This window comes from Streptococcus huangxiaojuni (assembly GCF_040930515.1).
Classification (GTDB): Bacteria; Bacillota; Bacilli; order Lactobacillales; family Streptococcaceae; genus Streptococcus; species Streptococcus huangxiaojuni.
The window spans coordinates 1-115,343 of sequence record NZ_JBFQEG010000001.1; the positions used below are offsets into that span (position 1 = coordinate 1).

The 115,343-nt window shown below is 42.8% G+C and carries 109 protein-coding genes and 4 pseudogenes (1 of these 113 running past the window's edge); 95 read left to right on the top strand and 18 right to left on the bottom strand.

What is annotated here, in order from left to right:
- Positions 1–410 precede the first annotated feature (410 nt).
- The 30 genes and pseudogenes from AB3329_RS00005 (at position 411) to greA (ending at position 33,534) form a co-directional block, all read left to right on the top strand.
- Positions 411–689: a type II toxin-antitoxin system YafQ family toxin gene (locus tag AB3329_RS00005; protein ID WP_368393691.1), complete on the top strand. Its 279-nt coding sequence runs from the start codon at positions 411–413 to the stop codon at positions 687–689.
- A gap of 375 nt (positions 690–1,064) precedes the next feature.
- The gene (pbp2a, locus tag AB3329_RS00010; RefSeq protein ID WP_368393692.1) at positions 1,065–3,431 is read left to right on the top strand and encodes a penicillin-binding protein PBP2A; all 2,367 of its coding nucleotides are present in this window, start codon (positions 1,065–1,067) and stop codon (positions 3,429–3,431) included.
- A gap of 49 nt (positions 3,432–3,480) precedes the next feature.
- A complete protein-coding gene (rpmG, locus tag AB3329_RS00015; RefSeq protein ID WP_368393693.1) occupies positions 3,481–3,633 on the top strand; it encodes a 50S ribosomal protein L33 in 153 nt (50 codons plus the stop codon).
- A gap of 54 nt (positions 3,634–3,687) precedes the next feature.
- Complete coding sequence (gene secE, locus AB3329_RS00020) at positions 3,688–3,864, top strand: preprotein translocase subunit SecE (RefSeq protein WP_067059813.1); 177 nt, start codon at positions 3,688–3,690, stop codon at positions 3,862–3,864.
- Between the two features lie 815 nt (positions 3,865–4,679).
- The gene (locus tag AB3329_RS00025) at positions 4,680–4,970 is read left to right on the top strand and encodes a WXG100 family type VII secretion target (RefSeq protein ID WP_116878179.1); all 291 of its coding nucleotides are present in this window, start codon (positions 4,680–4,682) and stop codon (positions 4,968–4,970) included.
- A gap of 72 nt (positions 4,971–5,042) precedes the next feature.
- The gene (gene esaA, locus AB3329_RS00030) at positions 5,043–8,318 is read left to right on the top strand and encodes a type VII secretion protein EsaA (RefSeq protein WP_368393694.1); all 3,276 of its coding nucleotides are present in this window, start codon (positions 5,043–5,045) and stop codon (positions 8,316–8,318) included.
- Positions 8,315–8,788 carry a type VII secretion protein EssA gene (gene essA, locus AB3329_RS00035; RefSeq protein WP_368393695.1) on the top strand — a complete coding sequence of 158 codons (474 nt, stop codon included), beginning with the start codon at positions 8,315–8,317 and terminating at the stop codon, positions 8,786–8,788. Before esaA ends, essA begins: the two co-directional genes overlap by 4 nt.
- A 2-nt stretch (positions 8,789–8,790) precedes the next feature.
- A complete protein-coding gene (locus tag AB3329_RS00040) occupies positions 8,791–9,042 on the top strand; it encodes an EsaB/YukD family protein (RefSeq protein WP_368393696.1) in 252 nt (83 codons plus the stop codon).
- Positions 9,035–10,246, top strand: coding sequence for a type VII secretion protein EssB (gene essB / locus AB3329_RS00045; protein WP_368393697.1), 1,212 nt, complete (start codon positions 9,035–9,037; stop codon positions 10,244–10,246). The genes AB3329_RS00040 and essB overlap by 8 nt, the downstream gene beginning before the upstream one ends.
- Positions 10,247–10,264: 18 nt before the next feature.
- On the top strand, positions 10,265–14,674 hold the full coding sequence (gene essC, locus AB3329_RS00050) for a type VII secretion protein EssC (protein WP_368393698.1): 4,410 nt from the start codon (positions 10,265–10,267) through the stop codon (positions 14,672–14,674).
- A 3-nt stretch (positions 14,675–14,677) separates the two neighbouring features.
- Entirely contained in the window at positions 14,678–15,073 is a 396-nt protein-coding gene (locus tag AB3329_RS00055; protein WP_368393699.1) for a TIGR04197 family type VII secretion effector, read from the top strand.
- Between the two features lie 294 nt (positions 15,074–15,367).
- Positions 15,368–16,981 (top strand): T7SS effector LXG polymorphic toxin, encoded by a 1,614-nt coding sequence (locus AB3329_RS00060; protein WP_368393700.1) that lies wholly within the window; start codon positions 15,368–15,370, stop codon positions 16,979–16,981.
- Positions 16,981–17,676: a hypothetical protein gene (locus AB3329_RS00065; protein WP_368393701.1), complete on the top strand. Its 696-nt coding sequence runs from the start codon at positions 16,981–16,983 to the stop codon at positions 17,674–17,676. Before AB3329_RS00060 ends, AB3329_RS00065 begins: the two co-directional genes overlap by 1 nt.
- A gap of 48 nt (positions 17,677–17,724) precedes the next feature.
- Complete coding sequence (locus AB3329_RS00070; protein ID WP_368393702.1) at positions 17,725–17,880, top strand: hypothetical protein; 156 nt, start codon at positions 17,725–17,727, stop codon at positions 17,878–17,880.
- Between the two features lie 451 nt (positions 17,881–18,331).
- Positions 18,332–18,790, top strand: coding sequence for a hypothetical protein (locus AB3329_RS00075; RefSeq protein ID WP_368393703.1), 459 nt, complete (start codon positions 18,332–18,334; stop codon positions 18,788–18,790).
- Positions 18,790–19,245: a DUF5085 family protein gene (locus AB3329_RS00080; protein ID WP_368393704.1), complete on the top strand. Its 456-nt coding sequence runs from the start codon at positions 18,790–18,792 to the stop codon at positions 19,243–19,245. The genes AB3329_RS00075 and AB3329_RS00080 overlap by 1 nt, the downstream gene beginning before the upstream one ends.
- 126 nt (positions 19,246–19,371) lie before the next feature.
- The gene (locus AB3329_RS00085; RefSeq protein ID WP_368393705.1) at positions 19,372–19,755 is read left to right on the top strand and encodes a hypothetical protein; all 384 of its coding nucleotides are present in this window, start codon (positions 19,372–19,374) and stop codon (positions 19,753–19,755) included.
- A gap of 218 nt (positions 19,756–19,973) precedes the next feature.
- Positions 19,974–21,599, top strand: coding sequence for a T7SS effector LXG polymorphic toxin (locus tag AB3329_RS00090; RefSeq protein WP_368393706.1), 1,626 nt, complete (start codon positions 19,974–19,976; stop codon positions 21,597–21,599).
- A gap of 570 nt (positions 21,600–22,169) precedes the next feature.
- Positions 22,170–22,499 carry an Imm59 family immunity protein gene (locus AB3329_RS00095; protein ID WP_368393707.1) on the top strand — a complete coding sequence of 110 codons (330 nt, stop codon included), beginning with the start codon at positions 22,170–22,172 and terminating at the stop codon, positions 22,497–22,499.
- A gap of 228 nt (positions 22,500–22,727) precedes the next feature.
- Complete coding sequence (locus AB3329_RS00100; protein ID WP_368393708.1) at positions 22,728–24,617, top strand: hypothetical protein; 1,890 nt, start codon at positions 22,728–22,730, stop codon at positions 24,615–24,617.
- Between the two features lie 15 nt (positions 24,618–24,632).
- Positions 24,633–25,115 carry an Imm6 family immunity protein gene (locus AB3329_RS00105; protein WP_368393709.1) on the top strand — a complete coding sequence of 161 codons (483 nt, stop codon included), beginning with the start codon at positions 24,633–24,635 and terminating at the stop codon, positions 25,113–25,115.
- A 220-nt stretch (positions 25,116–25,335) separates the two neighbouring features.
- Entirely contained in the window at positions 25,336–25,929 is a 594-nt protein-coding gene (locus tag AB3329_RS00110; protein WP_368393710.1) for a hypothetical protein, read from the top strand.
- Between the two features lie 66 nt (positions 25,930–25,995).
- The gene (locus AB3329_RS00115) at positions 25,996–26,352 is read left to right on the top strand and encodes a hypothetical protein (RefSeq protein ID WP_368393711.1); all 357 of its coding nucleotides are present in this window, start codon (positions 25,996–25,998) and stop codon (positions 26,350–26,352) included.
- 226 nt (positions 26,353–26,578) lie between these two features.
- Entirely contained in the window at positions 26,579–27,274 is a 696-nt protein-coding gene (locus AB3329_RS00120) for a hypothetical protein (RefSeq protein ID WP_368393712.1), read from the top strand.
- Positions 27,275–27,572: 298 nt separating this feature from the next.
- The gene (locus tag AB3329_RS00125) at positions 27,573–28,256 is read left to right on the top strand and encodes a DUF443 family protein (protein WP_368393713.1); all 684 of its coding nucleotides are present in this window, start codon (positions 27,573–27,575) and stop codon (positions 28,254–28,256) included.
- Positions 28,257–28,607: 351 nt separating this feature from the next.
- Positions 28,608–29,319: pseudogene (locus AB3329_RS00130) on the top strand (hypothetical protein).
- A gap of 154 nt (positions 29,320–29,473) precedes the next feature.
- Positions 29,474–30,175, top strand: coding sequence for a hypothetical protein (locus tag AB3329_RS00135; RefSeq protein WP_368393714.1), 702 nt, complete (start codon positions 29,474–29,476; stop codon positions 30,173–30,175).
- A gap of 605 nt (positions 30,176–30,780) precedes the next feature.
- Positions 30,781–31,275 carry a GNAT family N-acetyltransferase gene (locus tag AB3329_RS00140; protein WP_368393715.1) on the top strand — a complete coding sequence of 165 codons (495 nt, stop codon included), beginning with the start codon at positions 30,781–30,783 and terminating at the stop codon, positions 31,273–31,275.
- 101 nt (positions 31,276–31,376) lie between these two features.
- Positions 31,377–32,984: an endolytic transglycosylase MltG gene (mltG, locus tag AB3329_RS00145; RefSeq protein ID WP_368393716.1), complete on the top strand. Its 1,608-nt coding sequence runs from the start codon at positions 31,377–31,379 to the stop codon at positions 32,982–32,984.
- A 67-nt stretch (positions 32,985–33,051) separates the two neighbouring features.
- Positions 33,052–33,534 (top strand): transcription elongation factor GreA, encoded by a 483-nt coding sequence (gene greA, locus AB3329_RS00150; RefSeq protein ID WP_067059875.1) that lies wholly within the window; start codon positions 33,052–33,054, stop codon positions 33,532–33,534.
- A 795-nt stretch (positions 33,535–34,329) separates the two neighbouring features.
- On the opposite strand, the gene yidC is transcribed toward greA, so the two are convergent.
- Both yidC and AB3329_RS00160 read right to left on the bottom strand, forming a co-directional pair.
- Entirely contained in the window at positions 34,330–35,247 is a 918-nt protein-coding gene (gene yidC, locus AB3329_RS00155; RefSeq protein ID WP_368393717.1) for a membrane protein insertase YidC, read from the bottom strand.
- Between the two features lie 82 nt (positions 35,248–35,329).
- On the bottom strand, positions 35,330–35,608 hold the full coding sequence (locus tag AB3329_RS00160) for an acylphosphatase (RefSeq protein WP_368393718.1): 279 nt from the start codon (positions 35,606–35,608) through the stop codon (positions 35,330–35,332).
- A 374-nt stretch (positions 35,609–35,982) separates the two neighbouring features.
- Between AB3329_RS00160 and AB3329_RS00165 the strand changes: the two genes are divergently transcribed.
- From AB3329_RS00165 to yidD, 16 genes are all read left to right on the top strand, one after another.
- Positions 35,983–36,726, top strand: coding sequence for a TrmH family RNA methyltransferase (locus AB3329_RS00165; protein WP_368393719.1), 744 nt, complete (start codon positions 35,983–35,985; stop codon positions 36,724–36,726).
- Positions 36,727–36,762: 36 nt separating this feature from the next.
- The gene (locus AB3329_RS00170; RefSeq protein ID WP_368393720.1) at positions 36,763–37,266 is read left to right on the top strand and encodes an HD domain-containing protein; all 504 of its coding nucleotides are present in this window, start codon (positions 36,763–36,765) and stop codon (positions 37,264–37,266) included.
- Between the two features lie 16 nt (positions 37,267–37,282).
- Positions 37,283–37,972, top strand: coding sequence for a Bax inhibitor-1/YccA family protein (locus AB3329_RS00175; RefSeq protein WP_368393721.1), 690 nt, complete (start codon positions 37,283–37,285; stop codon positions 37,970–37,972).
- Positions 37,973–38,230: 258 nt separating this feature from the next.
- Positions 38,231–39,085 carry a DUF6574 domain-containing protein gene (locus tag AB3329_RS00180; RefSeq protein ID WP_368393722.1) on the top strand — a complete coding sequence of 285 codons (855 nt, stop codon included), beginning with the start codon at positions 38,231–38,233 and terminating at the stop codon, positions 39,083–39,085.
- Positions 39,086–39,097: 12 nt separating this feature from the next.
- A complete protein-coding gene (locus AB3329_RS00185; protein ID WP_368393723.1) occupies positions 39,098–40,765 on the top strand; it encodes a zinc ribbon domain-containing protein in 1,668 nt (555 codons plus the stop codon).
- 453 nt (positions 40,766–41,218) lie between these two features.
- Entirely contained in the window at positions 41,219–42,463 is a 1,245-nt protein-coding gene (locus AB3329_RS00190; RefSeq protein ID WP_368393724.1) for a diaminopimelate decarboxylase, read from the top strand.
- A gap of 178 nt (positions 42,464–42,641) precedes the next feature.
- Entirely contained in the window at positions 42,642–42,884 is a 243-nt protein-coding gene (locus AB3329_RS00195) for a YneF family protein (protein WP_067059892.1), read from the top strand.
- Positions 42,885–43,487: 603 nt separating this feature from the next.
- Positions 43,488–44,288, top strand: a complete 801-nt coding sequence (gene racE, locus AB3329_RS00200; RefSeq protein WP_368393725.1) for a glutamate racemase — start codon at positions 43,488–43,490, stop codon at positions 44,286–44,288.
- On the top strand, positions 44,285–45,280 hold the full coding sequence (locus AB3329_RS00205; protein WP_368393726.1) for a nucleoside-triphosphate diphosphatase: 996 nt from the start codon (positions 44,285–44,287) through the stop codon (positions 45,278–45,280). The genes racE and AB3329_RS00205 overlap by 4 nt, the downstream gene beginning before the upstream one ends.
- Positions 45,256–45,777 carry a metallophosphoesterase gene (locus AB3329_RS00210; protein WP_368393727.1) on the top strand — a complete coding sequence of 174 codons (522 nt, stop codon included), beginning with the start codon at positions 45,256–45,258 and terminating at the stop codon, positions 45,775–45,777. Before AB3329_RS00205 ends, AB3329_RS00210 begins: the two co-directional genes overlap by 25 nt.
- Entirely contained in the window at positions 45,774–46,238 is a 465-nt protein-coding gene (cbpB, locus tag AB3329_RS00215) for a cyclic-di-AMP-binding protein CbpB (protein ID WP_368393728.1), read from the top strand. The genes AB3329_RS00210 and cbpB overlap by 4 nt, the downstream gene beginning before the upstream one ends.
- Positions 46,231–46,974 carry a site-specific tyrosine recombinase XerD gene (xerD, locus tag AB3329_RS00220; protein WP_368393729.1) on the top strand — a complete coding sequence of 248 codons (744 nt, stop codon included), beginning with the start codon at positions 46,231–46,233 and terminating at the stop codon, positions 46,972–46,974. The genes cbpB and xerD overlap by 8 nt, the downstream gene beginning before the upstream one ends.
- Positions 46,974–47,678, top strand: coding sequence for a segregation/condensation protein A (locus tag AB3329_RS00225; RefSeq protein ID WP_368393730.1), 705 nt, complete (start codon positions 46,974–46,976; stop codon positions 47,676–47,678). Before xerD ends, AB3329_RS00225 begins: the two co-directional genes overlap by 1 nt.
- Before the next feature lie 5 nt (positions 47,679–47,683).
- A complete protein-coding gene (scpB, locus tag AB3329_RS00230) occupies positions 47,684–48,274 on the top strand; it encodes an SMC-Scp complex subunit ScpB (protein ID WP_368393731.1) in 591 nt (196 codons plus the stop codon).
- Positions 48,261–48,983: a pseudouridine synthase gene (locus AB3329_RS00235; RefSeq protein ID WP_368393732.1), complete on the top strand. Its 723-nt coding sequence runs from the start codon at positions 48,261–48,263 to the stop codon at positions 48,981–48,983. Before scpB ends, AB3329_RS00235 begins: the two co-directional genes overlap by 14 nt.
- Positions 48,983–49,237 carry a membrane protein insertion efficiency factor YidD gene (gene yidD / locus AB3329_RS00240; RefSeq protein WP_368393944.1) on the top strand — a complete coding sequence of 85 codons (255 nt, stop codon included), beginning with the start codon at positions 48,983–48,985 and terminating at the stop codon, positions 49,235–49,237. Before AB3329_RS00235 ends, yidD begins: the two co-directional genes overlap by 1 nt.
- A 51-nt stretch (positions 49,238–49,288) precedes the next feature.
- On the opposite strand, the gene AB3329_RS00245 is transcribed toward yidD, so the two are convergent.
- Entirely contained in the window at positions 49,289–50,728 is a 1,440-nt protein-coding gene (locus AB3329_RS00245; RefSeq protein ID WP_368393733.1) for a TrkH family potassium uptake protein, read from the bottom strand.
- Between the two features lie 4 nt (positions 50,729–50,732).
- Positions 50,733–52,082 carry a Trk system potassium transporter TrkA gene (gene trkA / locus AB3329_RS00250; RefSeq protein ID WP_368393734.1) on the bottom strand — a complete coding sequence of 450 codons (1,350 nt, stop codon included), beginning with the start codon at positions 52,080–52,082 and terminating at the stop codon, positions 50,733–50,735.
- Between the two features lie 344 nt (positions 52,083–52,426).
- Between trkA and AB3329_RS00255 the strand changes: the two genes are divergently transcribed.
- The 10 genes from AB3329_RS00255 to AB3329_RS00300 all read left to right on the top strand — a co-directional run bounded on the left by AB3329_RS00255 (position 52,427) and on the right by AB3329_RS00300 (position 60,768).
- Complete coding sequence (locus tag AB3329_RS00255; RefSeq protein WP_368393735.1) at positions 52,427–52,975, top strand: tRNA (cytidine(34)-2'-O)-methyltransferase; 549 nt, start codon at positions 52,427–52,429, stop codon at positions 52,973–52,975.
- Between the two features lie 224 nt (positions 52,976–53,199).
- Positions 53,200–54,615: a spherulation-specific family 4 protein gene (locus AB3329_RS00260; RefSeq protein WP_368393736.1), complete on the top strand. Its 1,416-nt coding sequence runs from the start codon at positions 53,200–53,202 to the stop codon at positions 54,613–54,615.
- A gap of 201 nt (positions 54,616–54,816) precedes the next feature.
- Positions 54,817–55,284, top strand: a complete 468-nt coding sequence (locus AB3329_RS00265) for a LytTR family DNA-binding domain-containing protein (protein WP_368393737.1) — start codon at positions 54,817–54,819, stop codon at positions 55,282–55,284.
- Positions 55,256–55,702, top strand: a complete 447-nt coding sequence (locus tag AB3329_RS00270; protein WP_368393738.1) for a DUF3021 family protein — start codon at positions 55,256–55,258, stop codon at positions 55,700–55,702. The genes AB3329_RS00265 and AB3329_RS00270 overlap by 29 nt, the downstream gene beginning before the upstream one ends.
- Entirely contained in the window at positions 55,702–56,550 is an 849-nt protein-coding gene (locus AB3329_RS00275; RefSeq protein WP_368393945.1) for an ABC transporter ATP-binding protein, read from the top strand. The genes AB3329_RS00270 and AB3329_RS00275 overlap by 1 nt, the downstream gene beginning before the upstream one ends.
- A complete protein-coding gene (locus tag AB3329_RS00280; RefSeq protein ID WP_368393739.1) occupies positions 56,531–57,319 on the top strand; it encodes an ABC transporter permease subunit in 789 nt (262 codons plus the stop codon). The genes AB3329_RS00275 and AB3329_RS00280 overlap by 20 nt, the downstream gene beginning before the upstream one ends.
- 379 nt (positions 57,320–57,698) lie before the next feature.
- Positions 57,699–57,971, top strand: a complete 273-nt coding sequence (locus AB3329_RS00285; RefSeq protein WP_368393740.1) for a TIGR04197 family type VII secretion effector — start codon at positions 57,699–57,701, stop codon at positions 57,969–57,971.
- 14 nt (positions 57,972–57,985) lie between these two features.
- Entirely contained in the window at positions 57,986–58,555 is a 570-nt protein-coding gene (locus AB3329_RS00290; RefSeq protein ID WP_368393741.1) for a hypothetical protein, read from the top strand.
- Entirely contained in the window at positions 58,556–60,304 is a 1,749-nt protein-coding gene (locus AB3329_RS00295; protein WP_368393742.1) for a DUF3114 domain-containing protein, read from the top strand.
- 59 nt (positions 60,305–60,363) lie between these two features.
- The gene (locus AB3329_RS00300; protein ID WP_368393743.1) at positions 60,364–60,768 is read left to right on the top strand and encodes a hypothetical protein; all 405 of its coding nucleotides are present in this window, start codon (positions 60,364–60,366) and stop codon (positions 60,766–60,768) included.
- Positions 60,769–61,054: 286 nt separating this feature from the next.
- Here the strand turns inward: AB3329_RS00300 and AB3329_RS00305 are convergent, their stop codons facing one another.
- The 3 genes from AB3329_RS00305 to AB3329_RS00315 form a co-directional block, all read right to left on the bottom strand.
- Positions 61,055–61,849: a formate/nitrite transporter family protein gene (locus AB3329_RS00305; RefSeq protein ID WP_368393744.1), complete on the bottom strand. Its 795-nt coding sequence runs from the start codon at positions 61,847–61,849 to the stop codon at positions 61,055–61,057.
- 280 nt (positions 61,850–62,129) lie between these two features.
- Positions 62,130–63,362: an NAD(P)H-dependent oxidoreductase gene (locus AB3329_RS00310; RefSeq protein WP_368393745.1), complete on the bottom strand. Its 1,233-nt coding sequence runs from the start codon at positions 63,360–63,362 to the stop codon at positions 62,130–62,132.
- A 15-nt stretch (positions 63,363–63,377) separates the two neighbouring features.
- On the bottom strand, positions 63,378–63,983 hold the full coding sequence (locus tag AB3329_RS00315) for an NADPH-dependent FMN reductase (RefSeq protein ID WP_368393746.1): 606 nt from the start codon (positions 63,981–63,983) through the stop codon (positions 63,378–63,380).
- Positions 63,984–64,087: 104 nt separating this feature from the next.
- On the opposite strand from AB3329_RS00315, the gene AB3329_RS00320 reads away from it, so the two are divergent.
- The 5 genes from AB3329_RS00320 (at position 64,088) to AB3329_RS00340 (ending at position 67,977) form a co-directional block, all read left to right on the top strand.
- On the top strand, positions 64,088–64,447 hold the full coding sequence (locus tag AB3329_RS00320) for a YbaN family protein (protein WP_368393747.1): 360 nt from the start codon (positions 64,088–64,090) through the stop codon (positions 64,445–64,447).
- 43 nt (positions 64,448–64,490) lie between these two features.
- A complete protein-coding gene (locus AB3329_RS00325) occupies positions 64,491–64,937 on the top strand; it encodes a dUTP diphosphatase (RefSeq protein WP_368393748.1) in 447 nt (148 codons plus the stop codon).
- A 123-nt stretch (positions 64,938–65,060) separates the two neighbouring features.
- Positions 65,061–66,422 (top strand): DNA repair protein RadA, encoded by a 1,362-nt coding sequence (gene radA / locus AB3329_RS00330; RefSeq protein WP_368393946.1) that lies wholly within the window; start codon positions 65,061–65,063, stop codon positions 66,420–66,422.
- A gap of 189 nt (positions 66,423–66,611) precedes the next feature.
- A complete protein-coding gene (locus AB3329_RS00335; protein WP_368393749.1) occupies positions 66,612–67,109 on the top strand; it encodes a beta-class carbonic anhydrase in 498 nt (165 codons plus the stop codon).
- 115 nt (positions 67,110–67,224) lie between these two features.
- Entirely contained in the window at positions 67,225–67,977 is a 753-nt protein-coding gene (locus AB3329_RS00340) for a TIGR00266 family protein (protein WP_368393750.1), read from the top strand.
- 301 nt (positions 67,978–68,278) lie between these two features.
- Here the strand turns inward: AB3329_RS00340 and AB3329_RS00345 are convergent, their stop codons facing one another.
- The gene (locus tag AB3329_RS00345; RefSeq protein ID WP_368393751.1) at positions 68,279–68,671 is read right to left on the bottom strand and encodes an Lrp/AsnC family transcriptional regulator; all 393 of its coding nucleotides are present in this window, start codon (positions 68,669–68,671) and stop codon (positions 68,279–68,281) included.
- A 153-nt stretch (positions 68,672–68,824) separates the two neighbouring features.
- On the opposite strand from AB3329_RS00345, the gene AB3329_RS00350 reads away from it, so the two are divergent.
- Both AB3329_RS00350 and gltX read left to right on the top strand, forming a co-directional pair.
- Complete coding sequence (locus AB3329_RS00350; protein WP_368393752.1) at positions 68,825–69,397, top strand: cysteine hydrolase family protein; 573 nt, start codon at positions 68,825–68,827, stop codon at positions 69,395–69,397.
- Positions 69,398–69,489: 92 nt separating this feature from the next.
- A complete protein-coding gene (gltX, locus tag AB3329_RS00355; RefSeq protein ID WP_368393753.1) occupies positions 69,490–70,956 on the top strand; it encodes a glutamate--tRNA ligase in 1,467 nt (488 codons plus the stop codon).
- A 41-nt stretch (positions 70,957–70,997) separates the two neighbouring features.
- Here the strand turns inward: gltX and AB3329_RS00360 are convergent.
- Positions 70,998–71,147 (bottom strand): annotated as a pseudogene (locus tag AB3329_RS00360) (ISL3 family transposase); the annotation flags it as partial.
- A gap of 470 nt (positions 71,148–71,617) precedes the next feature.
- Here AB3329_RS00360 and AB3329_RS00370 point away from each other — a divergent pair.
- From AB3329_RS00370 to rsmA, 17 genes are all read left to right on the top strand, one after another.
- Positions 71,618–72,676, top strand: coding sequence for a bifunctional transcriptional activator/DNA repair enzyme AdaA (locus tag AB3329_RS00370; protein WP_368393754.1), 1,059 nt, complete (start codon positions 71,618–71,620; stop codon positions 72,674–72,676).
- A 381-nt stretch (positions 72,677–73,057) separates the two neighbouring features.
- On the top strand, positions 73,058–74,275 hold the full coding sequence (locus AB3329_RS00375) for an argininosuccinate synthase (RefSeq protein ID WP_368393755.1): 1,218 nt from the start codon (positions 73,058–73,060) through the stop codon (positions 74,273–74,275).
- Between the two features lie 512 nt (positions 74,276–74,787).
- Positions 74,788–76,173 carry an argininosuccinate lyase gene (gene argH, locus AB3329_RS00380; protein ID WP_438272885.1) on the top strand — a complete coding sequence of 462 codons (1,386 nt, stop codon included), beginning with the start codon at positions 74,788–74,790 and terminating at the stop codon, positions 76,171–76,173.
- Positions 76,174–76,258: 85 nt separating this feature from the next.
- On the top strand, positions 76,259–76,618 hold the full coding sequence (gene rnpA, locus AB3329_RS00385; RefSeq protein WP_368393756.1) for a ribonuclease P protein component: 360 nt from the start codon (positions 76,259–76,261) through the stop codon (positions 76,616–76,618).
- Complete coding sequence (locus tag AB3329_RS00390; RefSeq protein ID WP_368393757.1) at positions 76,602–77,417, top strand: YidC/Oxa1 family membrane protein insertase; 816 nt, start codon at positions 76,602–76,604, stop codon at positions 77,415–77,417. The genes rnpA and AB3329_RS00390 overlap by 17 nt, the downstream gene beginning before the upstream one ends.
- Before the next feature lie 469 nt (positions 77,418–77,886).
- Positions 77,887–78,870, top strand: coding sequence for an RNA-binding cell elongation regulator Jag/EloR (gene jag / locus AB3329_RS00395; RefSeq protein ID WP_368393758.1), 984 nt, complete (start codon positions 77,887–77,889; stop codon positions 78,868–78,870).
- Positions 78,871–79,102: 232 nt separating this feature from the next.
- The gene (gene rpmH / locus AB3329_RS00400; protein ID WP_003102296.1) at positions 79,103–79,237 is read left to right on the top strand and encodes a 50S ribosomal protein L34; all 135 of its coding nucleotides are present in this window, start codon (positions 79,103–79,105) and stop codon (positions 79,235–79,237) included.
- A gap of 1,051 nt (positions 79,238–80,288) precedes the next feature.
- A complete protein-coding gene (locus AB3329_RS00405; protein ID WP_368393759.1) occupies positions 80,289–81,113 on the top strand; it encodes a ZIP family metal transporter in 825 nt (274 codons plus the stop codon).
- Between the two features lie 783 nt (positions 81,114–81,896).
- Positions 81,897–82,877 (top strand): Gfo/Idh/MocA family protein, encoded by a 981-nt coding sequence (locus AB3329_RS00410; protein WP_368393760.1) that lies wholly within the window; start codon positions 81,897–81,899, stop codon positions 82,875–82,877.
- 484 nt (positions 82,878–83,361) lie between these two features.
- Positions 83,362–84,144 (top strand): TatD family hydrolase, encoded by a 783-nt coding sequence (locus tag AB3329_RS00415; protein WP_368393761.1) that lies wholly within the window; start codon positions 83,362–83,364, stop codon positions 84,142–84,144.
- Entirely contained in the window at positions 84,134–84,703 is a 570-nt protein-coding gene (rnmV, locus tag AB3329_RS00420) for a ribonuclease M5 (RefSeq protein WP_368393762.1), read from the top strand. Before AB3329_RS00415 ends, rnmV begins: the two co-directional genes overlap by 11 nt.
- A 2-nt stretch (positions 84,704–84,705) precedes the next feature.
- Positions 84,706–85,152, top strand: coding sequence for an HIT family protein (locus AB3329_RS00425; RefSeq protein ID WP_368393763.1), 447 nt, complete (start codon positions 84,706–84,708; stop codon positions 85,150–85,152).
- Between the two features lie 142 nt (positions 85,153–85,294).
- Positions 85,295–86,236, top strand: a complete 942-nt coding sequence (locus tag AB3329_RS00430) for a ketopantoate reductase family protein (RefSeq protein WP_368393764.1) — start codon at positions 85,295–85,297, stop codon at positions 86,234–86,236.
- Positions 86,237–86,767 (top strand): DUF1697 domain-containing protein, encoded by a 531-nt coding sequence (locus AB3329_RS00435; RefSeq protein ID WP_368393765.1) that lies wholly within the window; start codon positions 86,237–86,239, stop codon positions 86,765–86,767.
- A gap of 31 nt (positions 86,768–86,798) precedes the next feature.
- Positions 86,799–87,320 carry a methyltransferase family protein gene (locus tag AB3329_RS00440; RefSeq protein WP_368393766.1) on the top strand — a complete coding sequence of 174 codons (522 nt, stop codon included), beginning with the start codon at positions 86,799–86,801 and terminating at the stop codon, positions 87,318–87,320.
- 60 nt (positions 87,321–87,380) lie between these two features.
- Positions 87,381–88,223, top strand: coding sequence for an SDR family NAD(P)-dependent oxidoreductase (locus AB3329_RS00445; protein WP_368393767.1), 843 nt, complete (start codon positions 87,381–87,383; stop codon positions 88,221–88,223).
- 18 nt (positions 88,224–88,241) lie between these two features.
- Positions 88,242–89,114, top strand: a complete 873-nt coding sequence (rsmA, locus tag AB3329_RS00450) for a 16S rRNA (adenine(1518)-N(6)/adenine(1519)-N(6))-dimethyltransferase RsmA (protein ID WP_368393768.1) — start codon at positions 88,242–88,244, stop codon at positions 89,112–89,114.
- A gap of 312 nt (positions 89,115–89,426) precedes the next feature.
- Here rsmA and AB3329_RS00455 read toward each other — a convergent pair whose 3' ends face one another.
- The gene (locus tag AB3329_RS00455) at positions 89,427–90,065 is read right to left on the bottom strand and encodes a GntR family transcriptional regulator (RefSeq protein WP_368393769.1); all 639 of its coding nucleotides are present in this window, start codon (positions 90,063–90,065) and stop codon (positions 89,427–89,429) included.
- Between the two features lie 577 nt (positions 90,066–90,642).
- Here AB3329_RS00455 and AB3329_RS00460 point away from each other — a divergent pair.
- The 7 genes from AB3329_RS00460 to AB3329_RS00490 all read left to right on the top strand — a co-directional run bounded on the left by AB3329_RS00460 (position 90,643) and on the right by AB3329_RS00490 (position 93,522).
- Positions 90,643–90,888, top strand: coding sequence for a GlsB/YeaQ/YmgE family stress response membrane protein (locus AB3329_RS00460; protein ID WP_368393770.1), 246 nt, complete (start codon positions 90,643–90,645; stop codon positions 90,886–90,888).
- A gap of 11 nt (positions 90,889–90,899) precedes the next feature.
- The gene (gene amaP / locus AB3329_RS00465; RefSeq protein WP_368393771.1) at positions 90,900–91,475 is read left to right on the top strand and encodes an alkaline shock response membrane anchor protein AmaP; all 576 of its coding nucleotides are present in this window, start codon (positions 90,900–90,902) and stop codon (positions 91,473–91,475) included.
- 8 nt (positions 91,476–91,483) lie between these two features.
- On the top strand, positions 91,484–91,672 hold the full coding sequence (locus tag AB3329_RS00470; RefSeq protein ID WP_438272853.1) for a DUF2273 domain-containing protein: 189 nt from the start codon (positions 91,484–91,486) through the stop codon (positions 91,670–91,672).
- 9 nt (positions 91,673–91,681) lie between these two features.
- Positions 91,682–92,191 (top strand): Asp23/Gls24 family envelope stress response protein, encoded by a 510-nt coding sequence (locus AB3329_RS00475; RefSeq protein WP_438272886.1) that lies wholly within the window; start codon positions 91,682–91,684, stop codon positions 92,189–92,191.
- Positions 92,192–92,210: 19 nt separating this feature from the next.
- Positions 92,211–92,426 (top strand): CsbD family protein, encoded by a 216-nt coding sequence (locus tag AB3329_RS00480; RefSeq protein WP_368393772.1) that lies wholly within the window; start codon positions 92,211–92,213, stop codon positions 92,424–92,426.
- Positions 92,426–92,962: an Asp23/Gls24 family envelope stress response protein gene (locus tag AB3329_RS00485; RefSeq protein ID WP_368393773.1), complete on the top strand. Its 537-nt coding sequence runs from the start codon at positions 92,426–92,428 to the stop codon at positions 92,960–92,962. The genes AB3329_RS00480 and AB3329_RS00485 overlap by 1 nt, the downstream gene beginning before the upstream one ends.
- Before the next feature lie 197 nt (positions 92,963–93,159).
- Complete coding sequence (locus AB3329_RS00490; protein WP_368393774.1) at positions 93,160–93,522, top strand: hypothetical protein; 363 nt, start codon at positions 93,160–93,162, stop codon at positions 93,520–93,522.
- A gap of 313 nt (positions 93,523–93,835) precedes the next feature.
- Here the strand turns inward: AB3329_RS00490 and AB3329_RS00495 are convergent, their stop codons facing one another.
- On the bottom strand, positions 93,836–94,612 hold the full coding sequence (locus AB3329_RS00495) for a MurR/RpiR family transcriptional regulator (RefSeq protein ID WP_368393775.1): 777 nt from the start codon (positions 94,610–94,612) through the stop codon (positions 93,836–93,838).
- An 842-nt stretch (positions 94,613–95,454) separates the two neighbouring features.
- Between AB3329_RS00495 and pfkB the strand changes: the two genes are divergently transcribed.
- The 4 genes from pfkB to AB3329_RS00515 all read left to right on the top strand — a co-directional run bounded on the left by pfkB (position 95,455) and on the right by AB3329_RS00515 (position 99,570).
- The gene (gene pfkB / locus AB3329_RS00500) at positions 95,455–96,387 is read left to right on the top strand and encodes a 1-phosphofructokinase (RefSeq protein WP_368393776.1); all 933 of its coding nucleotides are present in this window, start codon (positions 95,455–95,457) and stop codon (positions 96,385–96,387) included.
- A 2-nt stretch (positions 96,388–96,389) separates the two neighbouring features.
- Positions 96,390–97,799, top strand: coding sequence for a PTS fructose transporter subunit IIC (locus AB3329_RS00505; protein ID WP_368393777.1), 1,410 nt, complete (start codon positions 96,390–96,392; stop codon positions 97,797–97,799).
- A 78-nt stretch (positions 97,800–97,877) separates the two neighbouring features.
- On the top strand, positions 97,878–98,858 hold the full coding sequence (gene lacD / locus AB3329_RS00510) for a tagatose-bisphosphate aldolase (protein ID WP_368393778.1): 981 nt from the start codon (positions 97,878–97,880) through the stop codon (positions 98,856–98,858).
- 247 nt (positions 98,859–99,105) lie between these two features.
- A complete protein-coding gene (locus AB3329_RS00515) occupies positions 99,106–99,570 on the top strand; it encodes a hypothetical protein (RefSeq protein ID WP_368393779.1) in 465 nt (154 codons plus the stop codon).
- Positions 99,571–99,726: 156 nt separating this feature from the next.
- Here the strand turns inward: AB3329_RS00515 and dinB are convergent, their stop codons facing one another.
- Complete coding sequence (gene dinB / locus AB3329_RS00520; RefSeq protein ID WP_368393780.1) at positions 99,727–100,821, bottom strand: DNA polymerase IV; 1,095 nt, start codon at positions 100,819–100,821, stop codon at positions 99,727–99,729.
- A gap of 484 nt (positions 100,822–101,305) precedes the next feature.
- On the opposite strand from dinB, the gene pflB reads away from it, so the two are divergent.
- Positions 101,306–103,633: a formate C-acetyltransferase gene (pflB, locus tag AB3329_RS00525; RefSeq protein ID WP_067060011.1), complete on the top strand. Its 2,328-nt coding sequence runs from the start codon at positions 101,306–101,308 to the stop codon at positions 103,631–103,633.
- A gap of 154 nt (positions 103,634–103,787) precedes the next feature.
- On the opposite strand, the pseudogene AB3329_RS00530 reads toward pflB, so the two are convergent.
- Positions 103,788–104,361 (bottom strand): annotated as a pseudogene (locus AB3329_RS00530) (nucleotidyltransferase family protein).
- 674 nt (positions 104,362–105,035) lie between these two features.
- Between AB3329_RS00530 and AB3329_RS00535 the strand changes: the two are divergent.
- Together AB3329_RS00535 and AB3329_RS00540 are read left to right on the top strand one after the other, a co-directional pair.
- Complete coding sequence (locus AB3329_RS00535; RefSeq protein ID WP_368393781.1) at positions 105,036–105,473, top strand: GNAT family N-acetyltransferase; 438 nt, start codon at positions 105,036–105,038, stop codon at positions 105,471–105,473.
- Positions 105,474–105,664: 191 nt separating this feature from the next.
- Positions 105,665–106,357, top strand: a complete 693-nt coding sequence (locus AB3329_RS00540; RefSeq protein WP_368393782.1) for a DUF975 family protein — start codon at positions 105,665–105,667, stop codon at positions 106,355–106,357.
- Positions 106,358–106,932: 575 nt separating this feature from the next.
- On the opposite strand, the gene AB3329_RS00545 is transcribed toward AB3329_RS00540, so the two are convergent.
- From AB3329_RS00545 to gla, 4 genes are all read right to left on the bottom strand, one after another.
- Positions 106,933–107,547: a DUF1269 domain-containing protein gene (locus AB3329_RS00545; protein WP_368393783.1), complete on the bottom strand. Its 615-nt coding sequence runs from the start codon at positions 107,545–107,547 to the stop codon at positions 106,933–106,935.
- A gap of 114 nt (positions 107,548–107,661) precedes the next feature.
- Positions 107,662–108,591: a serine hydrolase domain-containing protein gene (locus AB3329_RS00550; protein ID WP_368393784.1), complete on the bottom strand. Its 930-nt coding sequence runs from the start codon at positions 108,589–108,591 to the stop codon at positions 107,662–107,664.
- Positions 108,588–109,340, bottom strand: a complete 753-nt coding sequence (locus AB3329_RS00555; protein WP_368393785.1) for a CppA family protein — start codon at positions 109,338–109,340, stop codon at positions 108,588–108,590. The genes AB3329_RS00550 and AB3329_RS00555 overlap by 4 nt, the downstream gene beginning before the upstream one ends.
- 353 nt (positions 109,341–109,693) lie before the next feature.
- The gene (gene gla, locus AB3329_RS00560) at positions 109,694–110,539 is read right to left on the bottom strand and encodes an aquaglyceroporin Gla (RefSeq protein ID WP_368393786.1); all 846 of its coding nucleotides are present in this window, start codon (positions 110,537–110,539) and stop codon (positions 109,694–109,696) included.
- 117 nt (positions 110,540–110,656) lie between these two features.
- On the opposite strand from gla, the gene AB3329_RS00565 reads away from it, so the two are divergent.
- Positions 110,657–112,939, top strand: a complete 2,283-nt coding sequence (locus AB3329_RS00565; protein WP_368393787.1) for a Xaa-Pro dipeptidyl-peptidase — start codon at positions 110,657–110,659, stop codon at positions 112,937–112,939.
- Positions 112,940–113,274: 335 nt separating this feature from the next.
- On the opposite strand, the pseudogene recD2 reads toward AB3329_RS00565, so the two are convergent.
- Positions 113,275–115,343 (bottom strand): annotated as a pseudogene (gene recD2 / locus AB3329_RS00570) (SF1B family DNA helicase RecD2) (its annotated part continues 131 nt past the right edge of the window); the annotation flags it as partial.

Sequence of the window (115,343 nt, forward strand, 5' to 3'; positions counted from 1 at the left end):
CATTTCATTTGGAAGGTCTCCTTTCAATTGGATTTGGAAGTTTTCTTGACTACTGTAAGGTTCCCCAGAAACACCTTGTACCAACAGCCTCGCATAAGAGAATTCTAGTCACTGGCTCAGCTGCCGCATGTACCCTACTAGGTACAGAAGTGAGTGTCGTGGAAACAGCTAGTGTGTTGGAAGTAGGGACAAGGCTTGGGTAACAGACTTTAAAATGAAGTCTAAGCAACAAGGAGAGAAAGAAACAACCATGAGTCCATTCCATGACTCTATTGTTCTGGAAAACCTTGCAATAGTCAAGCTATAAAATTGTTAACACTTGGGATTGAAAATCCCCATAAACTTATTTTACGAGGGAGTTAATATGAGTGAAGAGTTTACTGATGTTAAAAGTTTGCTGGAGAGTTTAGATGCTTAAAATCAAATATCATAATCAGTTTAAAAAAGATTATAAATTAGCTTTGAGACGTGGGTTTAAGGCTTCTAAGCTAGAAGAAGTTTTAGAGATTTTAGTAGAGGGAAATGGTTTACCAGAAAAATATAGAGATCATCGGTTGACTGTTAGCAAACATTATAAGGGTGTCAGAGAATGTCATATTCAGCCTGATTGGCTTTTGATTTATCGGATTGATGATGATAAGTTGATTTTAAATTTATTGAGAACTGGTAGTTATTCTGATTTATTTTAATTTTAGAAGAGGTGTTTTATGAAGAAGAAATTATGATAATGAGACGATTTCTTTTGATGGAAAGACATATGTTGAAGAAGGTTCTGATAAGTATAAATCTTTGATAAAAAATGCATCTGAAGTTAATGGAAATTAAAGAAAGGCGGCTAGAGAAATCTAGTCGCTTTTTTCGATGCAGCAAAATAGTTTTAAAAAACTAAGTGAAGTAGAGTTAGATTCCCAGGAATGAAGTAACCAAAAAATGTAGAAAGAAGTAAAAATATATAGTAAATGGTTGTTTTTTGAAGAAGAATTATTTTTGGGATAATGCTTTGTTATAATAGTATATTACAGGTAGTGTTAGATAATTTTTTGGGGTGGTGATATAATAGAGCTATGACGATTATTGAATTACTGAAAAAAAAGTTTTTCCCAAAACGATCAGACCAAAATCCTGTTGAGGGAAGGTCTCAGTTCGATGATGGAACAGCAGCGCCTTCTGATCAGGATAATCTGGATGAAACCAAGATTTTCCAAGATGACAGTTTAAAAGAGGACCCTGCCGCCAGTGAAAGAGAAGAAGCTGCGGGGACCAGAGAGAGTGCCTATCAGCGCAGCCGCGGCTACCGTGAAAAGGAGAGAGAGCGTCCGGCCTGGCTGCAGACCCTGAGCCGTTTTGTGCCATCCCCTAAAAGTCCTATTCGTCGTTTCTGGCGACGCTACCGCATTGGCAAGATTCTGCTGATTATAGGAGCTGTTTTTGTCTTAGTGATAGGCTCCTACCTCTTTTATTTGGCAAAGACGGCTAAAGTTTCTGATTTGCAGGAAGCGCTGAAAGCTACGACTGTTATTTATGACCGCAATGAAGAGTACGCTGGCAGTCTGTCCGGACAAAAAGGAAGTTATGTGGAGTTGGACGCTATCTCTGATGATTTGGAAAATGCGGTTATTGCGACCGAAGACAGGAGCTTTTACAGCAATAACGGAATCAATATTCCGCGCTTCCTTTTGGCCGTTGTGACCTTTGGAAAATTCGGCGGGGGGTCAACCATTACTCAGCAGCTGGCTAAAAATGCCTACCTGACTCAGGACCAGACTATCAAGCGTAAGGCTCGGGAATTTTTCTTGGCTTTGGAGCTGACTAAAAAATACAGCAAGGATGAAATCCTTACCATGTACCTGAATAATGCTTATTTTGGCAATGGAGTCTGGGGTGTTGAAGATGCCAGTCAGAAATATTTTGGGACCAGTGCAGCCAATCTCAGTTTGGATGAAGCGGCTACTCTGGCCGGCATGCTGAAAGGACCTGAGGTTTATAATCCTTATTATTCTGTTGAAAATGCTACTAACCGCCGAGATACAGTTTTAGCTAATATGGTGGCCGCCGAAAAGATTACGCAGGAAGCTGCGGACCAAGCCGCGGCTGTAGGTCTCGGCAATCAGCTGGCTGACACCTATGTCGGCAAATCTGATGATTACCAGTATCCCTCATATTTTGATGCAGTAGTCAATGAAGCTATAGAGGTTTACGGCCTGTCAGAAGAGGATGTTGTTAATAACGGCTACAAGATTTATACGGAGTTAGATCAGAATTATCAGTCCGGTATGCAGATCACCTTTGATGATGACAGTCTGTTTCCTGTTTCGGCTTATGATGGAACCAGTGCTCAGGCGGCCAGTGTGGCTCTTGATCCAGCTACCGGCGGTGTCCGAGGCTTGATAGGCCGGGTCAACAGTACTGAGGATGTTTCTTTCAGAAGTTTTAACTATGCTACCCAGTCCTCAAGAAGCCCGGGGTCAACGATTAAACCGCTGGTTGTTTATGCACCGGCGATTGCAGCCGGCTGGAGTGTTGACAGAGAACTGCCTAATTCGGTGATTGACTATGATGGTTATGCGCCGACTAATTACGGCGGTTATGAATCGGAAAATATACCTATGTATCAGGCCCTAGCCAATTCTTACAACATTCCTGCTGTTTATACTCTGGATAAGCTGGGAATCAGCAAGGCCTTCTCTTACGGTGAAAAGTTTGGGCTCAATATGGACACTGCCAGCAAGGAGCTGGGTGTTGCGCTGGGTGGCAGTATGACGACCAATCCGCTGGAGATGGCTCAGGCCTATGCAGCCTTTGCTAATGGAGGGGTTATGCATACTGCCCACCTCATTACCCGTATTGAAACGGCCAGCGGCGATGTGATTAAAGAGCATAAAGATAAGTCCAAACGCGTGCTCAGTCAGTCGGTAACCAACAAAATGACCAGCATGATGCTGGGGACTTTTTCCAACGGTTCAGCAGTCAATGCTAATGTTTACGGCTACACTCTTGCCGGTAAAACAGGTACCACAGAAACAGATTTCAACCCAGATTTAAGTGGAGACCAGTGGGTAATCGGCTATACACCCGATGTGGTTATCAGCCAGTGGTTGGGCTTTAATGAGACAGACGAAAACCATTATCTCAGCGATGCTAGCTCCGGGACGGCCTCTTATATTTTCAGCACTCAGGTCTCCTACATTCTGCCTTATACGGACGGAACGGATTTTAAGGTTGAGAATGCTTATCTGCAAAACGGTGAAAGTCTGGTTTATGATGCAGACGACAGCAATGACACCACAGCCAATGATTCGCAGAGCATTATTGACAGTATCAAAGAGTCGGCTGATAAAGCCAGTCAAAGTATCAAAGATGCTGTAGAGGAATACGGCATTAAAGAGAAGGCCAAGGAGCTGTGGGATAATATCATCGATTATTTCAGATAGCTTGCGTGAAATGCTGAATCGTGTTAGAATAAAGACCGACGGAGGCATTATGGCACAGAAAAAAGCAAGTCTGGCCTGCACGGTCTGCGGTAGCCGCAACTATACCATAAAAATCAGCAGCACGCCCAGACCCGTACGGTTAGAAGTTAAGAAGTTTTGCAAATACTGTAAAAAATACACGCTGCATAAAGAGACCCGCTAGTCGATTATATCAGAGGAAAGAGCGAATGCTGTTTCCCAATGGAAGGAGAAACCCGTGGCATTTATTAAAGGTGTTTTCACGATTTTAAAAGAAACAACCTGGCCTGGCCGCAAACAGCGCTGGAAGGACTTTCTGTCAGTTATGGAGTATACGGTCTTTTTCACGATTGTTATCTTCATCTTTGACCAGCTGCTGGGCCTAGGTCTGTTGGAACTGCTCAATCATTTTTAAAAACAGAGGCTAAGTATGAGCGAGAACAAATTTTGTTCTCGCCTTTTTATTTATAAGATACAAAGCCCGTTAAAAACGCAAAAGGAAAATAGGGGACTGACTGACGAATCGCCAGATTCTAAGTCAGGCCATCTTTTTCCCGCAGCGTTTAGGGCGTGTTCAATTCCATAAGATACAAAGCCCGTTAAAAACGCAAAAGGAAAATAGGCGGTAAGCCAGAAATCTGTGATTTCGTCTGCGCACCCCTGCCAGAACGGCTAGAAGGGTGCGGCAGGCTGCAAAGACTGCAAAGCCTTCAGTCGTTTACGGCTGCCTAACTGTGAAATCAGTTCTATATTTGACCATGCTTTTTTCCCGCAGCGTTTAGGGTGTGTTCAATTCACAAGATACAAAGCTCGTTAAAAAATCCGTATGAAAATAGGGGATGGCAAGTGATGTCTTGCATCATGCTGGCAGCCATCTTTTTCACTAGGATTTTAGGGTGTGTTCAGTTCCACAAGCTTTGAGAATGATTCAGTTTATGATTACTGAAAAACGTCTTCGGTTTTATCTTATTCCCTAAGATAACATTCATCAAATTGCCATAGAAAAAGTTTGTAAATTAGCGTATGTTGGGATTTATTATTTTTTTGTTTTAATCTAATTATTTTAAATACATTTTTTCAAATGATATTTTGATTACAAAAAAGAAACTTTTTCGCTTTTTTTACGACAATGTTGTGTTTAAGTTAACTTTAAGAAAAGTGCCTTGTTTTTTGATTTGAGTAAGTTATAATGAGAATGTATTTTTTATAAAGAAAAGGAGATTTTACTTTATGGCTACAATTAAACTGACTCCTGAAGAACTGCGTACTTCTTCACAAAAGTATGGAACAGGTGCTACCGACATCGACCAAATTTTGACAACTTTGACAAATGAACAGGCTGTTATCAGTGAAAACTGGTCAGGTTCAGCATTTGACAGCTTTGAAGTACAATTCAATGAACTATCGCCTAAAATCAAGCAATTCTCGCAATTGTTAGAAGATATTCAAACACAACTGAATTCAGTTGCTGATACTATTGAACAAACAGACCAAGACATTGCTTCAAAAATCGGTCAATAGTTTCTGACTATAACATAAGAGGGGGAAGGCGGAAACTTCTTCCTCTTTTCTTATTTATCAGGGAATAAAAAAATGAGAATCACTAAATTTTTACAATACGGAAAGTACCTTTTATTTATAACTTTAATGCTGGGTGCTGTCCTCCTTTTAAATAGGGCTGTGCAGCAAAATAACAGTTCTCAGGGAAATCAAGGGCAGGACAAGCTCAATGTTGCTCTGGTTAACGAGGATCAGTCAGTTGCCGGCCAAGCCGGAGAGCGTTATCAGCTGGGGGCCAGCTATGTTAAGAGTTTGGAAAAGGACGATTCGAATAACTGGACAGTGACCAGCCGCGGAGCGGCAGAAAATGGTCTGGCAGCCAGTAAATATCAGCTGATGGTCATCATTCCCAGTAATTTTTCTTCCAAAGTTTTAGATATAGACAGTCTGACGGCTAACCAAGCCTTGGTGACCTATAAGGTGAATGCTAATGGCAACCGGCAGGTTGAAACAAAAGCCAGTGAACTGGGAGCTGATATTGTTGATGATTTGAACAGCCAGCTGGTAAATATGTACATGGCTAGTATTTTGGGGAATCTTTATACGGCTCAGCAAAATGTTCTGGCTCTCTCAGAATTACAATCGGCCAATATTGGCAGCTACACTAACGGGCTTTACCAGCCGGTGCTTAGTTTTCCGGATGCCTTTTCGCCATTAGTCAGTTTAGCTGATGCTTCATTCTCGGCCAATACAAGCCTGTTGGAATCGCTTAATGCTTCTTATAATAATAGTATTAGCAGCAGTTCATCTGAAACTGCTGATAGGCCAGTGAGCCGGCAAACAGAAAACAGCAGTTCTGATACGACATCTCCTGAACCTGACAGCTCACTTCCCGGCAATGTAGCAAATACTGGGATTGGCATGAGCAATGATGAGTTGAGAACCGAACTGCAAAAGTTAGCTGATCTTGTTCAGGCTAATCAGAGACTTCTTGGTGAGAAGGAACAGACAGAAAACGGTATTGTCGGGCCGACAGAAACGGATGAGGAGACAGATTCGTCATATAATCTTCTTATTGAAGATTTGCAAAAGCAAATTGCTTCTTTAGAGGACGAATTAAACACCATCGAATCCGAGATAAACGATGAGACAAAAGCTGCCAGAGACCGTATTGTCGAAAAACTGGCTGCTTATTACGATAAAAAAGCTGATGAACCTATCACGCTCAGAGATTTTCTGGCGAAACAAAAAGACGGTGATGGTCAGGACTATATTGACGATATAGAAACGCAGGAAGAGGCAGTTCAAGCCGTTATCAATACTCTGCCGACCTTGGATACAGACAGTCTTGAAACAGATTTGAGCGGCCTAAAGAGCACTAAAATTTCTTTTAAAAATGCTGATTATGCCAAAGAGCGCTACAGTAACAGCGAAATGAACACTGATCTCAGAAACAGGTTAACAGAGGCTAAGAAAGATCTGGATCAAGCTGCGGAAAATTCTGTAGACGGTAAAAGCGGTCAAGCCACTTATGTTTATAATAATCCTGCTTCAGACAGCGATGCAGCAGATGAAAATCAAGCAGAAAACGGTAACGGCAATGCTGCAGATAATGAAAATACGGAACCTGATGCAAACAGTCCTCAAAATCCTGACCGGGAAGGGAGCGATCCTATTAACAGTCCGGCAGCCTATAAGAAGCAAACCTATAGGATTATTCAAACGGATAATGCCGGAAATGCCGGTAACGCAGCTGTAAGTGTTGATTTCCCCAGCGATCTGATTGCTGTTACGTCTATTACGATTAATGGTCAAACGGTTGGAGAAGGTTCGAGTGCAGCGCTGACGGCTGGTAACAATAACATTTCAATAGCCTATACTTATAAGAGCAGACCGGCTGATCTTGATACGGTGCAAAATATCGTTATCACTGTAACTCCAGATAAGGGATCTGAAATTAAACAAACGATTCCGGTTGACCTCAGCCCTTATATCAATGATGATTATGTCAAAGCTGTTGAAACCTACAGTGCTCTTGTTCAAGAAGTTAAGGATGCTTACGGCACTGCCGATACTATTATTGAGACTGTTGCACCGACTAAAGATGGGAAAGAGCAGCCGCTTAGTGAAATCCTTGATATGAATATCAGTACCTATCTGCAGGAAGCCGTGATTAACAGTTTAACAGTTGCTTACGGAGGCGGTACTGATGGAACTTCTCTGCCGGAAATTGAAAAGACAAAAAAGAATTTGCAAGAGAATTTGGAAGCACTGACAGATAATCAGACCAATCTCTCAACTCAAATCACTGACCTGCTTGCAAAAACGGAAAATCTTCAAAATGATTTGAATACGGGTCAGTCCGCAGACGGTTCTTCTGGAGCGGGCGGCAGCAGCCAATCTGCAGGCAACTCCTCATCGTCTAGCTCCAGTTTGGACAGTGACAGGGCTGAGCAGCTGAGAAGACTGCAGGCAGATTCTGCTTCGATGCGAGCGGAATCTGCTCAGCGAGTCAGCAGCGCACAAGGGGTCAACAGCAGTTTTCAGACTTTCAAAAATGAAGTGGATGCTGCTCAGGCCAACAGCCAGGCTCTTTCTCGAACAGCTGATGATTTGATGAAAGAATTTAATGATGAACTAGAGCTTAACGGCGATTTTGTCGATGCTTTCTCCAAAGTCTTCAATAATGCCTATAATAATGGGGTTGCTAATGAAACCTTGCTCAATTTCCTATCCAATCCTGTGAAAAAATCAGCTCAGTCCGCTCAGGCTACAGCTGACGTTTTCCGTCCATTTACTTGGATTCTGCTGATTGAAATTATCACTTTGTTTACGGCCTATGTTTTTGGCACACAAACTGTTTTCCAACGGATAAAAGATAGATATAAGCTCAGCTCTCTCAACCAGTCTGATTTAGTCAGTGTTGGTTTGCTTATTGGAGTGTCTCTGCTTATGGGAATTGTTTTAGGCGCTGTTTCTGCTCAGCAGCTCTCTGTTGACCGTTCGGCTTTACCTGCCTGGATTTTTCTAACCATCCTTTTAAGTTTGATTTTAATTCTGGGACAGTATCTGCTAATCAACTATCTCCGTGTTCTCGGTATGGGCTTGGCACTCTTTATGTTATTGAGTTATATTTATATGACAGGTGCTATTGGGACGACTGTTGCTGTCAGAGGTGGCTTGTCTCTTGTGAAGCGTCTGAATATACTGGCTTACAGTGAAAATCTGTTTGCCAACCTGTCTGCGGGTAATATGGTCAGCGCAGGAAGTATCTTTATTCTGCTCCTGCTGGTGGTGCTTGTCCTTGCCTTGAATATGTCTCTGCCAAGTTTAAAAGATAAGCTGAGCCGGGAGGAATTGAAATCATGAAAATAGCGAAATGGCTGCTGTTTATCGGATTGTTGTTCAATTTAGGAGCTGGGCAGGCCAGTGCTGCCGAAAAAATAAAAGATAATAACCTAGTCTTTGATGATGAGCGTTTGGAACGCGAAGAAACAGACAGTTTGGGCAGTCTTTCCGATTTGACTGCCCAGCTTTTCAAAAAGGACAGCAAAGAGCAGTTTAAACAGTATAAAGATAGTAAAGCAAAGAATGACCAAGCTGTTCTCAATAGTTTATTTAGCGGTCAGGAAGTCAAAAAACCGGCTCTGGACACAGCAGCTATTTTTTTGGAGGCTGAAATCAGCCCCAATTATGCTAGGCACCAAACGCAGGATACAGACTCACAGGTCGGGCTGTCTGTAGACAGTTTTACCCTGCTGGCTGTCTACACCGGCCTGCTTATTCTTGTTTTAGCTGCAGCCGGTATTGGCAGTTACCGCATCAGCAAAGGGGACTGAAGATGGATTCGCATATTAATATCACCATACTAAACAAAGGGAAAAGAGCCGATATACGCCTCCCTGAAAATATGGAAGTCAGCCATTTGATTAAGGAACTGGATACGATTTTTAACCAGACACAGGTTCGAAAAAAGTATCAGATTCGTGTTGTCAATAAGGGGCTGATTCTGGATGAAGGGAAGGTCCTTAAAGATTATCCTGTCACAACAGGGGATCTCTTAGAAATTATGGAGGATGGCGCACTTGACTAAGGAAGAAATCAAATTTGACCAGCAGACTTTTTCTTTTGACAAGGCAGATAGTCAGTGGGTTTTGACCCTCAAGCGGTCTGATGTTGCTACGCAGGCAGTTGAGCAGGTTCGTCTGCTTGAGATTGAGCACCCGCTCCTGCTGCCTCAGACCAGTACTTGGGATAAAGAAACAGTGACCTTCACTTACACTGTTGAGCAAAACGGAATAAGCTACGCTGCTTTAAAAGAGAGGCGCTTGTCTGAAAAGATACGGGCTGCGCTTAATATAACGGATTTGGCTGATTGCCTGACACTGCCGATTACCTTTTTTATCGATCCGGCCAATCTCTTTTTTACAAAAAATGGCATTGCCAAGATCGCTTATCGGGCTTTGCCGGAGATTATGAAACCTGACAGTCTTTCTGAACAGGATTTTTTGCGGCAGGTCAAATGTGCTATTTTGACACTTTTTACAGACCATCATTTTGAGGATTTGTACCAAGGTGCTTTGGAGGTCATCAAGGACATTCCGCCTTTTCTGGAGGAAGCAGTGGCAAGCGGTTCACTTGCTCAGCTCAGAACTGATTTGACAAAAAGCTTTGAAGAAGTACTGGCTGATGAGAATGCTACTCTTAGCTTAGTGCCCCGCCGTCAGTACAAACGGTTTAAATATTTGACTGTCTGGTTTTCTGCTCTGTCCTTTCTATTAATGATTCCGCTGGTTTATGTCATTTTCCTGCAGATGCCCTTTCAGCAAAAAATGCTGGATGCCGATCAGCAATTTCTAAAAGTAGACTATTCTGGTGTTGTCTCAACCCTAAAATCGGTTGAGCTGAATCGCATGCCCTTCACGCAGAAGTATGAGCTGGCTTATTCTTATATTCAGAATTTGAACTTTTCTGATGAACAGCGCTCTGCTGTCTTAAACAACATTTCCCTTAAATCTGATGAATTGCTTTTGGATTACTGGATTGAAATCGGGCGGGCCAACAACGACGAGGCTATGGATATTTCCATACGTTTGGAGGATTATGATTTAATCATCTACGCCATCGCTCAAAAAATCGAAGAGGTCAAAAACGACAGTTCTCTATCAGGGAGTGAACGTGAAGAGCAACTGGAGTCGCTCCAATCTGATTATGAGACCTATAATGAGGAACGTCAGGCAGCGATTAACGGCGGCGATGATGAATCGGATGCTTCAAGCAGCAGTTCCGGCAAATAGGAGGAAAGGACGTTCGCAATGAAAGGTTATTTACCGATTTATATCGGAGATTTGCGCTATGAACTGACTATAGATGGTGATGGAGAGCATTTTGTCTTAGGCAACGATGCCAATGCCTCAGTTTATCTGGCGGAGCTCTCCCATCCCCTAGTGATTGCCTGTCAAAAGGGATCATTGTTTTATCAGTTTGCTGATGACCAGCCTCAGCCTTTGGAGCTGCCCGCTGATTTAACAGACCGTATTCGGATTGAAAAACTACAGGATCAACCATCTACAGTGGTTGATGTGTTAGATAAGCAGCGCATTTCTGTTAATCCAGATGATCTGCTTTTTGACAATGAAGATGTTCAGCTGCTGTTCTTCAAAAAGACTTCTAGCTGGGAGTTATCTGTTTTTGCAGGGACTGTTTATATCAATAATCAAAAGCTGAGACAAGATAAGATTGATTTGGCTTTTGGCGATGAGGTCACTTTTGGCAGTAAAAAAATAAAATTATTAAATGATGAACTGCATCTTTGGGGAGAAAGCGGGATATCAGGTCAGCTGATTAAACGGACTGAGTCCCGCTATCATTTTTATCCAGGCTATCCGGATTACCATCGTTCTCCGCGTTTGATTTACCGCGGTTCAGAGGAAAAGTTGGAAGTCAAGGCGCCGCCTCAGGAGCCCAGAAAACCAACCGATCAGCTTCTTAAACTGATTATTCCGCCGCTGATGATGATTGGGATTACCATTTTGATTACCTTGATTCAGCCGCGGGGGATCTATATCCTGATGACGATTTCCATGTCGGCAGTGACACTGGTTTTCTCCATTTCCAACTATATCAGAAATCGTAAGCAGTATAAAATTGATTTAGCAGATCGGATTGAGAGCTATCAAGCTTATTTGTCAGATAAATCGATAGAACTACGGAAAAAAGCAGAAGAATACCGCAAGGGCCGTCTTTATCACTATCCGGATTTACCTGCTATAGATAGCCTTCTTAAAGAATACCATCACCGCATCTATGAAAAAACACCGCTTCATTTTGACTTTCTCTATTACCGTTTAGGTCTGGGGAGGATTAAACCTTCTTATAAACTGGCTTATTCGGAAAAAGAACGCAATAAAAAGACAGATGATTTGGAAAAAGAAGGGTTTGCGCTTTATGAACGCAACCGCAAGGTTTCAGATGTCCCTGTTATAGCCAATCTGGTTAATGGGCCTGTCGGCTACATTGGCGAGCGCGCTTTAGTGATTGAGCAGCTTCAGCTCATGCTGACTCAGCTGGCTTTCTTTCACAGCTATCATGATGTCCAGTTTATTCCTATTTTTCCTGAAGAAGAAAAGGCTGAATGGGACTGGCTGCGCTGGCTGCCTCACGCTAGGCTCCAAGAGCTTAATGTCCGCGGCTTTGTCTATAATCAAAGGACCCGCGATCAAGTTTTAAACAGTCTCAACCAGATTTTAAAAGACCGTCAGACTCAGAAAAGGACCCAAAAAAACGGCCAGGAAAATATTCTTTTTTCCCCGCACTATGTTGTCCTGATCACAGATGAAAAGCTGACCCTTGATCATGGGATTATGGAATTCTTTAATGAAGACCCGACAGAGTTGGGCTGCAGTGTTATTTTTGTCCAAGACGTGCTCAGCTCGCTATCTGAAAATGTTAAAACCATTATCGACATCAAAGACGTTAACTATGCTGAGCTGGTGATTGAAGAAGGGGAGCTGAAGAATTTAGATATTGCTCTGGATCATTTCCCTGAAAATTTTGATAAAGAAAGTATCTCGCGTCGCCTAGCGCCGCTCAACCATCTGCAGAACCTGAAATCTTCCATCCCTGAATCGGTCACCTTTTTGGAGCTTTATCAGACCGAAGATTTTCAAGGACTGAGGGTGCCTGAGCGCTGGGAACAGAACAACCCTTATAAGAGTCTGGCTGTTCCCTTAGGCTTAAGAGGGCAGGATGATATTGTTTACCTTAACCTTCACGAAAAAGCTCACGGCCCTCATGGTCTTATCGCAGGGACGACAGGTTCAGGGAAGTCAGAACTCATTCAGTCCTATATTCTGAGTTTGGCGGTCAATTTTCACCCGCACGATGTCGCCTTCCTTTTAATCGACTATAAAGGCGGGGGCATGGCCAATCTCTTTAAAGACCTTCCACATCTGCTTGGCACCATCACTAACCTAGATGGCAACCAGTCCATGCGCGCCTTAGCTTCCATAAAAGCCGAGCTCAGACGCCGGCAGAATCTCTTTGCCCAAGCGGAAGTCAATCACATTAATCAATATCAGAAAAAATATCAGCTAGGAGAGGTTGATGAACCTCTGCCCCATCTCTTTTTGATATCCGATGAGTTCGCCGAACTGAAGGCCGACCAGCCGGACTTTATGACAGAGCTGGTCTCGACCGCCCGGATCGGTCGGTCTATCGGGATTCACTTGATTCTGGCCACGCAAAAACCGTCCGGTGTTGTCAATGACCAGATCTGGTCCAACTCCCGCTTTAAAATCGCTTTGAAAGTAGCGGAACGAGCCGATTCACAGGAAATGCTGAAAACATCTGATGCAGCTAATATTACCCAAGCTGGCCGGGCCTATCTGCAGGTTGGCAATAACGAAATCTATGAACTCTTCCAGTCAGCCTGGTCCGGCGCGGATTATGAACCGGATAAGACTGACCAAGGGATTGAAGACAATACCATATATGCTATCAATAATCTGGGACAGTATGAAGTTCTCAATGACGATCTTTCAGGCTTGGAAGAAGTCGATGATATTCGAGAAGTTCCAACGGAGCTGGGCGTAGTGGTCAATCGTATTCAAACTCTAACTAAAGAGTTAGGGATTAAGCAACTGGCTCAGCCTTGGCTGCCGCCACTAGAAGAGAGAGTGTATTTGGAGGAACTGTACAAAGAGGGATATACTGCCTATGATGCTTGTCTGGGGCTTGTAGATATTCCAAATGAACAAGCACAACGAGTAGCGATTTACAATCCTGTATTACAGGGGAATCTTTTGTTGTTATCTCAGCCAGGCATGGGGAAATCTACCTTCTTACAGACTTTAATCATGTCTCTAGCGACCCGCCATACGCCTGAGGAAATTCATTTTTACCTGCTGGATTTTGGAACTAATGGTCTTCTACCGCTTAGAGATTTACCGCATGTGGCAGATCTTATTACTGCCGATGATGAGGAAAAAATATCTAAATTTATGCGCCGCATGAATACAGTTATGACTGACCGTAAAGATTTCTTGAAAGCACAGGGCGTGGCTAATAGTGCAATGTATCGTGAGCAAGGACATGTTTATCCGCAGATTATCATCATTCTAGATAATTTTGAAGGCTTGAAGGATAATCCGCAATATGATGCTATGGAAGCCTTAATCCAGCTGTTAGCTCGAGATGGTAACGCTCTAGGTATTACGGTCGTTATCACAGCTGGCCGACTGTCGGCTCTTAAAGGAGCGCTACAGGCTAATATGCGAGAGCGGATAATTTTGAAAATAACCGAGGAAAGTGATTCCAAAAGTATTATTGGCCGGCATAATTACACAATGGAAGATATCCCAGGACGCGGTTTGATACGCTATGATAATCCAGAAATATTTCAAACAGCCCTGCCAGCTTATGGGAAGACAGGGCAAGATGTCTTAATGGCTCTGCAAGAAAAAATTGAGCAGATGGATCGCGATTGGACTGGACAGCGACCAGAGCCGATCGCCTTAGTTCCAGAGTTATTAACATTACAAGATTTCCGATTACGATCCAGTGTTCAATTTGACATTAGCAATGGTGCCTTGCCTATCGGACTCAATACGGAAACCGTGGAAAACGTCACCATCCCTCTAACGCGTCTGAAACACGTCGCCATGATTTCTGACACAGATGAACACCTTGTCAATATAACTAGACATCTAATTGATGTATTAAGCTTGTTAGAGAATAAATCAATTATGCTGTTTGATACTGAGAAATTTTATGAAGATTTAGCTGATAAGGTTAAAACTTACGTTACAGAACCAAAAGAAGTAACTTCTCGCTTAAACCAGTTAATTTTAGAATTAGAAAGACGTGAAACAACGGATGAAGCCTATAAAGAATGGTTTGGGATTATTCCTGATTTTCAGAGCTTTGTCTCTCAGACCAATTTAGATTTGGATATGCTTCAAACGATATTTGAACATGGTCCTAAGGTTCAGATGCATCTATTTGCAGGCAGTCCATTGTCATATTTGGGAAATAATGCAGGAGATATACCAAAATATTATCGCCAAAATGCCAGTCACTTTCTATTTGGCATGCGGATGATTGATCAGGTTTTCTTACCGAAAACCTATAATTCTAAGGAACCTTATCTCAGCATAGATACTATTTACCTGCATAATCGCAGGAAGGAACAATTAGTGAAAATTACAAAGCCGGAAGGAGATTAAACGATGGGAACAATTAAATCAGATCCAGGGCAGGCAAGCAGTGCTGCGAATGCTATTAGTACAGGAACAACGACTGTTCTTGGTTACAGTGCTGCCACTAAAGATGGAGATTCTACCATCACGGGCAACGTCAGCAAAGCCTCACCTCTTATTGACAATCTTTCAAACTCTGCTAACCAAATTGCTAGCGCAACTGAGAACTTTTCAGCTTGTATTACACAAATTGACAGCAATTTCCAAACCAACGATGCCCAAATAGCCCAAAGCCTATCAGGATTAACCGGTTGGGATTCCTCGGTTGCAGCGACCAACCGTTCCAACGCTGCTAACGCCAATGAGACGGCGGGGTCCGGATCAGAAACAGCTGGGACAGAAGCAGACAGTGAGGCTTTTAATTAAGCCAAGTGGATACAGCTTTGATATTCTCGCTGTTTCAATAATACAAGGAAATTTGCTACTGGAATTGAACACGGCCTAAAATCCTAGTGAAAAAGATGGTATAACCATGCTTTGTAACAGCAATTGATTAGAAAAGCCGTAGCCGCCTGAAGGCTTTGTCGTCTTGACAGCCGACAGCATCCTTCTAGTCGTCTTGGCAGGGGTATGTCTGCGAAATCAGAGATTTCGGATTTACCGCCATTTTCATACGGATTTTTAAACGGCCTTTGTATCTTATGAAAGGACATTTATTTTATGGTCAAAATGGTCTTAGGCAGCTCAGACACTCAAGCCTCATCAGTAGCCAGTCTGGCTGATAATTATACTTCAGGCTTTAACAGTATCATCAGCGCTATAGAGAATCTAGCTAATGCGGATGGCTTAGAGGGAGAGGCATACACCAATGTCAAAAACTACGGCAGTACGGTCGTCACTCCGCTGGCAAAAGGGTTTATTCTCTTAGCTGATGCAGCTAAGACGGATACCCAGCTTCTGCCCGATCGTTACCGATCGGATGTTGGCAGTGAGGATTTGGATGAGGATACGCTAACGGCCCAGATCGATGCCTACCAGTCTACGATTGATGCCAATAATGCGACATTGGAGACGATGGAGGCAGATGATCCCAATAAGTCATCCACGCAGTCAGCTGTAAACGACGACACAGCTGAGAAGGGGAAGCTGGAAGAAAAGCTGAGGAAGCTTCGGGAGTATGATGCGGCCTCATCAGGCTTCTTTGATGATATTTCGGACTTGGAGTCTAATATCAATACCGGTTTGTCTCAGCTCCAGACAGACGTCGCTGCTTTTAATGGCACTTTTACTATTCCGAGTAAGGAGAATTTGCAGTGGGCTGATAGTATCAATGAGAATTTTGAGACTTATACGAATTATCAGTCGGCCATTGCCAAGGCTCAGAAAGGAGAAGAACTGACTGAGGAAGAAGCCAGAGCAATAGAAGCCTATCAAAAACAGCACCCTGGACTAACATTGGATAAATCAGTTGTTGAAGCGAAAGACGCTAAACTTGCTGAAGTTGATATTGAACAGTCAGCTCAAGAATTGGCTGATGAAGCTGGAATCTCTTATAGTGAAGCCTTAGATTGGCTCATTTCAGGGGAAAAACCAGTTGGTATAAGTGAAAATGCCGTAACGCTTTATGATAAGTATGTCACTTATAAGGGAGAAATGCGTTTTATCAACGGCCGCCAAGTTACTGTTGATGCTGCAGGGCGTGTCAAAATAGGTGGTTATAAAAAACCAGCCAACCTCTACAACCGAGACACTGGCCGTGTTTATGTAAATAGGAGGGCCAAAAAATTTAAGAACATCATGGGAGAAGAAGCCGATATTAGAAAGACTGATATCGGCAGAGGTGTCAGGACAACAGGTTGGAAAAATGCCCTTGGAGACGCTGCGAATTCGGCTAAGAGCAACTTTAAGTCTTCTCTGAAAGTATGGGACGATTTCAATTGGAAAGATGCTTCTAAACTGACAAAAGTTGGAAAAACAGTTAAAGGACTTGGTGCTGTCGGAACAGTTTTGAATATTGGAGGCAACATCAAGGAGAATTTCTTCGATGATAAGAGCTCTTCCGTGGGGGAAAAGATTCGAAACTTTGTGGTTGATCAAGGAGTTGACACTGTTTCGGGTGCTGGTTCAGCTGCAGCCGGTGCTGCTATCGGAACCATGATCGGCGGCCCTGTTGGAACTGTTGTTGGGGCTGCAGCGGGGATAGGGATATCAATGCTCATGGAACAAGATTGGTTCGGTGGAAAATCTGCCACTGATTTAGCAAAAGACGGTTTGAAAAGCGCCACAAATGCCATTGGCAGTGGATTTAAAAAAGTAGCGGGGTGGTTTAGCTGATGAAAAAGAGAAAACAAACAGCAGTAAGTCCTAGAGAGCGCTATCACGGCCCCCTGATTACCAATGGTGTTAGTCTGGGGTATCTTCCTCTCTGTTCATGGATAAATTTCTTTTTTTCCTTGTTTATGACAATATTTGGCATATATAATGATAAAGTTGGCCTTTTTAAGTTAATATTCTGTATCTGTATTCTTGTAAATATTTTTAGCATATTACTATCGTGGATGAAAAGGGTAGTCTATCGCTTTCAAAGTTTTACTTATGGTTTGATTGCTGTTAATTTAGTAATTCTAGTCCTTAATTTGGACTCTATGGGTTTATTGTTGTTCATTGGTTCAGGAACTACCCACCCTAAAATTTACTCGTTACCTTCTGTATTTTATACCTTTTCCATTCTACTTCTCTTTTTAATATCCTGTGGCTTTTACGCTTGGTATTACCTGCCTAAAAACCAAGGCAAAGTGTGGCAGTTTAATCAAAGAGGCACTAAAGATAAAAAGAGTGCCTTTGCCAATAATTTTTTGATTACCTTTGGAGCAGTGATGTTTATCCCATCCCTGCTGACAGGCTATCTCCAAAATGCCTTTGGCCTTTTCTTGGGAGTTTTGATGACATCTACCCTGACAGCAGTTATTGTGGATGCTGTTTATGCAGCGATTTATATCAGAAAACACCCAGATGAGGATTCGCTTTAGATGGTCTTCTGCTTTAGGTATGGGGATTTCATAGCTTATGGATAAAAAATGGAACAAATCAGAGGAACTGGTGCGGTTAAATCTGGCTTGAAAGGTTATTTGGTGGCTAATATGAAAAATGAGAGATATCATGGGCCTTTGATTCAGGATGGGGCCAACCTTGGTTATATTATTAAGCTTTTCCCGTTGTTCTTATATTTTTGACTTTAACTTTATTGGTTTAGTCATGTGTGTAGGCAATGAGAGATTATATTCTGTAAGCTCAGCCATCTATATACCGTCATGATATTCCCTTTTTCTTCTCTCATGCAGTAGCTATTCTTGGTATACCTGCTCAAGAATCAAGAAAAAGTACGGAAATTTAACTAGTAGGCAACCTATGGTGTCCACAAAAAGAATCAGAAAGGGGAATGGAAGCGTAATTTTGTCGCTATCTTTGGCTTGGTCTTGTTTGTACCAGCCCTATTAACCGGCTATATCGCTATATCGAAAATATATTTGGTGTTTTCTTAGGTCTTTTAATGACCACAGCTTTTCCTGCAGTTACAGTAGCTGCAGTTTATGCAGCTATTTATGTCAGAAAGCATCCAAAGAAAAATAAAAATTAAGTTATTTAAAGCTTCACATATATTATTTAGAAAGTTAGGAGAATGGTATGAATATCAGACCCAAAACATTAAGCATTGTACAGATGGTAGGTTATAAGGAGGAAGGACTAGTAGGTGCTTTGACAGATGAGATCTGTTGGGATATCTACGCTTTAGGTCAGGATTTTATTGAAGGAATGCTGGATACGGTATATTCAGATGGCCCTGTTTATTTCAAAAGCTACCCATTTTCTGATTTAGAATCTATAGCTATTTTCACCACTTTTGGCAATAAAATAAGTCCAACGGGTGAAGAAGTTGGACCGCTTTTGTTTGAAGAGAAAATTTTAATAGAGAGTGACGATTTTGCGACCTTTTTATCTGATAATTTGTCAGAGTATTATGAGGCTTTAGCGTCGAAATATTCTGGGAAGTCTTTGGATAATTTAGCTGTCTACCATGTCCTGTATCATCCTAGTGAAACAAGTGTTGTGGTAGATGCTTATAGCAGTTGGGAGGAAAACTAATGGAGTATATTGCAGCCCAAGGTGTAACCAATGAGGATTTATTTGAAGCACGTAATGTTATTCGAAAACGTAAACAATTTCATGTTAACCAAATGAGAGAAGAGCTAGATGCTTTTATGGCTGCTGTTGTGGCTGCCGGAGGTCATCCTGCCGGTACTATTGTCTATAGTCTCAACAATGTCCCGCAGGATGGTTATATGGATATTGAGTTTTTCTTACCACTAGAGGAAGAAAATATTCAAATTGAAGGGATGACATTCTCATCTTATTTTGAAATCAATAATGTTATTATGGCATCAGTAGACCACAATTATGAGGAATTGACAAAAGAAGCCTATGCAAGGCTGTTGTGGACCTTGGAACAAAATGGAATGGATCAAAATACACCATTTTATCATATCCTTTCTACAGAAGGTTCAGGTAGAGTAACGGTTCTTTTAGGGTATGCTTACTAGCAATACTGATTTTAAAATCAAGGGGCTATATATGAAAGTAACTCTTATTGATTCGAAAACGAATCGGACAAAAGAGGGTGCAATACCCTTGATTCTGAAATTCAGGCTTAACATTGGAGGAGAAACATGTCAGAGCAGAAAGGAAAAGAGTTAAAGCCAGAAGATCTTGAGGAAAGGATGTTCAAACTCAGACATAATCTGGAACAGACAGAAGATGCGTATGCGGAGTTAAAAAAAACGCAGGAGAGTGTTGACGAAAATTTTGAAATTGCACAATCCCAGTTACGGCAGTTGGACTATTACCAGCTTTCACATGAAGAGTCCATGAAATTTTCGACTATCATGCAAAGACAAAATCATTTACGACAGCTGATAGGAGACCATAATGATAAACGACTAAAAGATTATCAAAATTCCAAAGAAAGCTACGAAAAGGAATTGGCTAGTTTGAAAAAGTCTTACTACAATCTTCTTGACAATCAGGCCGATAAAAAAGACAATCAAGATTGATTTAGGAGCAACAAAAGCTTCTCCTATCTGTTTGTTGAAATAGTGGGAAGTCAACGATTGGTTAGATCTTTTTTAAGTGATAGAAAGTCATTTATTCTCTCTGCTCCTTCCTATCGGTACTTTTGAGAAATGGTTACTTCTGGCAAAAGCGCAGTTCTCAGAAACTTATCTTATGTTGTAAGGCTTACCGATAAGGAAAAAGAAAGGACAATTATTCTATGGTCAAAATGGTCTTAGGCAGCTCAGACACTCAAGCCTCATCAGTAGCCAGTCTGGCTGATAATTATACCTCAGGCTTTAACAGTATCATCAGCGCTATAGAGAATCTAGCTAATGCGGATGGTTTAGAGGGAGAAGCTTACACCAATGTCAAAACCTACGGCAGTACCGTCGTCACTCCGCTGGCAAAAGGGTTTATTCTCTTAGCTGATGCCGCTAAGACGGATACCCAGCTTCTGCCCGACCGTTACCGATCGGATGTTGGCAGTGAGGATCTGGATGAGGATACACTAACGGCACAGATTGATGCCTACCAGTCTACGATTGATGCCAATAATACGACATTGGGGAAGATGGAGGCAGATGATCCCAACAAGTCCTCTGTGCAGTCGGCTGTAAACGACGACACGGCAGAGAAGGGGAAGCTGGAAGAAAAGCTTAGGAAGCTTAGGGAGTACGATGCGGCTTCATCAGGCTTCTTTGATGATATTGCGGACTTGGAGACTAATATCACTACCGGTTTGTCTCAGCTCCAGACAGACGTTGCTGCTTTTAATGGCAGCTTTACTATTCCGAGTAAAGAGAATTTGCAGTGGACTGGTCCCATTAATAAGGGATGGGAGAAAAAGGAGTTCTATGATACATTACCTGAGGAAGTTCGCGACGCTATCACCATGAAAGATATCGAAATGACTGATGATGGTTTCTTCGTTATAAATAAACCAGTGTCTGAGATATTAAAATCGATGGGGAAAACAGAAGTGATTATTGATGGGAATCCCGTCTCAGTTGATGAAGTCTATGATGACCACTTCATCTATGGGGTTAAAGGAGAAAAAGGCTATTCTTATAGTGTTCTCAAAATGCGTGAGCTCGGTGATTCTCAAGGTAATCATGGTGTGTCTATTCCATTTATTGCTACTGACATTAATGAGTTATTTAAATTTTCAGATAGCAGCAATACAATCAAAAATTCCGATCGCTTCTTCAAAGAATTCCAAAGGGTGATTGCTGATACAAACCAAGATGCTGACCGTACAATTCTTGATTATTTCAAAAATACAGACAGTGATGGCAGTTATTTAGTGGCAGACTTATTTACTGATAAAGTTATTAAGGATAATGGTTCTAATACAATTAATTCTCAACCGCTGGATAATATCTTAAGCAAAATAGACAAAATAGATGAAGATCTTAAAAACGCAAGTACTGACTCAAGAATTCAACAATTACTGACAGAGAAAGAAAAATTACGACGTATACCAAAATATTTAGAGGAGTTAAATGAAAAGGCCGGATATGATATCTATAATCCAGAGACTGGTGATGTTACAGTAAAAGATCCCAATAATCTTACTCATTATGAACGGCAGGCCATTTTAGCCGTATCAACTGGGAATGTTAACTATAATTCTTTTGCTGCAGAGGTAGAATTTCATGCTGATGCAGTGGATGATTGGAAATCGAAATTTAGATACTTGCCAAAGCTTGGAGCTTGGAGAGAAAGCGCTATTCGCGCTGATATGGGACTTGGTGAAGAAAATGAAAGCGGTTTTTATGATCGCTACTATAATTTAGGTGATAGTAGTGTGAGGAGGCAGAAAGAAGCTCATGGTGAAAAATAACAAGAAAATTATCCTCTCCTTATTTCTTTTTCTTATTGTCTGCATTGTTTCCCTTTTCCTTTACTTCCATAGTCGAGTTTACTGGAAATATGATAACCATTGGATGATTGGCAAAAATAGAACTGAGATTGAAAAACGTTATGGTAAATTTGATTCCTCTATACTTGATTCTAACAAAGAGGTTTATATGATAAGGGATAACCCGTTATCTTTGATTTATGATAATGATAAAGCCTATTTTGTGATGGTTTTTGATAGTAAAGGGAAGTGCGTTAAAGTTTATCAGTACAGTCCGCCGGGATTATAGATGCACGTATTTTGAGGGCGGCGCTAACGACAGTCATGTGCCTAGTATATGGGGTTCTCTGTCTTCAGAGAGGCAGGCGGAGATACCTCTGTTTTTTCCAGAGATAACCTCATAAGAGAACACGATTTTTCTCTTGATGATATAGCAAACCCACAAAAAGGAACTATTGCTGAAGTGTTTGGTGCTGGCGGAGGGACTCAAATTAAATTTGGCACTTCTATCAGCTGGTATGAAAAATTAGGATTATTAAGGGAGGTATTTTGATGTCATTGTTAGATAAAGAAAGAGCTGAAATTTTGGCAAAAATTCATGCTTTAGGATATGATAGCTTAAGATACTCTGTTTTTTCAGATAGTAGCTTACAAGAATGGGAAACACGTATAGAATATGATGGAGAAAAGCAAGTTTATTTAGTGTATGCCACTATGGATAGAGCTAGTTATAATAAAAAATTAGAAGTCACTAATTTTGAAGAAGCTAAAGAAAAATTCTTGGAAAAATTGCATCTTACGGTGGAAATAAACCGAAACTCTATTCAAAATGGTTTACTTCCAGACTATCCTTCACCAGTGTGGGATGACATGAAAGACTGATTAAAAAAGAACTTTATCCGAAAAATGAAAATTCAACTTTTACTTTCTTACTACTGTGAAAAATAAGTACTTCTGTGTAACTGTGTTTCAAAAGTTAGATTTTTAGTATCTGATCTTTTGAGAGACCGGTATATTAGCAGAAGTGCTTATTTTTAATTTATATTATCTTCTTCTGTACTTCCCCTAACTCAATAAATTCTTCTTAGCTTTAATAATACCCTTGGTGGTTTGAATAAGGTTAATGAAAGGGATAGTGCCTATTCAAAATACCTGACCTATGAAGAAACCCATACCATGACTAACTATGACAGCTCTTATGGCTATACCAACACTACCTATACCACAACTGAGAACTATACCCTTGCACAAATTCTAAACAATCCGGATTCCCCTATTCCAGCCGCACGGGATATTTATGAAAACAAGCTAAAGATTGCCAAGGAAAATTTAGCTGAACTGGAAAAAAAGGATAAAGAGGCTTATGATGAACTCAGCGGTTTGAGTGATACTGAGCTGGTAGAAGCCACTTTTCCGACTCAGCTGGGTGAGTACCAGCGTTTGCGCTCAACCTGGAAAGAGAATAACCAAGGCTGGCTGAAGTGGGTGGATATCGGTGGGAAAGTCTTGGCGACAGCCGCCATCATTGCAGGTAGTATTATGTCCGGAGGAACAGCGGCCCCCCTTCTCATCGCTGCAGGGACGACCTATTTAGTGGCTGACAGCGGCTATCAGGCGGTTGTCGGCGAGACGATGATTACAGGAGATGTTCTGGATACAGATGACCGGATTATGGCAGGGGTTGATGCCGCTGTAACAGCGGCTACTGGCGGCTTAGCTGCTTATGGCAAGGCCCTGCTGAATACCGGGAAAACTGCTTCGGCGACCTATCAGACGATCAATCGGGGGGTTAATGCCGCAGACGATGTGTGGGATGTTGGCAGCACCCTCTATAATATGCAGGATGATCCTTTGAGAGCTTTGGGCGGTTTTGCTTTAGGGCGTGGGATGAATTTCGCGGCTAGAGGTGTCGCTAATGCGGTTCAGAGTCGTAGCGCCAACAAGACAGCGACGACTGATGTTTCCGGTAGCAGCACCAGCAAAAAACCAGCCTTTGATGCCTCAAGCAGTTCGAGGACAAAACCCTCAGACCTTGATGCAGAGCTGCCTAAAAATAAAGCTGGGGATTCTGCTTCTGCCTCCAGCAGCAGAACGTCAAAACCCAACCCTAAGAATAGCGATTTATCGAATAATAGTGTAGAATCAAGGGCAGGTACTGATAAAGCTCCATCTTCTGCTGGCCGCAGTCAGGCCTCCCCTTCTTCCTCAAGCCGTTCTGGCTCTGATGTGCCACATGTGGACACTAGTAAAGCAGATACTGGCCGTCCAAGAACGGGGGACAACGGCAAGCCATCATCTGGTTCAAGAGGAAACGATGTATCGCATGTTGATACAGGCAAAGCTGACCTGCCAAACAAGGCAGCGACAGATGTTGCTTCTGCTGGCAGCAGTACAGCTGCCGCTAAATCAGCTAGCAAGCCAGCTGATATAGACGTGCCGAAAGCTAAACCAGATGTTAGCGGAGCGAATAAGACAAGTTCTTCAGACTCAGTTATGCCTGATGCTTCCAAAGAATTACAAGCACTACGAGATAGATGGGGAGTTCCTGAGACTGAGACTGTTGCTGTTGGAAAGACTGATGTCAAAGGACTTGAAGGCTATACTTTTGAAGGAGGATCACCAAGAGTAAGGAAAGAGGCTGGACTACCTGATCTTGAATCTAGCATGCCTAACAGGGAAATAAGAAGCTCTGGAAAAATTGCTTCTGCTACAAGACATGCTGAAGAAGGTGTTGCTAATGAGTTTGTAGAAGCAGTGAAAAAAGTAGGGTTGAAACCTGAAGAAGTTACAGGTACACTGAGAATGCACCAATCAAATCCCAAAGGCGTCTGTCCAACCTGTCTAAGTGGTTTAGGCAATCCGAACAAACCTTCTGGTATTATTAAACAACTCAGTGAACGATATCCTAATTTAGAGATAAAAGTTACTTCTGATTCTGTTCCTGGTATAACACCGAATGGCAGATTAGAATTTAGTGTAAAAAATGGACAATACATTTGATTAGGAGAAAGAAAAATGACTACTAACAAGAATCTAGCTCTTTTTATGCAAGTTTTGACAGAGCCAATTGTAAGCCATCTGTCAAAACCTGAAGATATTGTATTTGTCAACGACACCTTACAGCTGACTAACCGTTTTTTATCTGGAGAAAAGATAGATCCTGATTTGCTTTACAGTCGGTTGGAAAATTTAGATGAACAAGATATTCTGACTTACTTTGAACTTGATAGCCTTACAGATTCGGCTATTTGGACTTGTATTGCTGATGCAGTAGCTTACATTTGTCGTTTAAGCTATTCTGAAAGTGGTGAACAGTATATGCCCGAAACGATTGAGGCTGTTGATGAATTGACAATTGATGAATTCTTTACTCAGTATAAGCAATATTTAAAGAAAACGGAGATGTTATCTGATTTAAAAACTTATTTGGCAAATGATAAAAGGGTACATCTTGACAGTGAGGCTGTGCAATCTAAGTATGATTTTCTCTTATCATAGGGAAGCATCTTATTTGGCTGATTAAATGCCGTGGTTTTGCTTTTTCTACAGTAAGTATTCCTTAGGATTTGAGAGAGGCCAATATGGCTTTCTCTTTTTTAGGCTGTAAAATGAGTAAAAGGTGACTGTCAAATCGTTCTAATATTTCTCATTTCCAAAGATAACCTCAATAAGACTGACATGACGAATTCCCGTCCAACCAACCAACTCAGCGATTGATATGGCCTCTGCTGGCAGCAGTACAGCTGCCACTAAATCAGCCAGCAAGCCATCAGACTTGGACATGCCGGAAAGTGAAACTCGGTCATCTGAATGGCAGGCAACAAAGAGAAACTTCCCCAATCCCGGCCTGACGGAAAGCCAGTCGTCTGCTATCACTGGTATTGCTAAGGGGAATCGTCCTGATCCAAGTACTTATCTCAGTTCAGATTATATAAGTCAGCATCGGGCGCAGTTCGACAACGGAGCCGTTGCTTTTGCGAGAGATACCAGCAATGTTGAAAGGTTTGGCCAATTCGGTCGTGATGATGGTGCCTTTGTATTACCGCGGGATGTTGCTGAAGCTATGATTAAAGAGGCAAATGGTAACCCCAGAACGCTGGAAACTCTTCTGGGACTGGAAAAAGGCAGTTTAGGAAACCACCCTGTTCTATTAGAATTTGATCATGTTGACAATCTTCGCCTTCCAGATGGTAATGAAGCAGGTAGTAATGACTTTTGGCGGCCTGGCGGCTTGACTTATCCTGGCGGTGTGCCAGAAGCTATTATTGATCCAGTTCCGGCTGATGAAGTAAGAGCTGTGAAGATATGGTAGAATAGGAGGCAGTAAAGGGACAGCTGAAAAGTTACATTTTATTTATATGTTCAAGAAAGGATTAGCATGGAATCTATTTATTTTAGTAAAGAAGATCTCCTCGAAATTTTTCAGGATGGGGAAAACTATATTTTGAAATATCCAACATTTAATGTCAGTCAGCCTGAAGCTGAGAGGGAAATCTCAAAAGCGGCCGTTGACAGTTACCTGTCAGGCGAACATACGGGAAAAGAATTGTTGTATTATGCAGAAACTGGTATGTGGGAGCCGCCGCTGACCCAAGAAGAGTCTAATCGCCAGTTTCTGAGGGAACATCCAGAGTTCCTGCTGATTGATACAGACAGTAAAAAGCAGTATTTCTCAGAGGAAGAATTTGCCGACTTACTGGAAAAGGGGCGACAAATAAGCCAAAATCATCAGTAACCATTTTAAAGGGGCTGCGGCTAGTATCATTGATTTTTAGCAACTAACTCTGTATTTGTTAAGACTCAAAAATAATTAAAAGTGTTTGTCTCAGGCAGTCCCTTTATTCCTATCAGGAAGAGACTGCCTTTTGTTTTAGGCCCTTTGTCAACTGTAGTGGGAACAAAACCTAAGCTCTAGCGAGAACAAAACTTGTTCTCGTTTTTTAAGTAATGGCATAATTCCTATGGCAAGGGAACTAGGTCGTGTTAGTGAGATGATTACAGGAGATGTTCTGGATACAGATGACCGGATTATGGCAGGGGTTGATGCCGCTGTAACAGCGGCTACTGGCGGCTTAGCTGCTTATGGCAAGGCCCTGCTGAATACCGGGAAAACTGCTTCGGCGACCTATCAGACGATCAATCGGGGGGTTAATGCCGCAGACGATGTGTGGGATGTTGGCAGCACCCTCTATAATATGCAGGATGATCCTCTGAGAGCTCTAGGCGGTTTTGCTTTAGGGCGTGGGATGAATTTCGCGGCTAGAAGTGTCGCTAATGCGGTTCAGAGTCATAGCGCTAACAAGTCAGTGACTTCTGATGTTTCCGGCGGCAGCACCAACAGAACAGCAGCCTTTGATGCTTCAAGCAGTTCGAGGACAAAACCCTCAGACCTCGATGCAGAGCTTCCTAAAAATAAAGCTGGGGATTCTGCTTCTGCCACCAGCAGCAGAACGTCAAAATCCAACTCTAAGAATAGCGATTTATCGAATAATAGTGTAGAATCAAGGGTAGGTACTGATAAAGCCCCATCTTCTGCTGGCCGCAGTCAGTCCTCTTCTTCCTCAAACCGTTCAGGCTCTGATGTGCCGCATGTGGACACCAGTAAAGCAGATACCGCCCGTCCAAGAACGGGGGACAAAGATGATAGAAGGCAGTAAAAAGTCTTAAAATAAAAATGCAGGACTTAGTGGACTGTTTCACAATTCTTAAGGGGTCAGGAGATGGATGATGCAACAAATAGAATATCTCAACCGATATATTCTTATCCGATAATCCAATTGAGTGGCTTACTGATCAATCACTGCATCAAACTTATCTGTCTAAAAAAGTGAAACGAGGACGGACTTTTGTCCCAGCCTCCGCTTTATAAAACGCAGATTTTGAGGAAGAATGGTCAGATAAACGGCTATCCAGTCTTCCTCGCTATAGTCGTTTAAGGAATAATTAGGAGAAAGAATGGCAGAAAATATTGAACTGGTCTATGTGAATTTTCGTTACTTGACTTTTAGGGCAGATGGCAATTATTATCTTTTAGACAGAAAACCTAGGTATGTTATCCCCTATTTTTTCTTTCCGTTCAGCTGGCTTTTTAAACAAAAATTTTATTCTATCAGTGAAGAGGAGTATCTTAGGCTTGTTCAGTCAGCACAGTCAAAAGGTACAGGTGTTGCCATCCCAGCTTCTCTTACCGGTGGCTTAGCCGTTGTATCCAGTGCACTGCTTAGGCGAAGTGGAATCATAGAGCAGCTGGGAACGGGTTTTTCCCACTATGCTACTATCTTTATCATTGGTTTCTTAGCCTTATCTGCTTTTGCCGCTGTCTGGCTTTTTCACCATTTTAGTCAAAAGAGATTAACAGCCTTTCTGCCGCTTAAAGGCAGGAAAATTAGTTCTGGCAGGATATGTCCTCAAGCTGTCAGCATGGTTTTAATAAAGAGAACTTTTGCTCATGTGATGCTGTGGCTGTTGACATTGTTCATTGGGGCCGTTGCTTTCTATTCTAACAACTGGTTTTTCCTGCTTTCGGCATTTTTTATGCTCTGCTTTATGCTTTGTATCAGTGTTGGCAGCTATAGTCCGGATATACGCTATCGCTTTAAGGCAAAAAAGGAATATTACGAGGATACCGATGAATCATAAGATTGAAGATTTCTCTTAACTCTTTCTTTCACTTACGCCGCTTTTGGTGCGGTTATGTTCCTCTCGTCATTACTAACAGGTACTCTTGAAAATGTTTTTGGAGTCTTTCTAGGAGTTTTGATAACAGGAACACTCTCAACTGTTTATGTAAGAAAACACCTAGAGGAGGTTTCTCCTTAACTGGTTGGGTTTCCAGTGTAGTTCTGCGGCTGGTATGGGAATTTCATGGCTTATGGATCAGAAAATACCTGGCTTAGGTAAATCAGTAACAGAGGCAGCCAAAGATGGTTTGAAAAGCGCCACAAATGCCATTGGCAGCGGATTTAAAGAAGTAGCGGGGTGGTTTAGCTGATGAAAAAGAGAAAACAAAGAGCAGTAAGTCCTAGAGAACGCTACCACGGCCCCTTGCTTACAAATGGTGTCAGTCTAGGGTACCTCAAAATCTACCCTTGGATTAGCTTACCTTTTTCCCTCCTTTTTTTTCTTCGGGTGGGGACAAGGTGATACTTTAGGATTCATTAAGGGTCCTTTCTTAGTTTGCATTATTGTTAATGTGGTGAGTATTCTCTTTTCCTTTTTCCATGCTCTTGTTAATCGGTTTAAGTCTTTAGCCTATGTTTTGACTGCTTTAGTTACTTGGACCATGCTGATGTGGCTGGACTTTATTGGTCTGATGATGTTCGTATCCGATTCAAATGGTAGTACTATTGATGCAAAGAGAATTTACGAGTCTCCCTTAACTTTATTTTATGTTATTCCTATTTTACTCCTCTTTCTTGTTTTCTGCGGTCTATACGCTTGGTATTATCTGCCTAAAAATCAAGGCAAAGTGTGGCAGTTTAATCAAAGAGGCACTAAAGATAAAAAGAGGGCTTTTGCTAATAATTTTTGGATTGCCTTTGGAGCGGTGATGTTTATCCCATCCCTGCTGACAGGCTATCTCCAAAATGCCTTTGGCCTTTTCTTGGGAGTTTTGATGACCTCTGCTTTGACAGCAGTTATTGTAGATGCCGTTTATGCAGCGATTTATATCAGAAAGCATCCAGATGAGGATTGGCTTTAGCTGCTAGGCTATCAGTGTAGTGTTACGGCTGGTATGGGAATTTCATGAATAGCTGATAAGGTGCAGAAAGGCAGGAGAAGCCGTCGGAGATACTATGTCAAAGGGCTGGAACAATGTCAAATCAGCTTTCGGTTTTTAGAGAGGAATATATAACATGGGGAAATCTATATTTGGAGCTGATTTTGAAGAAAGTAAGCGGATTATTAACTTTAAAAAGCTATCTAATACTCTGAAAAACGACACCTCAATGAACCGTTCATTACCCCGCCGCTTGTTTGCTTTTTTTATAGCGGGAACGCTCTTATTCTCAGCCATGCTGGGCCTGTTATTTGCCATGCCTTTTGGTTTAAGATCGGCTGCTGAGACTGGAAGTGTTCGTCACTTATCTTCAGAAGCGATTATCATGATAGGAAATATCGGTCAGGCAATGTTAATTCCAAATATTATTGTATTTGTGATAATGCTTCTATCGGCCTGTTTTTCTATCCTGATTCCAAAACGTGATATTTCCAGACAAATTTTTTCTGGTTTTCCTTTTTTAGGAAGCATGATTTATACTGCAACGGTACCCTTCATTTATATCACTGGCATGCTGGCTTTCAATCGATTTGGCATATCAGGTTTGCTTCTGCAAGTATTGGTTGGTTTTCTTTTAATAGCTTTAATCTTCTATCAAGGCTATTTACGAACCAAAGCACAACTATATGGTGAAGCTAATAATAGGGACAGTTTTTATACAAAATTAATCTTGGGAATAACGATAGGGACTAGCTTTATTCTTTTAATTTTGAGTCAAACGGTATTTAAGGGGCTGACCAGTGATTTTAATGCTAAATGGTACAGCGCTATCTCCTAGGTTTAGGCCTAACTGTTACAATGGTTGTTTTCGCCTATAGCTTTCGAAAAATGAGTGATTTCTGCCTTTTTCAAGGTTTCTATATGATGAAATACTCTAAACAGTATAAAGACTACCTGCAAATTGCGGATGAAAATTGGTACCGCAGTGGACGTAAAAAGGAGCAGAAATAATTGCTTTAATGCTTATATTAATGAAAGCAGAGGCTTTGTATTTTGTGAACTGAACACGCCCTAAGAGCTGTGCAGTGAAATCATCCAGTGGATGATTTCAGCCCGAACCTAGAAAAGGGAGAGTGAGGGGATTGGAAATCTGTATCGTTACCTAGTTACCGCTAGCCGTAGCCGTCTGAAGGCTTTGTCGCCTTGGCGGCCGACCGCACCCTTCTAGTCGTCTTGGCAGAGGTGCGCCTACGAAATCAAAGATTTCTGGCTTACCGTCATTTTTGCTTTGCTCTTTTAACGGGCTTTGTATCTTAATGAACTGAACACGCCCTAAAATCCTAGTGAAAAAGATGACATCCGTCGCGATGCGAGTCATCGCTCAGCTGTCCCTATTTTCATACGGATTTTTAAACGGGCTTTGTATCTTGTTGGAGGAATGTGATGTTATTGATTAGGCAGGTAAAGGAAGAAGATTTGGCTGATATCGTTCGTATTGAGCAGGAGAATTTCTCACCTGAGGAGGCTGCTGATTTTCAAACGATTAAAGAACGGTTCAGCTGTATTAAGGATACCTTTCTTATTGCAGAAATTGCCGGAAAGATCGCTGGCTATATTGAAGGTCCGGTGATTGAGCAGCGTTACTTGACGGATGACCTTTTTCATAAAGTAAAGCCCAACCCTCTTCAAGGCGGTTTTATAGCAGTGACAAGTCTGTCTGTGGCCTCTGATTTCCAGAGGCAGGGAGTTGGAACCGCTTTGCTGGCTGCTTTGAAAGATTTAGCCGTTGCCCATAAGCGCTTGGGAATTACGCTGACCTGTCACAGTCACTTAATCTCCTACTATGAGATGAATGGCTTTACCGATGAGGGAGAATCCGCTTCGCAGCACGGCGGTTCTGTTTGGTACAATTTGGTTTGGGAAGGGTCACAAAACTGAAGCAAGGCTTTTATTAAGAATCGATGACAAAAAAGTATCCGGTTGCTTTTATCCCGCTTTTAGGTTATAATGGCGTTTGATTAAGAAGAGGAGGATGTGCTTTGACCGATTTTAAGGATGACAAGCAAGACAGCCAAGATTTAAAACATTTTAAAGAAAAGCTTCTTGCTGAATTAGAAGAGGCCAATCAACTCAGAAAGCAGCAGGAAGAAGCTTTAGCTCAAAAGGAAGCAGCTGAAAAGGACTCTGTCCCTTCAGAAAGTACTGACAGGACTGTGCAGGGGCCCCTCTTTTCTGCAAAAGAAAAAAGAGAAGCTTCTCTGAAAGAGGCTGCCAATCAGCAGCCGACTGCAGACGATATATCTTTTAATAATCATTCTCTACAGGCCTCAGAATCTACCGGGCAACTTTCGGATGCCGATACCGCAACTTCCGAAAAACTGTCTGTAGGTGATGCCAAAGCAGATTTGGACAATGATGAGCAGCCCGAATCAGCTACCCCAAAGAATAAACGTACTGGCAAACAGAGGAAGACCGCAGGCAGAAGACGGCGGCAGAAAACGGATAAGCTGGCTAAACGGATTGCGCGTGTTCTTATTTTGGCCATTGTTTTGCTTTTAGCAGCCTTTATCTTTTTTGCCTATCGCTATGTTGCCGACGGGATTGCCCCTGTGGATAAAAAGTCAACGGAATATGTGACTGTGGAAATCCCTGAGGGCTCCGGCAATAAATATATCGGCCAAATTTTGGAAAATGCTGGTTTAATTAAAAACGCGACAATCTTTAATTACTACACTAAGTTCAAAAATTACAGCAATTTTCAGAGCGGCTATTATAATCTGCAAAAAAGCATGGATTTAGATGAAATCTCGCAAATTCTGCAGGAAAGCGGAACGGCTGAACCGCAGGAACCGGCGCTGGGTAAAATTCTGGTAACGGAAGGTTACACTATTGAGCAGATTGCAACAGCAGTAACAAAGAATACGGCAGGAGAAAAGAAGAGCACACCTTTTAAGAAAGATGATTTCTTAGCCCTTGTTAAAGACGAGAAGTTTATCTCACGGATGACTGAGAAATATCCTGAGCTTCTTGCAAATCTTCCAAGTGCTGATAAAGCAGTTTATCAGCTGGAAGGCTATCTGTTTCCTGCAACCTATAATTATTACGACGAGACCACGCTGGAAGAACTTGTTGAAGAGATGATTGCCACAACTAACGCTTATATGTCTGACTATTATTCAGCAATCGAAGCAAAAGGCATGACAGTCAATGAGGTGCTTACACTGGCCTCACTGGTTGAAAAAGAAGGTGCTACAGATGAAGACCGGCGAAATATTGCCAGTGTATTCTATAACCGGCTAGAGGCTGATATGGCCTTGCAGAGTAATATCGCCGTTCAGTACGCTTTAGGAACCTTAGGTGAAAAAACCTCTTTAAAAGACGATGCAACTATTGACACAAAGGTGGATTCCCCGTATAATGATTATACTAATACCGGCTTAATGCCCGGACCGGTAGACAGCCCGAGCCTTTCAGCAATCGAAGCGACTGTCAATCCGGCAGATACCAAATATCTGTATTTTGTAGCAGACGTCACAACTGGTGAAGTCTACTTTGCTGAAAATTTTGAAGAGCATGAAGCCAATGTTGAAAAGTATATTAACAGTAAGCTGGATGACTCATCCTCTTCCTCTTCATCCGATAATTAAAAGCAAACATGGTGTGGTAACGCATCATGTTTGACTTTGGCAAAAAAAATAGAAAAGAGATTAAAAAATGGCAGAAAAAACTTATCCTATGACACTTGCTGAAAAAGAACAGCTTGAACAGGAACTTGAAGAATTAAAACTGGTCCGCCGTCCGGAGGTTGTTGAACGGATTAAAGTTGCGCGTTCTTATGGCGATCTTTCGGAAAACAGTGAATACGATGCAGCTAAAGATGAACAGGCTTTTGTCGAAGGTCAAATTTCAACACTGGAAACCAAGATTCGCTACGCAGAAATTATTGACAGCGATGCCGTCGCTAAAGATGAGGTTGCTATCGGAAAGACTGTTATTGTCCAAGAAATCGGGACGAGCGATAAAGATACCTATTCCATTGTCGGCGCAGCTGGAGCAGATGTTTTTTCCGGTAAAATTTCAAATGAAAGCCCGATCGCACAAGCTCTTATTGGGAGGAAAAAAGGCGATAAGGTAACGATTGAAACCCCTGCTGGAAGTTATGATGTTGAAATCATCAGCGTTGAAAAAACAGCTTAAACCAAGATACAAAGCCCGTTAAAAGAGCACAGCAAAAATAGGAGCCTGAACGCCGAGTCATTAAAGACTCAAGGGAGGGCTATCTTTTTTGCACAGCTCTTAGGGCGTGTTCAATTAAACCAAGATACAAAGCCCGTTAAAAGAGCACAGCAAAAATGACGGTAAGCCAGAAATCTTTGATTTCGTAGGCGCACCTCTGCCAAGACGACTAGGGAGCGAGACAGAACCCCAGACCGTAAAGTTCGATGTCTCGCCCCCGCAAAGCCTAGCAGACATTTTAAAGCTTTGAAAAAGCGGCTAAAATGCCGCTAGGCTACTGCGTCCTGTTTATACTACAAGCAATGATTGGGGAGGCTAGGATTTTTGTCTGCCTTCAGACGGCTACGGCTAGCGGTAACTAGGTAACGATACAGATTTCCAATCCCCTCACTCTCCCTTTTCTAGGTTCGGGCTGAAATCATCCACTGGATGATTTCACTGCACAGCTCTTAGGGCGTGTTCAATTACACCAAGATACCAAGCCCGTTAAAAGAGCAAAGCAAAAATGGCGGTAAGCCAGAAATCTATGATTTCGCAGACGTCCCTCTGTCAGGACGGTGGGGTGAATTTGGTCTTTCAATTGTTTCTGTAGGCTAGCGTATCTTGTTTTTAGGTGACTAAAAAATGGATAAAAACCGGTGAAAGCAGAGCAACTGGCTTTCACCGGTTTTTTTAATTAGCTTAAATTAAAATAAAACAGCTGAGCTAACTTCCCAAAAGGTGGGAGCTAGCTCAGTCTGTTAACTCTTTTAAGAATTAGTGTCTTCTTTTTTGTTTGCCGGCATTGCGTTTGTTTCTATTGCCTGCGATAGCTGTCTGTGGTTTGCCGGCTGATGCAGGGGTAACATCTTTAGGACGATTTGTTGATTTAACGGCTTTAGGTGGGTTCTCTTTAAATTCTTTTTCGACTTGCTCCCGGAGTTTAGGCCGAATCAGATAAGTAGTGATTAATTGCTGAGCAATACTGAAAATCCCTCCGACAAACCAGTATAGAGCAACACTTGCCGGAAGAGAAATGGACATCATGACCATCATCAAAGGCATCATATACATGGTAGTCCGCATCTGAGCTTTCTGCTCTTCTGCGACAGACTGCAGCGACAGCCAAGACTGTAAGAGATAAAGAACAGCAATGATGGCTGTCAAAACAAGACTGCGTTCTGCCAGATTAATCCCGAGAAAATTGCTGTTTGGGACCTCTCGTGCAGCAAAGTAAAGAGCCGAAATAAAGGGCATTTGGATAAGCAGCGGAAGACAGCCGATGCCCCCCAGCACACTAACGCCATTTTCACGCTGTGCAGCCATGAGTTCGGACTGAGCAGCCAATTTTTCTTCTTGGGTTTTTGCATTTTTAATGCGTTCATTAATTGGCTCAAAAATAGGTTTAAGATAAGCTGTTTTTTCCGACTGGTAGCTGGCTTTTTTCGACTGCTGCAGGTTAAGCGGCAGAATAACAGTTCGGACAATGATGGTCACCAAGATGATTCCTAAGCCATACCCCAGCCCCATATTATTAGCAAAATAATCAATTGCTGTGGTCATCGGCCGGCCCAAAAAATCCCAAATAATGCCGCTAGGATTACCGTTTGCGTCCCGTCCGACACAGCCTGAAAGCAGCAGAAGCATTGCTGCCCCTATCCCTGATAGTAAGATACGCTTTAAATTCTTTTTCACCTTTTTATTCCTTTAAAATTTAATATACCCATCTATTTTACTTTTTTTTCTCCAAATTCTCAATAGTTCTGCGGACGGATTTTTAATTAGCCATACGAAAATCTGTATAGTTCGAAAACTGTCCAACTGAGACATCAACATAAGTGACTTTGGCCCATTGGGACGGTCCCTTACGTATTTCCTGAATAAATTTAGCCATTTTGCCGGAATCGTCTGACTGGGCTAAAATTTCAACTGTGCCGTCATCATTATTCCATACCCGGCCGTAAATGTCTCCGATTTCAAGTGCTAAAGCATAAGTTGAATAACGAAAACCCACCCCTTGAACGCGACCGGAAACCAGCAAACGTACTTTTTTCATACCAAAACTCCCTTCTAAACCAAGAAACAAAGCCCGTTAAGAAATCCGTATGAAAATAGGGACAGCCGAGCGATGACTCTCATCGCGACGGATGTCATCTTTTTCACTAGGATTTTAGGGCGTGTTCAGTTTCACCAAGATACAAACCCGTAAAAAGAGCAAAGCAAAAATGGCGGTAAGCCAGAAATCTTTGATTTCGCAGGCGCACCCCTTAACTAAGATGACAAACTAGGGCTGGCAAGGAGCGGTAAAGAACCTCAGTTTATAAGCTTCCCTCACTCTCTAGTTTCCACATTCGGACTAAAATCATCTGCTGGGTAATTTCATTTCCGCAGTATTTAGGGCTTCGCTCAGTTTTTTGTTATAATGTTTATATGACTATTATAACCTCAAAAGCAAATAATCTCATCAAAAAGACAAAAAAACTGCTGCAAAAAAAATATCGCAGCCATTCTTATTTGATAGAAGGCTGGCATCTTTTTGCTGAGGCAGAAAAAACAGGGGCTGTTTTTCTCAACATTTTTGTTGTCAGCGAACAGGCTGAGAAAGTGCGTCACCTCAAACAGGTTAAGCTGGTAACCGAAGATGTCTTAAAGACTTTATCGGAATCTCCGGCTCCGCAAGGAATTGTAGCAGAGGTAGCTATGCCGCCTGTTCCGAAACTCTCTGAGATGACTGCAGGGCGCTTCCTGCTGCTGGAAGATATACAGGATCCTGGCAATCTTGGAACTATGGTTCGGACGGCTGCCGCTGCAGATTTTTCTGCTGTTTTTGTCTCTGAAAAATCTGCTGATATCTACAATCAAAAGACATTAAGAGCCATGCAGGGGAGCCATTTTTATCTGCCGGTTTACCGGACAAATTTACTGGAGACCAGCCTTCTGCTGCAAAAGCTGTCTGTCCCTGTGCTTGCGACCAGTCTGAAGCAGGGAGCTGTTGATTACAGGGAGCTCCCTAAAACAGATCATTTTGCCCTCATAATGGGCAATGAAGGTCAGGGGATTTCCGATGAGTTGGCACAAAGAGCCAATCGCTTGGTTCATATTCCCATGCCTGGACAAACAGAAAGTTTAAATGTTGCTGTTGCTGCCGGTATTGTTATTTTCAGCTTAATTTAAGTGAGTGTGCTATAATAGAGCTAGAGGTAATTGGATATGAGGAATTATGAGCAAGACCAAGAGTTCATGAACCATGTTGGTCATCTTATCAGACATCCGCGTTTTCAAAGACTTGACGGTATTGTCCAGCATCAGCATTCAACTCGGCTGGAACATTCCATTAATGTCAGTTATACCAGTTTTCGTATTGCCAGAAAATTGGGCTGGGATAAAAAAAGTACAGCCAGAGGAGCTCTTTTGCATGACTTTTTTTATTATGACTGGCGGGTTACTAAATTTAATAAAAGCCATGCTTGGGTTCATCCGCGTATTGCTGTAAAAAATGCCAGAAAACTGACACAGCTCAATAAAAAAGAAGAGGATATCATTCTCAAGCATATGTGGGGAGCGACTGTTGCCCCGCCGCGCTATAAAGAAGGCTATATCGTAACGATGGTAGATAAGTATTGGGCGATAAAAGAGGCTGCAGTGCCCTTGCGGAGGGTTTGGCAGAAACGCCGCCGCTTCAGCCGAAAATTTTTAGGCAGTCACAATCATTAGAAATGGAGATTTTAATATGAATGACAGTATGATTTATACACAAACAGATACAGGACTGAATAGATTTTTCGCTAAAATCTACAGTTTAGTCGGTATGGGAATCGGCTTGTCCGCCCTCATTTCTGCTTTGATGCTCTATGTTTTTACCGACAATATGATCGCTATCATGATTAATTACCCTTGGGTATATTACGGAGCTATCTTTGCAGAGTTAATTTTGGTTCTGGTGGCCAGCAATGCTGCCAGAAAAAATACACCGGCTGCTCTTCCCCTCTTTTTAACTTACTCGGCCTTAAACGGCTTTACTTTGAGTTTTATTATCGTGGCTTATACGCAAACCACTGTTTTGCAGGCCTTTCTGTCATCAGCTTCTATCTTCTTTGTGATGGCCTTGATTGGGGTTACAACTAAAAGAGATCTATCCGGCATGGCTAAGGCTTTATTGGCCGGTTTGATTGGTATTATTGCTGCCAGCTTGATTAACCTCTTTATCGGAAGCGGCATGATGAGCTATATCATCAGCATTGTGTCTGTTTTAATTTTCTCAGGTCTGATTGCTTATGATAACCAAAGAATTAAACATGTCTATCAAGCGACAGGCGGAAATGTCGGTGATGGCTGGGCTGTGTCAATGGCACTCAGTCTCTACCTTGACTTCATTAACCTTTTCTTAAATCTGCTGCGTCTGTTTGGCAATCGCCGGTAAGATGCTCTTATCGGTGTCCCTAAGGTGTCAGGTCGGTTGAACGGGACCCTTTCCTTATTTAGGCTCTATAATGTCTACTGTGGAGATATTATAGAGCCGTTTTTTTATTGTAATTGAGATTATACAGAATTTACAGCTATTTTGGCTTGCTAAAGAGTAGAAAAAACTTAAATTACGCCTTCTGAAAAATACTCGGTTTTAGTTGAATGGTTTTTCCTGATATGTTATAATGGCTTTAAAAATTATGGAGGGGATATTATGAAAAAAGAAGATTGGGTAGATTATTTTGCAGCTGTCAACGGCCGTATGCCGTCAGATGCGGAAATAGCACAAGCGTTTGCGGCTGGGGAATTTGTTGAAAATAATGAAGAGGCAGGTAGAGAGGAAACTGCTCAAAATCTGGGGGTGAAGACATCAGATGAATCAGCCCCTCAGTTGGCTTCAACAGTAGCTGGTAAAGGAAACAGTTTGTTTAAAGATTTCTGGGGCTGGCTGGTTTCTGCTTGGAAGTCTCCTACATCGGAGGTCCCGACTAATAAGTACAATGGCTATGCGGCTTTTGGACTGCTGACTCTTTTTTACACAATTGCTGTTTTTGCCATAATTAGGCGTGCGGTTGGGATCGGTACTTCTTATGTTAATAACTTTAGCCGCCTTTTTGGTGAAGAAAGCAGTTTCTCAAATCCGGTCGGGCCGTCAGCTTTCTTTATGATTTTGATTGCAGCAGCTCTTTACATCTTTTCAGTTATTTTCTCAGGTTTTGTTGCTAGACGATTGGTATATAAGGAAACCGACTTTACTTTTTCAAAGAGCTTTGAATGGTACGGTCGGCTCTTTTCAATCAATATTATTTTGTCAGCTGCCTCAGCCTTTTTTGCCCTTATAGGACTCTCATTGCTTTCATTTTTTGTATTATCTGTCAGTGTTACGATTTTTGGGCTTGCAACGACATTTGCGCTGGCCCAATCAAAAGATGTTTCCGGCATGGATATGTTCTATAAATACCTCATTGCTATCCTTGTAAACGCAGTTATCATGTTTTTATTCTCTATAGTGGAATTTAGTATTTTAGCTAGATACATCAGAGAAATAGGAAGCATCTTCTTTTATTAATTGAGGTGGATTATGGCAAGTCAAGAAAAATGGGTCCGCTTATTTGAACAGGTAATTGGGCGGCAGCCAAGTCCTGAAGAATTTATGAAAGGGAAAGAGACAGGATTCGCTCCGATTCATATTAAAGAAATTGCGGGTCTTCAAGTCTCTGAAAAAATTGGAGCTCCTGAAAATCAAACTAACCCTTCAAAGCAAAAAGCATCGAAAGCTGAAAAATCTGCTGATGAAAGTATTGCTGCAGGAACTCCAAATCAAGGCAAAACTGATATTCAGCAGTGGACAGCAGCATTTGAAACAAAGGTTGGCCGCAAACCGACAAAAGAGGAATTTATGTATGGGAAAAGCCAGAAGTTTGCGCTTCGTTCCGTCAATGAACTGGCCAATGTCATAAACGGTACCCCTGCTCCTCAGAAGAAACCGATGTCCAAGCGTAAGAAATTTCTTGTTGGAGTAGGCTTCCTTATTACACTGTCATTGATCTCTGCTTATGCTTATGGCTTGCATTACTATTCTCGTCCTGAAGTGGCTAAGCGGTATTTAGAAGCTGTCAATAAAGATTTTGATGAGGCTTTGCCATATGAGGTTTGGTCAGATACAGAAAAAGCGATTAAAAAATCCGATCTGGCCTACACGGATAAAAAATCTGTTCAAATTGAAAACGATGAGTCAGCTTTACTAAATGGCAGCGCCATGCGTAAAATTAGACAAAAATATCTTATTTTTCCTAACTGGAAGGTCGTTGTTACTCCAATAACAGCTAAAGTGACTTCTAATACTAAAGGAATGACCTTGTTTGTTAATAACAAGAAGTTTGCCACAACCGACAGCAGCCGTTTTTCAAAAACCTTAACCCGCCTTTATCCGGGGACTTATCAGTTCGAAGCTTCCATTAATTTGGATGGTCAAGAAGTAAAAGTGTCATCAGAAGAAAATTTATCCAGTGATAAAACTGTTACTTTAGATGTTACATATCTCAATTTTACTGTAAAAAGCAATTTATCCGATGGGGATTTATATATTGGCAGTAAGAAAGTTGGTACCCTGTCAGACGGGAAGCTTGAAGTTTCAAATGCCGCTGTTACCAACTCGTCTAAAGTTTATGTCAAAAAGACATTCGGTGACGATTCAAATGTGAAATCTGATACCATTTCTGTTGAAGACATTTATGATGGTGATACTATTACCCTAGATGCTGATGGGATACTGACAAAAACTACAGCTAAAAGTGTCCTTGAAAATGCCTATTATAAGCTGTCAAACTATGCCAGCAGTCATACTGCACCTGATAAGCTGGAGAGTGTTTTTAAAGGGGGCAGTAAAAATTCTATGTACAGCGATGTTGTCAATATGATTGAAACAAATACGACAAATGCTAAAAATCGCAGTGCGAAATCAATTACTTTTTCAGATATAGATGTTACAAAAGTGACTCAGACAGGAGAGAAAACTTACGCTGTAGATTTTACAGTTGTTTATGATTTTTATTATGCCTACGATTCTGAGCATAAAAGTTCAGGCAGCATCATCCAAAAGATGTCCTGGTCAGCAAATGTAGAGTATGACGGCAGCGCAGACAGTAGGATCGATAGCTATTTTTACAATGATTATGCTGATGATTATGTCATTGCTGGAAAGAATGGGGATTCCTCTGTTTTATCTGAAAAAAACACAGTGAATTGATTCATTTCCTAAGGAATTAAAAAAATTAGTCTCTCTAAAAAGACGAGCTATCTTTAACAAGGCTCGTCTTTTTCTCTAGGATAGCATTTAATCTATCCTGCAGTTGCTCAAAAAAGATTATAAGCCTTTGGCTCATTAAGCCTGCAGCCTGATTGATGAGTCTTCTGCAAAAGAACTGTTTTGTCATCTGCCAGTGCTTTGTGCTATAATGGTGCTAATAGTTTAGACTGAACACGGCCTAAACGCTGCGGGAAAAAGCATGGTCAAATATAGAACTGATTTCACAGTTAGGCAGCCGTAAACGTCTGAAGGCTTTGTCGTCCTAACGGCCGACCGCACCCTTCTAGTCGTTCTGGCAGGGGTGCGTCTGCGAAATCAAAGATTTCGGACTTACCGCCTATTTTCCTTTTGCGTTTTTAACGGCCTTTGTATCTTAATTTATCGGAGTTGAGAATGAAAATCCCTTTTATCAGTCAAGAAGAGTTAAGTAAGATTGCTGCCGAATTTCCAACCCCCTTTCATCTTTATGATGAAAAGGGAATCCGTGAAAAAGCGCGTGCTTTGAATCAGGCTTTTTCCTGGAATAAAGGCTTTAAAGAGTATTTTGCAGTCAAAGCAACCCCCAATCCGACAATTTTGAAGATTTTGCAGGAAGAAAACTGCGGTGTAGACTGCGCAACAGAAGTTGAGCTGCTGATGAGCCATAAGTTGGGATTTACTGATATCATGTTTTCTTCCAATAATACGCCGGCAGAAGAATACCGCTACGCGCGTCAGATTGGGGCTATTATCAATTTGGATGCTTATGAAGACATCGCTTTTCTAAAAGAAAATGCGGGGCTTCCTGAAACAATCTCTCTGCGCTACAATCCGGGAGGTGTCTTTGCTTTAGGAACTGACATTATGGATCATCCGGAGGAATCGAAGTTTGGTATGACTAAGACGCAGCTAATGCAGGGCTTTAAAGAATTAAAAGCTGCAGGGGTCAAGGAATTCGGGCTGCATGCATTTTTAGCTTCCAATACAGTCACTAATGACTACTATCCGACTTTAGCAGGGGAGCTGTTTGAATTAGCAGTCGAAGTAAAAGAAGAAACAGGTGTTGAGCTCAGTTTTATCAATCTTTCAGGCGGTGTAGGCGTCAATTATTTACCCGAGCAAGAGGCCAATGACATTGCTCTGATTGGTCAAAAAGTGCATCAGGTCTTTGATGAGGTCTTACAACCCGCTGGTTTGGGTCAGATTAAAATTTTCACAGAGCTTGGACGTTTTATGCTGGCACCGCACGGTCTGTTAGTAACTAGGGTACATCACCGTAAAAAAACATACCGTGACTACGTAGGAGTAGATGCTTCGGCTGTCAATCTGCTGCGTCCGGCTATGTATGGTTCTTATCACCATATTACCAATATGACCAATCCTCAAGGAGAACCGGAAATTGTTGATGTCGTTGGGTCGCTTTGCGAAAACAATGATAAATTTGCCGCAGGACGTGAACTCCCTCATGTTCGTGTAGGAGACTTGCTGGTTATTCATGATACCGGTGCTCATGGTTTTTCAATGGGCTACCAGTATAACGGCCGTCTGCGGTCAGCTGAGATTCTTTATCAGACGAACGGTCAGGCCAAGATGATCCGCCGGGCTGAAAAACCAGAAGATTACTTTGCCACACTTTACGGCTTTAATTTCGAAAAATAGCAGAAACAGCTGGTCGCCAGTCTTTAGGGCTGCCGGCTGGTCTTTTATTGTTTCAGAATTTTATCTTATCTGTGCCGATCCAAGACTGGTTTTTCTGCTGGGGATAAGGGACAATTATTTGTAAAGCACTTTCATTTCTGCTATAATATAGAATGTAAAAAATGTAGGAGAGAACAGTATGACGACTTTTGTTTGGATTTTATTGATTATTATTGCTCTGGGAGCCGGCTTAGTTGGCGGCGTTTTTATTGCACGGAAACAAATCGAGAAAGAAATCGGCGAACATCCTCGTCTGACCCCGGATGCTATTCGTGAAATGATGAGTCAGATGGGACAAAAACCAAATGAAGCCAAGATTCAGCAAACCTACCGCAATATTATTAAGCAGTCAAAGGCAGCTCAGGCAAAAGGCAAAAAATAATTTTTACTGAGCTGATAGGAATCCGGAGCGACAGTTTTAGGCAGGTTAGTCTGACTCAAGCTAAGGAAACTTGGCTGTTTTATCACACTTTAAGCCTTGGAAGCAGCCGCTATGCTGTGGGTAAAAATGGTTTTTATAAAAATAACAGGACCGTTATTTTTATAGCTTTAGTTGCACAGCCCTGTCAGTTATCAAAGTTAAGGGAAAAGGTCCGCTGGGCCTTTTTGATTTTTGTTTTGACCTTTTAACGGGCTTTGTATCTTGTGAATTGAACACGGGCTAAACTCTGTGCAAAAAAGATATGCTAAGTTTAGAATTGATTTCAAGTTAGCTAGCCGTAGCCGTCTGAAGGCTTTGTCGCCTTGGCGGCCGACCGCACCCTTCTAGTCGTCTTGGCAGAGGTGCGCCTACGAAATCAAAGATTTCTGGCTTACCGTCATTTTTGCTGTGAGCTTTTAACGCCCTTTGTATCTTGTTGAATTGAACACGGGCTAAAATCCTAGTGAAAAAGATGGCTGTCAGCGTGATGCCAGCATCACTTGCTATCCCCTATTTTCATACGGATTTTTAAACGCCCTTTGTATCTTGTGTAGGGATTGGATTATGGATAATAGACCGATTGGTTTTTTGGATTCTGGTGTTGGGGGGCTGACTGTTGTTCGTGAGCTGATGCGGCAGCTTCCTCATGAAGAGATTGTTTATATCGGTGATTCGGCCCGTACGCCTTACGGCCCGCGCCCAGCTGAGCAGATTCGTCAGTACACATGGGAATTGGTTCGGTTTCTTTTGACCAAAAATGTTAAAATGATTGTTTTTGCCTGCAATACGGCTACGGCAGTGGCTTGGGAAGAAGTGAAAGAGAAACTTGACATTCCGGTCTTAGGTGTTATATTGCCGGGATCCAGTGCTGCTATTAAATCGACAGTTAAAGGAAAAATCGGGGTTATTGGGACAGCAATGACCGTTCAGTCAGATATTTATAAGCAGAAAATTCATTTACTGGCACCGCAAATGGAAGTTACAAGCCTTGCCTGTCCTAAATTTGTTTCGATAGTAGAATCCAATGAGATTTCTTCCAGTGTAGCTAAGAAGATTGTCTATGACAGTTTGGCTCCTCTGGTTGGCAGAGTTGATACTCTGGTTTTAGGCTGTACCCATTATCCGCTTTTGCGTCCCCTGATTCAGAATGCTATGGGGGAAAAGGTCAAGCTGATTGACAGCGGAGCAGAATGTGTCCGTGATATCTCAGTTCTTTTGAATTATTTTCAAATTAACCGCCGCCGCGAGCTGACCGATCAAAAAGGGTCGCATCGTTTTTATACAACGGCTAGCAGCATCGGTTTTAAGACAATTGCTGATAACTGGCTGGATCAAAAAATAAGGGTGGAGCATGTCACATTATGAGTAAGAGAATTTATGAATACAAAGATGATAACGATTGGTTTGTAGGCCGCTGGACAGGGTCGTTCTGTTTTGACGGTTTTGTCCCTTTAGATAATGATATTCTGGAGCTGCAGGGCAGTTTAACCAGGCTTATTTCACCTGATCAGGCAGGCCCTGTCTCTAGTGCCGGCAATATTCTGCTGCTGCGCTTCAGCTCTGTTTTTCGCTTGCTGCTTTTTATTGCTGATATGATTAATCAAGAGCTGGGCCGTCATTTAGAGGTTCGGCAGCATCGAGGGGCAGTTCTGCTGATTGAGCAGGATCGGCTGCTTCTGATTCATCTGCCCCAGCCCGGTCTGCCTCTCTCTGCTTTTTCAGAGGGCGGACTTCCAGCTTCCTTTGGAGATACCATCCTTATTGCGACACGAAATAATGGTAAAACCAAGGAATTTTCGGGAATTTTTGCTAAACTAGGACTTAAGGTGGAAAATTTAAACGATTATCCTGATTTGCCTGATGTTGCTGAAACGGGGACAAGTTTTGCTGAAAATGCCCTTTTAAAGGCAGAAACAATCGCCAAACTTACTGGGAAAATGGTTTTGGCAGATGATTCCGGCTTAAAAGTAGATGTGCTGGGCGGTCTGCCCGGTGTTTGGTCAGCTCGTTTTTCCGGCCCAGATGCTGATGATGCTTCCAACAATGCCAAGCTGCTGCATGAGCTGGCGATGGTTTTTGACATCAAAGACCGTTCTGCGCAGTTTCACACCACTTTGGCTGTAGCAGCACCAGAGAAAGAGAGTTTGGTAGTAGAAGCGGACTGGCCGGGCTATATTGCTTTGCAGCCCAAAGGGGAAAACGGTTTTGGCTATGATCCTTTGTTCTTAGTTGGTGAGACAGGACGGACAGCTGCAGAGTTGACACCTGCCGAAAAAAATCAGCTGTCTCATCGGGCTTTGGCCGTTAAAAAGCTAATGGAGGTGTTTCCAGAATGGCAAGCAAAACATTCATTGTAATGAGCGATTCTCACGGTGACCGTGAGATTGTTAAAAATATTAAGGATCGCTATCTAGGGAAAGTCACTGCGATTTTTCACAATGGAGATTCTGAACTGCCAAGTTCAGATACAATTTGGGATGATATTTATGTTGTCGCTGGGAACTGCGACTACGACAGCGGCTATCCCAACAGCCTGCTCATCCCTTTCCCAGGGGTGACGGTTGCTCAAACGCACGGGCATCTCTACCATATTAACTTCACTTGGGATAATCTCATCCGCTTCGCACAGGAAGGAGAGGCCGATATTTGTTTATACGGTCACTTGCACCGTCCTGCTGCCTGGCAGGAGCAAGGCATCCTATTTCTTAATCCCGGCAGTGTTTTGCAGCCGAGAGGAGAAATCAATGAACGGCTCTATGCCAAGCTGGATGTTGATGATGATAAGGTGAACGTCAGTTACTATACGCGTGAGCATCAGCTCTACCCAGCACTTTCAAAGGAATTTATACGATGATTGCTAAGGAATTTGAAGACTTTTTACTCAGCCAGCTGGACAGCTACTTAATTCCGGCAGATGAATTAGCCATCTTTATTGATACGCATAATGCTGACCATGTGATGCTTCTGCTGGTTAATAACGGCTATTCCCGTGTTCCTGTCATTACCAAGGATAAAAACTATGTCGGTACGATTAGTATTGCGGATATTATGGCCTATCAGTCTAAAGAGAAGCTGACAGCAGCGGAGCTGGCACAGACAGATATCGCTCCCATGGTTAATACTCAGATTGATTCGATAAAAGATCATTCTGATTTAACTGAAATTATGCATAAATTGATCGACAACCCATTTTTGCCTGTTATTGCGGATTCAGGGATTTTTGCCGGCATTATTACACGCAAATCTATCTTAAAGGCTGTTAACAGCCTTTTGCATAATTTTACGGATTTTTACACAATTGCAGCCCATGAATGATTTAATTGCAGCTTTTATAGACAGCAAAGCTCTTTCTTTAAACTCGCAAAAATCTTATTATTATGACCTGCAGCAGTTCAGTCAGACAGTGGGCAGCCGTATAAACAAGGAACGGCTCGCCTTGTATGAGCAGTCTTTGGCGCCTTTAGCCGTCTCAGCCAAAAAACGAAAGATTTCTGCAGTGAATCAGTTTTTGTATTTTCTTTACCTTAAACAGGAGCTTGATAGCTTTTACCGGCTGCAGGTAAAGGATCGCCTGCCGGTAAAAGCCGCAGTGCAGCCCTTAATCGATTCTGCTGTTTTTTATCAAAAAAGCGCTAATAGCTGCGGACAGCTGATCGCCTTATTGATTATCGAAACTGGTTTGCTGCCGAGTGAGATTCAAACGCTCAAAGTCACAGATGTGGACTTGACTTTTAAGATACTGCGTCTGACTAAGGCCGGTTTTACTCGTGTGATTGAGCTGCCTGATTGTCTCCTGCCCTACCTGAGTTCCTTTCTTTCTGATGATAAAACCTTTCTTTTTGAACACCGCGGCTCGTTTTACTCGCGCCAATGGTTTTTTAAGCAGCTGAAAGCTTACTTGGCTGAAATTGGTCAATCAGGCTTAACAGCACAAATCTTGCGGGAACAGTTCATTCTTTCACAGAAAACCAGCGGGAAAACACCGGCTCAGCTTAGCCGCAGCTTAGGTCTTAAAAGCCCGCTGACTTTGGAAAAATACTATAAAGACTAATGGATATAAAATTAAAAGATTTCGAAGGCCCCTTGGATTTGCTGCTGCATTTGGTTTCTAAATATGAGGTGGATATTTATGATGTGCCGATTGTTGAAGTGATTGAGCAGTACTTGGCCTATATTGCTACCCTGCAGGCTATGAGGCTGGAAGTAGCCGGAGATTATATGGTGATGGCCAGCCAGCTGATGTTGATTAAGAGCCGTAAGCTCCTGCCAAAAGTTGCTGAAACAGCTGTTGAAGAAGATGACCCGGAGTTGGAGCTTCTCAGTCAGATTGAGGAGTATCGGCGTTTCAAAGTTTTGAGCGATGAGCTGGCTGCTCAGCATGACAAACGCGCCGTTTATTATTCCAAGCCCAAAGAAGAACTGATTGTTGAAGACGCCGTCTTAAGACAAGATAAATCTGTCATGGACCTGTTTCTGGCTTTTTCAAAAGTAATTTCTGCCAAACAGGAAGAGGTTAAAAACAGTCATACGGTCATTGAAAAAGATGACTATCGGATCGAAGACATGATGGCTCTGCTAAACAGCCGTTTGGAGAGTGAACCTTCTGTCGTTTTAACCGGCGTTTTTGCAGGCTGTCAAAATCTGCAGGAAGCCATCACACTGTTTCTGGCCGCGTTGGAATTAATCAAACGTCAGCAGGTCAGTGTTGAACAGGAAGATAACTTTGGCCGGATTATTTTACGAAAAGGAGCCTGAAAAAGATGTCTTATTTGTCTCAAATTGAGGCTTTGCTGTTTGTTGCAGGCGAAGACGGGCTAAGTCTGAGGGATTTGGCTCTTATGCTTGATTTAACACCTACTGCCTTGCAGCAGCAGCTGGAAAAATTAGAGCAGAGGTACCAAGAAGACGACGATAGCTGCCTCTGTCTAAAAGAAACAGCCAACACCTATAAGCTGGTTACCAAAGCAGCCTATGCTGATTTATTGAGAAGATATGCTAAGGCTCCGATAAATCAAAGCCTGTCTCGGGCCAGTCTGGAAGTCTTGTCCATTATCGCTTATAAGCAGCCTGTGACCCGTATCGAAATCGATGATATCCGCGGGGTCAATTCCAGCGGAGCGCTGAACAAGCTTCAGGCCTTTGGCTTAATTCGGGAGGCTGGGAAAAAAGAGGTTATCGGCCGTCCCAATCTTTATGCCACAACAGATTACTTTTTGGATTATATGGGCATTAATCATTTAGACCAACTGCCTGATATTTCCGGCATAGAAATTAAGGAAGAAGAAACGGCTCTGTTTATGCCGGCTGATTCGATGACAGAAACAAAAGGACAAAATCATGAGAATAAATAAATATATTGCCCATGCCGGTCTGGCAAGCCGAAGAAAAGCTGAGGAGCTGATAAAACAAGGAGTGGTTACTCTGAATGGACAGGTTGTGACAGAACTGGCCACACTGGTCAAATCCGGAGACCGTGTCGCTGTAAAGGGAGAACCTATCTATAATGAGGAAAAAGTCTATTATCTCCTCAATAAACCGCGCGGGACCATTTCCAGCGTTTCCGATGAGAAAGGGCGAAAAACTGTGGTAGAGCTTTTACCTGAGGTTAAGGAGCGGATTTATCCTGTAGGGCGCTTAGACTGGGACACATCAGGACTGCTCCTTTTGACTAATGATGGTGATTTTACAGATAAGATGATTCACCCGCGCAATAAGATTAATAAGGTTTATTTAGCGCGTTTACAAGGCATAGCAACTAAAGAAAAGCTGCGTCCTTTTACGAAAGGGATGAAGCTTGACGGACAAAAGATCCAGCCTGCTCATTACCGCATTGTTAAAACGGATGCGGAAAAAAATCGTTCAGTAGTGGAGCTGACCATTCATGAAGGGCGGCATCATCAGGTTAAAAAGATGTTTGAAGCGGTTGGGCTTCCGGTTGACAAACTCTCAAGGATACAATTTGGCAGTCTTGATTTAGGGAAATTAAAACCGGGAGAGTTCCGCCGCCTCAGTAAAAAAGAGGTCAGTCAGCTGCATAATTTGGCTGTTAATAGTAAATGATGGTAAAAAAAGCACTTATTAGTTTAGTTCGTCTGTATCAAACCTATCTGTCCCCCCTTTTTCCGCCCTCCTGCCGCTACCAGCCGACTTGCTCAAATTATATGATTGAAGCGATTGAAAAACACGGTCTTAAAGGTGTTCTCATGGGCCTGGCCCGTATTTTACGCTGCCATCCCTTTGTTCGAGGCGGCAAAGATCCGGTTCCGAATCGTTTTAGCCTGAAAAGAAACAGCCCGCAGTCATCAAAAGAATAAGCAAATCCCCATAGGACAGCGTCCTATGGGGATTTTTAAACTTCAAAGCTTTTAGATTTTGGACCAGGTTTTTGGGATAAAGAACAATAGCATAGGGTAAATTTCTAAACGTCCGGCAATCATAGCAAAGGACAGCAGGACTTTGGAGAGGGGGCTGAAGATGGCAAAATTATCAGTTGTTCCCAGCATGGGTCCGATATTGTTCATACATGAAGCGGCGGCACTGAAAACGGTCATAAAGTTATTATTATCCAGTGATAAAAAGAAGACCAGTCCCAGCAGAAAAATAACATAGAGCGTCAGATATTTCAAGACACCGTGCTGGGTCTCCTTATCAATCGTTTCATGATTGATATGCAGCGACATCATGCGATTAGGATAAAGGGTTGACATCACTTGGTTTTTGGTAATTTTAGCCAGAATTAGGGATCTCATAACCTTGAAACCGCCGGCTGTAGAGCCAGCCGATCCCCCGACAAACATGAGCAGCAGCAGAATGACCTGAGAAAAAAGGGGCCAGCCGCTGATATCCGTAATACCATAACCTGTAGTAGTAATCGTTGCTGAAACTTGGAAAAAGACATACTCCAACCCCTGTCTGACATTATCATAAAGACCTAAGACATTGAAGGCAATCAAACCTGCAGCAACTAAGACAATTTTGATATAGGTATGCAGTTCTTCGTCTTTGAAAAAAACTTTGAACTTTCTAAGCAAAAGGAAATAATAAAGGTTAAAGTTAACGCCGAAAGCCAACATTCCTAAGGAAACTAGATTGGTTATTAAAGAGCTGTCATAGTGGGCGATGCTGTCATTGTAGACAGCAAAACCGCCGGTTCCCGCAGTCCCCATAGCTGTAATCAGACTGTCGTAGAAAGGGAGCCCTGCCAGCCACAGAATCAAAGTAAACAGGGCAAACATAGCCAAGTAAATAAAGTAAAGGATTTGGGCAGTGTCTTTCAGTCTGGAAACCATCTTGCCAAAGACCGGTCCCGGAACTTCTGCCCGCATCACCTCAAGATGGCTGTTTTTACTGTTCTCCATAATTGCCAGGGCAAAGACCAGTACTCCCATCCCTCCGATTAGGTGGGCAAAGCTCCGCCAAAACATAAGAGCGGGTGAGAGGGCAGCCGTATCAGCAAGAATGGTCGCTCCGGTTGTGGTGAAACCTGAGCTCGTTTCAAAGAAAGCATCTATAAGATTGGGGATCTGTCCTGTAAAGACAAAAGGGAGAGCTCCGAAAAAGGACCAGAGAACCCAGCACAAGGCAACAATCAGCAGGGCTTCTTTAGTGTATATATGATAGTTTTTCGGTTTGATAAGGACACCTAAGCCGCCCAACAGACAAAGCAGACTCATGGTTGCCAGAATACTGAGAAAAACAGCGCTTTCTTCCCGATAAAGGGCCGCCACAATCAGCGGAACAATCAGCAGGGCAGCTTCCAGCAAGAGTAATTTGGAGAGGAGATAGCGAACCATACTTTTATTCATATATCTACCTCGCTAGTAAATCATAGATGTGGGTGACATTATTTAAAAGGGTAACAACAACAATTTTATCGCCCACCTCAAAAATATCGTCCCCTGTTGGGAAAATCGGCTTGCCCCTGCGGATAATGGCGGCGATTAACACATTCTTTTTCAGCTTGAGGGAAGCCAGTGTTTTACCGGCCATTTTGTTTTTAGCCCGAATTTCAAACTGCAGTGTTTCAATCTGTCCATTGGCAACATGGTGCATAGCATCAAGATTGGAATCCTGAGCATTGACACGTCCTCGGATGAAGTGCATCATACTGTCGACAGCGATGCTTTTAGGTGTGACGATGCTGGAAAACTGGTCTGTATCAATAATTTCTAAGAGACTGGTACGGTTAACCTTGGTAATATTTTTTTGAATGCCTAGTGTTTCTAAAAACATTGAGGCAATAATATTTTCTTCATCAACGCCTGTCAGGGTAGCGACAGCATCAAAGCTGGACACACTTTCTTCCAGCAAAAAACTCTTAACCGTTCCATCTCCCTGTACAACATGCACATCGGGGAATTCTTGGCTGAAAAATTCTGCCCGCTCAGGATTGATTTCAATTAACTTAAGATGGAGTTTCGCATGTTTCAGGATATTGAGCAGGTAATAGGTAATCCGGCCTGCCCCGATAATCATCATATTTTTGATGGTCTTAGACTTTACAAAATTATGAAAGAGAATCATTTCAACCCGATTGCCAGTCACAAAAATTCTATCACCAGTAGCAATCGTGTCTTCTCCGTCCGGGATAATAATTTTGCCATGGCGCTCTATTGCACAGATTACCACATTGCTGAATTTCTGCCGAAACTGACTGAGGCTCATTCGGCATAGCTTGCTGCTGTCAGTGATTTTGAATTCCATCAGCATAACCCGGCCATTGACAAAATGTTCAACTGACAGAGCGTTGGGGAAGTCAATGGAATTGGCAATATAGCGTGCTGTCAGCAGCTCAGGATTGACAACCAAAGAAAAACCGAGAAAGTTCTTCTCTTTAAAATAAGGGTTAGAGTATTCCGGATTGCGAACTCGGACAATGGTATCTTTGGCTCCCATTTTTTTAGCCAGAACAGCGGCAATCATATTCACTTCATCTTTATCAGTGATGGCAATAAAAATATCGCAGTCTTTGACGTCGGCCTGTTCCAGAATTTTGAAATTGGCCCCATTGCCGACAATCCCCATAATGTCATAATGCTTTGTGGCATTTTTGAGGACATGCTCCTTTTCTTCAATTAAGATAACGTCGTGTTTTTCTTCGACAAGCGAACGGCAGAGGGCCATTCCGACCTTTCCTCCGCCAACAACAATTATTCTCATTTTTACCTCCAGTTTATATCCTCTATCATACTCCTTTTTTCTTTAAAATACTACTGATTTCCTCTAAAAAACAATCAAAGCATCTTCTAATTTTTAGAGCCTATTTAGATGAGAAATAAGGGTGTTTCCGAAGGCGAAACGAAGCTGGACAAAAAAATTACTATTTTTGTGTCAAATATGTTGACTTTAGATGTCAAAGTGTTATAATATCATATGAGATTCGTTGGTTTAAATCAAACCTGTTATGATTTAAGGAAACGAATCGCCACAACCACATTGTTTGCTGAGCTTGACTCCGGGCAGTGTGGTTATTTTTATGTTTTGGAAGAAAGTGTGACAGGATAATGAATATAGAAGAATTGAGCCGGCGGCAGCACCGTTCTGACAGTCAAAGAAACCATATTGTTCTTTTTGAACCCCAAATACCGGCTAATACAGGTAATATTGCCCGAACCTGTGCAGCTACAAACAGCCCTCTTCATATTATCCGGCCGATGGGCTTTCCAGTGGATGATAAAAAGATGAAGCGGGCAGGCCTAGATTATTGGGATAAGTTGGATATCACTTTTTACGACAGTTTGGCAGAATTTATGGATAGCTCCCAAGGGACTGTCCATCTCATCAGTAAGTTTGCTGCTAAAACTTATGCGGCGGTCAATTATAGGGACAGCCAGCCGCATTATTTTATCTTCGGCCGCGAAGATAAGGGACTGCCTGAGAGTTTTATGCGGACTCATGCCGAACAGGCTCTGCGTATCCCTATGAATGATGAGCATGTCAGGAGTCTCAATCTGTCCAATGCGGTCTGTATGGTTATTTATGAGGCCTTGCGCCAGCAGGACTTTCCCGGTTTAGAACTTACCCATACCTATGAGCAGGATAAATTAAAGTAAAGGTTTCTATGAATCCGGCCGGACAAATAAAAACAGCTTTTACCTCTAAAATAAAATGTTTGAGAGCCTGAAGGCTCTTTTTTGTAGGCCAGACACTAGGACAGAGTACTTCTTGCCGCACTGTTAAAAGACCTCTTAAAAAGTAATCAAGCCATAATAAAAATGAGAAAGGCTGTTAATGAATATAAGGTAAAATGTATAGAACACTAAAAAAAGGAGGATTTATGAAAGATACAAACCGAAACATTTTAAGTTTCCTTTTGTTGCTTTTTTTGTCGATCCAGCTAGGTTCTGCTGCCTTCCGCGTCAGTGCTGATGAGATAAGTGCCGCAGAAAATCCGGCAGCCCCTTCGGAGGCTGTCCAGACTGGGGCAAGTCAGGCAGAATGGGATAATTTTGCTGCTTCTGCAGACGAGGAGCCTGTTTCAGCTTCTTTAGAGGCAGGAACTGTTCCGCAGCCGGCAGATTTGACAGCTGATCAAACGGTTTCTGAAGGGGCAGGAGCGGAAGTCCTTCCTGCCGTATCAGAGAATGCAGCTTCTGTTCAGGATAATGTGTCCGACCTTGCCGGACAGTCCATTATTCTGCCCGCTTATCGTTATGCCAATCAGGGTGATGATTACTGGACGCGGATAACAGCTGTGGGAGGCAGTCAGATTCCTTATGTGATTATCAATCCGGACAGCGGTCCGGGGACTGCTCCTAATGCTGACTTCAGCCGGCAGATAGCCGACAACAGAAATGCCGGAATTCAGAATATTGCCTATGTCAAGACCGATTATTTCAATCGCAGTTTAGCTGATATTAGGGCTGATGTCGATCGCTATGTTGCCTTTTATGGGACAGACAATATCGCTGGTATTTTCTTCGATGAAGCCGGATCCGGAACCAACCCAAATGACTTGCAGGTGATGGCTGATTTATATACCTATGTCAAAAACACCTACCCCAATATGACCGTCATCGCTAATCCCGGCCGGTCCATCGCAGATGATTTGTCCCCTTATGCTGATATCTGGCTGACCAGTGAAGTCAATGCAGAAGACTATATCAATAATTTTCCGCAGCCTCAGTCAAATTTTGAAAATGATTCTGCCAATGCCAACCGGATTTTCCACCTGATTTATGCAGCGGATCCGGCTCAATATGACACACTTATTGAACTGGCCCGGCAGCGCAATGCCGGCTGGCTGATGATTACGGATGATGTGCAAAGCAACCCCTACGATGAGCTGCCGACAGATTTTGAAAGTCTGATGTCCCGCATTAATGCGCTTGGCAGACCGGCTGACCCTGCTTCTGAGGCTGTTGCTGCCGGTATACAGCCAACTGAAACGACAGCTGAGCCAGTTCTGGCCAATGCTTTGTTTTCAGCAGAGAATGACCCTCTATCGTTAACGATTGAGCCGTCGGACCAGTCAGAGGCAGCCGGAACGTCATCAGACCGGCAGCCGGCTAGTCAGGCTGAGGCTGGCCAGCTGCAGCGTCAGACAGCACTTACAGCTCATGCCAATCAGCAGCATCAGCTCCTGCCGGAGACTGGCCAAGCCTCTGACAGCCTGTATCTGTTTTTATCAGGGATTCTGTCACTGCTTGCATTGGGCTTTGTCTTTTATCGTTTCAAAGGACTTCAAAAATAAGAAAATTCTCTAATATCTGCAGCAGTCCCCTGCCAGTCAGATATTAGGGATTTTTTTGTCCGATCAAGAGAGTTTAGAAGTTCGTCCTGTCCTGTGGACCTAGCTATGCAGCTTAGCAGTGATTTTTGCATCTTGCCTGTTTAGCTATTGTCTTTAAAACTAGGTTTGCTATACTAATGGCTGAAAGGAGGTTCTTTTTCTATGAAAGTCAGCTTAGAAAAAGTTGCTCACGGTGAAACGGAAGTGATTATCCGTTATACAGAAATGACAGACAGCCTGCGGTCGCTTATCAATCTTGTGACCGGTCAGGCTGAAAAAATTTTGGGCCGCAATGAAGAGGGGCAGCGCTTTATTTTAATCTCAGAGATTCTCTATTTTGAGAGCGTAGATGGCCGAGTTTATGCCTATACGGCATCGGATGTGCTGCAGGTTGCACAGACCTTGAAGGAACTGGCTAAAATTTATCCGGAGAGTTTCTTTCGCTGTTCTAAGTCTATGCTGCTTAATATTTTGCGGATTGTTCATTTTAAAAGCCAGGCCTACGGCCGAATTGAGGCGCGTTTGGATAATGGAGAGAAAATCATTATTTCTCGGAAATATGCCGGCGCTTTGCGGCAGATTTTAGCAGAAGGAGTTCAGGATGAAAACGAGATGGCAGAGAATTTTTAGCAAAGAGGTCACAATTGAGTATAAAACGGGAGTTTACAGCATGTGTGCCCTTGTCTTTATCGCCTTTTATGAATGCTGGCAGGCTTCCTATCAAATCAGTATTTTTTATTTATTTGAATTGATTTTTCTGGCTTATTTTCTGGCTTACCTTCAGGTCTATCTTTTTCACAATTTTGATGAGGCAGAAAAATTATCAGGCTGGGGTTTAGCAGGACTTTTAGTCTCCAGCTGCATATATGGGCTTTGCGGACTGCTTTTGGGCTGGTTTGACGGCTCTTGGGCAGTCAGTCTGCTCTTTACGCTTTTTATGGCAGTCTGCTATCTGTCGGTCTTTGCAGCCAATAAAATCAAGCGCCGTATTGACAGCCAGCGCCTTAACCAGCTGTTAGAAAACTATAAGGAAAGGAAACAAAAATGATGGGAAGATTTGCTATTGAGATTCAGGGTCTGCATAAATATTACGGTAAATATAAGGGCGTCAGTGATGTGACACTAAAGGTCAAAAAAGGGGAAATCTTTGGTTTTTTAGGTGCCAACGGTTCTGGAAAGTCAACAACAATCCGCTGTCTCTTGGGCTTAATCCATCCTAATAAAGGACAGATTGAGCTGTTAAACGGCTCTTATCCAACCTTAAAAGCGGCTTTGCAGCATATCGGCTATATGCCATCAGAAAGTATGTTTTACCCCCAAATGCGTGTCAGAGAAGTTATCGATTTTGCTGCTAAATCCCATAAAAAAGACTGCAGTTCCGAAAGCCGCAGGCTGTGTCGAATCTTAGATGTGCCGCTGGACAAAAAAATTGCTGAACTGTCGTTGGGGAATCGTAAAAAAGTCGGTATTGTTTGTGCTCTGCAGCATCAGCCCGAGCTTTTAATTTTGGATGAACCGACTTCGGGTTTGGATCCCTTGATGCAGGAACGGTTTTGGTTGCTGGTTAAAGAGGCCTGTCATGCGGGAGCCAGCTGCTTTTTATCTTCGCATATTTTGGAAGATATTAAAACTTACTGTGATCGTATAGCTATTATTAAGGACGGTGATATTTTAAAAGTGGGGACGCTGTCAGAACTTATAGGCAGTCAGCCAAAAACAATTACTTTTTGGCAGGACGGGCAAATAGAGCACTCCTCTTTTGCCGGTTCAGGCAGGGAACTGCTGGCTTATTTACAGGATTTACAGGCTGACGATTTTCTGGTTGAAGAGCCATCCTTAGCTGACTTATTCAGACATTACTATCAGGAGGAAAAAAATGATTTTATTGAGGCATGAGTGGCGGTCTGCCCGCACAGCAATGCTGGTTTGGGCTGTGAGTATCGGACTGCTTTGTTTTATAACGATTAGCTTGTTTACAAGTATGGAAAACAGTGCTCAGTCGATGGCTGAGTCGCTTGGCAGCATGGGCGGTCTTTCTGCCAGTATGGGGATGGATAAGATGAATATTGCTGATTTTAATGGCTACTATGCCGTAGAAAACGCCTTGATTTTCTCAGTCGGCAGTGCCATGTTTGCTGCTTACTTGGGTATTATCTCGCTGGCTAAAGAAGAAGAAGGGCACACGGCTGAATTTCTTTACACCCTGCCTTATAACAGGAGAACAGTCTGGTTAGCCAAATACCTTAGCATTGTTTGTCTCTTGCTGGCTTTCAACTGTCTTGTCATTTTCTTTGAAGTAGCGGCTGTAAAGCTGGCTGACGTGGATTTGGATTTCAAGGCTTATTGGCTCTATCACATTCGGGCTTTTTTGATGCAAAATGAAGTGGCTGCCTTTTGTCTGCTTCTATCAGCTTTTTACCGAAAAAAACAGGTTGGTCTGGCTCTGGGTTTGGCACTTCTGCTCTATGCTTTAGACATGCTGTGCCGGCTTATCGAAGATGTGGCTTTTCTCAAATATGTAACGCCTTATTATTATGCTAATGCTATCACAGTTTTCAGTCAGGAAAAGCTGAACAGTCTTTACCTGCTTATTGCCGGATGTATCACTGTTTGCAGTTTAGCAGCCAGTTATATCATTTTAAAGAGGCGGGACTTATCAGTTTAGTGTTCCCCAGTTAACCTGCGGCCTGTTTTACTAAGGAGTAGTGAGAGTGGGATAAAAATCGGTAAATCGTCATAAAATGCCGATTTCGATTTTGTTGTCCCACCTCCGCACAGTTGATTAGGGAGGTCGCTATCCCTAGATTGACAAGGGATAAGAACTTCCAATCAACCACTGCGTCAAACGCATCCATTAAAAAAGTAAAAGTTAAAAAGGCAGGAGCTTTTGTCCCAACCTCATCATTTTTAGCTTTCCTTATTATGGCAGCTTGTTATAATAATTTTCTCATTTTTTGTCCTGTGCTCCAGTCTGCCTTCTCCCACTTGATTTTAAAACAAATCTATGCTAGACTAAGCTTAAATTTTACTGAAATGAGGTGCACATGAGTACAACCATTCAAAGCAGTTCCGCCAGCGCCCAAGCGCATGCCAGTGCTTTTCAAACCGCCACCAGTGCTCTGGCAGACACCGGAGCCTCCGATAAGGACGGTCAATCCACTGTCGCAGGCAACAGCCTCGCCCATCAGGCTATGGATCAAATCCTGATGGCAACAGGCGATCTCAGCACGCTTCTGTCAGATCTCTCAGCCAATATCAACAGCGCCGCCGCAGAATTTGAAGCAGCCGATCAGGCAGCCGCCCAGATAATCAGCTAAGAAAGGATAAACCCATGTTTCCCCTTTACAATCAAAGCCCCTATGTTACGCCTAAAAAAGACACCACCAAACGCCCCAGCGCTGCCGAACTTAAGCGCTGGAATGAGATGATGGACAGAGAGCTGGCCGCTCTGGATAAACGGATACGGGAGCGCCATTATACTAAACCGTCCCAAAAAGAGAAAGCCAAGATTCCTTCCGATGCAGACAAGGATCAGGTCCCGCTGACCCCAGCGCAAAAGCAGCTGGCCTGTCAGGAGCGCCTGGCTGAGCTGAAAAAAGAAGAGAACACACTTGAGCGTCAGGAAATGGCTGTTCAGCGCCAAAAGACAGCGCTGGAAAGTCAGGACGACTGGTTTGAGGCTTACAGCAGACAGCTGACTCTCCTGACTGCAGAGCTGGAAGGGGTCTATGCGGTCTTTTCTTATGGCCTGACAGAGGACTGGAGCAGTCAGAAAAGGCGCTTAAGAGAGGCCTTTGAAGAGGACAGGGAGCGTGTGCTGAAAGAGAGGACCCAAACAGAGGAGGCCCTGGAGGCTGTTCAGAAAGAACGCCGCCATATTTTCAGGACCGGGGAGGTTTAAATGAGTATTGACATGTATTTAGGGGCTTCACAGATGCAGGCCGCAAGCACCAGTGCCACAGTTGACCAGGCTATGGCTGGTCTGGATCAGCTGGACAGTGCCATCAGCGGGTTTTTGGAGAGCGGTTCTGACCTGAAAGGCCGGACCTATGATTCCGCCCGCGCCCATGTCCAAGCGGTTATCCAGCCCTTAAAGGAGGGGACCCGCCTTTACTTGGAGGCGGTCAGAGAGAGTGTTCAGCGGCTGCCTGAAGCCTATCAGGAAGAGGTGGGGTCAGAAGATTTGAGGCAGTCAGAACTGGAAGCCCAGATAGCCCAGTGTGATGCTGTCATAAAGACAGGCCAGGGGCTGCTGGCCGATATGCAGGCCCATCCTGTGGGTCAGAGGAGTCAGGAGCGGATTTCTGCTATGAAAGACAGTCTGTCCCTTGTCCAAGGCGCCAGACAGGAGCTGCAGGATAAGCTGGATAAGCTGTTGGCTTTTAATGCGCGGTCGCTGCAGATTTTTGAGGGGTTGTCAGCGCTGGAGAAGGCCTTAGAAACAGGGCGTTCACAGACAAAGGGGGCTTGGCAGGCAGACAGTCAGACTTTTGTGATTCCCAGCGACCTCAGCTGGGCCAGAACCATAGACGACCTTCAGTTTGCCAAGGCCTATCAGGTGAGCCGTCCGGACGGGATGTCCGAGCAGGACTATCAGGTTTACCTGAGCACTCTGCATGATCAGGTCAAGGGTTTTGAGGCAGACGGCTGGACGAAAAAAGCCATACAGGAAGGTTATCTGTCTGCTCTTGCAGTGGGCTATGACAGCAGGCAGGACCTCCCGCTGCTCCAGCAGCTGGCCGCTTTTTATGAAGAGGCCCATATCGTTGGCTCCAGCCTCTTTAACCGTATGATGACGTCTGCTTACAGAAAAGACAAGGACGGTCAGACCAAGACATTAGACATGCTTTACAGGGTTCTGGGAGCAGAGGTTGATGCCAATGGTTTCCTGCAGCTGACCAATATGAAGCTGACGGCTACGGATCAAACAGGGAGCTATAGGTTTACGACAGCGATGGACGAGGCTTTAGTCTTTGATGACAGGTTTTCCGGCCTTGTTCAGGGGGCTTACCCCAAAGGGCTGCCCAGCAAGGCCAAGGCAGGGAGTGCTGACTATGTCCGAGCGCAGCAGACCCACCAGTTCCGCTACTATCTGGATAAGAAAAACAACGATGCCCTGCGGGCCACTTATCCCGATGAGGCCAACGACTTGGAGCGCATCAAGCGTTTCAATGCCGAGCACCCCTATAGCAGCTTTGTGGGAGAGAAGGCCCGCTACCATAATAAATACCAGGGCAGTCCAGAGGATTATCCCCAGCATATTGAGGAGTACGGCGAGAATTACAAGTATGTCAGTTCAGGGAGCGGCTTCCACACCGAGTTTATCATCGATAAGAACGGCAGCTTAGTCAGTCAATGGAACGCTTATGAGTTTGACGAGAACGGAAATGTCAATTCCGACCCCAACAAGGTTTACACGAAAGAAGAGCAGCTGCAGTTAGTGGACGGCAACAGTGTCAATTATGCGGAGAAGGACGGAGGCTACCATACCAAGCTGGATTCCGATCCGGTTTCAGAGTACGACCCTGAGGTTAGAAAGAAAGTGGGGAAAGAGTGGAAGAGTCCAAATCTCAAAAAAGGAGAACTTGATTATTTTGATCGTTCTAAATCTGAAAAAGAAGCAAATGAAAAGTTGAAAGGCGGAATCTAATGCGTCTTAAATTCTGTATTGTAATCACCTTGATTTTTTTCCTAGGAGCATGTGTAAAAATGGATAAAATAAAAGATTTAACAGTATCAAACATCCATGATAAAGTTATTAGAAATAAAACCACTGATGAAACTCTAGTCAGGTTATTCGGAAAGCCAGACAAACAATTTAATGATATAGAAAGTGTATTAAATACATATTATGAAGATAATGAAGCTGAAGGCAGTACAATGGATCTTCTGGATGACTATACAGATTATTTTGATACAGAAAAATATGAAGAAGCGGTCTATGATGGTGATAGATTCGATTGCCTATACGAGTATTCTAGTGAAAAAACAGCAGGAGTGTCTTATATCAGATTTTATATAAAAGATGGTTATATTCGAGACTATTTTTTCGGCGACATCACCGATGAATCCGTTGCTAAAAAAGATAAATATTTGCGTCAGATTTTAGATTAGAGTAAGTGGCTCTGTTGTTTATCTGCAGAGCTCTTTTCTTGCATATTATTGAGATAAGGAAGCCAACGACTTGGAGCGCATCAAGCGTTTCAATGCTGAGAACCATAACGCAAGAGCCAAAAGATTATTTTGATAAAAAATCTTCTGAAATTAAAGTTGATAAACAGCTAAAGTTTAATCATATGTTTAGGAAAGAAATTGGTTAATAGCCCAATAAAAACAACCGCTCGGTATACTTTCCGAGCGGTTGTTGTTTTAACTGACAGAGTTGGGTTACAAGCGGCTGCTATTGTTCAATATGGTTTGTTTTTGTCTGGTTCAGCCAAGCGTAAGCAATACCGATGAAAAGGCCGCCTCCCAGCCAGTTGCCGAAGAAAACAAGAAGCCACTGACGCGCAACATTAAAGAAGGTAAAACTATCGATATGAGCTCTGACCGGATTAAAAGCTGCCAGCATAAATGATGCAAAATTGGCTACTAAGTGTTCATTGATGAGAAAAACAAACATAAAAATGGCAGAAATAGCGATAAAAATTTTAGCGCTTTCCTCTTTTAAGAGCATGTAGCCTAAAATGGCAATATTAACAAACATATTAGCCGTAATGCCTTCAATAAAGTTGCTCCAGTCTGACTTAGCCAGCTTAATATTAACGGCATTAGCAACAAAACTTTTATCGGTCAGATTCATAAATGAAAACGATTGGTTGAAAAGCCAAGCCAGAATAAGAGCACCGACAAGGTTGAAAAAGGTGCAGTAGAGGAGTATCGCAATGGCCTTTTGCCAAGAAATTTGCTTGTAGTAAGCTCCTGCTGTCAAATACATCATATTTGATGTAGCCAGCTCACCGTTAAATATCAAAACATAGACGAGGCCGATAGCAAATATAAAGGTAAAGACAAAGCGTGACAAGGCGGGAAAGCCTGCAGCAATCACATCAGCGCCGATAATACCGACCGCTGTACTCATTGTCAGATAGGCTCCGGCAAAGATGGAACGCAAAGCATATCGAGCCAAACTTTCATCAAACAAGGCCTCTTTTTTGGCGCAGGCTGCGCCGATTTTTTCCTGAAATGGGGTCATAAATCACTCCTTGGTCGTTTTTGCGGGTTATGTTATTATTTATCAGAGATAGAATCCAAAGTCAAAACAGCGGCAGCAGTCTTCTGACGCTCAGAACAAAGGGATTGTTAGCTGCTTTTCCGGCAAAAATACAAGCCGGAATATTGGCTTAACAGCAGATGTTAAAAAACTGAGAAAGCAGCAGCTTTTCTTTTAAGAAAATGGCTTCTTGCTTTCTCAGCCCTGAGAGAACTGGCTTTTAAAGCTTCTAAATTTATAAAACAGCTTCTATTTGGTAAAATCAGTGTGCTGATGCGCCTGAATCGGCATCGGTAGCTGCCCCTGCACTGCCTGCGCTGTCTGAAGCTCCGGATGTGGCATCTGCTGCTCCGTGAGAAGCAGGGGCTGCACTGTGTCCGCCCACTAAACGCTGTCCGGTTTCTTTAAGATACCAATCCAGCCAAGGTTTAAAGTTAAAGACAATTTCATTGATACCAGCATAAGACCCGTCAGGATAATACATAGCCTGATAGTTGTGGGTGTTAATGACACTGTCCGGAGAACCTGGAACAATTGTTCTGACATATTCTTGATTGCCGTTGCGCAGTGTGCCGATAACCCATTCAACATTTTTCATACGAGCTGGCGACAGAGAGCCGTGAACAGTTGACATGCGATTTCCAACCTGCTCAGGAACCCGTTTGGCAAACATGGTTTCCGGATCCTGATGTGCATTATTGTAGTATAGGAATTGATTATTATCATCGGCATAAGTCAGCTCAAAAGGCATGGCATTTAAGAACATATTAAGCTGGTTAACTGTCAGTAAACCTTGGTCGAGTTTAACATAGGTATCTCCTTCGACAGCGTTTACCAGTTTGGAAGCCTTTTCCAGCCATTCCGGATCATCTGGGTCAATTTCTGTAATACTTGTTGCAATAGGTTTTCCGCAGTCTAAATCTTCCGGTTCAATCGGTTTTGGTTTTTTCAATTGCGACACGACTCCCACATATTTTATGAAATTATCCAAGCAGGTTTCAAGGAAAGCAACCGTGCTTTCATTAGTAATATTGCCTTCTTCATCGAAAGCCTCTTTTGCCTTGCCCAGCAGAAACTCATTGCCCGGAAGCGTATAGGCATTGACTCCTGGCGCATCAAGAATCTTGCGCAGGTGAACCTGAGCGCGCGATGTCCCTTGATCGTGGTAGGAAGCTCCGACAATCATAACAGGCTTATTTTCAAAGGGATGCAAGTTAAAGGACAGCCACTCAAGGGTGCTTTTCAAAGCCGGAGTGGTCGTGTGATTATGTTCGGGAGTTGCGATAATAACACCGTCTGCACGGGTAATTTTATTATAGAGATAGCGAACAGCAAAGCTGTCAGACTGATCGTCATCCTGATTAAACATAGGGACATCTTTGATTTCAAGCACTTCCAGTTCAAATTTCAGTTTAAAATGGCGGCGAATGAATTCTAAGAGCATACGGTTATAGGACTGGTCGGCGTTTGAGCCGACAATTCCAACAAATTTCATAATCGTTTTTCCTCCTTATGATAAGCTTTCCCAGTCAAAGTTTTCGGCCTCTTTCCGCAGTAAGGCCTGAGCATTTGACATTTTAGAAATCATCTTGACAAAGATACGGAAATCATCAAAAATAGCATCTAATTTTTGAATGGTTTCCAAATCGATCAGATTGTTGTCTGCATCGAAAGCCTGTAAGGAATGAGAAAGCAAAAACTCATCAGGAAGGACACTGGCTTTTAATTCGGGAGAATTTAGGATTTGCCGGAGCTGAAGCTGTGCGCGGGAAGATCCCAGCGTTCCAAAGGACGCCCCTGTAATCATAACAGGTTTGTTCAGCAGCGGGAAAATGCCGTAAGACAGCCAAGCCAGCGCATTCATCAGAACTGCAGGAACGGAGTGGTCATACTCAGGTGTGCCGATGATGACACCATCTGCCGCTTCAATTTTTGCGGCGATTTCGGTGACACTATCTGGCACTTTTCTGTCAGCGGGTTTATTGAAGACAGGGATATCTTTAATTTCAACCAGTTCAATAGCCGCTTTATCCGCAAAGTGTTTTTGCATATATTGGAGAAGCTGGCGGTTGGTTGAACGGGCTGAATTGGTACCAACAAGTCCAATAAGTTTCATAGGGCAACCTCTTTTCTACTTTTATTTTCTTATAATATGATAACGTTTTCTAAAAATACTGTCAACTCAGTGCTAAAACAAAAAAAACATGGTAGAATAGCTATATGAAAAAAATGCTGCTGATTGCTGCTGGTTATCTGAGCCTTATTTTAGGAGTTATCGGTGTTGTTCTGCCGGTTTTGCCGACTACCCCTTTTCTCCTTTTATCAGGTTATTGTTTTGCCCGCAGTTCCAAAAAATTTGAGTTATGGCTGAAACAGACCAAACTTTATCAGTTCTATGTTGCGGACTATGCTGAAAGCAAAAGCATCGCCAAAGAGCGCAAAAAGAAAATTATCGTTCAAATTTATCTGCTGATGGGTCTGTCAGTCTGGCTGGCCCCAATCATCTGGGTGAAGATAGCTCTGCTGGCTTTGACGGTCTTTATCACCTATTATCTCTTTGGGGTCATTCCTGATAGATAGTTAGAATAACGAATAGATAAAAATGAAGGAAAGGAAGGAAAAGATGTCTAAAATACGTGGTTTTGAACTGGTTTCCGGTTTTACTGATGAGGGTTTGCTGCCGAGGCGTGAGACTGCTCATGCTGCTGGCTATGATTTAAAAGCGGCAGAACAAACAGAAATTGCTCCCGGCGCAATTGTTTTAGTTCCGACAGGTGTTAAGGCTTATATGCAGGCCGGCGAAGTACTCTGCCTCTATGACCGCTCTTCAAATCCGAGAAAAAAGGGCTTGGTGCTGATTAATTCTGTCGGTATTATTGATGGGGATTATTACAACAATCCTGCCAATGAGGGACATATTTTTGCACAAATGCAAAATATTACCGAAACAGCGGTGGTAATCGAGGCTGGAGAGCGGCTTGTTCAAGGGATTTTTATGCCCTTTTTAGTCGCTGACGGAGACAAGGCTGACGGGATTCGTACAGGCGGTTTCGGCAGTACCGGAAAATAAAAAAGACTAAAGCACAGTCAGGGGCGAAGCGGAAAGTGCAAAAGAAACGGTTTGCTGAAATGCCCTGTTTTGCCGCTTATAAATGCTCTTAAGTAAGAATTGATTAAAGAGGAGGAAGAACCTATCGCTAAAAAAAGAACAACCTTTGTCTGTCAAGAATGCGGCTATAATTCTCCCAAATATCTGGGGCGCTGTCCCAACTGTTCGGCCTGGTCCTCTTTTGTAGAGGAAATTGAGACTGCTGAAGTCAAAAATGCGCGTGTCAGCTTGACAGGCGAGAAAACAAAACCGGTTAAGCTGACCGATATTGCTGCGATTAAGGTCAGCCGTATCCAAACCGATCTGGGGGAATTCAACCGTGTCTTGGGCGGAGGTGTTGTACCCGGAAGCTTGGTTCTTATCGGAGGGGATCCCGGTATTGGCAAATCGACCTTGCTTTTGCAGGTCTCAACCCAGCTGGCTCATAAAGGAACTGTTCTCTACGTTTCAGGGGAAGAGTCGGCCGAGCAGATAAAGCTGCGGAGTGAACGTTTGGGAGATATTGACAATGCCTTTTACCTTTATGCTGAAACCAACATGCAGCTGATTCGGACGGAAATTGAAAAGCTTCAGCCGGATTTCTTGATCATTGACTCTATTCAAACCATTATGAGTCCTGACATTTCAAGTGTCCAAGGATCTGTCAGTCAAGTGCGGGAAGTAACAGCTGAGCTCATGCAGCTGGCTAAAACGAATAACATGGCAGTTTTTATTGTCGGTCATGTAACCAAGGAAGGGACCATAGCCGGCCCGCGCATGCTGGAGCATATGGTTGACACTGTCTTGTATTTTGAAGGGGAACGTCATCATACTTTCCGTATCCTGCGGGCGGTTAAAAACCGTTTTGGCTCAACCAATGAAATCGGTATTTTTGAAATGCGGGCTTCTGGTTTGGCAGAAATTCTCAATCCCAGTCAGGTCTTTTTAGAAGAACGTTTGGATGGAGCTACCGGTTCTGCTATTGTGGTAACTATAGAAGGAAGCCGGCCTATCCTTGCAGAGCTGCAGGCCTTGGTTACACCCAGTGTTTTCGGCAATGCTAAGCGGACAACGACTGGCCTTGACTTCAACCGTGTCAGTCTGATTATGGCAGTTTTGGAAAAACGCTGCGGCCTTCTGCTCCAAAATCAGGACGCCTACCTAAAATCAGCCGGAGGTGTAAGATTAGATGAACCGGCCATTGATTTAGCCGTAGCGGTAGCGCTGGCTTCAAGCTATAAGGAAGAGCCAACAGATCCCAAAACCGCTTTTATTGGCGAGATTGGTCTGACTGGTGAAATCCGCCGGGTTAACCGCATTGAACAGCGGATAAAAGAGGCCGCCAAGCTCGGCTTCACCAAAGTCTATGTGCCTAAGAACTCTCTGCAGGGTGTCGAAATACCTGAGACTATTCAGGTCATCGCTGTCAGAACTGTCAGTGAAGTTCTTAAAAAAGTGTTTGGCTGATGGAGAAAGTACTACCTTTCTGCCTAAAAGCCCTCAAAAAGTTTTTGAGCTGCTGATAAAACGACATTGGGCAGGCAGGGAATGCAGCCTGTAAAGCGGTTCCCGGCAAGCCTGCTTAAACCACAAAAGATTTACTTTGCAGCCCGATCGGTTAAAATTTCCGGTCGGCTGCTGATAGGGAGGACGACAGTGTCTTATTTTGACAACTTTTTAAAAACCAACCAAGCTTATGCTGACCTGCATGGGACAGCCCACTTACCGATGAAACCAAAAACCAAGGTTGCGATTGTCACCTGTATGGATGCCCGTCTTCACGTTGCCCAGGCCTTGGGATTAGCACTGGGGGATGCTCACATTTTACGGAATGCCGGCGGACGGGTGACAGAAGATGTGATTCGCTCCTTGGTTATTTCTCAGCAGCAACTGGGGACAGAAGAGATTGTGGTGCTGCATCATACTGACTGCGGTGCACAAACTTTTACCAATACTGCTTTTGCCCAGCAGCTGCAGCGGGATTTGGGAGTAGATGCTGGCGATTGGGACTTTTTGCCTTTTAGCGATGTCGCTGACAGTGTGCGGGAAGATATGGTCCTGCTGCGTCAGTCGCCTTTGATTCCGGCTGATATTACTATTTCCGGAGCGGTTTATGATGTAGATACCGGCCGAATGACAGAGATTAAGGCTTGATATAGCAGCGCTAGATAAAAAATACCAGCCCATGCCCTGTGATACTTGACAGATACCGAAAGACCTGTTATCATCTGTATTAAAATAATAATACAAAAAGCACAGGAGGCGAATAATGGCAGATAATCGGATGAAATTTACTATTGACAGCAACATGCAGTTTCCCTTGGTTGAAATTGCTTTGGAAGCGGGAGAGACAGCTTATATTCAGCGCGGCAGTATGGTTTATCATACGCCCAGCGTCACTCTCAATACAAGGCTCAATGCCCGTGGTTCTGGGCTGGGAAAACTGGTGGGAGCGATTGGCCGTTCAATGACTTCCGGGGAGTCTGCTTTTATTACCCAAGCAGTCTCAAATGCTGATGATGGCAGGCTGGCTTTAGCCCCGTCTGTTCCCGGTCAGGTTATTGCGCTTGAACTGGGAAGCAGGCAGTATCGCCTGAATGATGGCGCCTTCTTAGCTTTGGATGGCTCTGCTCAGTACAAGATGGAACGACAGTCAGTCGGACGTGCCTTTTTCGGAGGACAGGGCGGTCTTTTTGTCATGACAACTGAAGGAGAAGGGACGCTTTTAGCTAATGCCTTTGGCTCGATTAAAAGAATAGAACTCCAAGGAGAAGAAATCACAATCGATAATGCTCATGTTGTAGCCTGGAGCCGTGAATTGCAGTATGATATTCACTTAGAGAACGGTTTTCTGCAGTCTATCGGAACCGGCGAAGGGATTGTCAATTCCTTCCGCGGAACTGGTGAGATTTATGTACAAAGTTTAAATATCGAAACCTTTGCTAACGTTATCGGCAGTCATATTATTACTGGCGGCGGTGATGGCGGCGGCAAATCATCGCTCTTAGACAGCTTCTTGTAATAAGCTGCAGGATAAAATACCCAGTAACGAGCGAGATGAAAACCGTGATGCCAAAGACATTGATTTTCCTTGCTCTTTTAATTTTTGGTGGAACAGACTTGACATGTCTGTAGATGGCCCAGCTGTAAAACAACTGTTTGAAAGGGCTCCCTCTTTTCTGAGCTATTAGAGCATATGCAATCCCAATAAAACAAAGCTGAGACAAATTTCTCAGCTTTGTTTTATTTGTGTAAAAGTGCTATCAGCAGTTGGATTTACAAAAAATCAGCTGCTGAGGTAATTTTCTACAGCAACAATTCCTTTATTTTATCTGCTGCAGGATATTTTCGACATTGTAACGCCCCCAGTATGTCAATCGTTCTAAAAAAGCTTTTAAGTCAGCTTCATTAAAGTGGGCTTTTATTAAATAGCAGGCGTGTCCGGAAACTTTATAGAATTCATCAATTTCTTCATAAGCTGTAGCAAACTGTTCAAAACGGCTGAACTGATTGCTGTCCATATAAACCATAATATATTGCTGGAAGGAATAAGAAATAGCGGTCGTAAAATGCATGATTGTCCCATTTTCCTGAAGTTTACTGATACGATTGCCGACTGCCTGACCGGTTAGATGAACGAGCTGTCCGATTTCTTTGTTTGTTAAACGTCCGTTTGTTTTTAACAGACTGAGAATCTCTTTATCAATATTATCCATTTTATATATCCTTTCACAGTGAAATGAAAAGAACTGATTGTTTTTCATTAAGTGATGGCCATTAACTTACAAAAGTTCTATACTTAATCATACCATATAAAAAGGTATTGGACACAATCAGGCAGCTTTGACTTTTAGAAGGGAGCTAGTATTATGACTAGGCAGGCGTTATTAATTATTGATGTTCAAAAGGATTATTTTCATCTTGGGAAATGTGAATTGGTTAGACCTGAAGAGGCTTTGATTCAGATCAATAGGCTAGAGACCTTATTTTTAAAAAGAAATTTGCCAATTCTCTATATTCAGCATATTAAAAAGAATGAGGACGCTGATTTTTTTGCTGAAAACAGTGAAGGTGCTGAACTGCATCCGAGTTTAAATCTGCAAAAGGAGGCTCTTGTTATTACCAAGCATTTCCCAAATAGCTTTTTGGGGACTGGATTAGATGACAAATTACAAGCTTTGGAAGTCGGTCAGCTGGTTATAGCTGGCATGATGACCCACATGTGTGTTGATTCAACGGTCAGAGCAGCTAAAGAAAAGGGCTATCAGCCTATAGTGATCAGTGATGCGACAGCAACTAAAGATCTCTTCTATAAAAATCAAAAAATAGATGCATCTGATGTTCAGCTGAGTTTTCTGGCTGCTTTACAAACTTTTGCAGTTATAGACACTGCAGCAGATTTTATCAGACGCAGTGAAGCGGAAAATAGCGGGGCACTTTAGATTTTTTCTGCTGTTTTCTCAGAACAATCTCCTTGTTATGTGTTTAATTTGTGCTATAATAAAAACGATTGAAAAAAGGACAGGAGAGAAAGATGGCTCAGAAAATAAGGGTGCGCTACGCCCCAAGCCCTACCGGATTACTGCATATCGGCAATGCGCGGACAGCGCTCTTTAACTACCTTTATGCCCGTCATTACGGCGGAGACTTCATTATCAGAATTGAGGATACTGACCGTAAACGTCATGTGGAAGACGGAGAACGCTCACAGCTGGAGAATCTTCGCTGGCTGGGAATCGACTGGGACGAAAGTCCGGCAGAACCAGGTACTTACGGCCCCTACCGGCAGTCAGAACGTCTGGAGATTTACCAAGGCTACATTAAGGAGCTGCTGGCAAAGGGCTTAGCTTACGAATCATATGTCACTGAAGAAGAACTGGCTGCAGAGCGCGAACGCCAAGAAGCAGCCGGCGAAACACCGCGCTATGTTAATGAATATCTGGGTATGTCTGATGAAGAAAAGGCTGCCTATACCGCAGAGCGCAAAGCTGCCGGTGTCCTGCCGACTGTTCGCTTAGCTGTCAATGAGACCGGTGTCTATAAGTGGAATGACATGGTCAAAGGAGAGATTGAGTTTACAGGAGCCAACATCGGCGGAGACTGGGTCATTCAAAAGAAAGACGGTTATCCAACTTACAATTTTGCAGTTGTTGTTGATGATCATCTTATGGAGATTTCGCATGTCATCCGCGGGGACGATCATATCGCTAATACTCCTAAACAACTGATGGTTTATGAAGCCTTAGGCTGGCAGGCGCCGAATTTTGGGCATATGACCTTGATTATTAACGCTGAAACCGGCAAGAAGCTCTCTAAACGTGATACCAACACCCTGCAGTTTATCGAAGATTACCGTAAAAAAGGGTATTTACCGGAAGCGATCTTTAATTTTATCGCTCTGTTGGGCTGGAATCCGGGTGGTGAAAATGAAATTTTCTCTCGTCAGGAATTGATCGACCTTTTTGATGAAAAGCGTCTCAGTAAATCTCCAGCTGCTTTTGACCAAAAGAAGTTGGACTGGCTGAGCAATGAATACCTCAAAAATGCGGACTTTGATAGAGTCTTTGGCCTGTGCAGACCTTTTCTTGAGTCAGCCGGCCGCCTGACAGACAAGGCTGAAAAATTAGTGGCTCTTTATCAGCCGCAGTTGAAGTCAGCAGACGAAATCCTGCCTTTAACAGACTTATTTTTCGCCGATTTTCCGGAGTTAACTGACACAGAACGTGAATTTATGTCCGGGGAAACAGTACCGACAGTCCTGAAAGCCTTTAAGTCAAAATTGGAGGCCATGAGTGATGAGGACTTTACTGCAGAAAATATCTTTCCGCAAATTAAAGCGGTTCAAAAAGAAACAGGCATCAAAGGGAAAAATCTTTTTATGCCGATTCGTATTGCAGTTTCAGGGGAAATGCACGGACCGGAACTGCCGGATACCATTTTCCTGTTGGGCCGGGACAAGGCTATTAATCATATTGAGAAAATGCTGGAAAAGATATCGTAAAAACAAAAAGACTCTTTGTCAACTGAAGTGGCTGACAGAGTCTAAACCCAAGAGAGAATCAAATTGGTTCTCTCTTTTGTGATGTTTAAGGTGATGAGAATCTCGGTTTTGGAGTTGCGAAGATATCTAAAGCCAAAAGCAGCCCGCTTGATCTCCTTGATAAGTTTACTAGTAGTTTTCAATTTAGCATTAATCCTCTTTGAAAGTAAACTGGGATGGTTTTCGCTGCGTTGACACGGAGATGTGAAATCTTCTAGCGGTATTAGCCATGTTTTCAGTCAAGAGCTGAGTGATTTTTGCCAGACAGGGTGAGAAATCTGGTGACTCTTGTTTACCAATGTGTCTTGGAAACCATCACTTTACGACATGATTGGCATTGAAAGTATCGTTTTTTGAGTTAGAAGATAGTCGGACAGCTTTGAGCATCAAGGATGAGAATTCTAAAGACTTTTTGGAAGTCATACTTAATTATTTTTCTTGACAATGAGGGTGAAGAGGAAACTCATAATCCAGCTTTTCCTGATTTTGATAGTGTTAGGAGCTGCAAGATAAACTTAATTTGACAAATGGGGAGTCTTCCTTATCGCTTTTTTAAAATACTTGTTCAAATTTCGAAAGAAAAAAACAGAAATTAGGAGTAATATGATTTTGGAGGATAAAAATGATTACAGATAAAGAATTAAAAAAACAGTATTACAAAGCCTTGGTGGAGAAGAACTCTGAATTTGATGGTATATTTTTTGCAGCAATTACTACAACAGGGATATTTTGTCATGCAAGTTGCCGTGCTAAAAAACCAAAATTTGAGAATTGTGAGTTTTATAAAACTGCTGAAGAGGCGCTCTTGGCGGGGTTCCGTCCTTGTAAAATCTGTTCCCCCCTTTCTTATCCCAGAACCATCCCAGACGAAGTACAGCAACTCGTAACAGCTGTTGAAAAAGAACCGGAAAAACATTGGAGGGAAAAGGATTTTCAAAAATTAGGTATGCATTCAGCAACAGCTAGACGACAATTTAAGAAATACTATAATATGACATTTGTTCAATATGCTCGTTCTCGTCGTATGGGGATTGCTTTCAAAAAGATAGCAGAAGGCGCAAAGGTTATCGATCAGCAATTAGCTACGGGTTATCAATCAGCTAGTGGATTCAATGATGCCTTTACGAGTATTATGGGGAATCCTGTTAAAAAAATGGAAATTCATTTGCTTATTGCAGACTTTGTTTCTACACCTCTTGGACGTATGATTGCAATAGCTGATGACAATGGTCTGTACCTTCTAGAATTTGAAGATAGACGCGGGCTTGAGAAAGAGATAGAAAAGTTACGCCTCAAACTTAATGCTAGGATAATTGCGGGAAATAATTCTATTCTAAAACAAACATCAAGAGAGGTTGAAGAGTATTTTGCGGGTAAAAATTCTTCATTTACTGTACCATTGTGTTTAACTGGGACGCCTTTTCAAGTTTCTGTTTGGAAACTGTTACAAGAAATTCCAGTTGGAAAAACCAAAAATTACAAAGACTTAGCTTTAGAATTAGGTGATGTTCATAAGGTAAGAGCGGTTGGAAATGCAAATGGTGCGAATCAAATTGCTATCATCATTCCCTGTCATCGAGTCATCAGTTCATCTGGTAAATTGGGAGGCTACGGAGGAGGCCTTGAAAGAAAAAAGTTTTTACTAGGATTGGAAGAGACTATGACAAAATCACTTGAATGAATTATTTTACTAAATTCTGAGTTGAAGTTAGCCCCCATCAGAAATTGTCTTGGGAAACTATAGTTAAAAAATTTCATAAGATAATGGTTAATCCAATTTTCGATAAAAGCAATCTGCCTAGGGGAGTTTTTGCATTTTTAGGTAACAGTTGTTTTATGAGTCTAGAGACATAAATATCAGCCGGAGCTCCCGGCTTTTTTGTATAGTCTTCAGACAATTCCGCAGGGCAGTCAGAAATCAAACCTCGATTCTGTGAGATTTGTCGATTTTTTGGAATAAAAATACATTTTTTTAAAAAATATACATAAAAAGGGTTGACAAAAGAATAAATATACATTATCATGGACACATAGCTAATAAATATAAGAAAAGAGATACAATATGTCTAAAGAAAAAGTCATTTTAGCCTATTCCGGCGGTCTAGATACATCAGTTGCCATCACTTGGCTTAAAAAAGACTATGATGTGATTGCTGTTTGCATGGATGTCGGTGAAGGCAAAGATCTTGATTTTATTCATGATAAAGCCTTAAAAGTCGGAGCTGTTGAATCTTATGTCCTCGATGTTAAGGATGAATTTGCCCAAGACTATGTTCTTCCTGCTCTTTGGGCTCATGCCTACTATGAGCAGAAGTACCCTTTGGTTTCAGCGCTCAGCCGTCCGATTATTGCTAAGAAGCTGGTAGAAATTGCCCATAAAACAAATGCTAGGACGATTGCTCACGGCTGTACCGGTAAGGGAAATGACCAGGTTCGGTTTGAGGTCGCTATCGCTGCGCTTGATCCGAATCTCAAAGTTATCGCACCGGTTCGTGAGTGGAAGTGGTCGCGTGAGGAAGAAATTGAATATGCTAAAGCCCACGGTGTTCCGGTTCCGGCGGATTTGGACAATCCTTATTCAGTTGACCAGAATTTATGGGGACGTGCCAATGAATGTGGTATTCTTGAAAACCCATGGAACGAGGCGCCGGAAGATGCCTTTGGTATTACAAGCGCTGTAGAAGAAGCTCCGGACAAGGCGGATTATATTGAAATTGAGTTTCAAAAAGGAACCCCTGTTGCTCTTGACGGGCAGAAAATGAAGCTGGCTGATTTAATTCAAAAATTAAATGAGCTCGCCGGTAAACACGGAATAGGACGGATTGACCATGTTGAGAACCGTCTGGTTGGTATTAAATCAAGAGAGATTTACGAATGCCCAGGTGCAGTAACACTGTTAGCCGCCCATAAAGAGATTGAAGATTTGACTTTGGTACGGGAAGTCGCTCATTTTAAACCTATTCTTGAGAATGAGCTGGCTAATCTGATTTACAATGCGCTCTGGTTCAGCCCAGCCACCGATGCGATTTTGGCCTATATTAAAGAGAGCCAAAAAAACGTTAACGGTACAGCTAAAGTTAAACTTTATAAAGGCAGCGCAAAAGTGGTTGCCCGCAAGTCTCCTAACTCCCTTTATGATGAGAATCTGGCTACTTATACTAGCGCCGATACCTTTGATCAGGACAGTGCTGTCGGGTTCATCAAACTTTGGGGGCTGCCGACAAAAGTCAACGCTCAGGTACAAGAGCAGGCTCAAAACAATACACCTGAGAATGACTAAAGAAAAGTGCCGGAATATTTCAGATAAAAGTGTCCTGTGAGGCGCATCTGAACCCCCTCTTTTCTTATATAGCAGACTTTCTCGTCAATGTGCCCAGTGAGCCACAACGAGCTTAGATAAAGCCGGTCTGAGAGCTGGCCTTTAAGAATAGTGTCCGGTGAGACAAACCAAGGGTCGGGAGTACCATCTCCCGCCCCATTTTCATAAGAAATAAAAACCCTTAAAAGAGCAAAGCAAAAAGGCGGTAAGCCAGAAATCTCTGATTTCGTCTGCGCCCCCCTGCCAGAACGGCTAGAAAGGTGCGGTCGGCTACTAGGACGACAAAGCTTTTAGACGTTTACGGCTGACGGTAAGTCCGAAATCTTTGATTTCGCAGACGCCCCCTGCCAGGACGACTAGAAGGGTGTTGCCGTTTTGAAATATTAGTTTATCTGAAATCAAAACAAGAAAAAGAGACAAGGGAAACCTGCTGCGGTTCAGGTTTACTTTTTCTTATAAATAGAGGAATCATCATGACAAAAAAAGAAAAACTTTGGGGCGGCCGTTTTGAAGCCAGCCTTGAGGACTGGGTTGAGGCATTTGGAGCGTCAATCAGTTTTGACCAAAAAATGGCTAAATACGATATTCAGGGATCGCTCGCCCATGTCACTATGCTGGGTGAGACGGGAATTATTGCAGCAGAAGAGGCTGCTGCCATCAAAGCCGGCCTTGAAAAACTACTTAAGCAGTATGAAGACGGACAGTTGGTGTTTACTGTGGACAATGAGGATATTCACATGAATATCGAGGCCCTCCTGACGGCTGAGATTGGGCCTGTGGCAGGAAAGCTTCATACGGCGCGCTCACGGAATGATCAGGTCGCGACAGATATGCATCTGTATCTGAAAGCGAAATTAAAAGAAGTGCTGGAAAAATTGGACCATTTGCGCCAGGTGCTGCTTGATCTTGCCCAAGAGCATACTTATACCATTATGCCAGGCTACACTCACTTGCAGCATGCTCAGCCTGTTTCTTTCGGTCACCATCTGCTGGCCTACTATAGTATGTTTACAAGGGACAGCGAGCGTTTTGATTTCAATTTTGAACATACGGACCTCTCTCCCTTAGGAGCGGCTGCTCTTGCTGGGACAACCTTCCCTATTGACCGTGAGCGGACAGCAGATTTGCTCGGTTTAGCTAAGCCTTACAGCAACTCGCTTGATGCAGTATCGGACCGCGATTTTATTTTAGAATTTCTGGCTAATGCCAGTATTTTGATGATGCATATGAGCCGTTTGTGTGAAGAGCTGATCAGCTGGTGTTCTCATGAATTCCATTTTATCAGTTTGTCTGACACTTTTTCAACCGGATCGTCCATCATGCCGCAGAAAAAAAATCCCGATATGGCGGAATTGATTCGCGGGAAATCGGGCCGAGTTTATGGAAATCTGCTCAGCCTGCTGACCGTTATGAAATCTCTTCCTCTAGCTTACAATAAAGATTTGCAGGAAGATAAAGAGGGGATGTTTGATACAGCAGAAACCATAACAGTTGCTCTGGATATTTTAGCCGGCATGCTTGATACAATGACTGTCCACAAGGAAGAAATGTCTCAGGCAACGGAAAAAGATTTTTCCAATGCAACTGAGCTTGCCGACTATCTGGCCAGCAAAGGTCTGCCCTTTCGTGAGGCCCACGCTCTTGTCGGCAAGTTGGTTTTAGAGTGTACGAAAGGCGGATATTACCTGCAGGATGTCCCTTTGGAACGCTATCAGGAATTATCTGATTTAATTGAAGAGGATATTTACCAAGCTCTCCGCTCCCGCACAGCAGTTGAGAGGAGGCAGTCGCTTGGGGGGACAGGTTTTGAGCAGGTTAAAGAGCAGATAAAACAAGCCAAAGACGATTTGAAATCATAAGTATAGAAAGCCAAAATACCAAGGGTTGAGGCTTTTTTCTATTTTGTGGTATAATAGTAATAATTTAGATGTTTGGAGTTGTGTTTTGAAGAAGACCTATCGTGTCAAGAGCGACAAAGATTTTCAAGCCATTTTTGACCATGGGGAAAATGTTGCTAACAGGCGGTTTGTTGTCTACCGTTTAGCAAAGCAGCAGCAGCACTTTAGAGCCGGAATTTCTGTCGGTAAAAAAATCGGCAAGGCGGTTATCCGTAATGCGGTTAAGCGTAAAATCCGGCATGCGCTTATGGAGTTTCAAAGCCATCTGGCTTCTGATGATTTTGTTGTAATTGCCAGAAAAGGAGTGGAATCTTTGGATTATCATGAGATAAAGAAAAATTTGCGGCATGTTCTTAAACTTGCTAAATTATATCAGGAAGGTTCAGATAGTGAAAAGAAAAATTAAGTTATCAGGGTTAGCTGTCGGCGGTCTTTTATTTTTGTCTGCCTGCAGCCGCAGTGAGGTCAGTGCTTCATCCGGCAATGGATGGGATCAGCTTGTTTATTTTTTTGCTCAAGCCATCAGGTGGCTGTCGTTCGGCGGATCCATCGGGCTGGGGATTGTTCTCTTTACCATTATTATCCGTGCCCTGATGATGCCTTTATATAATATGCAAATCAAGTCCGGGCAAAAAATGCAGGATCTTCAGCCCGAGTTAAAAGCTTTGCAGGCCCAGTATTCTGGGAGAGACAGCGGGAGCCGGATGAAATTGGCCGAGGAAAGCCAGGCTCTCTATAAAAAATATGGTGTTAATCCTTATGCCAGCTTTATTCCGCTGGCCATTCAAATGCCGGTTATGATTGCCCTCTATCAGGCACTGACACGTGTTGCTTTTTTGCGTACTGGGCGATTTTTATGGCTGGAGCTGTCACAGCCCGATCCGTATTTTATTCTTGCGGTTCTGGCTGCCGTCTTTACTTTCCTTTCTTCTTGGCTGACAAATAAGGCGGCTAAGGAGGCCAATTTTGCAATGACAGTCATGACCTATTTGCTGCCGGCCTTGATTTTCTTTATGGGCTTCCGATTAGCCAGCGGGATTGTCCTTTATTGGACAGTCTCTAATGCTTTTCAGGTTGTTCAGATTCTCCTGCTCAATAATCCTTTTAAGATTATTGCAGCCCGGCAGCAGGCTGAACAGGAAGCTAAAGAGCGTCAGGCAAAAATGCGCCGCGCCAGAAAAAAAGCAAGAAAGCAAAGAAAATAAAGGTACACGCCCTAAAATCCTAGTGAAAAAGATGGCTGTCAGCGTGATGCTAGCATCACTTGCCATCCCCTATTTTCATACGGATTTTTCACGGGCTTTGTATCTTGTTAATTGAACACGGCCTAAGAGCTGTGCAAAAAAGATAGCCTGTCCTAGAGCCTTGTGGCTCTTCGTCCAGTCTCCTATTTTTGCTTTGCTCTTTTAACGGCCTTTGTATCTTGTTGGAATCGAGCATGCCCTAAAATCCTAGTGAAAAAGATGGCTGTCAGCGTGATGCTAGCATCACTTGCTATCCCCTATTTTCATACGGATTTTTCACGGGCTTTGTATCTTGTTGGAATTGAACACGCCCTAAGAGCTGTGCAAAAAAGATAGCCCTCCCTTGAGTCTTAGTGACTCGGCGGTCAGGCTCCTATTTTTGCTTTGCTCTTTTCACGGGCTTTGTATCTTGTTGAAGGAGAGAGTTGTTATGGTGATTTTCACAGGTTCAACTGTTGAAGAGGCTATTGAAAAAGGATTGGAAGAGTTGCAAATCTCGCGTTTGAAAGCACATATCAAGGTTATTGCACGTGAGAAAAAAGGATTTCTGTGGTTTGGAAAGAAACCGGCTCAAGTTGATATTGAAGGGATTGCTGAAACGACAGCGCATAAGGCTGACCAAAGAGCGGTCAAAGGGGTGCCTGATGCTGTTAATCGGCAAAATGAACCTGTCTCTTCACAGCGTGAGGACGCCCTCGAAATGGCTAAAATCAGCGGCATGATAAAGAAAAAAGAAAAAGCCGGTCAAGCTGTTGGGGACAAATTTAAGGAAACGGTCTTGGATACTAAAAAAACACCGCAGACACTTTTAAGAGAAGTTCAAAAGGAAGAAGGTGTTTTGGAAGATGGTCCGGCAGAGAGTGCTCCGGTCAGCAGCTCACTATCTGAAGCAGCAGAAAGGGACAGTGATTTTGCAGCCTTTGTAGCAGCAGAGTTTGAAGTGGAAGCTCAAAGTGGTAATATTGAACAGGCAGTTGCTGGCGTAAGTGATTATGTCAAAAAGATTATTTATGAGATGGATATTGATGCCACTATTGAGACTAGCCATACGAGCCGTCAGATTAATCTGCAGATTGAAACACCGGAAGCCGGCCGTGTCATCGGTTATCATGGGAAAGTTTTAAAATCGCTGCAGCTTTTAGCTCAGAATTTCCTGTATGATCGCTTTTCAAAAAATTTCATTGTTTCGCTGAATGTCCATGACTATATTGAACATCGGACCGAAACGCTGATTGACTTCACACAGAAGGTTGCCAGACGGGTGCTGGATTCAGGCCGCAGTTATACCATGGACCCAATGAGTAACAGTGAGCGAAAAATCGTTCATAAAACGATTACTAAAATTGAAGGTGTCGAGAGCTATTCAGAAGGCAATGACCCCAACCGCTATGTTGTGGTCGCTTATAAGCGATAAAACACGCATTAAGTTGTTGGGGCAAAAAGCAGTAGGAAGTGCAAGTGAGTTCGGAATATGCTTTCCTTGAAATCCTGCATCAGTTTCTCTATATTTTCTTTCGTTCAATAAAAGTTCAGTAAATCTTGACAGGGTCGGCGCTTTATTATAAAATAGGTTAGTATGTTTAGTAACTGATATCACAATAGCCGGCTAAACGAATACGAAAATCTATGAGGAGGTATTCTTAAACGTGAAACGTACTTATCAACCAAGTAAAATCCGCCGTCAGCGGAAACACGGTTTCCGCCATCGGATGGCGACTAAAAACGGCCGCCGTGTGCTTGCCAGCCGCCGCCGCAAAGGGCGTAAAGTTTTATCAGCTTAAAAGAGCTGTGTTGTAACAAGGGACCGGAAGTGCTCGAGGCTTTCGGTTTTTTTAATGCAGTGCCTGTTCAAAATGTTTTTACTTTTAAAATTAATCTCTGGGAAAAAGCAAATAAAGGTCTTTTCCAATCGCGCTGTGCTGGGTTAGCAGAAATTTTAAACTATCGCTGTAAAAGTCAGCAGGCGGAGAAGCAAAGCTGTTTTTATATTTTTCTTAAATTGATTTTAATTTATTTTGTGATATGATAAAAACAACAGGTTTAAAAGAGCAGGGGTTTAGAAAATAGAAGCTGGAACAGATATTCGTTTTAAACTATACAACCTAGGTGAATCCGCATTAAGTTTAGAGATTGACTGGCTGCAGGGGTGTGCAGACGAAATCAAAGATTTCTGGCTTACCGCCAGCCGTATCCGTCTGAAGGCTTTGCAGTCTTTACAGCCTGCAGCACCCTTCTAGTCGTCTTGGCAGGGGTGCGCAGACGAAATCAAAGATTTCTGGCTTACCGCCTTTTTGCGGTGCTCTTTTAACGGGCTTTGTATCTTGTTGGAACTGAACACGCCCTAAACGCTGCGGGAAAAAGATGTCCTGACTTAGAATCTGGCGATTCGTCAGTCAGTCCCCTATTTTCCTTTTGCGTTCTTAACGGGCTTTGTATCTTGGTGAATTGAACACGCCCTAAGAGCTGTGCAGTGAAATCATCCAGTGGATGATTTCAGCCCGAACCTAGAAAAGGGAAAGTGAGGGGACTGGGAATCTGTATAGTTACCTAGTTACCGCTAGCCGTATCCGTCTGAAGGCTTTATCGTCCTAGCGGCCGACCGCAGCCTTCTAGTCGTCCTGGCAGAGGTGCGCCGACGAAATCGAAGATTTCTGGCTTACCGCCTTTTTGCTTTGCTCTTTTTACGGGCTTTGTATCTTATTTGAACTGAACACGGCCTAAAATCCTAGTGAAAAAGATGGCTGCCAGCGTGATGCCAGCATCACTTGCCATCCCCTATTTTCATACGGATTTTTTTAACGGCCTTTGTATCTTATGAAAGAGAGTGATGAGATGATTGAGTGGATGATGTCACAGAATGTGATCTGGTTGGCGCTTTTGGCTGGTTTGTTTACTTGGGGCTGTACAATCCTTGGTTCAGGTGTGGTGCTTTTCTTTAGGAATATCAGTCGAAAACTTTTGGATGTTATGATGGGGTTTGCGGCCGGCGTTATGATTGCAGCCTCCTTTTGGTCTCTTTTGGCTCCATCAATCGAATATGCAGAAGCAGACTATGGCGGCTGGGCTTGGTTTCCTGCAACTGTCGGTTTTATACTGGGCGGTCTTGGTCTTCGCTTAATTGATGCTATTGTTCCGCATCTGCATTTAGGCAAGGATGTTGACGATGCTGAAGGGATTCAGCCTAAGAAAAAATTATCCAAAACTGCCCTGCTTTTTTTGGCTATAACGATTCACAATTTTCCGGAAGGATTGGCTGTGGGGGTTACTTTTGGGGCTTTGGCATCAGGGAATATGACCGTAGCCGGTTTAGTCGGAGCTATCGGTTTGGCGATTGGAATTGGTCTGCAAAATATTCCTGAGGGAGCAGCACTTTCTATTCCTATCAGAGCCGATGGCAGTTCACGCGCTCATGCCTTTTATATGGGTTCTATGTCTGCTATAGTTGAGCCGATCGGTGCTGTACTTGGTGCTGCTCTGGTCATGATTATGCTTCAGATTATTCCTTATGCTTTAGCTTTTGCAGCAGGAGCTATGATTTTTGTCGTAGTGGAGGAACTAATCCCTGAGTCGCAGACCAACGGCAATACAGATATTGCGACACTTGGTCTGATGGCCGGTTTTGTTATCATGATGGTAATGGATGTTGCATTAGGATAATGGGCGAGCAAGACAGAAATCAGGAATGTTGTTTTTGTTTTGGTATCCTTGTATATTCAGTTATAAAATGAGGCCGGGGTTCCCCGGCCTCAAGCAATATTTATAGGATTATAGCAGTTTATTTACTTATTTAAGTTCTTCTTTAGTTGTCAAGCAGCAACTTAAATACTCTTTAAAAGAGCTGTCCTTTTTCCTATAAAATGATACACTATAAGTAACACAAAAAGTTTTAAAATACGATCTAAAAACTGTGGAGTGAGAGGGCATGCAGCAGGAGCTTCCTGTTGCACTGGCTTGTGGCTGCGGACATCTGAGAGTGGGACAGCACTTCAAACAGTCACTTTCTATTTCTAGGTTCGGATCGAAGTCATTCGCTGGCTGATTTCACTCCCGCAAGGTCTAGTGAGCATTTTAAAGTTTTAAAAAAGAGTAAAATATCAATAGACCTCTGTATTTTAGCAGGCTTGCGTCTGCGAAATCGAAGATTTCGGACTTACCGTCATTTTTACTTTGCATTTTTAACGCCCGTTGTATCTTGTGAAATTGAACACGGGCTAAGCTCTTTGCAAAAAAGACAGCCTTCCCTAGAGTCTTTAGTGACTCGGCGGTCAGGCTCCTATTTTTGCTGTGAGCTTTAAACGCTCTTTGTATCTTGTAAATTGAACATGGGCTAAAATCCTAGTGAAAAAGATGGCTGTCATCGTGATGCGAGCATCGCTTGTCATCCCCTATTTTCATACGGATTTTTATACGCCCGTTGTATCTTGTGAAAGGAGATAGTTGATGCGTTTAACGATTGTTGGTTCAGGGATGATTGTTTCTGATTTTTTGAGTATTATAACGGATTTGCCTGAGCTTCAGCTGGAATCACTGGTTGGAACAAAGCGCAGTTGGGAGACACTGCAGGCCATGAAGGCGGAATATGGTTTTAGATACTGTTATACTGATGCTGAAGAGGCCTTTGCCAAAGATAGTTCAGATACGGTTTACATCGCTGTCCCCAATCATTTGCACTACCGCTTCAGTAAATTGGCTTTAGAGGCCGGGAAAAATGTGATTTGTGAGAAACCTTTTACCCTTAAAGCAGATGAATTAAGACATTTAAAAGTCTTAGCGGAAGAAAAAGGGCTTATATTGCTGGAAGCCATTACTAACCAATATTTAGGCAATTATGCTTATATTAAAGAAACGCTGCCGACCTTGGGAGATTTAAAGCTGGTTGAATGCAACTACTCTCAGTATTCATCGCGTTATGATGCCTTTAAACAAGGGACGGTCCTGCCGGCTTTTGACCGGGAAAAAGGGGGCGGAGCTCTTATGGATATTAACATCTATAATATCCATTTTGTTGTCGGTCTGCTTGGCAAGCCAACAGCGGTCCATTATTATCCTAATATTGAGCGGGGGATCGATACATCCGGTATTTTGATTTTAGATTATGATGGTACTAAGGCTGTTTGCATTGGCGCCAAAGATTCTGAATCCGAGATTCGGACCACTCTTCAAGGCAATAAAGGCGCTTTAGTCGTTAATGGTGCAACCAATACTCTCCCAAGTTTAACGTTAAGCTATCATAAGAGCAGTCCTCAGGAAAAAAATAACAATCACCATCCGCACCGTATGTACAGCGAGTTTAAACAGTTTATCAAAGTTATTGCGGAAGGGGATTTGACCTTTGCGCGTGAGCAGTTGGAGCACAGCCTAATCGTTATGGAAGTCCTTGAAGAAGCAAGGAACAGTATGGCAGTAATGAAAGAGAACTGAAATGGGTCAATATCAAGACTCGTGGGACTGGGTCCGCCAGCAAAGTCTGCCAGTTTGGTTCCGACTTTTTGTGAATTGTATAGTCTGCCTGAGGTTCGACCGACCATTTTTGGGCTTAAAAAAAGAATGGTTGGATAAGGGCTGCAGAGCTGAAAAGGTTTCTTTAAAAAGCAAATGGTAGGTGCTCTTTAATGGAGCAGGGAAGGGTGGCTGGGATGAAAGTCCTGCCTCATTTCACTTTTTTAAACAGATACGTTTGACGCAGTGGTTGAAGGGATAGCCACCTCCTTAATCAGCTGTGCGGAGGGGACAAGAAAATCGAAATCGGCATTTTATAACGATTTACCGATTTTTATCCCACTCTCAAATGGGAATGAAATTTAGTCTTTCAGAAAAAGAGCTGCAGCAAAGCTTTTGAGAAACCTTTAAGCCGCAGCGTATGATTTGAAATATAGTGTCAGCAAGAAAATAAGGAAGGATAAAGATGACAGCATACCGTATTTTTGATACCCATACACATTTGAATGTTTCGCAGTTTGAGGGCAGGGAGCAGGATGAAATTGCTTTTGCGCGTGAGCTTGGGGTGACAAGAGTGAATGTTGTGGGTTTTGACCGGCCGACAATCACTAAGGCACTTGAATTGGCTGATAGCTTCCCTGAAGTTTATGCAACGGTCGGCTGGCATCCGACAGAAGCTGGATCCTATAATCAGGAAGCTGAGGATTTCCTCTTAGCCAGTCTTAAACACCCTAAAGTGCTTGCTCTTGGTGAAATTGGACTTGATTATCATTGGATGAAAGACCCTAAAGAAGTCCAAAAAAGGGTTTTTAGACGCCAGATTCAGCTGTCTAAGGACTGCGGTCTGCCTTTTGTCGTCCATACGCGTGATGCGCTTGACGATACTTATGAGCTTATCAGGGAAGCAGGTGTCGGTCCCAAGGGCGGAATTATGCATTCTTATTCCGGTTCGCTTGCCATGGCAGAAAAATTTGTTGATTTGGGCCTGATGATTTCTTTTTCCGGTGTAGTGACTTTCAAAAAAGCGCTGGATGTCCAGGAAGCAGCCAGAGAGCTGCCCTTAGATAAAATTTTGGTTGAAACCGATGCGCCCTACCTCGCTCCTGTACCCAAGCGCGGTAAGGAAAACCGGACCGCTTATACCCGATATGTAGCAGATAAAATTGCAGAACTTCGCGGTTTGACAGGAGAAGAAGCGGCAGAAGCGACCTATCAAAATGCAGTGAGGGTGTTTGGCCTTGAACAGTAAAATAACGATTCAGGAAGTCCTTGTTGTAGAAGGCAAAGATGATACGGTTAATTTGCGCCGTTTTTATGATGTTGATACCTATGAAACAAGGGGCTCAGCCCTTACGGATGCGGATTTGGAGCGGCTGGAGCGTCTCAATGACCTGCGCGGTATTATTGTCTTTACGGATCCTGACTACAGCGGGGAACGTATCCGTAAGCGTATCATGCAGGCTATCCCGACTGCTAAACATGCTTTTCTCAATCCCGATGAAGCTAAGCCCAAGTCCAAAAGCAAAGGCCACTCTCTCGGTGTAGAGCATGCCGGTTTTGATGCTTTGCAAAAGGCCCTCGCTGGTGTGGTCGGCTGTTTCGATGATGAAAATCACTTTGATATCAGCAAAGCCGATCTTATAAGACTGGGTCTGCTTACGAGGACCGACAGCCGCAGGCGGCGGGAATTTCTTGGACAGCAGCTGCGCATCGGCTATACTAACGGCAAACAGCTGCTTAAACGTCTAGAACTGTTCGGCATCACCCTGGAAGATGTCGAAAAAGCGATGGAGAAGTACAGGGATTAAAGATGTGTCTTATTTGTGAACGAATTGATTGGATAAAAAAGGGGAAAAATCAATATTTTGTAAAAGAATTTGAAACAGGCTATGTAGTCAGTGGTGATTATCAGTATTTCAAAGGTTATACCCTTTTTCTTTGTAAATGTCATGTTTCCGATTTGCATGACTTATCGCAGCCGTTTCGCGATCGGCATCTATCTGAAATGGCGCTTGTGTCTGGAGCCGTCAGTAGCGCCTTTTCAGCTGATAAAATGAATATTGAGAGCCTTGGCAATGGGGAAAATCACTTGCATTGGCATCTTTTTCCGAGAAAAAAAGGCGATTTAGGCCGCTACGGGCAGCAGGGAAGAGGTCCAGTATGGTGGCTGCCTTTTGATAAGATGTATGCAGAACATGTCAGACCGACAGCATTAGAGCTTAAAGAATTAAAGGAAAAATTATTAGAAACGCTGTAATAAAAATTCCCCATTGACTCGGCTTAAGCTATTCTTTAAGTAGACACAGCTTCTTATCGCAAAAATATAGTCCTACTTTTATGGGAAAAAGCACTTCAGTAATGCCTATAAGGCCGACAAGACAATAAAAAGGGGGGGGATAATGAGCAGATATTTAATTTACGGGGCAGGGACGATTGGTTTAACGCTTGCTTGGCTATTATTTCCCTATAATGATGTTGACGTTCTAGTCAGGAAGCCCTTACCCCAGCCTATCAATCTGGCGGTCAAAGACTTGCGGCAGAAAACAAGGGTTTATGAAAAGAAAACTTTTCAGCCAAAGACTGTCTTAGAATATAAAAAAACTTATGATTGTGTTCTGGTGACTGTCAATCGTTATCAGCTTCACGAAATTCTGCCTGTCTTATCTGCTAAACAAGGGTTGACCAAAGGATTCATTTTTATACAAAATCATTGGAATTTAATAAATGAATTAAAGGGCTGTTTGCCAAAAGAGAAAATAATGGCAGCTTTTCCTTCGAATATTGGCGGCGGCAGAGACCAAGAAGGACTGGAGGTCATTCTTTTTGATGAAGCCGTACGGTTAGGCGGTTTTAACAAAAAGCTTATTCAGACCTTTCGCAATGATTTGCATCAGGCAGGAGTGAAAACAGCATATGATAAAAATATTTTTGCTTGGCTGAAAGTGCATTATTTACAACAATCTATTACTGCGGGTGCTTTATTAGAGAAAAAGGATTTTCAAACCTTAGCTCATGATAGACAGGCTCTGCAAAGAATGGTGAGAGCCTTGCGGGAAGGCATTGATGTGTGCTATCGTTTAGAACCTGCCACCCGCAGAATTGGCATAACTAAAATGATTAGATTACCTATTACTTGTGTGACGACAGTCCTTCAAAAATTATTTTTGAATCAGAATACACAGGAAATGGTCAGGAATCATATGAAACAAGGCTTATCTGAGTGGATTTACGGCTATCAAGAAGTGCTGGCAGATGGTCTGGGAGCAGGACTTGAAATGACCTATTGGAAAAGTTATCAAGCTGGCCTAGAAAACTATCTCAGGAATGAAAGGAGAAATTAAATGCCAATTGCTTTGCTGCGCGGTGTTACGCCAGTCGGTCCCAACAGAATTCCCAAGATGGCTTATCTGACAGAAATTCTGACAGCTGCCGGACTGCAGTCTGTACAAACCTATATTCAAAGTGGAAATATCATCTTTGAAACAAGTCTGTCTGACAATGAAGCAAGCCGGCTTATTCATGAGACAATTAAAGAAAAAATCGGCGCTGACTTAGCCGTCATCATTAAGGAGCCGGCGCAGTTTGAGAAAGCTGTTTTTGAAAATCCTTTTGGATCTGGCTATGACAGCAGCAGGATCCATCTGGTTTTTACCAATGATGTCTTGTCTGCGGCCAAATGCCAAGAGCTGACAGTCAAAGACTTTGGAGATGAAGAACTGACTCTAGGCAGTGAATGCTTCTACATGTATCTGCCAAAAACTGCCCAAAAGAAGCGCCTGAATACTAATTATTTGGAAAAACAGCTCGGTATCACAGCGACAATGAGAAAACTGAGCGTAGCCGCAAAACTTAGTCAGTTCTCTTGCAGATAATGACCGCTCTACAAACCAACAGGAGGGACTTATGCCAGCGCTTGTTCTTTTGCTCCCTTTTTTGCTCATCAGATTTGGCTTGCTGTCATTTTTAAGCAAATCTGCTTTGGCACATGCTGCGCATTTTGCCCCGATGGCAAATGGTGCAAAAGCAGCCTACTATATTTACCAATCAGCTAATCTGGCCATTTTAGGGACTACCTTTTTCGTGAAAATTAAGCTGGATTTTTCCTGGCTCACTTTTGCTGGCAGTATTTTTTATGGTTTAGGTTTAATCCTTTGCGCTATAGCTGTGTCCGATTTTGCTGGGGCAAGCAGCACAACCTTCTGTACAAGAGGGCTTTATTCCTTATCCCGTCATCCCATGTATTTAGCCTATTTTGTCTGCTTTCTGGGAATGGCCGGTTTAACAAAGTCTGTTTTGTTTCTGGCCTGTGTTTTGGTCTTTCAAGTGTCGGCCCACTGGATTATTCTGGCCGAAGAAAGAGAATGTTTGGCAGCGTTTGGCGAAGCATATCGAGCTTACTGTAAAAAGGTGAGACGCTATCTCTAACCGGCAGCATAGCTGTGTTTTATCATGGGGTAAGGCAGGGGGAAGTATTTAGGAGGAAAAATGAAAAGGGCGATTATTACAGGAGGCAACAGCGGTATCGGCTTTCAAGCAGCCAAACAGCTGGCTCAAAAAGGCTGGCAGGTTACCCTCTTTTGCCGCAATGATCGGCGTGCCCAAGAGGCTTGCCGGAAAATCACGGAAGAAACGGGCAACAGACAGGTTGATTACAAGCTTACCGATTTAGCGGATATAAGGAGCGTTCGCCAAGCAGCAGCGGCCTATCTGGAACAAAATCGTTCGCTAGATGTGCTGATTAATAATGCTGCTGATTTTGACCTCTCTGTCAAAAAACCGGTTCTGACCAGAGACGGTCTGGAAAAACAGTTTGCGACCAATGTCCTTGCCCCCTATTTATTGTCAGAGCTCTTGCTGCCTGCTTTAGAGGAGTCCTCTGACGGACGGATATTAAACATCTCTTCCAAGGGTTTGATAATGTACCCTAGAATAAGTCTGAACTTTGATAATCTGAACGGAGAAAAATCCTACTCTCCATCAAAAACCTATTATCAAAATAAGCTGGCTCTCCTGATGCTGTCTCTCTATCAAAGAGAGAAGTATCCGAAAGTCAGTGTTCAGGCTGTCCGTGTGACCAATGTAGGGCTTGATATTTCACGCTATCCTAATCTCACACCTGTCATGAAGGCAGTTTACCGGCTGAAATCAAGATTTTCAATATCAGCAGAAAAGATGGCAGAAGTTTATACAACCTTAGCCAGTGAGGCTGGTTTTGACGGCTTTTTATACGATGAACACTGTAAAGAGGTCAAAGCCAACCGCTCTGCTTATAATAAAACTGAACAGGAAAGGCTAAATCGGCTGCTGGGAGAACTGGCCCGGCGTTAAAAAGGGAGAAAAATTCTTATGAGAATAGCAGATTACAGTGTAACCCGTGCGGTTTTAGAGCGTCATGGGTTTACCTTTAAAAAATCCTTTGGTCAGAACTTTTTGACCGACAGCAATATTTTGCAAAAAATTGTCGATACGGCAGAGATTGATCAGAATGTCAATGTGATTGAAATCGGTCCCGGCATTGGAGCTCTGACCGAGTTTTTAGCCGAACAGGCAGCCGAGGTCATGGCTTTTGAAATCGATGACCGTTTGATACCGATTTTGGCAGATACTTTGAAAGCTTTTGATAATGTCCAGGTCATCAACGAGGATATTCTCAAGTCCGATTTACAGGCGCGCATCAAGGCTTTTTCTGATCCTAGTCTGCCCATCAAGGTGGTGGCTAATCTGCCTTATTACATCACGACTCCTATCCTCATGCACCTGATTGAGAGCAGAATTCCTTTTGCCGAGTTTGTGGTCATGATGCAAAAAGAAGTGGCCGACCGTATTTCTGCCGAGCCCCGCACCAAAGCTTACGGTTCCTTATCCATTGCTGTTCAGTATTATATGACGGCAAAACTTGCTTTTGTTGTGCCAAAGACAGTCTTTGTTCCTGCGCCCAATGTGGACTCTGCCATTCTTAAAATGACACGCCGACAGGAGCCGTTAGTTGAGGTGAAGGATAAGGATTTCTTTTTTCGCCTAACTAAGGTTGCCTTTGCCCATCGCCGCAAAACCCTCTGGAACAACCTTATCAGTTATTTTGGCAAATCAGAAGAAACTAAGACCCAACTGAAGGACAGTTTAGAAAGAGCCGGTATTTCACCTTCTGTCCGCGGTGAAACCCTCTCTATTCCAGAATTTGCCGATTTGGCTGATGCACTTAAGGAAGCAGGTTTGTGATATACAGGAACTTTTACACGGTAAAATGTGCACTTATCTGGTTAAGGGAGGACGAATACCGACCGGACAGAGACCTTACAAAACCAATAAACAGAAAAAAAGCAGCTAGAGAAATCTAGCTGTTTTTTTGTTTTATAAGTTACAAAGGCAGTGCCTGCTGCAGTTATGCTAAAAGAGCGCATCTGTGATGACTATGCTGATAAGTGTTTCAAAGTTTTTTCTTCACCAGCTGCAAGAAATGCTTTGAGAATTTTTAGGGTATTGTCAGGAGCTGTTTTTGTCAGCTGTAGTGGCAGCCCTGCTTTGAAAGGCTTAGGACTGTTTTTTTAAGTGAAAAACCTCAGCCATCCGAGTGTAGCTTGCCTCTTCGCCGATGAAATAAATGACATCCCCTTCCTGCAGCCTCTGGTAAGGGCTCGGTGCTAAGAGGAGTTCATTATTTCTCTCTATAGCAACAAGGACTGCACCGGTCTTGTGCCAAATCTGTGCTTCCTGAATCTGCAGCCCAATGAGCTCTGAATCGGCGCTCAATCTTAAGCCGTAAGGATCGAGCGGATATTTTTTATTGACCAGTTTGGTTTGCTCCAAGTAGACGGCTACCAAGCCTTTGAGTTCTAAAAGGCTTTTTTCTTGTTCATCAATTTTTTTGAGAATACGTTCTTTCTGAGTCTCAATATCATTTGTATTATCAAAGTCTTCAACAAATTCTATCGCTTTTTCTTTGGACAGCACAACGGCGCCGCTTCCATGTTTTAAAGCAACAATGTGCAAATCAGCTAAAATATTGAGGGCCCGTCTGGTTGTCTCAGGAGAAACGCCAAAGGTTGCAGCCAGAGTTGAGCGTGATTTAATTTTTTCGCCGACAGGATAATCTCCGATGGCAATTTTTTTAGCGACTTCAACGGCAATTTTTTGAAATTTTGCCGTTTTTACAATTTTACGATTAGGCATAATTCCCTCCTGTACTGAAAAAACAATCAAAACCAAATAAAAGCAGCAGCTTTCAGAATAGTCAGATTGCTTGGATGGATTAAAGATAATGACGTAGATTTAAATGCAGTCTATTGCAGATGAAACGGCATAAGCAAGCAAGAGGTGGACGGCTGCTTAATCTTCTGTCGGTTTAGAAAAGCAGCCAGCTGTGCTGGAAGAAGTGCCTGTTTCGGTGAGGGAATTTTAACTCCCTAAACAGCGAAAATACCCACTCTCTATCAAGTAGAAAATTTTTAGATAGCTGTCCGGCCGTTTTAGAAGAATATTCTATAGGAGATATCTAGGGCCGGGAATAAAAAGCAGGTAAAGACAGCAGTAATCAGCTATTTTACAGTTAATAATATAGCATATCAAGGCAAGTTAGACAACGTCTGATTAAAAAAATGTTGCTTCTGAGTTCAATTAATTGACAAGAGTGTGAGACTATATTAAAATGACAATATGCTTTTTAAATAAAGTTGTCACAAAAAGCAAGAGACTGTGTTCATTTAAATATGAATTGTCTCTTTGGATCTTGAAAGAACATAAGGAGGAAATGATTATGTTATGGTCAATTATTATAGGTGCTTTAATCGGCGTTGCAGCAGGAGCTCTTACTAAAGAAGGCGGATCAATGGGCTGGATTGCTAATATTGCGGCCGGACTGATCGGTTCTGCAGTCGGGCAGGCCTTATTTGGAACTTGGGGGCCGAGTTTGGCAGGGATGGCATTGGTTCCTTCTATCCTAGGTGCGGTTATTGTCGTCACTGTGGCTGCATTTTTCTTAAATCGTGCTAGGTAGGGAGACAAAATATGAATAAACTGGCAAAACTGTTTATTATTTTGACTGGTATCATTCTTCTGACATTACTGGGAGCAGTAGCTGTCCATTATGTCAGTTTAGCTTTGCTGCCTGATGAATTCAGAGGAATCGTTCATTTCTTACGGACAAATCCTTTCTGGAAAGAGGCCTTATCACCTTATTTGTTTTGGCTGGCACTTGGCTTTATGGCGCTTGTCCTGATGATTATAATGGTTGTTGCCTTTTATCCGAGAACCTATACAGAAATTGAGCTGGAAGATAATCAGTCCGGGAAGCTCAAGCTGAAAAAATCAGCTTTGGAAAGTTATGTACGGACTGTTGTTGAAGAAGAAGGCGTGATGAAAGCACCTAATGTATCAGCTAAGCTGTATAAAAACAAGTTTAAAATCAGGGTCTCTGGAAAAGTTATTCCGCGAATCAACATCACAGAAAAAGTGCTTGGGCTAAAGGAAGCGATCCGCACAGGATTGGATGCTTTCTTTGGAATTAACAATAAGGTTGATTACCGCATTGATATCAACCATATTGAAAGCCGGGAGCAAACCTTGTCTCGCCGTGTTGAATAGGAGGATATATGAATTTTATACAATTTTTTAAACAATACCGCTATCCCATCATCGGCGGTTTAATGGGTTTGATTCTTGCTCTGCTGCTGGTCAGCTACGGCCTGCTGAAGACATTGGTTATCCTAATTTTTGTAACAGCAGGAATCTATGCTTCTGCTTACCTGAAAAAAACAGGTCTATTGGACAACCTGAAATAGGAGAGTGAAATGATGACTGAAATAAAATCTGAAATGACAGATAAAACAATTAAAGGTGAGCTGACTTATGCCGATAAAGTTATCGAAAAAATAGTCGGCTTAGCTTTAGAAACAGTTGACGGGCTGCTTGCAGCAGATGGCGGATTCTTAGCAAATGTTAAAGATAAGCTTATTAATACCGATACAGTAACAGACGGTATTCATGTGGAAATCGGTCAAAAGCAGGTGGCTGTTGACTTAGCTGTTGTTGTTCAATATCAGAAGCATGTTCCGACAGTCTTTCAAACAATCAAGACTGTTATTGCAGAAGAAATTAAACGAATGACAGGTTTAGAGGTAGTGGAAGTTAATGTCAGTGTGGCAGATATCAAGACTTATCAGCAGCATGAGACAGATAAAGTGAGCCTGCAGGACCGTTTGACAGAAGCTGCGCAAACAACTGGAGAATTCGCTGCCAAACAGTATAATAAACTGGCCAAGGACACTGAACCGGTATCTGATGGGCCGCGGGTGATATAGAAAACAAGGAAATAAAACGATGGAAAAAGCAAAATATAAGGCAAAAGAAGAACAGGTTAAAGGGTCTCTGAAAGAAACAGCTGGGAAAATAACCGGCAATAAAGAAAAAGAGATTAAAGGAAAGGCTGAGAAGCTTTCCGGTAAAACCAAAGAAAAGGCGATAGAGGTTAAAGAAGTGCTCAGCGATGCAGCAGATGAAAAACCGACAACAAAAAAAGAAAAAGAGGTGAGGTAATGGCAGACACAATGTTAACTGACCAAAGCAGCCGACAAACTTATAAAAAGACGCACTTAAAAGGCAATATTATCTACAGCGATAGGGTTATTGAAAAAATTATCGGGAAGTCTTTAAAAAGCGTTTCAGGCCTCTTGGCTTTCAGCGGCGGCTTTTTCTCCGACTTAAAGAATAAAGTTGTCAACAGTGACGACGAGACAGAGGGTGTTGATGTGGAAGTGGGGACCAAGCGGGTTGCAGCCAATCTGCGTATTGTTGTTGAATACGGCAAGGATATCCCAGACATCGTTAAACAAATTAAAAAGGTTGTCCAGCAGGAAGTTGCTAAAATGACACATTTAGATGTTATTGAAGTCAATGTCGAAGTGGTTGATACTCGAACATTAGACGAGTTTGAAGCCGATTCGGTCACTGTTCAGGACCGTGTGACAGAAGCCGGAAAAACAACAGGTAAGTTTGTTGAAGAGCAGGCTGCTAAGACAAAACAGACGCTTTCAGAACCTGCTGAAACAAATGAATCGTCCAGCCTGCAGTGACATATTGCTGGGCAGACAAAGCCCTTTCTTGTTTACTGTAAGTAAAGAAACAAAAAGGTTGATATGAAAAAAAGAACAGCTAAAAAAGGAAAATGGCTAAGACTGTTTCAAATAGTAACAATAGTCTTACCCGCAATTCAGGTAATCCGCGGGCTGATAAGAGAACATAAATCTAGTGAAAAATAAAAGGAGACGGTATGTCAAAAAATTCAAGCAAAAAAGGGATGACTTTTTTTCAGGGGGTACTGACTGCAGCAATGTTAACAGGGATTGTTTACAGTATAACCACGAAGGAGAAGCGGCAGGCTCTGTCTGAAAAAAGTAAAAAAGCAGTCAAGGATATGCTGCCGAGTCATCATTCTAAATCGGAAAAAGCAAATGATTCAAATGCTGTTCAGGCAGCCCTTGCCGGTTTGGCAGCTTCTGCCGCCAAGGCTGTCAATGATATTTACGAAAAAGCAGGGAGCAAGAATAAGAAAGACGATCAGGCTCCTTTTGTTACAGACATAAAAGATGATGACAGTCAGGCAGAAGTATCCAGCGAGGATGCTAACAGATAGTCTTTTCTACCCTTATTTTTGGGAATGATAATATAAGCATAAAAAGCCCTCCTTTATCTTTTATCTTTGATTAAAAATCAGCAGATAAGGGAGGGTTAAAAACCAAAGACAGGGCAGTTACTTCTGCAAAGTATGAATCGTTATACTTTAAAGCGTTCACTCTTTTGAACTTGCTGAATTTCTTGCTTTAGACTGACAGCTGTCTTTTAAGTCAGTAAATCCGGAGTCTGAGTTTGGGTCCCTTCTTTATTAATAAGAAGGGCCTTTTTTATTAAGACTGATAGGCTTTATGATGGCTGATTTTCAGTCAGATTTAGTACAGAAAGCCGTTTTCCTGTCTGTTGTTTTTAAGGCTGGCGGCATAAGCATCTAAAACAATTCGGGAAAGGATAGCTAAGGGAAGACGTGAGTGAACTTCAAAATCAGGGAAATACGAGAGTTCGGATTTAAAACCAAAGAGCTGATAGTCTGTAAATTTAGCTAAGGAACCCGATGGATTGGCGCTGATTAAAATAGATTTAATTTGATTCTGCCGGCAGTTTTTAGCAGCATCAACCAGTGCCGCTGTTTCGCCATTGAGGGAAATAAAAATAACTAAATCTTCTGGCTTTAGCCGTTTACTGACTGGACGGATAATATTTGGGTCTGTGTGCAGTTCACAGTATTTTTGGCTTAATTGAAATTTAATCAGCATTTCTGAGCCGGTCATTTCTGAAAAGCCACGGGCAAAAATCATGATGCGCTGAGCTTTTTTGATAGCAGCAATTGCTTGTTCCAGAACATCAGCATCAATCATATTTAAGGTGCGAATGACTTCTTGGTAATTTTTGATAATGGACTGTTTAGTATCAGCTGTCATATGCTGATTATCTATAATATGCAGGCTGTCCCTGTTTTTATTCTGGATTTCGTGTTTGAAAGCCGAAAAGCCAGCATAACCTTTTTTCTTCAATGTTCTGGTGACAGAAGCATTGGAGACACTCAGAATCTCGCTTAACTCAGAGATAGTCAGATGGGTAACATAATCGAAATGATTATTTATATAGTTCCAAATATATGTTTCTGTATCTGTTAAATGGTGCCGGATCATTTTATCTTCCTGAAAATCTGTTCAATATCACCGCAAAAACCGAAAACGCATTCAAAATTAAAGTGCTAAGATAAATATACTAGATAAAACAGTGAAATGCAAGTCAGCACTGGGTCTCCATTATATAGTCAGGACCCTCGGCAAAAAATCAGGCAGGCCTGTAAATCTAAACCCTTTTATACAGTCATAGTTTTCGCTGTAAATTTTTTGCGGCCTTTGTATCTTGTTGAATTGAACACGGCCTAAACGCTGCGGGAAAAAGATGTCCTGACTTAGAATCTGGCGATTCGTCAGTCAGTCCCCTATTTTCCTTTTGCGTTTTTAACGGCCTTTGTATCTTGTTGAATTGAACACGGGCTAAACGCTGCGGGAAAAAGATGTCCTGACTTAGAATCTGGCGATTCGTCAGTCAGTCCCCTATTTTCCTTTTGCGTTTTTAACGGCCTTTGTATCTTGTTGAATTGAACACGGGCTAAACGCTGCGGGGAAAAGATATCTTGACTTAGAATCTGGCGATTCGTCAGTCAGTCCCCTATTTTCCTTTTGCGTTTTTAACGGCCTTTGTATCTTGTTCGAATTGAACACGGGCTAAGCTCTGTGCAGTGAAATCATCCAGTGGATGATTTCAGCCCGAACCTAGAAAAAGGGGGGGTGAGGGAGCCGGAAGTCTGTATCGTTACCTAGTTAGCTAGCCGTAAACGTCTGAAAGCTTTGTCGTCCTAGCGGCCGACCGCACCCTTCTAGTCGTTTTGGCAGAGGTGCGTCTGCGAAATCAGAGATTTCGGACTTACCGTCATTTTTGCTTTGAACTTAAACGGATTTTGTATTTTGGTGGAGGAGAGATGGTAATTTATACTTGTACGATGAATCCGGCGATAGATTTATTTATAGAAACAGAAAGAATGGATGCAGCAAAGGTCAACCGCACTATAGCTAATGAAATTCAGGCCAATGGAAAAGGAGTCAATGTTTCACTGGTGATGAAAAAAATGGGGTTAAGCAGTACTGCACTGGGCTTTACAGGTGGTTTTACAGGCCGCTACATCAGAGATTATCTGACTGAACAGGGAGTGGGCAACAACTTTGTGGAAGTAGCTGGTCTCACTCGGATTAACGTGTTTACTAAAGTTAATACCAGCAATCAGGAATTTAAATTGGTTAATCAAGGACCAACAGTCAGCCGAGAAGCTCAGGATGAGCTGCTTAGGCAGATTTGGGAGATGTCTGAAAATGATTATATAGTTGTCTCAGGAAGTCTACCAAAAGGGGTAGATCCGGAGATATTGACTGAGCTGGCGAAAATCAGCAAGGAAAGGGGGATAAAAGCTGTCTTTGATGTCAGCCATCCCGCTGTTCTAGATACACTTCCTTATCATCCCTATCTCTTAAAACCTAACGATGAAGAACTTGCCGAATGGTTTGGTTTAACAGGCTTGACAAGAGAACACAGCTTACTGTACGGCAGACGTTTGATTCATTTGGGGGCAAAAAATGTCTTGCTGTCTCTGGGAGCAAAAGGAGCTATATATATTGCGGAAAACTTATCTGCCTGGTTCTGCAGCGCTCCCAAAGGGGCGGTAGTTAATACGGCCGGTGCTGGGGATACTTTGCTGGGAAGCTTTTTAACAGGATTGGTTAGCGGGCAGGACACAAAAGATAACTTAGCAAGGAGTGTTGCCGCCGGCTCGTCAACCGCTTTTAGAAGCGGACTCACAGATTTTAGCGATGTTGAAGAACTAAAAAAACATATTCAGGTTCAAAAAATGGAGGTGTAACCATGTCAACATATCAACTTATTGCCGCGACCGGCTGTCCGACAGGCATCGCACATACTTTTATGGCTCAGGAAGCTCTGGAAAAAGCGGCCAAAAAGCGAGGGATAAGTATAAAAGTCGAAACACATGGGCAGGTTGGTGTTGAAAATGCACTGACATCGGCAGAAATTGCTGGCGCTGATGCTGTTATTATTGCAGCAGATAAGGATGTTCAGGCTGAACGTTTTGCTGGTAAACGTGTGATTTCTGTGCCTGTAGCTGATGGTATCAGAAAGGCAGATCAATTGATAGCAGATGCCTTGTCAGGCAAAGGTGTTATCCAGGGAGGAAGTGCTGTAAAATCAGAAACAGTTCAGCAAACTGCCGGCAGAGGGAAAGAGAGCATTGGTCATCAGATATATAAGCATTTAATGAACGGAGTTTCTCGCATGCTACCTTTCGTCGTTGCAGGAGGGGTATTAGTTGCTGTTTCTTTTCTATTTGGTATTTATTCCTATGATCCTCAAAACAGCCAGTATAATTGGTTCGCTGCCTTGCTGAATACGGACATAGGTGCTGTAGCTATGGGAATGATGACTCCTGTTCTGGCTGCTTTTATTGCTGAATCTATTGCTAAACGCTCGGGCTTTGTTGCCGGTATGGTTGGCGGTTTGATGGCTGTTAACGGTGGTTCAGGATTCTTAGGCGGTATTATAGCAGGTTTTACAGCGGGTTATATAGTATTAGCCTTAGAGAAAATATTGGCTTTTCTGCCCAAGTCCTTGGACGGTTTAAAGGCTATCTTTCTTTATCCGGTATTTGGAGTTCTTTTTACAGGCTTGGTAATGTCGCTGATCAATGCACCGATGGCTTGGGTAAATGAAAGCTTAATGGCTTGGCTGGCAGCATTTGAGAATGCCAATCCGCTGATTTTAGGGGTTATTATCGGCTGTATGTCAGCCTTTGATATGGGCGGTCCGGTTAATAAGGCAGCATACGTCACTGGGACAGCTTTACTGGCTCAGGGCAATACAACATTTATGGCTGGTGTTTCTGCAGCCTGCATTGCTCCGCCGCTGATTACTTTTGTAGCAACAACCGTATTTAGAAAATACTACAGCGAAGAAGATCGGAATGCCGGTATCGCTAATCTGATTTTAGGATCAACCCACATTACAGAAGGGGCTATTCCTTTTGCTGCTAAGGATCCCCTGCGTATTTTGCCGACCTTTATGCTGGGTTCGTCAATTGCCGCTGTACTCACTTATATGTGGGATGTTCAAGTTCCGGCTCCTCATGGCGGTTTCTTGGTTCTTCCTGTAGTGACTCACGCTTTCCTTTGGGTTCTTGCCATTGCAATAGGATCAATTACAGCTGGCATTATCATGGGACTGATTGAAAAAAATAAGGCAGAAAAAGCAGTATCTGCTTGAAAATTTCAGCACTCACCAGCTTCTTACCAGAGGCAAAGCCAATAAGTTTCGTGAAATATCAAAAATAAGGAGGATATCGTGTCTGCTAAAGATGAGAAAAAGCGCTATTTGAATGAGCTCAGTAATGAAAGCGGCTTGATTACAGCTTTAGCCTTTGATCAGCGAGGAGCCTTAAAGAAAATGATTGCCCGTCATCAAATTCAGCCAGTCACCTTGGAACAAATGACAGATCTAAAGACCTTGGTAGCTAAAGAATTAACAGGAGATGTATCGGCAATTCTATTGGATCCTGAGTATGGTCTGCCGGCAGCAAAAGCGAGGGTTGCTGCCTCTGGGCTGCTTTTAGCCTATGAAAAAACAGGTTATGATAATATTAGAGAACGTCTGCCGGTTTGCCTTTCTGACTGGTCAGTCCGGCGTCTTAAGGAAGCCGGAGCCAGTGCAGTCAAATTCTTGCTTTATTACGACGCAGACGGCAATAATCACATTAATCAGCAAAAACAAGCTTATATTGAGCGTATTGGTGCGGAATGCAAAGCTGAAGAGCTGCCGTTTTTCTTAGAAATCCTAAGTTATGATGAAAAGTTTTCTGATAAAACAAGTCCGGAGTTTGCCAAGCTGAAGCCGCAAAAAGTAAACCAAGCGGTAGCTGTTTTTTCTGATCAACGTTTCAATGTTGATATCCTGAAGGTAGAGGTACCGGTAAATATGGATTTTGTTGAAGGGTTTGCATCCGAAGAAATTGTTTATAGCCGCAAAGAAGCTGCTCAAGCCTTTCGAAATCAAGAATCAGCAGCATCAGTTCCCTATATTTATTTAAGTGCCGGTGTATCTGCTGATCGGTTTCAAGAAACACTGTTTTTTGCCTATGAATCCGGTGCGAAATTTAGCGGTGTTCTATGCGGGCGTGCTAGTTGGGGAGAGGTGGTGCCGATTTATGTCAAAGAAGGACAAGAATCAGCCCGCAGATGGTTGCAGGAACAGGGACGTCAAAATATCAGCAGTTTGAATGCCGTTTTACAGCAAACAGCAGTCCCTTGGAGTGATAGATACCGATAGCATATACTCTGATTTTAAAGTAAAGTTAAGAAGCTAAGCAGCTTCTTAATTTTTTGCTCTGAATAACAGATATTTTCAACTCCATGATTTATTTTACTGAAATAGCGGACAAAAGCATTGCTGAGTCATATTACACGCTTAGCAGTGAAAAATATATGGGATTGATTCTTTTAAAAAGTCGGGTTTTCACAGCAGCATTTTTATGATAAAATAAGAGCTAAATACGTTTTATTTTGAGGAGGTTTATATGATTTCATACGAAAAAGTGCGTCAAAACTTGCGTTCACTGAATATTACAGTGCTTGTTTGGGAATTTTTATCTGTTATACTGGGGATTTTGGGCTTTATTGGGATTTATACCATTAACGCTAATCTTAATAATGAAGAACTGACTTCAGTCTATTCTGATGAGCAGATTGAGCTGCTCAGAGCCAGTGTTACGCCTTTCGCAATTTTTCTTTCTGTGGTATCGTTTGCTATCAGTGTAGCGATTATCGTTCTTGTCTTTATGAACTTATCTAAGCTTAAAAAAGGTGAAGAGCTCAGCTATATTCCTTATTTTTTAGGGCTGGGGCTTGCTGCCTTTAATATACTTTATAGTTTTACCGGCGGCTTTAATATCTGGACTTTACTTATTCAAGGAGCTATCGCTGTTTTATTTGCCTTTACTTTTGTCAAAGCTCGGACACTTAATGAGGGTGATAACAGCTAACAGACATAAGGGTGAGAGTAAGAGGGCGGCAGAAAAACGTCAGGCTGGCTGTTCTTTCTGTTTCGCCGTTTTCAAGCACAAACAAAAAGACTGGGAGACCGCTATGATTGCTTTGCATCGTAGATGGTCTCCCAGTCTTTTGCCAGACAAGGGCTGTTATAAATCTAAAAGCAGTTCCGTTTCATCAGCTGTCAAACCAGTCACAGTAACCCCTAAAAGCCGGACACCGGCAGAAGATTCTTCAAGGCTGTCATAAATATCCTGAGCCTTGCGCTCAATTACTTCAAAGGCTGCACTGGGCTTTTCCAAAGTTATACGCTTGGTCAAAGTTGAGAAATCAGCATATCGAACTTTGAGAACAATAATTTTACCGGCTTTTTTATTTTGGGCTAATGAGTCAGCTACACGTCTGGCGTTTTTGGAAATTTCTGCCTTGATGTCGTTGTCGCTGTATAAGAGTTTACCATAAGTCCGTTCGCTGCCGATCGACTTACGGATGCGGTTGGGCTGTACCGGGGAATTGCTGATTCCTCGGGCTTTGCGGAATAAGTCGTAACCAAAGCGGCCGAAGTGGTCGATCAAAGTCATTTCAGATAGTCCCAGCAAGTCTTTTCCCGTATATACGCCTAATTGATGTAGTTTTTTAACCGACTGCCTGCCGACCCCGTAGAATTTTTCAATCGGCAGTTCTGCTAAAAAGTCCTGGGCCTGTTCAGGCATGATTAGGGTCAGACCGTGCGGCTTATCATAGTCAGAAGCCAGTTTAGCTAAAAATTTATTATAAGAAACACCGGCTGAACAGGTCAGATGATGTTCGTCCCAGATTTCTTTTTGTATGAGCCGGGCGATTTTAACAGCCGATTTTATTTCCAGTTTATTGACTGTAACATCTAAATAAGCTTCATCGATGGACATGGGCTCAACCAGATCGGTGTAACGCTTGAAAATATCCCGCAGCTGGCGGCCGATTTTTCGGTATTTGCTGTAATTCCCTGAAAGAAAGACTGCCTGGGGGCAGCGCTCATAGGCTTCTTTAGAAGACATAGCAGAGTGGATACCGAATTTTCTGGCCTGATAATTGCAGGTAGAAACTACCCCCCGACCGCCGGTTTGTCTGGGGTCAGCACCTATAATAACTGGTTTTCCCAGCAAATCTGGATTATCGCGCTCCTCCACCGCAGCAAAAAAAGCATCCATATCGATATGGATAATTTTTCGAGATGTATCATTAATCAGCGGAAAAATCAGCATAAATCCTCCATAAAGATACAAAGCTTTCAGGCGTCTACGGCCGGCGGTAACAAGATAACGATACAGACCTCCACCCCTCACTCTCCCCTTTCTGGGTTCGGGCTGAGATCATCCACTGGATGATTTCACTGCACAGTTCTTAGGGCGTGTTCAATTCCATAAAGATACAAAGCCTGTTTGGAAAACGGCTGAAAACACAAGGGCGGACATACTCACAGAGAAACAGGCAAAATTTTAAATCAGGTTTCGTTTGTTTGTGTTTTAGGCCGCAATCAAGTGCTTTTTTTATTATTATACCCTTTCTTCCTTTTTTCTGCCCACATAAAATATTTATACTACAGTTACTCTATACGAAAGGGAACTGTAGTATAAAAGAAAATGCCTGAAAGTAAGCATTTTTCTTTAGAAAACGTTTACTATATGGTAAACTATAATTGTAATTGTAACAGTAGGATTTTGTTACTAGATTAAGGAGAGGAAACTTATGGCAACTGTAAAAACCAACACAGATGTTTTTGAAAAGGCATGGGAAGGTTTCAAAGGCACTGACTGGAAAGAAAAGGCAAGTGTTTCTCGCTTTGTCCAAGCGAACTACACGCCTTATGACGGCGATGAAAGCTTTTTGGCCGGTCCGACTGAACGCTCTCTTCATATTAAAAAGATTGTTGATGAAACAAAAGCCGGATATGAAGCAGAAGGTCGCTTTCCTATGGATACACGTCCAACCTCAATCGCAGATATTGATGCGGGTTATATTGACAAGGACAACGAAGTTATCTTTGGTATCCAAAACGATGAACTGTTCAAGCTGAACTTCATGCCTAAAGGCGGTATCCGCATGGCAGAAACAGCTCTTAAAGAACATGGCTATGAACCTGATCCGGCTGTTCATGAAATCTTTACTAAATATGTAACAACCGTGAACGATGGGATTTTTCGTGCTTATACGTCTAATATCCGCCGTGCCCGCCATGCTCACACCGTAACCGGTCTGCCGGATGCATACTCACGCGGCCGTATCATCGGTGTTTATGCTCGTCTTGCTTTATACGGTGCCGATTACCTGATGCAGGAAAAAGTGAATGACTGGAACGCCATCACTGAAATTGATGAAGAATCCATCCGCCTGCGTGAAGAAGTTAACCTTCAGTACCAAGCACTTGGCGAAGTGGTGAAACTCGGTGATTTGTATGGCGTAGACGTTCGCCGTCCTGCTTATGATACAAAAGAAGCTATCCAATGGACCAACATTGCCTTTATGGCTGTATGTCGTGTTATCAATGGTGCTGCTACATCTCTTGGCCGTGTGCCGATTGTTCTTGATGTTTATGCAGAACGCGACCTTGCCCGCGGAACTTATACCGAAAGTGAAATTCAGGAATTCGTTGATGATTTCGTTATGAAACTCCGTACTGTCAAATTCGCTCGTACTAAAGCATACGATGAATTGTACTCAGGAGACCCAACCTTCATCACAACTTCTATGGCTGGTATGGGAGCTGACGGACGCCATCGTGTCACTAAGATGGACTATCGTTTCTTAAACACGCTTGACAACATCGGAAACTCACCAGAACCAAACCTGACTGTTCTTTGGACAGACAAACTGCCTTACGCTTTCCGCCGTTACTGTATGTCAATGTCACACAAACATTCTTCTATCCAATATGAAGGTGTGACAACAATGGCTAAAGACGGCTACGGTGAAATGTCATGTATCTCATGCTGTGTATCACCGCTTGATCCGGAAAATGAAGAACAACGTCACAATATCCAATACTTTGGTGCTCGTGTTAATGTCCTCAAAGCACTTTTAACTGGTCTTAACGGTGGCTATGACGATGTTCATAAGGATTATAAAGTATTTGACATTGATCCTGTCACAGACGATGTGCTTGATTTTGATACTGTTAAAGCTAACTTTGAAAAATCACTGGACTGGCTGACAGATACTTACGTAGATGCACTGAACATCATTCACTATATGACTGATAAGTACAACTATGAAGCTGTACAGATGGCCTTCCTGCCAACACGCCAACGTGCTAATATGGGATTTGGTATCTGCGGTTTTGCTAATACAGTTGATACCTTGTCAGCAATTAAGTATGCGACGGTTAAACCAATCCGCGATGAAGATGGCTATATCTACGACTATGAAACAACTGGAGATTATCCGCGCTGGGGTGAAGATGATCCTCGTTCAAACGAATTGGCAGAATGGCTGATTGAAGCTTACACAAACCGTCTGCGCAGCCACAAGCTTTACAAAGACGCTGAAGCAACAGTTTCACTTTTGACGATTACTTCAAATGTTGCTTACTCTAAACAAACAGGTAACTCACCTGTTCACAAGGGGGTATACCTCAATGAAGACGGTTCAGTAAACCTGTCTAAACTGGAATTCTTCTCACCAGGAGCTAATCCATCTAACAAAGCCCGTGGTGGCTGGCTGCAAAATTTGAACTCTCTGGCTAGTCTGGACTTCTCATATGCGGCTGATGGTATTTCCTTAACAACGCAAGTTTCTCCGCGTGCGCTTGGTAAAACTCGTGACGAACAAGTCGATAACTTAGTGACTATCCTTGATGGCTACTTTGAAAACGGCGGTCAGCACGTTAACTTGAACGTTATGGACCTTAAAGATGTTTATGACAAGATTATGAATGGTGAAGATGTTATTGTTCGTATCTCTGGTTACTGCGTCAATACCAAGTATCTGACGCCTGAGCAAAAAACTGAGCTGACCCAGCGTGTCTTCCACGAAGTGCTTTCGATGGATGACGCAGCTGAGGCAGTATCTGGAAACTAAAGCAAGGCGCTTCACAATCATTAATAAAAGACTGAAGGCTCTGCCTTCAGTCTTTTATGCTGTTTTTGTAATCTATCTTTGTAACCTAATGCTGCCAAACACTCTTTTTATAGACGGCATAAAAGCAGTGTTGCTGCCTTTTTAGAGTTTTCAACTAAATATCCGGGTTGTCCGCAAAAACTTCTACTGAGAGGTTAGGCCAGATTTTTTGCCAGTTCTTTTTCATTATCCTCTTGTTGTAAACATTCCTGCGCTCTTTACCCAGTGAATAATGCGGAGTTGGAGAGACAGTGAAGTTAATTAAATCATCAACCCCATGCGGTGTAAATACCTCTAAAGTACCGTCAAGAGCTAAGCGAGCAGCGATTGAGGTACATTTTTCCGGAAATTTAGAAACCGCATCTTTTGAGCTGCTGTATTTGTCAGTATTTGGACTGTGGCTGTTCATGTAGTACTGATTCTTAACTTCCCAGTTATATTGCGGATATTGCTTTTTGATGGCTTGCTTCAATGGTCAGCGTTTGATTATAGCTGATGCTGTCATCGAAAAAAATCACATCGATATCTGAAAAATGAACAGCTGCACTTTTTCCGCTCAAAACATCCCAAATATAATTTCTAAGAGTACCGGCACACAGCCAGCAGTCTTTTAAGTCAAAAGAGCTGATAATTTCAAGCAAAGTCATCATCTCTTTGCTGTTTCTGATGATATGGTCAATTGAAGACATCATCATCTCCTCCCATAGCGCTATAAGACACAAGGTCCGCATGAAAATGGCGGTAAGCCAGAAATCTTCGATTTCGTCTGCGCACCCCTGCCAAAACGACTAGAAAGGTGCGGTCGGCTGTCAAGACGATAAAGCTTTCAGACGTTTACGGCTGGCGGTAAGCCAGAAATCTATGATTTCGCGGACGCCCCTCTACCAAGACGACTAGAAGGGTGCGGTAAAAGCTTTAACTTTTAAATGGATTCCAGCCTTTTCAGGACGCTAGTCGCCTAGTGGCATTTTCGTCGCTTTTCAAAGCTTGAAACTACCTACCAGGCCTTGCAGGGGGTGGGACAAGGGACTTTTTATCCTTGACAAAAGTTCTGTCCCACTCCCAGACGTCTTGGGCTTCTTTAATTAATTGTTATTACAAAGCATGGTGTACATCATTTCACTAGGATTTAAGGCTGTGTTCAATTATACTCTTTTGCAAAAAATTATTCAATCTTTCTTATTAGTCTATAACTGGGAAAATCTGCCGGAAAAAGAGGGCAGTCATAGTTTGTTTTGACTGCTGCACAGATCTTCTGATGTTTGAGTGGGTGAAATATTTTATAAATACCGAATGCAGTGGGCAAAGCGGAAGCATAGGAGCTTATTTTGATTATTGCTGAGTAAAAGGGTATAATGAAAGTATGCAAATCAAACAGACCAGAGATACACTTTCGAATACTTATTATGATGCTGTCAAAATTCGGCAGCTTGTTTTTGTAAAGGGGCAGGGGGTTCCGCGCAGCATTGAGATTGACAGCAATGAAGCTTACTGCCTGCATTTTGTGCTCTATGATGACAGTAATCAGCCGGCAGCCACCTGCAGGATTTTACCGGATAAAAGTTATAATAATGCAACTTTGCAGCGTATGGCTGTGCTGCCTGATTACCGCGGGGAGCATTTGGGGACGCTTCTTTTAGAACACGTCCTTGCTTTTTGCCGCAAACAGGGCTTCTGTAAACTGTCTCTTCATGCCCAGCTGACCGCCAAAGGTTTTTATGATAAGATGGGCTTTAGAGCAGTGGGATCTGTTTTTGAAGAAGCCGGGATTCGGCATATTACAATGGAAATGGCGCTGTAATCAGATTTAAAATCTCCTTAGCTTGGGGGCAACTGACTTGAGAGTTAATTTTTAAATATTCTGCCCTGCTTTTTGTTGGTTCTAAGCTTGGGCTTTTTTTGTATAGCCAAAGAATTTTTTTGAAAAGGGGTGACTTTTTTTAGAAAAAATGCTAGACTAGTGAAATACTATAAATTTTGAGGGAGAATGACATGAAAACACGAAAAGAATTGAAAGACGAAGCAAAGGCAGCTTTGTCAGGCAACTGGGGCTGGGCTGCTGCGCTTTCTATCATTCCTTATCTGGTTCTTATGCTTGCATTTTTTATGATAATAAGTCTGATCGGTCTTTTTTCTTATGTCGGCGGCAGCAATGACTCTACAGAATTGGTTGGCGTTTCTCTTTTTCTTATAATAGCTGTTTATATCTTGTTTTTATTGGTGTTTTTGGGGATATCCGTCAGCATTTCCTCCAGTTTTTTGGATTTAATTCGCGGTAAGAAGAGTGAACTGATGCCTGCTGCAACCTATGCTTTTAAACAGGGGCGCTATGGCAAATTCTTTACTAATTCCTTGATGGTAGCTGTTTTTACTTATCTATGGTCGCTTCTGTTTACTATTCCCGGTCTTATTAAAACCTACAGCTATGCTTTGAGTACCTATATTGTCAAAGATGATTTAGATCAAGGCAGACCAGTGAGCGCGACTTCAGCTATTACCAAAAGCCGTCAGCTCATGGATGGCTACAAGTGGGACCTGTTTGTTTTAGGGTTAAGCTTTTTAGGCTGGGAAATTTTAGCCTCTCTAACACTGGGGATTGGTTATATTTGGCTGGCTCCCTATATATCAGCTACCTATGCCGCTTTCTATGATGATTTGATTCAAAATCAGCAGCAACCGGCCTAACCGTCAAAAGAGATGAAATGGGGGCTTAGTTTTTGCTGAATGGCTGGCTCTGATGGCCAAATATGTTGTCATAGATAGCAAAAAAGGAGTGAGGGAAGTTGATTCAAATAGTTATCGATTCTTCCTCACTCTTTAATTCCAAGGCTATTACCTATAGGTGTAGTCAAAAAAGGTGTTTTAAGTAAAATAGTCAATTTAAAGGCTTGAGACAATTCTGTCCCAAGCCTTTTTGAGCATTAAAAACATAAAAAGGCGGTAAGTCCGAAATCTACGATTTCGCAGCCGCACCCCTGGCAGAACGACTAGAAAGGTGCGGTCGGCTGCTAAGACGACAAAGCTTTCAGCCGTTTACGGCTGGCGGTAAGTCCGAAATCTATGATTTCGCAGCCGCACCCCTGGCAGAACGACTAGAAAGGTGCGGTCGGCTGCTAAGACGACAAAGCTTTCAGCCGTTTACGGCTGGCGGTAAGTTAGGAAGGGGAAATTCTCAAAAACTTTATTCTTCCACTTTTGCAGCCTTTGCCCCTGTCTATATCAACTTCTATGAAGAAAGCTGTACAGATTTTTGGGGAAAATTATTTTTTACCTCTTAAACGCTTGAAAGTAGCTTTTAAGTTTTCTGCGATATCGCTGCTTTGTTCTTTAAGATGTTCCAAACGTCTCTGGTTCATATCTTTTTGGACATTAGCGTAAAGATCATCTTGTACCTTGCCGGCTAATGCGACTTCCTGAGCAACAGAAAGGGCATTCCAGCGCATAATGCTGGTTTTATAAGCAGATAAGAAAGCATCAAGCACGGTCTCGTCCTCCTCATGGGCTAAGAGGATCAGAGCTGTATCACCATCCAGAAGCTTTGTGGTGACTTCTTCAATAAGATTATTATTTGAGCTGTCTGTCATACTTCCGCTGGCGGCTCCGGCCAGACTGCCGATTCCGTAACCAATGATGACGCCAATCGGACCGCTTAAAATACCGATTAAACCGCCGACAATTCCTCCGATGGCAGCATAATCACGGCTGCTGTCGTTAAAGTCAAGAGCGTCTTTGAGAATGACTTGGTTAGCTTCTTTTTTGACAACCGCCAGCTGAGCAATCTGTGTCTTGTCGTCAGGCTGGAACTGTTTGAGTTCTGAGAAGGATTGGTAAGCCTCACTTTCTGTTTCAAAAATGGCCATAATAATATTTGACATATAATCTCCCTCCTTTTGTTCTGACCGCTTACCGGTCTTTGCAGCTTTATAAGCGTTTTATTAAAGAAAAACAGTATTGGAAAACTAGTATCGAGCTGGCAGCTATTTTGCCTGTTAAGTAGTGAGGCTGCTTTTTATGGCCTCTTTTATTTTACTGCGTTCTTTTATCCATAAAGAACGGCAGTCTCTTTCATAGGTACGGTTGGTCAGAAAAACAGCGGCTTGCTGAGCTTGACGGTTGACCATAATGAAGGGGCCTGTGTAGCCGGTATGGTCAAGCCAGTTTCCCTCTAGGTTCCAGGCTAATGAGCGCGGCTTTTTCACGCTGCCATAATTATGCCAAAGGTCAGCAGCGAAGTCATCCTGCAGGTAGCGTTCTAAAAAATGTTCCAAATCTTTGATAGTTGAAAACAGCCCTGCTGAGCCAGCATGATTTCTCAAAGTTTTAGCCTTGGGGTCGTGCACCCTTCCATCAGTTACGCCTTTGCAGGTTGGGACGGCCTCTCTTACAGGCCCAAAACGGGTTTGAGCCATCTTAAAAGGAGTAAAAACCTCTTTTTGAAAAATCCTGTCTAAGGATTGGTCGTAAATGTTCTCCAGCATAAAACCTAACAAAAGGAAATTAATATCAGTGTACCGAAAGGCTTTATCGGGTGTCACAGCAATATGATTAATGGCTTCCTGCAGTTGGGCTGCATTCATCTGATTCCGTCCGGGGATATAGGGATCAATGCCGCTGGTGTGGGTTAAAAGCTCCCTTACCGTAACAGCAGAATGATAAAAAGAGGGATAATAAGCTTTTAAAGGCTTATTTAGTTCAATCTCATGTCTTTTTAGCAAATAGAGGCAGACTGTTCCCACGCCAACAACTTTTGAAACAGAGGCTAAATCATAAATCAGTCCCGGTTTGACTGCCTGCTCTCCATCGATTGTTCCAATGTAATATTCCTGCCAGCAGCCTTTTTGGTACAGGGCCAAACTGGCCCCATGATAGTGTCCTTGCCTGATATGTCCGGTGATGGTCTTTAAGACTGTTTTTGTCATTTGCTGAACCAAATTTCAATGCGGCTGGGGTCGGAGATAACCAGCAGTTCTTCTTTACGGTCGAGATAAACAGCTTGCCCCTTGTTTTCAAGCTGTTTTTTCAGCTCAAGCAGATTGTAATCTTTCGGAACTTTAACTTCCAGATATTCTAAATCCCAAGTTTGACTTGGATCAGCAGCCAAATCTTCGCCTTGCGCCGCTGTAAATACCAGCTCTAATGGAAAATGAACAGGAAGCAGTGCTTGATAAAATGTTTGTGACAAAGCGGGTTCAGCAGCATTTACGGCCAGTCTGTCAAACTGAAAAGCCGACAGCCCCTTGAAGTCAGGATTCTTATCCAGATGGGGCGGGACAATTTCTATTAAATCTTTCAAATTTTCTTCGGCATGCAGTAAGAAGAGGTCTCCTTGCGGGGACAAGGCTTCAAAGGCATAGCCTTCTTTTCCTTTGTATATTTTTTGTGCGGCGGCTCCGTTCGCCAATAAGTCTGAAATTTCGGAAGGATTTTCTGCTTTTAAGGTGATTTTATTGATTTTTTTGTTCCCTTTGACAGCACGGGTCTCGGGAGCAGGTGATTCCTCAATTATTAATAGTTGATTCTGCTTATTCCAAGCCGAAAAAAAAGCCAGTGTATTTTCTTCGCCAAGCAGACGCAGGCCCAGAGTCTGCTGATAAAAAGCAATATTTTGGTCCCGGTTGTCGACCCGCAAAGCGATTGCTTTAAAAGTCATACGGTCAAGTAAAGTCATCAGGTATTCTCACGCTCCTTTCTTTTAGTTTAGCCAAATTTTCTCTATTTGACAAGAAATTATCGGTTTTCAAAGAAATAAATGTGCCGGTCAGCAAGTGCTGCCAAGCCGGTATTTACTGCCTAATGAACTGCGGCTGTAAATAATGGGGAATCCGGAAATTTCTGGCTACCGTCAGTCATAGACGTCTGAAGGTTTTGTTGCCTTGTCAGCCTACCGCACCCTTCTAGTCATCTTGGCAGGGGTGCGTCTACAAAATCACAGATTTCGGACTTACCGCCAGCCGTAGACATTTGAAGGTTTTGTATCATAATAAAAAAAGATTGAAGAGACAATTCTCTTCAATCTGATGGTTAGTTATAAAGCCATTTGTACAAAGCGATGGCGGTGATTGCTGCAAGAATAGGAGCTACTACAGGCACCCAAGCATACCACCATTTGGAATCGCCTTTATGTTTTCCAAGAACTGATACAGGCAGCAAAGCGTGAAGGATACGAGGGCCTAAGTCACGTGCAGGGTTAAGTCCGGGACCGGTAGGGCCGCCGAGGCTGGTTACCAGAGCCATGACCAAGAAACCAAGAGCGATATGCGCAACAGCCAAGCTTCCGGTTGTATAAGGTGCAACCTGAGTGGCCGCCGCAGTGGCATCATAACCGTAATCAGTTAGCTGAGTTATCAGTTCGGCTCCAAAGTAATTTTTAGTCATAGCTATTGCGCCTAAGAAAAGGACAAAAGAGCCGAAAAATTCATTGATAAAGCCGTTAATCCAAGCAGCCTGACGTGTTTCCTGCGAACCGCTGTCTATAGCTGAAATGGTTGAAAAGGAGCCTAAGATAGCGTTAGGATTTTCCGTCTGCAGATAGTAAGGACGGTGTGTGGCTACAACGACTGCCTGTCCGGCCATCGCTCCTAAGAGCTGAGCCAAGATGTAAGGCGCCACATGTTCCCAAGGAAAATATCCAGAAACAGCCAAGCCCAAAGTAAAGGCAGGATTAATGTGATTGCCCGATACATTACCGAACATCAGCGCAGGAATCATGACCCCCATACCGTATCCGATAGCGATGGTCAGCCAGCCGCTGGCATGTCCTTTTGTACCTTTTAATTCAACATTAGCAACAGCTCCGTTACCGAGTATCAGAAGGATAGCTGTTCCTAAAAATTCTGTGATATACTTCACAGTCCATGCTACATCCATGTGCGTTTATTTCCTCCAAAAGTTAATATTGTTTAGACAAGTACCATTTTATCAAGTATAATAAACAATGTAAAGCTATTTGGGAGAAATAAAAACGTTTACTTGAAGGAATTCTCTATGAAATATAACCACTATTCTTACCTATCTGTCCCACAGGAGCGCATGCTTTCCGAACTGAAATCCCTGAATTTCAGCCTTTCAGAAGAACAATCAGATAAAAGCAATCTTGAGAGCTTTGTTCGTCAGACTTTTTTTCATTATCACGATAAAGATTATGCACTGGCGAATATGGTAGCCGATTTTGAAACGGATTTGCTAAGCTTTTTTCGTTCGGACCTCCCCTTATCCGCGGCTGTTTTTGACATGGTCGCCCTGCAGCTTTTAGGTTTTATTCCCAACCTTGATTTTACGGATACAGCTGCCTTTGTCCGTGAGCTGGGTTTCCCTCTGCATTATCAGAGCGGTCAGGTGATTTCGGCACTCTACCGTCTTTTGCTTTGCCGGATGAAAAAAGGCATGACTTTGCTGGATGACCTTGTCAGTAAGGGGCTGCTTCCGTTGGATAACAGCTACCGCTTTTTTAATGGAAAGAGTTTAGCAACCTTTGATACGGGCCGGCTTATCCGCGAAGCTGTATATGTGGAAACACCGCTTGATACTGATAATGACGGGCAGCTTGATTTGGTTAAAGTTTTTATTATCCGCCATGCTACACAGCACAAACTCCCTGTGATTATGACAGCAAGTCCTTACCATCAGGGGGTCAATATTCCTGCTAATGATAAAAGACTTCATAAAATGGAAGGAGAGCTTTCTGTCAAGCAGACCGGAGCCATCACTGTACAGGAAAGTGAAGCAGCTGTCTTACCAGTCCCTGAGGACTCTAAGCCAATCGGCCAGGCAGAAGAGACATTCAGCTATACTGACAGTTACGGTCTTAATGATTACCTTTTGGCTCGCGGCTTTGCCAATATTTATGTTTCCGGGATAGGGACTGCAGGGTCTGATGGTTTTATGACCAGCGGCGATTATAGGCAGATTGAGAGCTTTAAGGCTGTCATTGACTGGCTGAATGGCAGAGCTGCAGCTTATTCCAGCCACAGGCGCGATAAGAAGGTCTTGGCTGATTGGGCCAGCGGTTTGGTCGCAACGACAGGGAAATCATATTTGGGAACCTTGTCAACGGGTCTCGCAACGACTGGTGTGGACGGTCTTAAGGTGATTATTGCTGAGTCTGGTATTTCTTCTTGGTATGATTATTATCGGGAAAACGGGCTTGTTTGCAGCCCGGGAGGTTATCCGGGGGAAGACTTGGACGTGCTGACGGAGTTGACCTATTCCCGTAATTTACTGCCTGGGGACAGTCTGCGCAACAACGATGCCTATCAAAGCTGGCTTGACAGTCAGTCGGCCTGTCTTGACCGCGTAAATGGTGATTACAATCAGTACTGGCATGATCGCAACTATCTGCCGCATGCTGACAAAATAAACTGTACTGCTGTCTACACTCATGGTCTGCAAGACTGGAATGTAAAGCCCCGTCAGGTTTATAAGATATTTAAAGCGCTGCCCGCTCATATTCAAAAGCATCTTTTTCTTCATCAGGGGGAGCATGTTTACCTGCATAATTGGCAGTCGATTGACTTTCGTGAAAGTATGAACACACTCTTATCTGAGAAAATGCTGGGTCAAAATCATCATCTGGACCTGCCGGCTGTCATTTGGCAGGATAACAGAAGTGAGCAGACCTGGCAGAGTCTGGCAAGCTTTGGGGGAGATGCTCAAATCCGACTGCCGCTGGGCAATAAGAAGCAGCCTATCCATAACTGCTATAAGGCAGAGGATTTTGCCCGCTATGGTAAGAACTTCAACGATTTCAAAGCGGATTTATTCGCCGGCAGAGCTAATCAAATAACAGTCGATTTTCAATTAGAGAATGATATCTTTCTTAATGGTGAAATAAGACTGAACCTTACATTAAAATCAAACTGCAGAAAAGGTCTCATTTCTGCTCAGCTTCTTGATTACGGTATGAAAAAAAGGCTGACAGACCGGCCGCGTCTTATCGAATCGGCTGCCATCGATAATGGACAAAATTTTGCCCGCGAAGACCTGCGTGAACTGCCCTTCCAAAAGACAGCTTACCGGCTTATTACTAAAGGTATGCTCAATCTCCAAAACAGGACAGACTTATTGCTTGTTGAGGCTGTTGAACCGGATGCTTGGATGACTGTATCCCTTAAACTGCAGCCAAGTCTCTATAGGCTTCTAAAGGGCGAAACCTTACGCCTTTTGCTCTATACCACCGACTTTGAACACACTGTTCGCGATAACAGTGATTATACTCTGACGGTTGATCTTGGTCAATCCTATATAGATATCCCTGTCAATGCCGGATGAGCTTTCAAGCAGTCTCCTGCAGCTGCTTTTTAATGCTGTTCTGCCAAAGCAAACAAATCACTTAACATGAACAAACGAGTCAGGTAACCACCTGACTCGTTTGTTAAAAAGGGCATCGTTTATTGGAATCTATATTTTAAAAAATGCTTCAATATCAGCTTGGCTGATTCCAATCATCGGATCGATTGTTAACAGATTGTCCTCAGTTAATCGATAACTGTCAGTTTGCTGATTTAGGGCAGAAGGGGTCTTCTTATCGCTCCCTGTTCCTGTTTCAGTATTGCTTTCGGGAAAATTTTGCTTTTCATTTGCAGCCGCATTTTCCTGCGTCCCTTGCTGAAAGCGCTCGACCAAATATGTTTTACGCTTAGCACCTTGCGTTTTAACAGCTGTGTCAAAGGCTGACAGTTCTCCCAGCATAACCAGTTTGCTTTTGGAGCGGGTAATGGCAGTGTAAATCAGGTTGCGCTGCAAGAGGCGGCCGCTCTGGCGAGTCACAGGCAGGATAACAACCTGAAATTCACTGCCCTGCGATTTGTGGATACTCATCGCATAAGCCAATGTCAGTTTATGCCATTCATTGCGGGGATAAGTGAGCTCTGTTCCATCGAAATGAACCGTGATTTCGTCTTGTTTGGACTCAGTATACTTAGTGGGAATCAAATCGTCAATATAGCCGATATCCCCATTAAAAACATTCAGCTCAGCATCATTGAGCAAATGGAGCACCTTATCATTTTTCCGGAAACGAGTCTCATTAAAAAGGAATTCTGCAGTATCATCTAAGGGATTCAGAAGATCCTGAAGCAGTCTGTTAAGATTGTCGATGCCTGCCGGGCCGCGGTACATGGGAGCCAGAACTTGAATTTCTTCTTTTGCGATACCGCTTTTAATAGCAGAACTGACGATTTTACTGACCATATCTGGGATATGGTGACCTTGGGCTTCAAAATAGGAACGGTCAGCCTTCTTGTCTGTAAAATCAGCCGGCAGCTCACCTTTTTTTATTTGACTGGCTAATGTAACGATAGTAGAAGCTTCTGACTGTCTGAAAATTTTAGTCAAAGCAATCTGCGGTAGTCTCTTAATTTTTAAAAGATCGGTCAGAACCTGGCCGGGTCCGACAGAAGGCAGCTGGTCGCTGTCTCCGACAATAATAAGCTGTGTATGGGAAGGCAGCGCGCTAAAAAGCTGGTGCGCCAGCCATGTATCAACCATTGAAAATTCATCAACAATCATTAAATCACAGTCCAAATAATCTTCAATAGGGTGATAGTCATTGTCGCCCGTAAGACCTAAATGACGGTGAATGGTCGCGCTGGGGAGTCCGGTTAATTCATTGAGACGTCTGGCTGCCCGACCTGTCGGGGCAGCCAGCATGATGGGAAGGTCGCTTAATTTGCTGTCAGTAAGCTTATTCAGACGGGTGTAAGCTCCAATTATACCGTTGATAACAGTAGTTTTGCCGGTTCCCGGCCCTCCTGTAAGCAAGAAGACCTTACTGCTGAGCGCCTGTTTGATGGCTTGTTTTTGTGTCTCATCATAAGTGAGGTTCTCCTCTTTTTCCAAATCAGCGACTGTTTTTTCGAGCTCAGCTTCAGAAAAAGTCTCTTCTAAAGACCGGTCAAGAATACGTTTAAGATGATTTTTAATACCTGCTTCTGCTGAAAAAAGGCTCTTGTCAAAAATTTTAGTTTCGATATTTTTCACCCTATCTTCAGCGATAAGTTGGCTCAATTCGTGAGCGACAGCAGCAGGGTCCAGTTCTATCGGTCTGGCTTCTTCCAGAAGGCTGATAGCTTTTTCCAGAAGATCCCGTGCTTCAACATAGGTATCTCCCTGCCTGACGGCAGTTTCCAGAAGGCTATGAACGAGCGCTGCACGCAGCCGCTGCGGTGAGCTGCTTTCAATCCCCAGTTCATCTGCCAGACGATCCGCCATTTTAAATCCGACCCCTTGAATATCTTCAACCAGCTGGTAGGGATTGGTTTCTATAATTTGCAGGGTTTCAGTCTGGTAATAATCAAAAATCCGAAAGGCTAAACGATTACTAAGACCATATTCTGCTAATTTGGCAAGAATCTGTTCAGTACCATAGTTCAGTTTTAAAGCTGCAATAAAATTTTCCTTGCTGGCCTTGGACAAACCGCGAATGGAATCCAATTTTTCCGGTTCTTCCAAAATTTTGTCAATCGTACGGTCACCGTAAAGAGCAATGATTTTTTCAGCTGTCTTTTTCCCAATCCCTTTAAAATGATTGCTGGAAAAATATTTAATCAGTCCGGAAGAAGAGGGCTTTGTCCGCTCATAACGGCTGATTTTAAGCTGTTCACCATATTTAGGGTGCTGAATCAGCTCTCCCCAAAAGGTATAATTTTCTCCTTCTATAATATCAGCAACAGTA

What these genes read in the sequence shown, in the direction of transcription:
- AB3329_RS00445 (WP_368393767.1), top strand. Translation starts at nt 87,381, where the DNA reads ATGAAAAGGGCGATTATTACAGGAGGCAACAGCGGTATCGGCTTTCAA.
- AB3329_RS00370 (WP_368393754.1), top strand. Translation starts at nt 71,618, where the DNA reads ATGATTACAGATAAAGAATTAAAAAAACAGTATTACAAAGCCTTGGTG.
- esaA (WP_368393694.1), top strand. Translation starts at nt 5,043, where the DNA reads ATGAGAATCACTAAATTTTTACAATACGGAAAGTACCTTTTATTTATA.
- rpmG (WP_368393693.1), top strand. Translation starts at nt 3,481, where the DNA reads ATGGCACAGAAAAAAGCAAGTCTGGCCTGCACGGTCTGCGGTAGCCGC.
- AB3329_RS00280 (WP_368393739.1), top strand. Translation starts at nt 56,531, where the DNA reads ATGATTTTATTGAGGCATGAGTGGCGGTCTGCCCGCACAGCAATGCTG.
- AB3329_RS00270 (WP_368393738.1), top strand. Translation starts at nt 55,256, where the DNA reads ATGAAAACGAGATGGCAGAGAATTTTTAGCAAAGAGGTCACAATTGAG.
- AB3329_RS00105 (WP_368393709.1), top strand. Translation starts at nt 24,633, where the DNA reads ATGACTACTAACAAGAATCTAGCTCTTTTTATGCAAGTTTTGACAGAG.
- AB3329_RS00475 (WP_438272886.1), top strand. Translation starts at nt 91,682, where the DNA reads ATGATGACTGAAATAAAATCTGAAATGACAGATAAAACAATTAAAGGT.
- AB3329_RS00410 (WP_368393760.1), top strand. Translation starts at nt 81,897, where the DNA reads ATGCGTTTAACGATTGTTGGTTCAGGGATGATTGTTTCTGATTTTTTG.
- AB3329_RS00125 (WP_368393713.1), top strand. Translation starts at nt 27,573, where the DNA reads ATGGCAGAAAATATTGAACTGGTCTATGTGAATTTTCGTTACTTGACT.
- AB3329_RS00565 (WP_368393787.1), top strand. Translation starts at nt 110,657, where the DNA reads ATGAAATATAACCACTATTCTTACCTATCTGTCCCACAGGAGCGCATG.
- AB3329_RS00110 (WP_368393710.1), top strand. Translation starts at nt 25,336, where the DNA reads ATGGCCTCTGCTGGCAGCAGTACAGCTGCCACTAAATCAGCCAGCAAG.
- AB3329_RS00245 (WP_368393733.1), bottom strand. Translation starts at nt 50,728, where the DNA reads ATGAATAAAAGTATGGTTCGCTATCTCCTCTCCAAATTACTCTTGCTG.
- argH (WP_438272885.1), top strand. Translation starts at nt 74,788, where the DNA reads ATGACAAAAAAAGAAAAACTTTGGGGCGGCCGTTTTGAAGCCAGCCTT.
- pbp2a (WP_368393692.1), top strand. Translation starts at nt 1,065, where the DNA reads ATGACGATTATTGAATTACTGAAAAAAAAGTTTTTCCCAAAACGATCA.
- AB3329_RS00485 (WP_368393773.1), top strand. Translation starts at nt 92,426, where the DNA reads ATGGCAGACACAATGTTAACTGACCAAAGCAGCCGACAAACTTATAAA.
- AB3329_RS00085 (WP_368393705.1), top strand. Translation starts at nt 19,372, where the DNA reads ATGTCAGAGCAGAAAGGAAAAGAGTTAAAGCCAGAAGATCTTGAGGAA.
- pfkB (WP_368393776.1), top strand. Translation starts at nt 95,455, where the DNA reads ATGGTAATTTATACTTGTACGATGAATCCGGCGATAGATTTATTTATA.
- AB3329_RS00550 (WP_368393784.1), bottom strand. Translation starts at nt 108,591, where the DNA reads ATGACAAAAACAGTCTTAAAGACCATCACCGGACATATCAGGCAAGGA.
- AB3329_RS00040 (WP_368393696.1), top strand. Translation starts at nt 8,791, where the DNA reads ATGGATTCGCATATTAATATCACCATACTAAACAAAGGGAAAAGAGCC.
- AB3329_RS00165 (WP_368393719.1), top strand. Translation starts at nt 35,983, where the DNA reads ATGACTATTATAACCTCAAAAGCAAATAATCTCATCAAAAAGACAAAA.
- AB3329_RS00005 (WP_368393691.1), top strand. Translation starts at nt 411, where the DNA reads ATGCTTAAAATCAAATATCATAATCAGTTTAAAAAAGATTATAAATTA.
- AB3329_RS00405 (WP_368393759.1), top strand. Translation starts at nt 80,289, where the DNA reads ATGATTGAGTGGATGATGTCACAGAATGTGATCTGGTTGGCGCTTTTG.
- rsmA (WP_368393768.1), top strand. Translation starts at nt 88,242, where the DNA reads ATGAGAATAGCAGATTACAGTGTAACCCGTGCGGTTTTAGAGCGTCAT.
- AB3329_RS00225 (WP_368393730.1), top strand. Translation starts at nt 46,974, where the DNA reads ATGGATATAAAATTAAAAGATTTCGAAGGCCCCTTGGATTTGCTGCTG.
- AB3329_RS00455 (WP_368393769.1), bottom strand. Translation starts at nt 90,065, where the DNA reads ATGCCTAATCGTAAAATTGTAAAAACGGCAAAATTTCAAAAAATTGCC.
- xerD (WP_368393729.1), top strand. Translation starts at nt 46,231, where the DNA reads ATGAATGATTTAATTGCAGCTTTTATAGACAGCAAAGCTCTTTCTTTA.
- AB3329_RS00490 (WP_368393774.1), top strand. Translation starts at nt 93,160, where the DNA reads ATGTCAAAAAATTCAAGCAAAAAAGGGATGACTTTTTTTCAGGGGGTA.
- AB3329_RS00315 (WP_368393746.1), bottom strand. Translation starts at nt 63,983, where the DNA reads ATGAAACTTATTGGACTTGTTGGTACCAATTCAGCCCGTTCAACCAAC.
- AB3329_RS00090 (WP_368393706.1), top strand. Translation starts at nt 19,974, where the DNA reads ATGGTCAAAATGGTCTTAGGCAGCTCAGACACTCAAGCCTCATCAGTA.
- AB3329_RS00295 (WP_368393742.1), top strand. Translation starts at nt 58,556, where the DNA reads ATGAGTATTGACATGTATTTAGGGGCTTCACAGATGCAGGCCGCAAGC.
- AB3329_RS00515 (WP_368393779.1), top strand. Translation starts at nt 99,106, where the DNA reads ATGATTTCATACGAAAAAGTGCGTCAAAACTTGCGTTCACTGAATATT.
- AB3329_RS00480 (WP_368393772.1), top strand. Translation starts at nt 92,211, where the DNA reads ATGGAAAAAGCAAAATATAAGGCAAAAGAAGAACAGGTTAAAGGGTCT.
- AB3329_RS00120 (WP_368393712.1), top strand. Translation starts at nt 26,579, where the DNA reads ATGGCAAGGGAACTAGGTCGTGTTAGTGAGATGATTACAGGAGATGTT.
- AB3329_RS00535 (WP_368393781.1), top strand. Translation starts at nt 105,036, where the DNA reads ATGCAAATCAAACAGACCAGAGATACACTTTCGAATACTTATTATGAT.
- AB3329_RS00260 (WP_368393736.1), top strand. Translation starts at nt 53,200, where the DNA reads ATGAAAGATACAAACCGAAACATTTTAAGTTTCCTTTTGTTGCTTTTT.
- AB3329_RS00440 (WP_368393766.1), top strand. Translation starts at nt 86,799, where the DNA reads ATGCCAGCGCTTGTTCTTTTGCTCCCTTTTTTGCTCATCAGATTTGGC.
- AB3329_RS00095 (WP_368393707.1), top strand. Translation starts at nt 22,170, where the DNA reads ATGTCATTGTTAGATAAAGAAAGAGCTGAAATTTTGGCAAAAATTCAT.
- AB3329_RS00065 (WP_368393701.1), top strand. Translation starts at nt 16,981, where the DNA reads ATGAAAAAGAGAAAACAAACAGCAGTAAGTCCTAGAGAGCGCTATCAC.
- AB3329_RS00545 (WP_368393783.1), bottom strand. Translation starts at nt 107,547, where the DNA reads ATGTCAAATATTATTATGGCCATTTTTGAAACAGAAAGTGAGGCTTAC.
- essC (WP_368393698.1), top strand. Translation starts at nt 10,265, where the DNA reads ATGAAAGGTTATTTACCGATTTATATCGGAGATTTGCGCTATGAACTG.
- AB3329_RS00430 (WP_368393764.1), top strand. Translation starts at nt 85,295, where the DNA reads ATGAGCAGATATTTAATTTACGGGGCAGGGACGATTGGTTTAACGCTT.
- amaP (WP_368393771.1), top strand. Translation starts at nt 90,900, where the DNA reads ATGAATAAACTGGCAAAACTGTTTATTATTTTGACTGGTATCATTCTT.
- scpB (WP_368393731.1), top strand. Translation starts at nt 47,684, where the DNA reads ATGTCTTATTTGTCTCAAATTGAGGCTTTGCTGTTTGTTGCAGGCGAA.
- AB3329_RS00255 (WP_368393735.1), top strand. Translation starts at nt 52,427, where the DNA reads ATGAATATAGAAGAATTGAGCCGGCGGCAGCACCGTTCTGACAGTCAA.
- AB3329_RS00340 (WP_368393750.1), top strand. Translation starts at nt 67,225, where the DNA reads ATGGCAGATAATCGGATGAAATTTACTATTGACAGCAACATGCAGTTT.
- essA (WP_368393695.1), top strand. Translation starts at nt 8,315, where the DNA reads ATGAAAATAGCGAAATGGCTGCTGTTTATCGGATTGTTGTTCAATTTA.
- pflB (WP_067060011.1), top strand. Translation starts at nt 101,306, where the DNA reads ATGGCAACTGTAAAAACCAACACAGATGTTTTTGAAAAGGCATGGGAA.
- AB3329_RS00135 (WP_368393714.1), top strand. Translation starts at nt 29,474, where the DNA reads ATGGGGAAATCTATATTTGGAGCTGATTTTGAAGAAAGTAAGCGGATT.
- AB3329_RS00300 (WP_368393743.1), top strand. Translation starts at nt 60,364, where the DNA reads ATGGATAAAATAAAAGATTTAACAGTATCAAACATCCATGATAAAGTT.
- AB3329_RS00285 (WP_368393740.1), top strand. Translation starts at nt 57,699, where the DNA reads ATGAGTACAACCATTCAAAGCAGTTCCGCCAGCGCCCAAGCGCATGCC.
- AB3329_RS00275 (WP_368393945.1), top strand. Translation starts at nt 55,702, where the DNA reads ATGGGAAGATTTGCTATTGAGATTCAGGGTCTGCATAAATATTACGGT.
- gltX (WP_368393753.1), top strand. Translation starts at nt 69,490, where the DNA reads ATGGCTCAGAAAATAAGGGTGCGCTACGCCCCAAGCCCTACCGGATTA.
- trkA (WP_368393734.1), bottom strand. Translation starts at nt 52,082, where the DNA reads ATGAGAATAATTGTTGTTGGCGGAGGAAAGGTCGGAATGGCCCTCTGC.
- AB3329_RS00555 (WP_368393785.1), bottom strand. Translation starts at nt 109,340, where the DNA reads ATGACTTTACTTGACCGTATGACTTTTAAAGCAATCGCTTTGCGGGTC.
- AB3329_RS00070 (WP_368393702.1), top strand. Translation starts at nt 17,725, where the DNA reads ATGGAACAAATCAGAGGAACTGGTGCGGTTAAATCTGGCTTGAAAGGT.
- AB3329_RS00025 (WP_116878179.1), top strand. Translation starts at nt 4,680, where the DNA reads ATGGCTACAATTAAACTGACTCCTGAAGAACTGCGTACTTCTTCACAA.
- AB3329_RS00310 (WP_368393745.1), bottom strand. Translation starts at nt 63,362, where the DNA reads ATGAAATTTGTTGGAATTGTCGGCTCAAACGCCGACCAGTCCTATAAC.
- AB3329_RS00160 (WP_368393718.1), bottom strand. Translation starts at nt 35,608, where the DNA reads ATGAAAAAAGTACGTTTGCTGGTTTCCGGTCGCGTTCAAGGGGTGGGT.
- AB3329_RS00115 (WP_368393711.1), top strand. Translation starts at nt 25,996, where the DNA reads ATGGAATCTATTTATTTTAGTAAAGAAGATCTCCTCGAAATTTTTCAG.
- racE (WP_368393725.1), top strand. Translation starts at nt 43,488, where the DNA reads ATGGATAATAGACCGATTGGTTTTTTGGATTCTGGTGTTGGGGGGCTG.
- AB3329_RS00325 (WP_368393748.1), top strand. Translation starts at nt 64,491, where the DNA reads ATGTCTAAAATACGTGGTTTTGAACTGGTTTCCGGTTTTACTGATGAG.
- AB3329_RS00205 (WP_368393726.1), top strand. Translation starts at nt 44,285, where the DNA reads ATGAGTAAGAGAATTTATGAATACAAAGATGATAACGATTGGTTTGTA.
- AB3329_RS00210 (WP_368393727.1), top strand. Translation starts at nt 45,256, where the DNA reads ATGGCAAGCAAAACATTCATTGTAATGAGCGATTCTCACGGTGACCGT.
- AB3329_RS00320 (WP_368393747.1), top strand. Translation starts at nt 64,088, where the DNA reads ATGAAAAAAATGCTGCTGATTGCTGCTGGTTATCTGAGCCTTATTTTA.
- AB3329_RS00060 (WP_368393700.1), top strand. Translation starts at nt 15,368, where the DNA reads ATGGTCAAAATGGTCTTAGGCAGCTCAGACACTCAAGCCTCATCAGTA.
- AB3329_RS00460 (WP_368393770.1), top strand. Translation starts at nt 90,643, where the DNA reads ATGATTATGTTATGGTCAATTATTATAGGTGCTTTAATCGGCGTTGCA.
- AB3329_RS00375 (WP_368393755.1), top strand. Translation starts at nt 73,058, where the DNA reads ATGTCTAAAGAAAAAGTCATTTTAGCCTATTCCGGCGGTCTAGATACA.
- AB3329_RS00290 (WP_368393741.1), top strand. Translation starts at nt 57,986, where the DNA reads ATGTTTCCCCTTTACAATCAAAGCCCCTATGTTACGCCTAAAAAAGAC.
- AB3329_RS00055 (WP_368393699.1), top strand. Translation starts at nt 14,678, where the DNA reads ATGGGAACAATTAAATCAGATCCAGGGCAGGCAAGCAGTGCTGCGAAT.
- AB3329_RS00075 (WP_368393703.1), top strand. Translation starts at nt 18,332, where the DNA reads ATGAATATCAGACCCAAAACATTAAGCATTGTACAGATGGTAGGTTAT.
- AB3329_RS00345 (WP_368393751.1), bottom strand. Translation starts at nt 68,671, where the DNA reads ATGGATAATATTGATAAAGAGATTCTCAGTCTGTTAAAAACAAACGGA.
- AB3329_RS00140 (WP_368393715.1), top strand. Translation starts at nt 30,781, where the DNA reads ATGTTATTGATTAGGCAGGTAAAGGAAGAAGATTTGGCTGATATCGTT.
- AB3329_RS00435 (WP_368393765.1), top strand. Translation starts at nt 86,237, where the DNA reads ATGCCAATTGCTTTGCTGCGCGGTGTTACGCCAGTCGGTCCCAACAGA.
- cbpB (WP_368393728.1), top strand. Translation starts at nt 45,774, where the DNA reads ATGATTGCTAAGGAATTTGAAGACTTTTTACTCAGCCAGCTGGACAGC.
- AB3329_RS00170 (WP_368393720.1), top strand. Translation starts at nt 36,763, where the DNA reads ATGAGGAATTATGAGCAAGACCAAGAGTTCATGAACCATGTTGGTCAT.
- AB3329_RS00195 (WP_067059892.1), top strand. Translation starts at nt 42,642, where the DNA reads ATGACGACTTTTGTTTGGATTTTATTGATTATTATTGCTCTGGGAGCC.
- yidD (WP_368393944.1), top strand. Translation starts at nt 48,983, where the DNA reads ATGGTAAAAAAAGCACTTATTAGTTTAGTTCGTCTGTATCAAACCTAT.
- AB3329_RS00425 (WP_368393763.1), top strand. Translation starts at nt 84,706, where the DNA reads ATGTGTCTTATTTGTGAACGAATTGATTGGATAAAAAAGGGGAAAAAT.
- AB3329_RS00180 (WP_368393722.1), top strand. Translation starts at nt 38,231, where the DNA reads ATGAAAAAAGAAGATTGGGTAGATTATTTTGCAGCTGTCAACGGCCGT.
- AB3329_RS00505 (WP_368393777.1), top strand. Translation starts at nt 96,390, where the DNA reads ATGTCAACATATCAACTTATTGCCGCGACCGGCTGTCCGACAGGCATC.
- jag (WP_368393758.1), top strand. Translation starts at nt 77,887, where the DNA reads ATGGTGATTTTCACAGGTTCAACTGTTGAAGAGGCTATTGAAAAAGGA.
- AB3329_RS00305 (WP_368393744.1), bottom strand. Translation starts at nt 61,849, where the DNA reads ATGACCCCATTTCAGGAAAAAATCGGCGCAGCCTGCGCCAAAAAAGAG.
- AB3329_RS00415 (WP_368393761.1), top strand. Translation starts at nt 83,362, where the DNA reads ATGACAGCATACCGTATTTTTGATACCCATACACATTTGAATGTTTCG.
- AB3329_RS00185 (WP_368393723.1), top strand. Translation starts at nt 39,098, where the DNA reads ATGGCAAGTCAAGAAAAATGGGTCCGCTTATTTGAACAGGTAATTGGG.
- dinB (WP_368393780.1), bottom strand. Translation starts at nt 100,821, where the DNA reads ATGCTGATTTTTCCGCTGATTAATGATACATCTCGAAAAATTATCCAT.
- AB3329_RS00265 (WP_368393737.1), top strand. Translation starts at nt 54,817, where the DNA reads ATGAAAGTCAGCTTAGAAAAAGTTGCTCACGGTGAAACGGAAGTGATT.
- AB3329_RS00175 (WP_368393721.1), top strand. Translation starts at nt 37,283, where the DNA reads ATGAATGACAGTATGATTTATACACAAACAGATACAGGACTGAATAGA.
- AB3329_RS00190 (WP_368393724.1), top strand. Translation starts at nt 41,219, where the DNA reads ATGAAAATCCCTTTTATCAGTCAAGAAGAGTTAAGTAAGATTGCTGCC.
- gla (WP_368393786.1), bottom strand. Translation starts at nt 110,539, where the DNA reads ATGGATGTAGCATGGACTGTGAAGTATATCACAGAATTTTTAGGAACA.
- AB3329_RS00350 (WP_368393752.1), top strand. Translation starts at nt 68,825, where the DNA reads ATGACTAGGCAGGCGTTATTAATTATTGATGTTCAAAAGGATTATTTT.
- AB3329_RS00540 (WP_368393782.1), top strand. Translation starts at nt 105,665, where the DNA reads ATGAAAACACGAAAAGAATTGAAAGACGAAGCAAAGGCAGCTTTGTCA.
- greA (WP_067059875.1), top strand. Translation starts at nt 33,052, where the DNA reads ATGGCAGAAAAAACTTATCCTATGACACTTGCTGAAAAAGAACAGCTT.
- AB3329_RS00470 (WP_438272853.1), top strand. Translation starts at nt 91,484, where the DNA reads ATGAATTTTATACAATTTTTTAAACAATACCGCTATCCCATCATCGGC.
- AB3329_RS00235 (WP_368393732.1), top strand. Translation starts at nt 48,261, where the DNA reads ATGAGAATAAATAAATATATTGCCCATGCCGGTCTGGCAAGCCGAAGA.
- AB3329_RS00080 (WP_368393704.1), top strand. Translation starts at nt 18,790, where the DNA reads ATGGAGTATATTGCAGCCCAAGGTGTAACCAATGAGGATTTATTTGAA.
- AB3329_RS00495 (WP_368393775.1), bottom strand. Translation starts at nt 94,612, where the DNA reads ATGATCCGGCACCATTTAACAGATACAGAAACATATATTTGGAACTAT.